This is a genomic window from Wolbachia endosymbiont (group B) of Episyrphus balteatus (assembly GCF_947250575.1).
Taxonomy (GTDB): Bacteria; Pseudomonadota; Alphaproteobacteria; order Rickettsiales; family Anaplasmataceae; genus Wolbachia.
In genome coordinates this window covers 1,268,774-1,384,116 of record NZ_OX366325.1, presented here as the reverse complement: position 1 = coordinate 1,384,116, position 115,343 = coordinate 1,268,774, and the positions used below count along the sequence as shown (strand labels likewise).

At 33.8% G+C, this 115,343-nt stretch carries 88 protein-coding genes, 4 tRNA genes, 2 other RNA genes and 10 pseudogenes (2 of these 104 running past the window's edge); 53 read left to right on the top strand and 51 right to left on the bottom strand.

Features of this window, described 5'->3' with window-relative positions; translation table 11 throughout:
• On the bottom strand, positions 1-403 hold the beginning of the coding sequence (recA, locus tag OOL05_RS06615; protein ID WP_264730280.1) for a recombinase RecA. Its footprint begins 665 nt before the window's first position; only the first 403 of its 1,068 coding nucleotides appear in the window; its start codon is at positions 401-403; its stop codon lies beyond the left edge, outside the window.
• Between the two features lie 114 nt (positions 404-517).
• Here recA and truA point away from each other — a divergent pair, with 114 nt between their 5' ends.
• On the top strand, positions 518-1,255 hold the full coding sequence (gene truA, locus OOL05_RS06610) for a tRNA pseudouridine(38-40) synthase TruA (protein ID WP_019236842.1): 738 nt from the start codon (positions 518-520) through the stop codon (positions 1,253-1,255).
• 1 nt (position 1,256) lies between these two features.
• On the opposite strand, the gene dnaN is transcribed toward truA, so the two are convergent.
• From dnaN to OOL05_RS06855, 8 genes and pseudogenes are all read right to left on the bottom strand, one after another.
• A complete protein-coding gene (gene dnaN, locus OOL05_RS06605) occupies positions 1,257-2,408 on the bottom strand; it encodes a DNA polymerase III subunit beta (protein WP_010407054.1) in 1,152 nt (383 codons plus the stop codon).
• Positions 2,409-2,504: 96 nt separating this feature from the next.
• Positions 2,505-3,017, bottom strand: coding sequence for an invasion associated locus B family protein (locus OOL05_RS06600; protein ID WP_064085618.1), 513 nt, complete (start codon positions 3,015-3,017; stop codon positions 2,505-2,507).
• Complete coding sequence (locus tag OOL05_RS06595; protein ID WP_064085617.1) at positions 3,010-3,903, bottom strand: RNA polymerase factor sigma-32; 894 nt, start codon at positions 3,901-3,903, stop codon at positions 3,010-3,012. The genes OOL05_RS06600 and OOL05_RS06595 overlap by 8 nt, the downstream gene beginning before the upstream one ends.
• A gap of 291 nt (positions 3,904-4,194) precedes the next feature.
• Entirely contained in the window at positions 4,195-4,878 is a 684-nt protein-coding gene (locus tag OOL05_RS06590) for a P44/Msp2 family outer membrane protein (RefSeq protein ID WP_264684882.1), read from the bottom strand.
• Between the two features lie 336 nt (positions 4,879-5,214).
• Entirely contained in the window at positions 5,215-5,529 is a 315-nt protein-coding gene (locus OOL05_RS06585) for a YbaB/EbfC family nucleoid-associated protein (protein ID WP_006013488.1), read from the bottom strand.
• Between the two features lie 21 nt (positions 5,530-5,550).
• Positions 5,551-7,134, bottom strand: a complete 1,584-nt coding sequence (gene dnaX / locus OOL05_RS06580; RefSeq protein WP_264730277.1) for a DNA polymerase III subunit gamma/tau — start codon at positions 7,132-7,134, stop codon at positions 5,551-5,553.
• 16 nt (positions 7,135-7,150) lie between these two features.
• An RNA gene (ffs, locus tag OOL05_RS06575) (signal recognition particle sRNA small type) lies at positions 7,151-7,249 on the bottom strand.
• Positions 7,250-7,433: 184 nt separating this feature from the next.
• Positions 7,434-8,334: pseudogene (locus OOL05_RS06855) on the bottom strand (IS5 family transposase).
• Positions 8,335-8,997: 663 nt separating this feature from the next.
• Here OOL05_RS06855 and OOL05_RS06555 point away from each other — a divergent pair.
• From OOL05_RS06555 to hemA, 7 genes are all read left to right on the top strand, one after another.
• Positions 8,998-10,389, top strand: a complete 1,392-nt coding sequence (locus OOL05_RS06555; RefSeq protein WP_264730269.1) for an ankyrin repeat domain-containing protein — start codon at positions 8,998-9,000, stop codon at positions 10,387-10,389.
• A gap of 133 nt (positions 10,390-10,522) precedes the next feature.
• Positions 10,523-11,122: a recombination mediator RecR gene (gene recR / locus OOL05_RS06550; protein WP_425384539.1), complete on the top strand. Its 600-nt coding sequence runs from the start codon at positions 10,523-10,525 to the stop codon at positions 11,120-11,122.
• Between the two features lie 3 nt (positions 11,123-11,125).
• Positions 11,126-12,346: a KAP family P-loop NTPase fold protein gene (locus OOL05_RS06545; protein ID WP_010403185.1), complete on the top strand. Its 1,221-nt coding sequence runs from the start codon at positions 11,126-11,128 to the stop codon at positions 12,344-12,346.
• Between the two features lie 158 nt (positions 12,347-12,504).
• Positions 12,505-14,409, top strand: a complete 1,905-nt coding sequence (gene htpG, locus OOL05_RS06540; RefSeq protein ID WP_264376182.1) for a molecular chaperone HtpG — start codon at positions 12,505-12,507, stop codon at positions 14,407-14,409.
• Positions 14,410-14,447: 38 nt separating this feature from the next.
• Positions 14,448-17,621 (top strand): ankyrin repeat domain-containing protein, encoded by a 3,174-nt coding sequence (locus OOL05_RS06535; protein ID WP_264730266.1) that lies wholly within the window; start codon positions 14,448-14,450, stop codon positions 17,619-17,621.
• A 150-nt stretch (positions 17,622-17,771) separates the two neighbouring features.
• Positions 17,772-19,613, top strand: a complete 1,842-nt coding sequence (locus OOL05_RS06530) for an ankyrin repeat domain-containing protein (protein ID WP_264730264.1) — start codon at positions 17,772-17,774, stop codon at positions 19,611-19,613.
• A 71-nt stretch (positions 19,614-19,684) separates the two neighbouring features.
• Positions 19,685-20,881 (top strand): 5-aminolevulinate synthase, encoded by a 1,197-nt coding sequence (hemA, locus tag OOL05_RS06525; RefSeq protein WP_211908736.1) that lies wholly within the window; start codon positions 19,685-19,687, stop codon positions 20,879-20,881.
• Positions 20,882-21,202: 321 nt separating this feature from the next.
• On the opposite strand, the gene OOL05_RS06520 is transcribed toward hemA, so the two are convergent.
• The 3 genes from OOL05_RS06520 to rimM are packed head-to-tail and all read right to left on the bottom strand — an operon-like array spanning position 21,203 to position 23,022.
• Positions 21,203-21,895, bottom strand: coding sequence for an inositol monophosphatase family protein (locus OOL05_RS06520; RefSeq protein WP_264730262.1), 693 nt, complete (start codon positions 21,893-21,895; stop codon positions 21,203-21,205).
• Positions 21,896-22,462, bottom strand: coding sequence for an elongation factor P (gene efp, locus OOL05_RS06515; protein WP_007302193.1), 567 nt, complete (start codon positions 22,460-22,462; stop codon positions 21,896-21,898).
• Between the two features lie 59 nt (positions 22,463-22,521).
• Positions 22,522-23,022, bottom strand: coding sequence for a ribosome maturation factor RimM (gene rimM, locus OOL05_RS06510; protein ID WP_007302194.1), 501 nt, complete (start codon positions 23,020-23,022; stop codon positions 22,522-22,524).
• 97 nt (positions 23,023-23,119) lie between these two features.
• Here rimM and OOL05_RS06505 point away from each other — a divergent pair, with 97 nt between their 5' ends.
• Positions 23,120-26,770 (top strand): DEAD/DEAH box helicase, encoded by a 3,651-nt coding sequence (locus OOL05_RS06505; protein ID WP_264730261.1) that lies wholly within the window; start codon positions 23,120-23,122, stop codon positions 26,768-26,770.
• On the opposite strand, the gene OOL05_RS06500 is transcribed toward OOL05_RS06505, so the two are convergent.
• Positions 26,767-27,936: an aspartate aminotransferase family protein gene (locus OOL05_RS06500; protein ID WP_007302196.1), complete on the bottom strand. Its 1,170-nt coding sequence runs from the start codon at positions 27,934-27,936 to the stop codon at positions 26,767-26,769. The two genes, OOL05_RS06505 and OOL05_RS06500, sit on opposite strands and share 4 nt — an antisense overlap.
• Positions 27,937-28,000: 64 nt before the next feature.
• Here OOL05_RS06500 and OOL05_RS06495 point away from each other — a divergent pair, with 64 nt between their 5' ends.
• The 5 genes from OOL05_RS06495 (at position 28,001) to OOL05_RS06475 (ending at position 37,179) form a co-directional block, all read left to right on the top strand.
• A complete protein-coding gene (locus OOL05_RS06495; RefSeq protein WP_010403276.1) occupies positions 28,001-29,428 on the top strand; it encodes a sensor histidine kinase in 1,428 nt (475 codons plus the stop codon).
• Between the two features lie 176 nt (positions 29,429-29,604).
• The gene (locus OOL05_RS06490; protein WP_010403278.1) at positions 29,605-30,342 is read left to right on the top strand and encodes a WD_0702 family putative metalloprotease; all 738 of its coding nucleotides are present in this window, start codon (positions 29,605-29,607) and stop codon (positions 30,340-30,342) included.
• A 71-nt stretch (positions 30,343-30,413) separates the two neighbouring features.
• The gene (gene tsaD, locus OOL05_RS06485; protein ID WP_264376070.1) at positions 30,414-31,424 is read left to right on the top strand and encodes a tRNA (adenosine(37)-N6)-threonylcarbamoyltransferase complex transferase subunit TsaD; all 1,011 of its coding nucleotides are present in this window, start codon (positions 30,414-30,416) and stop codon (positions 31,422-31,424) included.
• A 118-nt stretch (positions 31,425-31,542) separates the two neighbouring features.
• Positions 31,543-35,139 carry an ankyrin repeat domain-containing protein gene (locus OOL05_RS06480; RefSeq protein ID WP_264730258.1) on the top strand — a complete coding sequence of 1,199 codons (3,597 nt, stop codon included), beginning with the start codon at positions 31,543-31,545 and terminating at the stop codon, positions 35,137-35,139.
• Positions 35,140-35,433: 294 nt separating this feature from the next.
• Entirely contained in the window at positions 35,434-37,179 is a 1,746-nt protein-coding gene (locus OOL05_RS06475) for a type I secretion system permease/ATPase (protein WP_015588031.1), read from the top strand.
• 93 nt (positions 37,180-37,272) lie between these two features.
• Here the strand turns inward: OOL05_RS06475 and OOL05_RS06470 are convergent, their stop codons facing one another.
• The 3 genes from OOL05_RS06470 to OOL05_RS06460 all read right to left on the bottom strand — a co-directional run bounded on the left by OOL05_RS06470 (position 37,273) and on the right by OOL05_RS06460 (position 40,133).
• Positions 37,273-38,034 carry a hypothetical protein gene (locus tag OOL05_RS06470; RefSeq protein WP_019236771.1) on the bottom strand — a complete coding sequence of 254 codons (762 nt, stop codon included), beginning with the start codon at positions 38,032-38,034 and terminating at the stop codon, positions 37,273-37,275.
• Positions 38,035-38,091: 57 nt separating this feature from the next.
• On the bottom strand, positions 38,092-39,354 hold the full coding sequence (locus tag OOL05_RS06465; protein WP_139686792.1) for a pyruvate dehydrogenase complex dihydrolipoamide acetyltransferase: 1,263 nt from the start codon (positions 39,352-39,354) through the stop codon (positions 38,092-38,094).
• Positions 39,355-39,638: 284 nt separating this feature from the next.
• Entirely contained in the window at positions 39,639-40,133 is a 495-nt protein-coding gene (locus OOL05_RS06460) for a WBM0748 family T4SS-associated protein (protein WP_010403296.1), read from the bottom strand.
• Between the two features lie 246 nt (positions 40,134-40,379).
• Between OOL05_RS06460 and OOL05_RS06455 the strand changes: the two are divergent.
• Positions 40,380-41,248: pseudogene (locus OOL05_RS06455) on the top strand (hypothetical protein).
• Between the two features lie 124 nt (positions 41,249-41,372).
• Here the strand turns inward: OOL05_RS06455 and ftsH are convergent.
• The 3 genes from ftsH to OOL05_RS06435 form a co-directional block, all read right to left on the bottom strand.
• Positions 41,373-43,202 carry an ATP-dependent zinc metalloprotease FtsH gene (ftsH, locus tag OOL05_RS06450; protein WP_264376112.1) on the bottom strand — a complete coding sequence of 610 codons (1,830 nt, stop codon included), beginning with the start codon at positions 43,200-43,202 and terminating at the stop codon, positions 41,373-41,375.
• Positions 43,203-43,420: 218 nt separating this feature from the next.
• Positions 43,421-44,713, bottom strand: a complete 1,293-nt coding sequence (tilS, locus tag OOL05_RS06440; protein ID WP_264376113.1) for a tRNA lysidine(34) synthetase TilS — start codon at positions 44,711-44,713, stop codon at positions 43,421-43,423.
• A gap of 142 nt (positions 44,714-44,855) precedes the next feature.
• Entirely contained in the window at positions 44,856-45,335 is a 480-nt protein-coding gene (locus OOL05_RS06435) for an OmpA family protein (protein ID WP_007302208.1), read from the bottom strand.
• Between the two features lie 274 nt (positions 45,336-45,609).
• On the opposite strand from OOL05_RS06435, the gene OOL05_RS06430 reads away from it, so the two are divergent.
• From OOL05_RS06430 to OOL05_RS06380, 11 genes and pseudogenes are all read left to right on the top strand, one after another.
• Entirely contained in the window at positions 45,610-47,028 is a 1,419-nt protein-coding gene (locus OOL05_RS06430; RefSeq protein WP_264730254.1) for a gluzincin family metallopeptidase, read from the top strand.
• Positions 47,029-47,048: 20 nt separating this feature from the next.
• Positions 47,049-48,116: a rod shape-determining protein gene (locus OOL05_RS06425; RefSeq protein ID WP_264376115.1), complete on the top strand. Its 1,068-nt coding sequence runs from the start codon at positions 47,049-47,051 to the stop codon at positions 48,114-48,116.
• Between the two features lie 227 nt (positions 48,117-48,343).
• Positions 48,344-49,450 carry a tRNA 2-thiouridine(34) synthase MnmA gene (gene mnmA, locus OOL05_RS06420; protein ID WP_264376116.1) on the top strand — a complete coding sequence of 369 codons (1,107 nt, stop codon included), beginning with the start codon at positions 48,344-48,346 and terminating at the stop codon, positions 49,448-49,450.
• Between the two features lie 112 nt (positions 49,451-49,562).
• Entirely contained in the window at positions 49,563-50,858 is a 1,296-nt protein-coding gene (locus tag OOL05_RS06415; protein WP_264376117.1) for a WD1261 family protein, read from the top strand.
• Between the two features lie 75 nt (positions 50,859-50,933).
• The gene (gene ppa, locus OOL05_RS06410) at positions 50,934-51,440 is read left to right on the top strand and encodes an inorganic diphosphatase (RefSeq protein ID WP_264376118.1); all 507 of its coding nucleotides are present in this window, start codon (positions 50,934-50,936) and stop codon (positions 51,438-51,440) included.
• Positions 51,441-51,538: 98 nt separating this feature from the next.
• A tRNA-Ser gene (locus OOL05_RS06405) sits at positions 51,539-51,629 on the top strand.
• Between the two features lie 118 nt (positions 51,630-51,747).
• Complete coding sequence (locus tag OOL05_RS06400) at positions 51,748-52,875, top strand: SurA N-terminal domain-containing protein (RefSeq protein ID WP_264376119.1); 1,128 nt, start codon at positions 51,748-51,750, stop codon at positions 52,873-52,875.
• A gap of 33 nt (positions 52,876-52,908) precedes the next feature.
• On the top strand, positions 52,909-53,538 hold the full coding sequence (locus OOL05_RS06395; RefSeq protein WP_139686783.1) for a ferredoxin reductase domain-containing protein: 630 nt from the start codon (positions 52,909-52,911) through the stop codon (positions 53,536-53,538).
• The gene (locus OOL05_RS06390; protein WP_010403418.1) at positions 53,522-54,073 is read left to right on the top strand and encodes a 5-formyltetrahydrofolate cyclo-ligase; all 552 of its coding nucleotides are present in this window, start codon (positions 53,522-53,524) and stop codon (positions 54,071-54,073) included. The genes OOL05_RS06395 and OOL05_RS06390 overlap by 17 nt, the downstream gene beginning before the upstream one ends.
• An 87-nt stretch (positions 54,074-54,160) precedes the next feature.
• Positions 54,161-54,581 (top strand): annotated as a pseudogene (locus OOL05_RS06385) (IS630 transposase-related protein); the annotation flags it as partial.
• Positions 54,582-54,681: 100 nt separating this feature from the next.
• A pseudogene (locus OOL05_RS06380) lies at positions 54,682-55,630 on the top strand (IS256 family transposase); the annotation flags it as partial.
• 58 nt (positions 55,631-55,688) lie between these two features.
• Here the strand turns inward: OOL05_RS06380 and OOL05_RS06375 are convergent.
• Positions 55,689-56,640: pseudogene (locus OOL05_RS06375) on the bottom strand (IS5 family transposase).
• A 130-nt stretch (positions 56,641-56,770) separates the two neighbouring features.
• Here OOL05_RS06375 and OOL05_RS06365 point away from each other — a divergent pair.
• A pseudogene (locus tag OOL05_RS06365) lies at positions 56,771-57,019 on the top strand (transposase); the annotation flags it as partial.
• Positions 57,020-57,107: 88 nt separating this feature from the next.
• Here OOL05_RS06365 and OOL05_RS06360 read toward each other — a convergent pair.
• The gene (locus OOL05_RS06360; RefSeq protein WP_264730246.1) at positions 57,108-58,610 is read right to left on the bottom strand and encodes a latrotoxin-related protein; all 1,503 of its coding nucleotides are present in this window, start codon (positions 58,608-58,610) and stop codon (positions 57,108-57,110) included.
• A gap of 48 nt (positions 58,611-58,658) precedes the next feature.
• On the opposite strand from OOL05_RS06360, the pseudogene OOL05_RS06355 reads away from it, so the two are divergent.
• Positions 58,659-59,477: pseudogene (locus OOL05_RS06355) on the top strand (IS630 family transposase).
• Between the two features lie 28 nt (positions 59,478-59,505).
• On the opposite strand, the pseudogene OOL05_RS06350 reads toward OOL05_RS06355, so the two are convergent.
• Positions 59,506-60,385: pseudogene (locus OOL05_RS06350) on the bottom strand (IS110 family RNA-guided transposase); the annotation flags it as partial.
• 170 nt (positions 60,386-60,555) lie between these two features.
• The gene (locus OOL05_RS06345) at positions 60,556-61,230 is read right to left on the bottom strand and encodes a glycoside hydrolase family 5 protein (RefSeq protein ID WP_264730244.1); all 675 of its coding nucleotides are present in this window, start codon (positions 61,228-61,230) and stop codon (positions 60,556-60,558) included.
• Between the two features lie 105 nt (positions 61,231-61,335).
• On the opposite strand from OOL05_RS06345, the gene dapF reads away from it, so the two are divergent.
• A complete protein-coding gene (gene dapF, locus OOL05_RS06340) occupies positions 61,336-62,130 on the top strand; it encodes a diaminopimelate epimerase (RefSeq protein WP_010403976.1) in 795 nt (264 codons plus the stop codon).
• 6 nt (positions 62,131-62,136) lie between these two features.
• Here the strand turns inward: dapF and sucD are convergent, their stop codons facing one another.
• The 8 genes from sucD to hemF form a co-directional block, all read right to left on the bottom strand.
• Positions 62,137-63,018: a succinate--CoA ligase subunit alpha gene (sucD, locus tag OOL05_RS06335; RefSeq protein ID WP_064085491.1), complete on the bottom strand. Its 882-nt coding sequence runs from the start codon at positions 63,016-63,018 to the stop codon at positions 62,137-62,139.
• A gap of 3 nt (positions 63,019-63,021) precedes the next feature.
• On the bottom strand, positions 63,022-64,182 hold the full coding sequence (sucC, locus tag OOL05_RS06330; RefSeq protein WP_139686754.1) for an ADP-forming succinate--CoA ligase subunit beta: 1,161 nt from the start codon (positions 64,180-64,182) through the stop codon (positions 63,022-63,024).
• Positions 64,183-64,212: 30 nt separating this feature from the next.
• Positions 64,213-64,413 (bottom strand): 30S ribosomal protein S21, encoded by a 201-nt coding sequence (gene rpsU / locus OOL05_RS06325; protein ID WP_007302350.1) that lies wholly within the window; start codon positions 64,411-64,413, stop codon positions 64,213-64,215.
• Between the two features lie 198 nt (positions 64,414-64,611).
• A tRNA-Pro gene (locus OOL05_RS06320) sits at positions 64,612-64,685 on the bottom strand.
• 122 nt (positions 64,686-64,807) lie between these two features.
• Complete coding sequence (locus OOL05_RS06315; RefSeq protein ID WP_264730241.1) at positions 64,808-65,503, bottom strand: 16S rRNA (uracil(1498)-N(3))-methyltransferase; 696 nt, start codon at positions 65,501-65,503, stop codon at positions 64,808-64,810.
• A gap of 32 nt (positions 65,504-65,535) precedes the next feature.
• Positions 65,536-65,607 (bottom strand) — tRNA-Glu (locus tag OOL05_RS06310).
• 68 nt (positions 65,608-65,675) lie between these two features.
• On the bottom strand, positions 65,676-66,815 hold the full coding sequence (locus OOL05_RS06305; protein WP_179949529.1) for a hypothetical protein: 1,140 nt from the start codon (positions 66,813-66,815) through the stop codon (positions 65,676-65,678).
• An 82-nt stretch (positions 66,816-66,897) separates the two neighbouring features.
• Positions 66,898-67,722: an oxygen-dependent coproporphyrinogen oxidase gene (gene hemF, locus OOL05_RS06300; RefSeq protein ID WP_264376153.1), complete on the bottom strand. Its 825-nt coding sequence runs from the start codon at positions 67,720-67,722 to the stop codon at positions 66,898-66,900.
• 159 nt (positions 67,723-67,881) lie between these two features.
• On the opposite strand from hemF, the gene OOL05_RS06295 reads away from it, so the two are divergent.
• The 3 genes from OOL05_RS06295 to OOL05_RS06285 all read left to right on the top strand — a co-directional run bounded on the left by OOL05_RS06295 (position 67,882) and on the right by OOL05_RS06285 (position 72,154).
• Positions 67,882-70,362: a response regulator gene (locus OOL05_RS06295; protein WP_064085912.1), complete on the top strand. Its 2,481-nt coding sequence runs from the start codon at positions 67,882-67,884 to the stop codon at positions 70,360-70,362.
• Between the two features lie 86 nt (positions 70,363-70,448).
• Positions 70,449-71,291 (top strand): ParA family protein, encoded by an 843-nt coding sequence (locus tag OOL05_RS06290; protein ID WP_264376152.1) that lies wholly within the window; start codon positions 70,449-70,451, stop codon positions 71,289-71,291.
• Positions 71,288-72,154 (top strand): ParB/RepB/Spo0J family partition protein, encoded by an 867-nt coding sequence (locus OOL05_RS06285; RefSeq protein WP_264376151.1) that lies wholly within the window; start codon positions 71,288-71,290, stop codon positions 72,152-72,154. The genes OOL05_RS06290 and OOL05_RS06285 overlap by 4 nt, the downstream gene beginning before the upstream one ends.
• Positions 72,155-72,238: 84 nt before the next feature.
• Here the strand turns inward: OOL05_RS06285 and ispD are convergent, their stop codons facing one another.
• The gene (ispD, locus tag OOL05_RS06280; protein ID WP_264376150.1) at positions 72,239-73,444 is read right to left on the bottom strand and encodes a 2-C-methyl-D-erythritol 4-phosphate cytidylyltransferase; all 1,206 of its coding nucleotides are present in this window, start codon (positions 73,442-73,444) and stop codon (positions 72,239-72,241) included.
• A 102-nt stretch (positions 73,445-73,546) separates the two neighbouring features.
• On the opposite strand from ispD, the gene OOL05_RS06275 reads away from it, so the two are divergent.
• The 7 genes from OOL05_RS06275 to OOL05_RS06245 all read left to right on the top strand — a co-directional run bounded on the left by OOL05_RS06275 (position 73,547) and on the right by OOL05_RS06245 (position 80,071).
• Positions 73,547-74,434 carry an alpha/beta hydrolase family protein gene (locus OOL05_RS06275; protein WP_236607922.1) on the top strand — a complete coding sequence of 296 codons (888 nt, stop codon included), beginning with the start codon at positions 73,547-73,549 and terminating at the stop codon, positions 74,432-74,434.
• A 49-nt stretch (positions 74,435-74,483) separates the two neighbouring features.
• Positions 74,484-75,557 carry an AI-2E family transporter gene (locus tag OOL05_RS06270; RefSeq protein ID WP_264375194.1) on the top strand — a complete coding sequence of 358 codons (1,074 nt, stop codon included), beginning with the start codon at positions 74,484-74,486 and terminating at the stop codon, positions 75,555-75,557.
• Between the two features lie 105 nt (positions 75,558-75,662).
• Positions 75,663-76,298, top strand: coding sequence for a DnaA ATPase domain-containing protein (locus OOL05_RS06265; protein ID WP_015588224.1), 636 nt, complete (start codon positions 75,663-75,665; stop codon positions 76,296-76,298).
• 370 nt (positions 76,299-76,668) lie between these two features.
• A complete protein-coding gene (locus OOL05_RS06260) occupies positions 76,669-77,655 on the top strand; it encodes a site-specific tyrosine recombinase (protein ID WP_010404031.1) in 987 nt (328 codons plus the stop codon).
• A gap of 56 nt (positions 77,656-77,711) precedes the next feature.
• Positions 77,712-78,437 carry a lysophospholipid acyltransferase family protein gene (locus tag OOL05_RS06255; protein WP_029237643.1) on the top strand — a complete coding sequence of 242 codons (726 nt, stop codon included), beginning with the start codon at positions 77,712-77,714 and terminating at the stop codon, positions 78,435-78,437.
• A gap of 43 nt (positions 78,438-78,480) precedes the next feature.
• Positions 78,481-78,750 carry a 30S ribosomal protein S20 gene (gene rpsT / locus OOL05_RS06250; protein ID WP_007302369.1) on the top strand — a complete coding sequence of 90 codons (270 nt, stop codon included), beginning with the start codon at positions 78,481-78,483 and terminating at the stop codon, positions 78,748-78,750.
• 79 nt (positions 78,751-78,829) lie between these two features.
• Positions 78,830-80,071 (top strand): citrate synthase, encoded by a 1,242-nt coding sequence (locus tag OOL05_RS06245; protein ID WP_264730238.1) that lies wholly within the window; start codon positions 78,830-78,832, stop codon positions 80,069-80,071.
• A 44-nt stretch (positions 80,072-80,115) separates the two neighbouring features.
• Here the strand turns inward: OOL05_RS06245 and OOL05_RS06240 are convergent, their stop codons facing one another.
• Entirely contained in the window at positions 80,116-81,276 is a 1,161-nt protein-coding gene (locus OOL05_RS06240) for a hypothetical protein (protein WP_264730236.1), read from the bottom strand.
• A 220-nt stretch (positions 81,277-81,496) separates the two neighbouring features.
• Positions 81,497-82,398: pseudogene (locus OOL05_RS06850) on the bottom strand (IS5 family transposase).
• A gap of 311 nt (positions 82,399-82,709) precedes the next feature.
• Between OOL05_RS06850 and OOL05_RS06225 the strand changes: the two are divergent.
• A complete protein-coding gene (locus OOL05_RS06225) occupies positions 82,710-83,363 on the top strand; it encodes a glutathione S-transferase family protein (protein ID WP_010403901.1) in 654 nt (217 codons plus the stop codon).
• On the opposite strand, the gene OOL05_RS06220 is transcribed toward OOL05_RS06225, so the two are convergent.
• Complete coding sequence (locus OOL05_RS06220) at positions 83,335-84,012, bottom strand: O-methyltransferase (RefSeq protein ID WP_006013497.1); 678 nt, start codon at positions 84,010-84,012, stop codon at positions 83,335-83,337. The genes OOL05_RS06225 and OOL05_RS06220 overlap by 29 nt on opposite strands.
• A gap of 251 nt (positions 84,013-84,263) precedes the next feature.
• On the opposite strand from OOL05_RS06220, the gene OOL05_RS06215 reads away from it, so the two are divergent.
• The gene (locus tag OOL05_RS06215) at positions 84,264-84,542 is read left to right on the top strand and encodes a DUF2671 domain-containing protein (RefSeq protein ID WP_010403908.1); all 279 of its coding nucleotides are present in this window, start codon (positions 84,264-84,266) and stop codon (positions 84,540-84,542) included.
• A gap of 28 nt (positions 84,543-84,570) precedes the next feature.
• Here the strand turns inward: OOL05_RS06215 and OOL05_RS06210 are convergent, their stop codons facing one another.
• The 3 genes from OOL05_RS06210 to ssrS all read right to left on the bottom strand — a co-directional run bounded on the left by OOL05_RS06210 (position 84,571) and on the right by ssrS (position 85,957).
• Positions 84,571-85,302 (bottom strand): DsbA family protein, encoded by a 732-nt coding sequence (locus OOL05_RS06210; RefSeq protein ID WP_264376148.1) that lies wholly within the window; start codon positions 85,300-85,302, stop codon positions 84,571-84,573.
• Between the two features lie 14 nt (positions 85,303-85,316).
• Entirely contained in the window at positions 85,317-85,778 is a 462-nt protein-coding gene (locus OOL05_RS06205) for a type II toxin-antitoxin system RatA family toxin (protein ID WP_254229976.1), read from the bottom strand.
• Positions 85,779-85,795: 17 nt separating this feature from the next.
• Positions 85,796-85,957: non-coding RNA, 6S RNA (gene ssrS / locus OOL05_RS06200), on the bottom strand.
• A gap of 117 nt (positions 85,958-86,074) precedes the next feature.
• Here ssrS and OOL05_RS06195 point away from each other — a divergent pair.
• Both OOL05_RS06195 and OOL05_RS06190 read left to right on the top strand, forming a co-directional pair.
• A complete protein-coding gene (locus tag OOL05_RS06195; RefSeq protein ID WP_179945643.1) occupies positions 86,075-86,659 on the top strand; it encodes an MlaC/ttg2D family ABC transporter substrate-binding protein in 585 nt (194 codons plus the stop codon).
• Positions 86,656-87,954 carry a bifunctional folylpolyglutamate synthase/dihydrofolate synthase gene (locus OOL05_RS06190; protein ID WP_264376147.1) on the top strand — a complete coding sequence of 433 codons (1,299 nt, stop codon included), beginning with the start codon at positions 86,656-86,658 and terminating at the stop codon, positions 87,952-87,954. The genes OOL05_RS06195 and OOL05_RS06190 overlap by 4 nt, the downstream gene beginning before the upstream one ends.
• On the opposite strand, the gene OOL05_RS06185 is transcribed toward OOL05_RS06190, so the two are convergent.
• From OOL05_RS06185 to OOL05_RS06175, 3 genes are all read right to left on the bottom strand, one after another.
• Positions 87,942-88,862: a molecular chaperone DnaJ gene (locus OOL05_RS06185; RefSeq protein WP_264730233.1), complete on the bottom strand. Its 921-nt coding sequence runs from the start codon at positions 88,860-88,862 to the stop codon at positions 87,942-87,944. The genes OOL05_RS06190 and OOL05_RS06185 overlap by 13 nt on opposite strands.
• An 820-nt stretch (positions 88,863-89,682) precedes the next feature.
• Positions 89,683-90,162 carry a DUF4231 domain-containing protein gene (locus tag OOL05_RS06180; protein ID WP_264376144.1) on the bottom strand — a complete coding sequence of 160 codons (480 nt, stop codon included), beginning with the start codon at positions 90,160-90,162 and terminating at the stop codon, positions 89,683-89,685.
• Between the two features lie 62 nt (positions 90,163-90,224).
• Positions 90,225-90,309 (bottom strand) — tRNA-Leu (locus OOL05_RS06175).
• Between the two features lie 62 nt (positions 90,310-90,371).
• Here OOL05_RS06175 and tldD point away from each other — a divergent pair.
• The gene (gene tldD, locus OOL05_RS06170; protein ID WP_264376143.1) at positions 90,372-91,802 is read left to right on the top strand and encodes a metalloprotease TldD; all 1,431 of its coding nucleotides are present in this window, start codon (positions 90,372-90,374) and stop codon (positions 91,800-91,802) included.
• 567 nt (positions 91,803-92,369) lie between these two features.
• Here tldD and OOL05_RS06845 read toward each other — a convergent pair.
• The 3 genes and pseudogenes from OOL05_RS06845 to OOL05_RS06150 all read right to left on the bottom strand — a co-directional run bounded on the left by OOL05_RS06845 (position 92,370) and on the right by OOL05_RS06150 (position 98,180).
• Positions 92,370-93,304 (bottom strand): annotated as a pseudogene (locus tag OOL05_RS06845) (IS5 family transposase).
• Between the two features lie 424 nt (positions 93,305-93,728).
• Positions 93,729-97,193 carry an ankyrin repeat domain-containing protein gene (locus OOL05_RS06155; protein ID WP_264730229.1) on the bottom strand — a complete coding sequence of 1,155 codons (3,465 nt, stop codon included), beginning with the start codon at positions 97,191-97,193 and terminating at the stop codon, positions 93,729-93,731.
• Positions 97,194-97,202: 9 nt separating this feature from the next.
• A complete protein-coding gene (locus OOL05_RS06150; RefSeq protein WP_264376140.1) occupies positions 97,203-98,180 on the bottom strand; it encodes a hypothetical protein in 978 nt (325 codons plus the stop codon).
• Between the two features lie 98 nt (positions 98,181-98,278).
• On the opposite strand from OOL05_RS06150, the gene priA reads away from it, so the two are divergent.
• A complete protein-coding gene (gene priA / locus OOL05_RS06145; protein ID WP_264730227.1) occupies positions 98,279-100,600 on the top strand; it encodes a replication restart helicase PriA in 2,322 nt (773 codons plus the stop codon).
• A 115-nt stretch (positions 100,601-100,715) separates the two neighbouring features.
• The gene (locus OOL05_RS06140; protein WP_264730225.1) at positions 100,716-101,495 is read left to right on the top strand and encodes a hypothetical protein; all 780 of its coding nucleotides are present in this window, start codon (positions 100,716-100,718) and stop codon (positions 101,493-101,495) included.
• Positions 101,496-101,662: 167 nt separating this feature from the next.
• Here OOL05_RS06140 and OOL05_RS06135 read toward each other — a convergent pair whose 3' ends face one another.
• The 5 genes from OOL05_RS06135 to ruvA all read right to left on the bottom strand — a co-directional run bounded on the left by OOL05_RS06135 (position 101,663) and on the right by ruvA (position 106,615).
• The gene (locus OOL05_RS06135; protein WP_264730224.1) at positions 101,663-103,153 is read right to left on the bottom strand and encodes a hypothetical protein; all 1,491 of its coding nucleotides are present in this window, start codon (positions 103,151-103,153) and stop codon (positions 101,663-101,665) included.
• Positions 103,154-103,179: 26 nt separating this feature from the next.
• The gene (locus tag OOL05_RS06130) at positions 103,180-103,344 is read right to left on the bottom strand and encodes a hypothetical protein (RefSeq protein WP_010404042.1); all 165 of its coding nucleotides are present in this window, start codon (positions 103,342-103,344) and stop codon (positions 103,180-103,182) included.
• A 227-nt stretch (positions 103,345-103,571) separates the two neighbouring features.
• Positions 103,572-104,789: a hypothetical protein gene (locus tag OOL05_RS06125; RefSeq protein WP_264730222.1), complete on the bottom strand. Its 1,218-nt coding sequence runs from the start codon at positions 104,787-104,789 to the stop codon at positions 103,572-103,574.
• A gap of 267 nt (positions 104,790-105,056) precedes the next feature.
• On the bottom strand, positions 105,057-106,046 hold the full coding sequence (ruvB, locus tag OOL05_RS06120) for a Holliday junction branch migration DNA helicase RuvB (RefSeq protein WP_007302374.1): 990 nt from the start codon (positions 106,044-106,046) through the stop codon (positions 105,057-105,059).
• The gene (ruvA, locus tag OOL05_RS06115; protein WP_007302375.1) at positions 106,043-106,615 is read right to left on the bottom strand and encodes a Holliday junction branch migration protein RuvA; all 573 of its coding nucleotides are present in this window, start codon (positions 106,613-106,615) and stop codon (positions 106,043-106,045) included. Before ruvA ends, ruvB begins: the two co-directional genes overlap by 4 nt.
• 299 nt (positions 106,616-106,914) lie before the next feature.
• On the opposite strand from ruvA, the gene OOL05_RS06110 reads away from it, so the two are divergent.
• Together OOL05_RS06110 and OOL05_RS06105 are read left to right on the top strand one after the other, a co-directional pair.
• On the top strand, positions 106,915-107,439 hold the full coding sequence (locus tag OOL05_RS06110; protein WP_007302376.1) for a c-type cytochrome: 525 nt from the start codon (positions 106,915-106,917) through the stop codon (positions 107,437-107,439).
• A gap of 1 nt (position 107,440) precedes the next feature.
• A complete protein-coding gene (locus OOL05_RS06105) occupies positions 107,441-108,196 on the top strand; it encodes an alpha/beta hydrolase (RefSeq protein WP_007302377.1) in 756 nt (251 codons plus the stop codon).
• Between the two features lie 42 nt (positions 108,197-108,238).
• Here OOL05_RS06105 and OOL05_RS06100 read toward each other — a convergent pair whose 3' ends face one another.
• Both OOL05_RS06100 and OOL05_RS06095 read right to left on the bottom strand, forming a co-directional pair.
• Positions 108,239-110,152, bottom strand: coding sequence for an ATP-dependent helicase (locus tag OOL05_RS06100; protein WP_264376133.1), 1,914 nt, complete (start codon positions 110,150-110,152; stop codon positions 108,239-108,241).
• A gap of 158 nt (positions 110,153-110,310) precedes the next feature.
• Complete coding sequence (locus tag OOL05_RS06095) at positions 110,311-110,697, bottom strand: WD_0964 family protein (protein ID WP_264376132.1); 387 nt, start codon at positions 110,695-110,697, stop codon at positions 110,311-110,313.
• 211 nt (positions 110,698-110,908) lie between these two features.
• Here OOL05_RS06095 and OOL05_RS06090 point away from each other — a divergent pair, with 211 nt between their 5' ends.
• The 5 genes in view from OOL05_RS06090 to OOL05_RS06070 are tightly spaced (at most 4 nt apart) and all read left to right on the top strand, a layout consistent with a single transcriptional unit that may run on beyond the window.
• Positions 110,909-111,496, top strand: coding sequence for an NADH-quinone oxidoreductase subunit J (locus OOL05_RS06090; RefSeq protein WP_029237644.1), 588 nt, complete (start codon positions 110,909-110,911; stop codon positions 111,494-111,496).
• Positions 111,487-111,795 carry an NADH-quinone oxidoreductase subunit NuoK gene (nuoK, locus tag OOL05_RS06085; RefSeq protein ID WP_010404075.1) on the top strand — a complete coding sequence of 103 codons (309 nt, stop codon included), beginning with the start codon at positions 111,487-111,489 and terminating at the stop codon, positions 111,793-111,795. The genes OOL05_RS06090 and nuoK overlap by 10 nt, the downstream gene beginning before the upstream one ends.
• Before the next feature lie 4 nt (positions 111,796-111,799).
• Positions 111,800-113,647: an NADH-quinone oxidoreductase subunit L gene (gene nuoL, locus OOL05_RS06080; RefSeq protein WP_264376131.1), complete on the top strand. Its 1,848-nt coding sequence runs from the start codon at positions 111,800-111,802 to the stop codon at positions 113,645-113,647.
• A 3-nt stretch (positions 113,648-113,650) separates the two neighbouring features.
• A complete protein-coding gene (locus OOL05_RS06075; RefSeq protein WP_264730218.1) occupies positions 113,651-115,093 on the top strand; it encodes a complex I subunit 4 family protein in 1,443 nt (480 codons plus the stop codon).
• On the top strand, positions 115,090-115,343 hold the 5' portion of the coding sequence (locus OOL05_RS06070) for an NADH-quinone oxidoreductase subunit N (RefSeq protein WP_264730216.1). The gene runs 1,132 nt beyond the window's last position; 254 of the gene's 1,386 nt are visible here — the first part of the coding sequence; its start codon is at positions 115,090-115,092; its stop codon lies beyond the right edge, outside the window. Before OOL05_RS06075 ends, OOL05_RS06070 begins: the two co-directional genes overlap by 4 nt.

Below are 115,343 nucleotides of genomic sequence, written 5' to 3'. Positions count from 1 at the left end.
CAATATGCAACGCCTGCTCTCCAGTGTCTGGTTGTGAAATTACCAAATCATCAGTTTTCACTCCAAGTTTACGAGCATATATAACATCCAGTGCGTGTTCCGCATCGATAAATGCACATAAACCTCCTTTTTTCTGTGCTTCAGCAATTACATGCAAAGCAAGGGTAGTTTTACCAGAACTCTCAGGGCCAAATATCTCAATTATACGTCCTTTTGGCAATCCCCCAACACCCAGAGCTGAATCAAGTGCAATCGACCCTGTAGATATCGTGTCTATTTTTTCTACAGGGTTTTGCTTTAGCTTCATTATTGCACCTTTACCGAATGCTTTTTCAATTTGACTTATTGCATTATCTAGTGCTTTTTGCTTATCATTATTTCTTTCTTCTGGATTATGTGCCATGGATCATTTATTAACTTGTATAGTCTCCATGGTAATTGAACGCAACCAATCTGCCAAGGGTTTTTTAATAACGAAGAACGTTAGTTACCTAAAATTAGATAGATAGACTTTGTAGTGCGATACAAAATAACGATAGAATACAATGGTAGTGGTTTCTCTGGCTGGCAAAAGCAACAACACTCTGCTAACTCAATTCAGGAAACCATAGAAAACGCTATATTTAATTTCAGTGGCGAGAGAGTCTCTTTGCATTGTGGTGGCAGAACTGACACAGGGGTTCATGCTTTAGGGCAAGTTGCTCATTTCAATATGGAAAGGCAATTTGAGCTTTACAGAATAAGAAATGGAATAAACTATCACTTAAAAGCGATTCCTATAGTTGTGCTTAGTGCAGAAGCTGTAGATGATGCATTTCATGCACGATTTTCAGCAAAAAAAAGATATTATGAATATAGAATAATTAATCGCTACGCTCCTGCAGCTCTAGAAATCGGTTATGTGTGGCAAGTATTTAACCCACTTGACGTAAACATCATGCGTGAAGCTGCTAGACACCTGCTTGGAAAACATAATCTTTCAAGCTTTCGCTCAAAAGATTGTCAAGCTACAAATCCGGTCAGAACAATCGATGATATTGATATAGTACAAAACGGAAGTCACATATACATCAAAATATCTGCGATTTCCTTTTTACATAACCAGGTGAGGATTATTGTTGGTACTTTAGTTGAATTTGGAAAAAATAGAACTAATCCACAAGAAATGCTAAACATATTAAGTCAATGTAAAAGAAACGCCGCTGGGGTCACTGCGCCGTCTCACGGCTTATACTTAGTAAAGATAGATTACTAGCTTAAGTCCTCATTGGCATTACTATATATAGTGCACTTGGATCATCTTCATCAGTGATAATTGTAGCGCTATTACCATCTGATAGGCTGACCTTACATTTGTTTTTTATACAAGATAAAGCATCAAGCAAATAACGAGAATTAAATCCTACTTCCATAAGAGCTCCATCGTAATCCACCTCTATAGACTCAGTCGCATCACTGCACTCTTGGGAATTTGAATGTAGAGTTAATAAATTCTCTTGCAATGAAAATTTAATTGATTTTATTTTATCGGACACAACAACGGAAACTCGGTCTATAACACTAGCAAGTTTGCTACTCTCAACAATCATTTGTTTATCTTGAGACGTTGGAATGACAGCTTTGTAATCTGGAAAAGTCCCATCTATCAATTTTGATATTAGAATATACTCACCACATGTAAATTTGATTTTTCTATCTGAAAGTTTTATATTTATCTCATTACAATCACCCAATACTTTCAACAGTTCCATGATAGTTTTACGTGGAATGATCACCCCAAATTCTCCGTTGATATCTTCAGGTTTAGGCCTTTTTATACATGATAAACGGTGGCCATCAGTTGCAACGCAGTACAGAAATTGCTCATCTGTATGCAGATATATCCCGTTTAAATTATACCTTGTATCATCCAGCGACACAGCAAACTTCGTTTTAGTCAACAAGTCTACCAAATCTGCACTTAGTAGAGTGAAATCGTATTGATGATCACCTTCTTCAAGAACAGGGAAGTTATTTGAAACTACGTTCGGTAAAGAAAAATTTGCATTTCCACAGGATATCAATAATTTTCCTTGATTATTCATTTCGAAATTGACATCCAAATTAGTTGGCAATTTTTTCACTATGTCATGTAAAGTATGTGCTGAGATTTTCACTTCTCCTTCTGCTGATACATTTGCAGTAAGTGAGGCAAATATTGAAATGTCAAGATCAGTAGCCTTTAGTTTTATGCTGCCATGTTGTGCTTTGATATTTATACACGCTAAAACATCTATCGCGTTGCGCCTTTCAACCACTCCACTTACCCTGGATAGCGTATTTAAAAGGCTTGCACGACTTACACTAAAACGCATTTGTTCACACACAGAACTTTGTTCTTTGATTCCTATATCTACAATTTTTGACATATTAATTCTCAAAAATATATTTTAAATGATATTCATATTCTATGTAAAGTGATATCCATATTTTTGTCTGAGAGACAAAACAGCCTATCTTATACTTTAGTGATCAATAATTTGCTTTGTATGGCATAAGTCATGCATTTTTTGGTACGCTTTTTGAAAGCCAAGCAAGGAATAAGTATCATCAACATTTGCTGTTTTTACTTTTCCATTAACTACCATTGATAATCCCTGCTTCATTTTTAGAATCAAATCTTGGTCCATTTTTGTATCATCTGTCCACGCAAGACTTCCCTGTATTATTGGCAATTGATATTTAATTTTTTTATCGATATTGAGAACTACAGGCTCATTATTATACTGAAAGCCAGAAGTGACGCTCACCTCATCTGCTTTTTTATCAACGTAACTGACCATTACATACGGCTTGCGGTCAGCTGTATAATGTTCACTTTTTTTCTTAGGATGAGATACAATGTAACACACTTTTTCACCATCTTCCAATGCAGTGTACACAAGCCAATCTTTATATTTTTCCTTCAGTTGTACGTTACTAACCGATGCAAGAGTACCTATTGAAAAAAGTATTAGAAATACAAAAAGACTACGCATGTAAACCAAGTTTCAAACTCTCTGATTTTACATGTTGTTTTACCTTACTCATTGCTTGCTTAGCCAATTGTCTTATTCTTTCTCTTGAAACACAATATTTTTTGCTAAGCTCATCCAAAGTCTGAGTACTTTCAGATAAATATCTGCTAATGAAAATGTCTCTTGATCTTTCATTAAGACTTGCCAGCGCATTGCTTAAAATTGTTTCTTTTAATGCCTTTTCTTCATGATTCTGGTAAGCTACTTCTTGACTAACTAAATTACACGGAATCATATCTTGTAACTCCTTTTTAGAGTCATCACCTATTTTTATACAATTATTTAACGACTGATCCTTACAAGCCAGACGATAGCTCATCTGTACAACATCTTCTTCAGATACAGAAAGCTCATTTGATATTGCTTTTATTTCTTCTTTACTCAAAGTTTCTCTGTTTGTGTATTGTAAAATTCTTTTTTTTATTTTACGTAAACTAAAAAACAATCTCCTTTGTGCTTGCGTTGTACCTATTTTTACAAGTGACCAAGATTTTAATATAAAGTCTTTCATTGAAGCTTCAATCCACCATACTGCATAAGTTGAAAAACGAAATCCCAAGTTAGGATTGAACTTTTTCACTGCATGCATTAAACCCATATTTCCTTCCATGACCAGGTCCATCAACAATAGACCGTAATTCTTAAATTTCATTGCAATTTTTACTACCAAATTCAAATGGCTAGTAATCAACCTGTGAGCAGAAGAAATATCCTGGTATTCTTGCCAATTTTTTGCTAATCGCACTTCCTCTTCTTGGGAAAGCATAGGAAATTTTCGCACTTCAGCAATATATTGCATGAGATTAGTGCTACTATTAACACATAAATTTGCTACTGGGGTCAACATAATAACTTAAATTAAAACTCTATACATATAATATATTGATTTTCAGTGAAAAATTCAAGCTTTAATTAAAAAAGCACAATTTTACATCTAATTGAGATCTTAGTAGCAATACACTTCAGTATCAGCTACCTGATTAACATTGCTAGCGTGTAACGATAAAAACTACATTAAATAAATAATGTGTTATTCCAGTGCTAAAACACTGGAATTCACATTTCTTTTTTCTAGATCCCAGTGTCATGCTACTTGAATGACAAGAAAAACCCACTGGGATAATAAGACAAAGATAGACTAGAAATTAAACGCTACTCCAGCTTCTGCACCAACAGTGCTGTAAACAACATTTTTGATACCAGTATCATCCTTAGCTGCCTTATCAAAACTAGCACCATAAGAACCGAAGTAACGAGCTCCAGCAAAGAGTTTGATTTCTGGGGTTACATCATAACTAACACCAGCTTTTGCTTGATAAGCAAAACCAAATCCTTTTTGATCTTTAACTGCATCAGCTTTTGAAGGATTGCTGATATATGCTGCACCAACACCAACACCAACGTATGGAGTGATAGGCATATCTTCAATCGCTATATCGTAATAAACGTTAACCAATCCTGAAAATGCTGTTAAACTGTCTGCAACATTTGTTTCAGAAGTATTTACTACAGCTGTATCTTTAGCCAATTGTGAGTAAAGCCCTTCAACATCAACTCTAATATCATCCATTTTATAACCAAATGCACCACCACCAGCTATAAAAGATCTTGTTAAGGGACTATCCTTTTCTTTATCTTTTGCATTTGTAATACCATCAACTTTTGTATAAAAAGGTAAAATTTCACCGTTGTATTGTAAACGAACGTAGTAGCTAGTTTCTTCATCACTTATTGGACCAATAGGGTCTGATGAAAAAGCAGAGTTTGATAGGCTTAGCAACGTCACTAAAGCAGCTGCCGAAAAAAACTTTTTATAATGCATAATTGCCCTCGTTAAAAAAATTAAAATTCCACTTTAGCAGTCTAAATAATAACTAAAGTTAAGTCAAGTGCTAACTTAATAACACAAAACCTTCTGTATCTTAACTAACTTTTAGGAAAATACAAAGATTTTATTAATTAATAAATAGAGTTACTCTACTTTTTTTACTCTTGATCTTCTGACACCTATTTCACTAATGTCTTTTTATCTTCTGATCTGCATTCATCATTGTGAATTGCTGCATATTCATGCAGTAATATGAATGTACTTCATGGAAGTACTAGTATAAAAGGAAAACACTTAGTTACTGCATTAAGGCAAACTTCAGTAGTAAATTTAAAAAGGAAGTTTAAATCCAGGTGGTAACCCCATCATACCTGCGAGATCAGAGGTTGCATTTGCCATATCTTCTTCTGCTTTTTTAATGGCATCATTAAACGCTGCTGTCACTAAATCTTCTACTATGTCTTTTTCTTCATTTCTCATAAGCTCTAAGTCTATGTTTACCTTTTTAGCTTTATAGCCACCTATTTTTATAACTTCCACTAATACAGAAACTTTGCCACCACCAGAAATACCTTGAAACTCTTTTCCAATATATTTTTCTTGGGCTTCCGCAAGCTTTTTTTGCATTTCTTGCGCTTGCTTCATTATTTGACTGAAATCCACAACCTACTCCTTATTTTCTATATTAACTACCTTTGCACCTTTAAACGTATTTAATATATCCTTAACTACAGGTGCATAATTTAAATTACTCACTTCCCTATTCATATAACTCGTATCAACTATAATAACCCACTCCTGATTAGTAGCTTGATTTAAGTAACTTTTCAAGTCATTACAAAAATTACTGTTCAAGTTAGATACAGCTTTTAATTTTAAATACCCAAATTTACAATCTATTAATTTTAGATTACTACACAGTTGTTTGTAAAGATAAATTTGGTTACTCTGCCTTAATAGTTGCAAAATCTTATCAAAATCGTAATTTTGTTGTTTATTTTTCACATGGATCCCAGTGTCGCGCACTGGGATGACAGAGTGGGGTTTTTCCACATATTTTTTTGGATCCGAGTAGTCAGCTACTTGGACGACAGAGGGGGAAGGTGCAACAGGTCTGCCCTGTCTATTTCCTTGCTCTACATTCTGTGAAAGAATTTTTTTGATCACCTGTTCCGGAGAAGGCAAATCAGAAAGATAACAAAGGCTAATTAATATCATTTCAGCGGCAATTTCATTGCATGTTGAAACCTTTATATCTTGAATACCCTTAAGCAGCACCTTCCACAATCTCGAAAAAAATATTAAAGACTTTTTTGCACTCAAATCTTTTACTCTGCTCTTCTCATATTCTGTATCAATCTCTTTTGTAATTAAAAAACGGCATATTAACTGGATTGTTTGCAGTAGATCTTCAAAAATATTGAGCGGATTTGCTGTTTTTACCACATTGTCGAATACTAACAAAGCCTTCTGTAAATCACTGTCTAATACTGCTTCCAGTAGATCAAATATAACGTTTCTATCTACTAGACCAAGTATGTCTGTAACACTTTGAGTGGATATTGTACCATCTTTGCTATATAGCACTGCTTGATTCATCAAAAATAAAGCGTTACGCATTGAATTGCTACAGTGGTGCGCAATTAATTCCGATGCTTCTTTTTCAATAAAATAATTTTCTTTTTGTGCAATATCATTTAAACGCTCCATTATCTTAGCTGAAGGAATGTTATGTAAGTCAAACCTTTGACAACGTGCAATAACAGTTATTGGTATCTTTTTTATTTCTGTAGTTGCTAGAATAAACTTTACGCTAGATGGTGGTTCTTCTAGAGTTTTAAGTAATGCATTAAATGCATTACTGGATAACATGTGTACTTCATCTATAATGTAAACTTTAAATTTAGAACTTATTGGTAAATAGCAAATATCTCCCAAGATCGCTCTAACATCCTCAACACTAGTGTGACTTGCCGCATCGATTTCAACTACATCTGGATGGCTTGAATTTTTTATTGCCAGACAACTTGTACATGATCCACAAGGTTCAAAAGTTGGCCCCAATGAGCAATTCAAACATAAAGCTATTATTCTTGCAGTGGTGGTTTTACCAATTCCACTGCTACCAGAAAGCAGTATAGATTGTGGAATTTTGTTGAGAGTAAAAGCATTTTCTAGTATACGCACCAATATATCTTGACCTACTAAATCTTTAAAGCTACTAGGACGATATTTTAATGCTATGTTCATAGCCTAGAATAAAACAAATAGTACAAATAGGTATGCAACCCAAAAAGATTCTGATATGGTTGCTTCATTTCTGACCTGACCAAGTTACAGAATTTTTGCCTGCATACCTTATAAAAGGTTATACTTTTTTTTTTTTTTAGCAAGGTATATTCTATATTAGTCTTATAATTTATATGTTAGACCTTTTGCAACATTACTTTGGAGTAAACAGCTGTTACCTAAAATACTCTTCTTCTGTCATCCCAGTCTGGGATGGCTTTGTTGCATAGCACCTTAAGCAGTGATGGTTTACGACAAATTTATGTAATGATTTCAAATTTAGCCATACCAATACCAGTGAATTTGTTGAGCAAATAGCACTTAATTAGTAATTCTTTTTCACGATTTACTTCAGATTTATTCCTAAACAAATACTTGCTTCAACCTTGAGAAAAATCCTTCTATGTAAGATCTTTTTCCATAAATTGCTTCCTTTTTCCACTCTTTTACACCATCTTGTCCATATAATTTTATTAACCTAATAGCAGCATTTCTGTCAGACATATAATCTATTTTTGAATGTTCTGCTGCATCCTTTTTTGGTAGAACTTTTGTTTTTATATCGTATTTCTTACACAATTTATAAAGTTTTTGCCTATCGTATGCCCTATCTGCATATAATGCTTTTATTTTGTGCTGAAAATTAACTTCTTCAAGCAAATCGCAAGTGGTCAGAGTAGACACCGTTACTGTATTTTACAGCTATGGCTTTTTTGTTGTTTATATTTAACATTACGTGCAATTTTCTCGTTTGCTCATAGCCACTCTGTCAGTGCTATTTTCCTTGCTGTGTGTCGTTGTATATACTAATTCCTGTACTGTCTATAGCAATTTTGATATCTTCTATATTATTTTCTGCAATCATTTATCTTAATATTAAGTTTTTTTTGATGCTTGTGAATAGCTGCAAATCTCTTCCTATTTGTTGCAAATACCCTTTTATAAACCCGACTGTTTGTCTTAAACCAATTCTAAAGAAACTGACGATTATATGCACTAAAATCACAACTTTATCACTATAAATATAGTTGCCGCCCTGCATTTTTGGACTATTTTCATACCAATTTTCGATAGCTTCATCGATGTAACGAAAAATATTCCCCTTTTTTCAAGGAATTTGTTATATTCGTTTTGGTTACTGACTTTCATTTTCTGTGGCATATTTTTTCTTCAACAGTTAAATGGCTGTTTTATAATGAATTTTGTCAGTAACTGCCAGTTCTTTTCACTTGAGCGATGCAACAAAGCCCACTGGGATCCAACTAAGTTACTTTACAACGTTTTTTGCACAAAAGGACTGGATTCTAGCGTCACGCGCTAGAATGACATCAACTTTTGAATTCCAGTTATGCAAGAAATCTATTCATTTGAAACTTGTTTGAGAAACGTAGCTATAAAAACCGCAGGTACCAGTTGGTTTTTATTAGCTAAAGTAAAGGTCAAATATCTGGAATTCTGGACATAAAATCCCCCTGTGAAAAAGATTAGAAAAAAATGCAGCGCACATATGACAGAAATTAAGTATACACTGAAGAGGATACGCTACATTTTTTATGAGTTTAATAAAAAAGGTCTGCAGACGGAGATAGATTTTTGAGCTCAATAAATATCTCTAATTGTAATTATAATTGGATTCAAAATATGCGGAAGTAATTTTTTTAGCTATAAAATAATTCTGTCTTGTAAAAGTTTAACAAGAGAACCAAAAAGTTAGTGTCATAAATATTTTTATCAAAAACTATTTTAAAAAAATTTAAATAGAGTTGAAAAATTTTAAAGATGAGATACCCTACCTGAAATGCAATCCCTGTAAAATAAAGAAATATGAAAGGTGAAATAAACACTGCAGCAAATTTTCAAGCAGAAGACCTTGAGTCTAAAAATGCTACAGATCTTGATTGTTTAGCTAACTCTCTAAATTCTTTGAATGCAAAGAGTGCTGAGATTAAAGATAAAAAGAACGATGTGCCTTTTTCCAGTAGAAGAAGCAGCTCGCATGTTTTAGAACTTTTTTCTAGTGAAAATGTTGAGATTAACATTCCAGATGAAACACCTTGTGCCACTCGGAGTGAATCAGGTATAGCTGAACTGTTTAGAGGTATAGCTGGGTTGTTTAAAGGCAGGGGTAGTATGAACATAAACCTTTATCAATCTAAAGTGAAACGTAGCTCTGCAATTGATTACAGTACTACAGAAAGTATAGGGTCACGGCTATTAAATATCTGTGAAGGAGAAGAAGAAGATATCTATTTTGACCAAGAGATTGATTCTCTATATAAAGAGGGCTGTTTGTATGATGCCTTATTGTTGCAAGATAAGAAAAATCAGGACACACCTTTACATTTGGCCATAAAAAAAAATCGTGCTGATTTTGTAAAAAAGCTTTTGTCTATTCTTAAGGAACCATACTGTTCGAATGAGTTTTACAAGCACAAATATTTTGAACGTAAGCAAGAGAATGAAAAGCCGCTTTCTAAAGTTATTAATACTAAGAACAAAGACGAAAAAGATGTAATTACTCTGGCTATTGAAGGTAATAATTCAAAATGCGTTTCAGTTCTTTTCGACTACTTAACTCGTGAACATATTAACAGAAGGAAAGATGTTGAAAGTGAGTACACACCTCTACACGAAGCTGTGCTTCTTGGCAAGAATGAAGTAATCAAAGAGCTTCTAAAATCAAGAGATATAGATACTGAATTTATGGATAAGGAATCTTACAAAGCATATAATTATGCTAATAACAAAGAGGCAATAGAATTGTTTATTAAGCACTATAGTAGTAAAATTAGTGAGTTGCGTATAAAATTAGAAGATAATAATAAAAAACTAGCGCGAATTAAGTGCGTCCTAAACAAAACAAAACTTACTTGCGTATGCTTAGCAGCCTTCGGCTCTTGTTTTAGAATGTATAAAAATTCTCATGACATAATAAATGAAGAAGTGAGTGAAGATATGTTACATTATTCTCTTGAATTGCTCTCCAACACTACAGGTCTAATATTATTTTTTAATTATTTGATCGATACAATACTTTCCAAGTATGAAGAAAAAAATTCTAGTTTGAATAAAGAATCGGACAGTTATGTGGAAGAAAGAAATATGTTGAAAAATAAATTACGTCATTTTCAAAAAAGAAGTACCGTAGTAACTACGCAAATGTGTGAGATAATTTCAGTTATACCTGAATCAGAGTTAGGTTACAGTAGATTGTGATTACATTAATTTTTTCAAGACAGTTCTAAAAAAAAGTGGGAAATCTTTTTCATAGCCAATCAAACTAAGCTTTCTTTACGAAAGGTTTGATGTTATCATTTTATAAACTATATCCTGAATTTGTTAAATGAACATTAATATAAAGAATTTAGTTCATGCTTTTTCTAAATTGCCAAGTTTAGGTCCATCATCATCACGAAGGTTAGTTATACATTTGCTCCAAAATAAAGAGAAAGTCATGCTACCGCTTGCATCTTTGATTAGAGAGCTAGCGGATCTTATAATAGAGTGCAAAATTTGTGGAAACCTAGATACTAAATCGCCGTGTTCTATTTGTACTAACCCAAAGCGTGACACCAAGTTAATGTGTGTAGTAGAAGAATTGGGTGATCTATGGGCATTTGAAAAAGGGAATATATATTCAGGTATGTATCATGTTTTGGGTGGAAGGCTATCAGCAATAAATGGCATAGGTCCAAAAGAACTGAATCTTGATAACATTCCCAAAAAAGTTACAGAATTTAAAATTGAAGAGGTCATTATTGCAATCAATCCGACATTAGAAGGCCAAGTTACTGCGCAATATATAATTGAATTGCTAAAGAATTCGAATGTAAAAATATCGCGCCTTGCTTGTGGTATACCGATAGGTGGAGAAATTGACTACCTAGATGAAGGGACTCTGAAGATAGCGCTTACGTCAAGACAAGAGTATGAGTTAAATATAAAGTAAGCTATGTGCTTAAAAAAACTTACATCGCTAATAACCTTCAGAAAAAAAGAAGAGAAACAATTGCCTAAGGTAATAAATTGGGAAGGTGATTGCTTGGGTTATAAGCAAATTGCAAGTAAATTTAGTTCTATAATCAAGACAATCGATAAGTCTTTTTCAATCGTATCCTTAGAAGGATATGATAAGTGGGGTAAGACATTTTTTTTGAAAGAATGGGTAAAGGATCTAGAGCAGCAAAATGAAATTGCAGCTTATTACAGCGCATGGGATATTAGTGCACTAGATCAACCATTGCCTTCTTTTTTGCATTTCTTGTTTGAGGATCTATTCGCATCATACAAAGTAAAAAGGAGTGTTATACAGCAGTTCAAAAACATAAACCAAGAACTATTTTCTCTCAATACATTAGGAAAGCTGATCAGTAAATCTCCACTTGCTATGCTTTCAGTATTTCTCGATGCTGCAAAAGAGGCTGATAAGAAAGACATTGGTTTTGTCTTGGGTGAATTAAATCTTCTCCAAAGGAGAAAAGAGAACATTAGAGACTTTAAGATACAACTAGCAGATGTGGTTAATAAAATCAGGAAAGATAAAAACATTTATATAATGGTCGATGATCTTGATATATGTCGCCCTAAATTCATTGTCGATTTTTTAGAATCCATAAAGTACATGCTTGATGTCGAGGGACTGGTTTTCATTATCTCTGTTAGCCAAGATAAGAGTAATGTGCAAAGAGCAATTAGCACAATACTTGGACCAAATTTTAGCCTAAAATCTTTTACTGATCTCTCTTTGCATTTGCCAAAACAGCCAACAGAGCAGTTTATAAGAAAACTGTTTGAAAGTTCTGAATTACCGAAAAAATCAAAGAGCTTAATTATAGATAGCTTTATATTTTATGCAGAAAGCTTCTCATTATCACTGCAGGCAATACAATACTGTATAAGGAGAATAAAGCTATGTTTTTTGAACCATGCAAAAGAAGAATTACTTGATCCGAATTTATTTACATTTTTAGTAATACTACAGTCAGTAAACACTGATTTGTACGAGGAATTATATTCATCACCTCAGAAAGTACTGGAGAAGATTGAGAGTGATTTAATGCCAAATGGTCAAGAAGAATGGAAAAAGCTTAAAATCTCTCTTGAGACTACTTTTAAAAAAAAAGAATCAAAGACTAACAAATCTTTGAAGCAAATAAGAGATATTATATTCTAGCACTTTCTTCTTAATTTGCATGACACAATGGTTGTACTTATTCCAGTTTAGCATTGGAACCATAAGTTGGCCCACATAAATTTTAGCATGTGTGACCTTGAAAGATCGCAGTGCAATACTTAAATTATTAGAGTAGTAGGCTAATAATGGAGCTCAAAATGCACAACATACAAGAAACTGAAAGTTTAAAATTTGACGCTGAAGTAGGCAAAGTACTAAATATAGTAATTCATTCACTTTATACTAATAAGGATATTTTCTTGCGTGAGTTAATATCAAATGCATCAGATGCATGTGATAAATTGCGCTATGAATCACAATTAAATGCTGATTTATTAGATTCAAGTGATGAGTTGAAGATTACTATTAGCTCCAGTAAAGATAAGAATGAGCTGTATATAACCGACAATGGAATTGGCATGAACAGGCAAGATTTAATAGATAATCTTGGCACGATTGCAAGTTCTGGTACGCAAAAATTCTTGGATGCAATTAAGAATAATAAAGATTCGAGCCAAGCTGTAGAGCTGATTGGAAAGTTTGGTGTTGGTTTTTATTCAAGCTTCATGGTTGCTTCAGAAGTTATAGTAGAATCAAGGAAAGCCGGAGAAGAAGAGTCTTGGGTGTGGAAATCTAAAGGAGATGGAGAGTATTCAATCAGCAAATTAGATGGTCAAATCTCTCGTGGCACAAAAATTACGCTCATCATGCGTCCTGAAGAAAGCGAATTTTTAGACAAATTCCGTATTGAAAACATCGTTACTACTTACTCTGACCACATAAATTTTCCCGTTGAGTTTGTAAATGAAGAAGGAAAAAGTGAAAAATTAAATAGCAAAGCTGCAATTTGGACTAAGCCAAAAAATGACGTTACTCCAGAAGAGCACAACGACTTCTTCCGTGGTGTTGCACATGTGGGCGGTGAGCCTTGGATGATATTTCATAATAAAAATGAAGGTGCAATAGAGTATACGAACTTGCTTTATGTTCCTTCTATCAAGCCTTTTGATTTATTTCATCCAGATAGACGCTGCTCTGTAAAATTGTATGTAAATAAAGTGTTTATCACTGAAGATAATGTGCAGATTATACCGCAGTACTTGCGTTTTTTGAAAGGTGTGGTTGATTCACCGGATTTGCCTCTCAATATCAGCAGAGAAACACTGCAAAATAATCGTGTAGTTGAGCAGATTAGGAAATCTTTAACTAAGCGCATAATATCAGAGCTCGGCAAAAAAGCAAAAGATAATTTAGAGGAATACACAAAATTCTGGGGCAATTTTGGTGCGGTGTTAAAAGAAGGTCTTTGCGAAGCTATGCCAACTGATGAAAGAGAAGCATTGCTTTCCATTTGCAGATTTCATAGCACCAGTGATGGTAAGCTAGTTAGCATTGATGATTATATAAGCAGAATGAAGCCTGAACAGGAACATATCTACTATCTCACAGGAAATAGTCTCGATTCAGTAAAAAACAGTCCACAACTTGAAGGATTCGTCAGCAAAGGATTGGAGGTGCTTCTATTTGTTGATCCAGTTGATGATTTCTGGACTAGCGTGATTCATGAATATAAAGATCAAAAATTTAAATCTGTAACTCGTGCTGATGTTGATTTAGAAAAATTCTCTTCAGAAGAAGGTAAGAAAGATGAAGAAAATAAATCAGATGAAAACAAAAGCGAAGAAAACGCGGATTCTATACTCGAATACTTCACCAAGGTTCTTGGAAGCTTAGTAAAAAGTGTAAAGATCTCTAAGAAATTAACCGATAGTCCTGTGTGTCTAGCAGTTGATGAAGGAACTATGGATCTCCGTATGGAGCGTTTTTTACGTGAACAGAAGCAGCTAAATTACCGCACGCCAAAAGTACTTGAAATTAACATTAAGCATCCTTTGATAAGAAACATAATGGAATCTCACGCTGAAAATGGTGAAAATCCAACACTTGGAGATATGATTTACTTATTGTTCTATCAAGCTTGTATAGTGGAAGGTGAAGAGATGGAAGACGTAAGTCTATTTGCTAAAAGGCTCAATAACTTGCTTGGCAAAATTTCTATTTAATGCTATACTTAGTTTAGCTAATAATTAGGGGGTAAAACATGGGGTGGAATTTACTTGGTGGGCTCATGCCGCCAGCAGTAGATACTGCAGAAGAAAGGGAGCGTCGCCATTCCAGAGATTCAGGTGCTGAAGAAGAATTCGAAGTTTTAGAACAAGAAGAAATTAAGGAGCATCGTCATTCTGGAGATTCAGGCAATTGTTCAGAGGTTGAGGAAGGACAAAATACTAACAGAGCAATTGAATTGGAATTTCAGCTAACACAATCTTTGCTAAGTCAAGTAAAGGCAGGTGAGAATAATAGGAATGCAAATTCTGGCAAGCAAGCACAACTTGATTTGGAAAGAATGGATTTTTTAATTAATGGGCAAACAATAAGCAAAGCGTATGTTCACGAGTCATATTGCCAGCACAATCACTTAATTTCGAGTGAAAATGCAAATTACCGCCTGTTTGCTAAGCAAGTTTTCACAGAAATGTTTAAATATGCTAAGGCAGAAACTCCAAATGACAATATATTAGAAGAGTTAATTACTAATTGCAATCAGGCTGGGTATGATGGCTCTTTGTTAATGCAGCTCTCTCCTATATTCTCTAAGCATAAACTAAGCTTGCCTCATGCCAACGATAGAAAGATAAGTATTGTATATAATAGCCAAGGTTCTCTCAATATTCAGTATTGTCCAAGTATGCCTGTTAGAGAACTTGATACGAATAAGGAAATATGCAGGGTTGATGCTATTTTAGAGTTCACCCTTAAGTTTCGAGACAGTAAGGTAGAGTATGAAAACGGCAAAGTAACACTTGCTATTCCTGAACAATTAGAGAATTACAAAGTTAATGGCAAAAGTTTGTTAGATGAAATAAATAGGCATTTCGAAGATGAGGATAATAGAATTACAGAGACTCTTGAGAAAAATATGAATGAAGGACCTAAGTCATTTGCTGCTGAAGACTTGTCTATTACTGAGAGTTCATCTGATAGTAGTGAAGTAGCAAACAAAGTAGTTACTGATCCAGGCATTTTAGGTAATGTTGCGAATGTATTGGTAGGTGTTGCAGAAGTTACAGCAGTTGTAGCAACAGAGTTATTTTGGCCTCAAGATCAGGTTAATATAGAACCAAGGCATAATGAAGAAGAATTTACCATTATCCCTGAAAATTTAACCTTTGATGGATTAATAGACGTTATAAATAAAGCAAAAAATTATGGTGATTACACAGGTTTAGATAAAACTATAAATAATATAGAGGAAAGCGATAGATTTATTACTGATTTGAATTGTGGTAATTTGAAGGATTTTTGCTCTCAACAGCTTAATTTGACTGATCATACGCACAATGTGCTGTTGAATAATAGTTATGATGAAACAAATGGTTATTATAATCATTCAGTAAAAGAGCTTTCACTACTAGCCATTGCAGCTAATGATACGCTTGTGGAAAGATATGCAGAAACGCATAAAAGTATATTATTTACGCAAGATGAAGAGCTCGATAGGCTACTTATTGGTGTTGGTGGACAATGCTATATTAAGTTTTTATTAGAGCATTTGGATAAGCCGAATCATACTATGTTTTTGGATGGTATATGTAAAAAACTTGAAAGGGCATCTTTTGTTGGTAATCAGAAATGCGTGGAAGTGATACTAAATAGGTTTAAGAATACTGAGGCTGAAGGTAGAATTATTTTTTCATCTAAACTTTTGCACTATGCTATACACTTAGCTCCTGAAAGTAAAGCGGCAGAGGTAATTGTTAATCGTAAAGTTGTTGATATTAATAGTATAGATAATTCTGGAATTGCACCTTTGCATTATGCTGTAGCACGTGATAATTTTAAACTAATAAGCTTACTTATTGAAAATGGTGCTAATGTTGATGTTCAAGATGAGAGGCATGGCAGAACAGCTTTACATTGGGCTGCTTACCATGATAAATTTGAAATAGTAAAATTACTTGTAAACAAGGGAGCTGATTGGAACATTAAAGATAGAGATGGCAAAACAGCTTTAGATCTGGTAGGAACGAAAAGTTTATATTTGGTAAGGGAAGAAAACAGGGAAAAATCTTCTAGTGAATCAAAAATCACAAAATTTCTTGAAGGTTTAGATGATAAAACACCTTTGCATTTAAATATTAAAAAAGATCCAGAATTCAAAAATATTGATAATCAACGGCCACAAAGAAGTATTGTTGATAAAGGAGAAAACATTATGAATAATGAAAAGGCTTCAATAGAAGAAGCTATGGATAACAATTATAGGAGAGGTAAAATGCCTGGAAATGAAAAAATTATAGGAGAAAAATTGTCTAATGCTGTCGATAGAATCAATCTTACTGGTTTGATACATTTATTAAAGAAATTAGAAGTCAGCACATATGAACCTACTGTACAGAAGCTCTTGGACCAAGCAAATGACAAAATTACAAATTTGGAAGAGGGTGAGCAAAAAGAGGCTCTTGAACAAATAATACTATTTCTTGAAAATGAGCTCAAGCACACTGCTGCTACATTACCAGTAGACAACAATGTAGAAGCTGCTGCAAGTAGCCAAGAAGCTCTTTTGGTAGAGTCTAAAGAAAGCTCACCATCACTGAGTTCTGAGGAGGATGATTTTTCTAAACTTGAAGGTAATAAAAGTGATTGCTCTGCCGGAACTTCCTCAGACTCTAATAGTAATTCTCCATTTGAAAAAATTAGTGAAGAAGGTCATGAAACAAGAATATCTGTAATTGACACAGTGGAAGCTGAAGCAACAGCTAATGGTACTGTTTCTAGTAATTCTGTTCCTTGTACTTTAAGAGTAGAATTAACAAGTGATGATGAAGATGAACTTCTTTCGATTGAAATTGAAGATGTTAATAATGATATTAACGTTAATCAACCTACTGAGCATGTAGAACAAGTTGCTAACGGAAATGGACAGCCAAAAACAGAATTGCCAAGAATTAATGAGCAAAGCAGCAAAAGTGGCCTCAAAAAAAATCCACAAAATACAAAGAAGTATGTTGTAGCTGCTTCTGCGCTTGCAATAGCCGGTATTGTTTCAGGGGTGGCTGTTGCAGTTTACTTGGAAATGTTAGCGGTAGGAATAGCAGTTGCAGCTTGTTGTCTTATTGCAGCTACAGTTACATACTGCTGTAGACCTAAAAGCTTAATTGAGAATGGTGAGCCTGCAGAGATTGTGTTCAAGGAAAGGTCTGTATACTAAATATAGTAGTCTATCATTTAATAATTTATTATAATTATATTGATTGTTAATAGATAAAAACTTGGTGGACTACGAAGAGATGCTTGCTAAGTTGACAAAATTGCCATTTAATGCTACACTTAGCTTAGCTACTAATTAGTGAGGAAAAACATGTTAGGTTCAGATTTTGTATCACAGGAATCAAACAAAATTTTAAAGAAATCAGATTCTAGGGATTCAGGAACTGAAGAAGGGTTTGAAATTTTAGAACGAGAGGAAAAAGAGCGCCGTCGTTCTGAGGATTCAGGTAATGAAAGTCAAGAAGAATCTGGCGTTAATAATTCTGATACTAAATCTAGTGCAGTAACTACGTTAGAATTTCAGCTAACACAATCTCTGCTGGGTCAAGTAAAGGCAAATGAGAATAATGAAGATGTAAAGTCTGGTAACACAGCTTATCAAGACCTATATAGAACGGATTTTTTTGTAATCAATGATCGCACTATAGATAATAGTTTCATTAAAGGGTTATATGATAAATATAATGAGGGAGATGATAAACGTCTGTTTGCAAAGTATGTTTTTACGGAAATTTTTAAACATGCTAAAGCAGAGGTTCCGAATGATTCCCTCATAGAGGAATTAACCACAAGTTGTAATCAAGCGGGGTATATGGCTTTCCTTGCTATCCGAATACATAGTATATTAATAAAATATCAGGTACTTTCTAGCGATTCTTACAAGAAGATCATGTACATCGATTGTTCTGATGAGAATTATGTACGCATTAACTATAAGTCATCAATGGTGGCACGCAATTCTGATGAGCCAGAGAAGGAGATATGTGAATTAGACAGTTTACTTAGATTCACACTTAAATTTCATAATGGTGAAGTAGAGTATGAAAATGGTAAAGTAACACTTATCATTCCTGAGGAATTAAAAGCTGGTAGGGAAAGTTTACTAGACGATATTAATGAACGTTTCACAGATTATGATAATGATGGATTTATTCGTTTACACGTTGGAGCACAAAAAGGTGATGTTGAGCTTGGCAGGCGTTTACTAGAATGTGGTGCAAATATTGAGATTAAATCAAAAACAAAAGTAGGTGGTGACACTGCACTTCATTTAGCTGCTAGAAATGGTCATAAAGATTTTGTGAAGCTTTTACTTGATAACGGTGCAAATGTTAATTCAGTGAGTAGTACAGGCAGCAGAGTAACTCCTTTACATGAAGCAGTGTATTATGGACATTTAGATGTTGCGGAATTGCTAATAGATCGTGGCGCAACAGTTGATGCTAAAGAACGATATAATCTTACTCCTTTGATGTATGCTTCTACACAAGGTAATTCAGCAATGGTGGAATTGCTTTTAAAAAAAAAGGCAGATCTTTATTTACAACATCATAATGGTGAAACTGCATTGCACTTAGCTGCTGATAATGGTCATTCTGATGTAGTTGCCATCTTAATAAGTGCAGCAGAAGATAAAGAAAGGTATGTTAATATGCAAAGCAATAATATTGGTACTGCGTTGCATGTTATAGCTTATAATCGAAAAATAAATGAAGGGCATAAAAAATCTGCAAAATTGCTAATAGACAATGGTACAAGCCCGTATTTAGAAAACGATCCAATTATTAATAAACCATCAGATACTCTTTTGAAAGGAAGCTCTTTAGATATGGCAAAAAAACGAGGAAATAAGGGATTTTTGGAATTTATGTCATCTTTAGGCTATTCAGCAACCGTACCAAGCAATTCAAAGAATGATCCACAAAACACAAAAAAGTATGTCGTAGCTGCTTCTGCGCTTGCAATAACTGTTATTGCCTTAGGAGCAGCTGTTGCAGTTTACTTGGAAATGTTAGCAATAGGAATAGCAGTTGCAGTTTGTTGTCTTATTGCAGCTACAATTACGTACTGCTATAGGCCTAAAAGCTCACTTGAGGATAATAAGGTTGCAAAGGTTGATGATACACAAAAAAGTACACCTTGCTGTGGCTGATAATGAATAAATATAGTAGTCTATCATTTAATAATTTATTATAATTATATTGATTATTAATAGATAAAAACTTGGTAGACTACGAAGAAATATTCTTAAATAAAATCAAAGATATAAAAGAAGAAGGGCGCTATCGTGAATTTACGCATTTTGCGTCATTACCTGGCAAACTTCCCTATATTATGGATTATGAAAGAAATAGAGAGGTTATTGTCTGGTGCAGTAATAATTATCTGGGAATGTCACAAAACGATAGTGTCATTGCTGCTATTCAAAATTCATCTGTTGGTGCTGGAGGAACAAGAAATATATCAGGTACAACAAAGGAAGTTGTTGAGCTCGAGAAGTCTTTGGCTGACTTGCATCAAAAAGAAGCTGCTTTAACTTTTGCTTGTGGCTATCTTGCAAACCAAACTACACTTAGTACTTTATCGTCTGTTATTCCGGGCGTGGTAATTTTTTCAGATGAGAAAAACCATTCTTCAATGATAGAAGGTATAAAATCAGGAAAAAGACCGAAGCACATATTTAGGCATAATGATGTTGATCACTTAGAGCAGTTGCTAAAGTCTATAGATATAAAAACGCCGAAAATAATAGCACTTGAATCTGTATACTCAATGGATGGTGATGTAGCACCGCTTGAAGCGATATGTGATCTAGCAGATCAGTATAATGCAATTACCTATTTGGATGAGGTACACGCAGTTGGCATGTATGGACCGCGCGGTGGTGGAATTGCAGAAAGAGAAGGTTTGATGGATAGAATAACTGTTATTCAGGGTACATTATCAAAGGCTTTTGGAGTGATGGGTGGATATATAGCGTCTTCAAAGAGCTTGGTGGATGTAATAAGAAGTTCAGCCCCAGGATTTATTTTTACTACTGCTATGTCACCCGTTTTAGCAGCAGCAGCAAAGGCAAGCGTTGAGCATTTAAAATCGAGCAATGTTGAAAGAGAGAAGCAAAAGCAGTCTGTTGAAAAGGTAAAAGACTCACTGAGAAACGCAGGAGTGAATTTTATGCAAACAGAAACTCATATAATTCCAATCATAATTGGCGATCCTGAGTTGTCCAAAAAAGCATCAAAATTGTTATTTGATGAGTATGGAATATATGTACAACATATAAATTACCCAACAGTTTCAAAGGGGACTGAGCGCTTCCGTATTACTCCTACGCCTTACCATACAAATGAAATGATAGAGCATTTAACAAAATCTCTTGTAAAAGTTTTTGAGAAATTGTCTGTTTGTGTCTGTTGTTGAGTTTAAAGTTGCCAAGAATAAGGTATCTATTTAAAAGCATGGTTAATGTACAAAATCAGTGCTTTATTTCTTATAATGAAAGTAGCTAACACTGGGATCTATAGCTCACACAGGTAAAGTTTACTCTTTTGTCATCCTATGGCTTGACCATAGGATCCAGTCTAAACAATCTGGATTCTAGTGTCACGTGCTGGAATGACACCTATTTGTTCCTATAGTTGTCTTTTCTCGTCTATCTTATTTTGCCACCCTGCTGCAATGAGGGGTAGGTAAGACCATTTATTATTTTCACTACGTGACTTTTGCTCTTTTGAATGAACTTTAGTTTATATCTCCAGCAATGACAAGCGCGTTATCTTCCCTTAATCTCCCACCGCTTTCTTGCAGAAAAAGCCTACCGAGTGAAGTTTTATATTTATTAATTCCAGAGTAAATTATTCCATTGTATCTTCCGGCAGCAAGATATGCAAAACCTAGTACCGTTGAGCCAAGGGAGCGTAGATTATTATTGTCAAGTGGTAATTTATTTAACAAATTACCACTTATGTCTATTATTCCCCCTTCACGAGCTTTCATCCGCATTTTTACATGGCGAGATTTGAAATCTTCAAGAAAAGCTCCTTTCTTTTCCTCTGCCCAGAAAGTTTCTCTAAGCGCTGGAGCATCAATCACAGCTGCTACAACTCTTTTTTTATGAATGAGACAAACTGATACTGCAAAATAAACCATACAACTAAAAAGGTTTTCCTTGCCTTCTATAGGCATAATAAACCAAGTATAACCGCCGTCTTTTAGATCTTGGCCCACATCGTCTTCAAAAATAAAGTCATAGTTCTGGTTGTAGTTTTTCAAGCAATCGTATATAAGTTGCTTGGATTTTGAATAAGTTTTATTGATAAAGTCTGCTGACTTAACGCTTGAAATTTGCAATTCATTAAAATCACGTATAAGCTGCTTGGAGGCACTGCGTACAGAATCAAGCATCACATTGATTCGTGGTGATGAAATGGCCATTTACTCTTTTACTCTTTCGTAATAGCTGTTATCAGGAGTATGTAATACAATTTTATCCCCTTCTTTTATAAATTGAGGCACGTTAACACGTATTCCGTTTTCCAAAATTGCAGGCTTATAAGAAGCAGTAACAGTCTGACCTTTGATAACAGACTCTGTCTCTTTTACAGTTAGTGTAACGTGATCAGGCACATGTGCAGAAATTATTTTATCTTGATAAGTTACTACTTTAATTTTCATATTATCTTGCAAATAAGCCTTCTTTTCCCCTAATAAGTCTAAATTTATAACAATCTGCTCGTAACTACTTGGATGCATAAGATTTACGATATTCCCTTCAGTAAAGAGATAAACATATTCCTCTTCATCTAAAATTGCCCTTCTGATTGTTGCATCAGAGCGAAACCTCTCATAGTACTTTGCTCCTGTTTGGATATTTTTCATTTCAGCTTGTATATATGCACCACCCTTACCAGGTTGAGTATGCATAATACTTATAACCGAAAATAAACCACCGTTATGTTCTAGTACCTGACCTGGCCTGATATCATTAGCCCTTTCTGCCATAATTACACTTTTAATTTAGTCTGATGATTATAAATAACTTTATACAAATATCAAAATTTTTATTGGCCAATGAATTCTGGCATGTTGATTACTATATATCTTTCCTTCATGTTGATGTATGGAAATATTTCTTTAGTGAAAGATAGCATAATGTTTTTTTTTGTGCTGATAACCAAAATTTCTAATATATCCCCTGAGCCAAAATTATGTACAGACTTCACATAGCCATATAATTCATTACTTTCTAATCTTACTTCCATATTCACAAGATCATTTTGGTAAAATTCATCCTCATCATTTAATTGTGGTAGCTTATTTCTCTCTATATATAACTTTTTATTTCTTAAAAGTTCTGCTTCATTACGGGAGTTCACACCGCTAATTGTTGCTATTACTAAATTATTACTGACAACAGACACCAAGCTTATTTTATAATTTTCACTTCCGCTTATTAGTTCACCATATAGGAAAATATTTTCGGGCTTTTCAGTAAAGGTTTTTATCTTAACAGCTCCTTTGATTCCATGGGGAGAAGTAATTATTCCGAGGCATATATTCACATTAATATGATAGTTGAAATCAGCTTTTTGTCTATAGAATTGACAATTTACTGAATTAACATACAATTAATATTGTGATAATTATAGTGGATAATGTGTGAGTTCTATCAGCAATCAAGAAAAGCAAAGTATTATAAGTGGCTTAGAAGAAATCAACTGTAAGTTGCAAGGTGAATCTATAAAACTTGATGATACAAAGGAATCTATAATAGTAGCACGTCGTAAACCTGTTGTTGAAGAGGCATTAGAACATTTACGCAACCCTTCTACTACTAACTGTAATGTTCTGATCGATGCAGAAACTGGGTTTGGCAAGACTTACGATATTGGAATGTGGAGCCATGTACTAGCCCAAGCAGGGTTTCATCATCTGGTTGCAGTACCAAACAGTGATCTAGTAAACCAAGCTAAAAAAATGATGAGTAGTGCATTTACTGTAAACATTAGGACACCCAAAACTGCTGAGGAAATTAAAAATGCACTGCAGGCAACTAAACCTACAACAATTATAGTGACACATGACCTGTTATTACAGCAAGAAAATGATCGTAAATTTAAAGACCAAAATACCAAGTTGTGGATTAGTGTTGATGAAGCAGACAGTATTAACAAGCAGCAGGATTTTGAGAACATGTGCAAGCTTGATGAGAAATATCCTACGACTTACCTCACTGCAACACCAAAGAGAAGGATTTTAAATAGATGCGGAAAAGTTATCAGCCCGACAAGATTGAGTAGACGTTGTATTGCAAACGCCATCGAAACAGCAAGTGTTATTGCAAAAACCAATAGGAGAACAAATTTCACTCTAGCATTTGTAGTGAATATTGCTGTTACTATAATACCTATGATTACATTATTTCCTGTTATAAATAGTAATGTTGCTGCTGTAATTGGTCTAACTTCAGATTATTGGCTGTATTCTGCTTTGATTGGAAACTTATATTATACAATTTCTATGTTTATATTTGGTATAGTAATGTTGCCAATTTGGTGGGTACTAACTAAAGCAACTGGTGTAGAGTCAAAAGAACTGCTTTCTAGATTTCTTGCTAACGTGCGTAGCTTATTTACTAGAGAAAAATTGAGCCCAGCTCATGAATATGTTGAAGAGAGCGAAGAAGTTTTTAATTACAATAAGCTTGTTGATACCGATGATTTATTAACTTCTATAAGATGGAATGTGCAAAGCCCAATTGGAGAAAGTGCTCTGCTTTTAGCTGATGATGTAAATAGTATAGTTAATCTTAACTTTGCGTTGCAGGGTAGAGATAATTTAGTATATGAAGGTAGTACACGTTATGAAGTGTATAATAAATTTCAGCCTGAAGGGATGTCTTATCAAGACTATAGGCTCAAGTTACGTGAAACGAACTTTATAAGCTGCGTTAAAAAGCAACATCCTAGTCTGACAGAAGAGCAGATATCTGAATTAAAAGAAAAGGTGGATTTCAGTAGTACTGCTGAATATCTAAAATATAGAGTAATGCATTCAATGATCGATCTTACTCTCTCATATTTAATGAAGTGTGATAATATTACTTTAGATAAAAAAAGAAGAGAAGGTTTGAGTGAATTGATAGAAGATGTTAAAAAGAATGTTAGCACCACTAATGATAACAATATTATAAGCTACCTAGAGAGAAAAGGCTTTAGTGAGCAATTTGCTAGAGATGAGCTCTTACCGCAAATAAAGACAGTAATTGAAGCATTGAGTAAAAGTGATAATGAGCAATGCAGCTTAATAGTTGATAATTGGCGCTTAAGCAAAGAGCTCCATGACCTCATGGAAAGAGAGGAAGGTATACTACATAGTCTTATTGATTTCTGCAAACAAAATAAATGTATCTTTGCAGGAATTGAGAAAAATGATCTTGGTATTGGAGAAAACAGACTCTTTTCAGCGATAATACGTAATCAGATAGGTGGATATCGAACTCTTTATTGTGATTATGAAAAAAGAGATTTTGATTCATTGGCTAAATATGCGTTGACAACGGTTATAGATGGATCGAAAGGTCGTGGATTTGATAGTGAATATAATCATGTTGCATCAATATTTGCAGATTCGGTTAGTCAGTTCAATAATCCATCTGAAGCCCTACAGAATCTTGGAAGAAATAGAGAGCGTAATGAGAGCAGACAATCATGGTTTTTCGCTGCTGCAGGTGAAGAAGTTGAGCTATTTGTGAATAAGATCTTAGCAAATTTTAAAAACGAACCACAGAAATTTTGTCAGAAAGTTTTGTTTCCAGCTACTAATAAATACAATAAGTTGCTAAAAAATAGAATGGGAGAAGAACTTGGAAGAAAAATAGAAATCTATATTAGTAAAAATATTGATGCATTAGGAAATATTGATGATTCAGCTCTGAAGAAGTTTTCTAGTGATTTGATAAAAGAAACGTATGAAAAAGTTCATGATATAAATGATTTTGATGTCAAAAAGACAGAACAAGATTTACATAGGATTTTAAAAAGTACAGAGGCATACCTTCGTTCATATGAGAACAGAATTAAAAACAACGGTAAATTATCTTGCACACGCTCAGCTTTATTTTCTGTGGGGAGTGCTATAACAAAGGTAATGTATTATCTTTGGGCAGGGTTTGACTATTTAGTCTTTTTGGCTAAAGCGTACAATATAGATAAATCTGGAGATACCAGTGCAAGAGCGTATGTACACATAATCAGAAACTGTCACTGTGAAAGTAGTGTGAAGGCGCAAAATGTATTGGTTCATGCATTAGAAATTGCCAAAGAACATGACAGCAGTTTCAAAAGAAATAGTTTGTACGAAGGCAATGAGGATAGATGTAAAGAAAAAATCATCTCATATTTTCAATCCAAGCAATATATACGTGCATTAGATAGAACAATTGCTCAAATTGAAAATAAACACTTGGTAACAATTTTGAAAGCTGTAGGCTACGAAGATGATGCTAATAAAATGGCACAAGAAATCAAAGATTTTTTATGTGATTTAAAGAAACTAGACTGCGTGAAATTTAGAGAAAAGTACTATCAAGGAGATTCATATCAAACGAGCAATTTATACAAGATCAATGATCAAATTAAGAAGGTAATTGATGAAATTGTAAGGTGCCATAAGTGGCGTCATGGAATAGAGGATTTGGGGCTAAAATTAAAAAATGGCCATAGTATTTTTGAAGTCAGAGTTAACAATGATTTTTCTAAGTTACGTGAGAAAAACTTTAACAAACGCTCTAAAGAAAGGACATATCTAGGTAGAGCTATGTTACTTATTGGGTTTATAATTTCAATGGAGCTTATAGGTAGAATATCATCAGGTCAGACCATGCCATTGCCTTTACTTTGCGGTTTTATAGTATTTGGACCACTGGCACTCTTGTGTGGTGCATTGTTATATGAAATAACAACCTATTTAGTGAGAGGAGCATTTTTTACTTTTGGAGTGCCAGTTGTGTTAGAGGAGCTATTTAAATTCATTGTTAAAAACAGTTTAATGCAGAAGTTATTAGATGTGGCATTATCGTTTGGTAATGGTGCTTTCTTAGGTGTTGAGAAGAGTGCCGTGCAATCTTTTATATTTGAAGATGCAACAAAATTTGACTCACTAAGTGATATAAATGAGCTTACACTGATAAGAGAACAGGAAAAGGCAAAGTGTACAAATGAAGTAGCTGATAAAGTTGTAGCTACTGCTTTATCTGCAATTTTGATACAGCCAACAACTAGTGAGCAGGAAGGTTTAGTTTTTAACTAGAACTTTTCAGATAAATACTGAGTGAGGATTTCAATGCCTTCATCAATCTCTTTTTCAGTGATAATGAGTGGAGGCAAGATTCTTAGAACGTTATCTGATGTTACTCCAACAGTAAGTAAACCACGGTGACTTAGCTCTTCTGCAAATTTTTGGTTATTCATTTTTACTTTTATTCCTAGCATCAACCCTTTTCCTCTCACTTCTTCTATCATTGGAAACTTGCTTGCTAAATTTTCTAGTTTGTTTTTTAAGTACTTACCTCTAACTTCAACATTTTCTAAGAAGCCAGGGCTGAGCAATTCATCCAATACAGCATTACCTACTGAAGTTGCAAGTGGATTACCACCAAAAGTAGAACCATGCATACCGACCGCCATGTACTTAGCAACCTTTTCAGTTGCAAGACAAGCCCCCAGAGGGAAACCTCCTCCTATTCCTTTTGCAAGAGCACATATGTCAGGCTTAATTCCTATGTGTTCATATGCAAATAACTTTCCTGTCCTGCCAGCACCGCACTGAACGCAATCAAAAAATAGCAGTATGTCGTTTTCGTTACATAGTTCTCTTAGCTCTTTCATGAAGACTTCACTCATTACTTTAATACCACCTTGTCCCTGTATTGGTTCTATTAATATAACACCTATGCCATTAGAAATTGCTTTCTTTACACTCTCAATATTGGGCTCTATGTTATCACACCAGTCAATATAAGGATTCAGTAATTCAGAAAATTTCTGTCTATCGTTTGTTGCACAAGTTAAAAATGTCCTTCCATGAAATGCACCATGAAATGTTAGAATTCTATAGCGATTTTTATTACCTTTTCCATTTTGATAGGCCCTAGCGATTTTAAGTCCACATTCCACTGCTTCTGATCCAGAATTTGCAAAAAATACAGTATTAGCAAAGCTGTTGTTTATTAAATTTTCTGCAAATTTGTTGGCAGTAGATATATTATAGGTATTTGATATATGCCATAGTTTTTCTCCTTGTAATTTTAGGACATCAGTTAATCGTGGGTTGGCATGACCTAAACTGCTAACAGCTATTCCAGAGTGAAAATCTATATAGCGCTTATTATCGATATCATACAAGTAAATACCTTTGCCATAAGAAAAATTTATGTTAACAGGAGAATAAACTGGCAAGATAGGAGAAATTGTCATAAAAGTATGATATGCTAATTTTTTATTAATACCATAAAAGACGTTATTTCACAATGAGAAGAATATGTATAAATTAAGTAAATTAATTTTTACTACACTAAAAACAAATAGATATACAAAAATTATCTCGCTATTCTTATTAATTTTTGTGGTTTTATTGGGCACAATATACCGCAGTTATTCATTAAAGAATAATTTTCTTTCTTTTTACCGTAATTCAAATGCAAACTTAAAAGATCTATTGGAAAATAGTATAATAAAAAAATATCATTATTTACTAATAGAAAAACATCATATTAAATATAACAGTTTTGATTACATAAACCAGTTGGTAAAATTGCGTGCTGAATTGTTACAATCAGTAAGCAAAGTAAGAAATTTTAGCTTAATACTGTATGATCAAAATGCCAGAGTGATTTTCAGTAATTTTAATACTCAAGGTCATGACTATGAGCAGTTGCTTACAAATGATGAAATTGATAAATTGCTAAGCAATCAAGAAATATTTTACGCTACAGGAAATACATTAACTTCTACTTTCCCTATATTTCATGAAGATGACATTAAGCCTTCATTTTTTTTGAAGATCATTCAAAGCTATAATGACTCTTATATTATGGTATATAGTCTATTTTCAATATTAATGGGCTTATTACTGGTTATCTTAATACTAATAATGCTTTATTTGCACTTTTCCAATACCCAAATGCTAGCCAAGCAGCATAAAACTAATATTGAATTACAAAGGGTTAAAGAGGCATTAGAGCAAGAAAATGCAAATAAGATAAAATTTTTTGCAAGTGTTACACATGAGTTGCGTACACCTCTTAATGCTATTATTGGATTTGCAAAGTTGATCAAAAATGAAACTTTAGGTTCGGTAGATCACTCTAAATACAAGGAATACGTAGACGATATATATAATGCTGGTACACATTTACTTGCTTTGATTAATGATGTGCTCGATTTTTCTAAAGCTGAATCCAGTAGTTTAACAGTAGAGAAAGTGAAGTTTAATCTGAATAAGATAATAGATTCGTGCTTAAAAATGTTATCACCTAAACTAAAAGAAACAGGTATTAGTTTAAAGAAAGAGATATCTGATAAACAATTATTAGTTATCGCCGATCCCAAAAGAATGAAGCAAGTTATAATAAATTTGTTATCAAATGCAATCAAGTTCACTCCTCAAGGTGGTTTAATAAGAATGATTATTAAAGAGAATATAGAAAAAAATTTATTAACTATTGAGTTTCATGATAATGGAATAGGGATAATGCAGCAGGACATATATAAAGTTATGTCCGTTTTTGGCCAAGCAGATTCGGGATATAGAAACGAAGGCACAGGTATCGGATTACCTCTAAGCAAGAAATTAGTAGAGTTAATGGGTGGGACTTTCAACATTCAAAGTGAAGCAAAACTTGGTACTACGATAACATTGAGCTTCTTTTATGAAGAGCAAACATGTGAAAAGTTGATTGATTTTTAGTAAAATATATTTGATATTGCACTTTTATATCTAGTACATTCCTAAGTCATACTGACGTGATACCTCTTGGCTAATAATAAGTAGCGGAATGTAAGTAAATTAAACTTTTTTAGCTATACTTCCTGAAAACACTTTATAATTCTTGAGCATAAAGAAAATTCCTTTAATAATGAAGCATGCTAATCAGGAACTTAATAAAACAAGCAACTCAAGTAGGAAATAGTGAAAACGTAATACAATATGTCAAATATCTCTATCAATTTGAGAAGTTTAGAAATACATTAAACCTCACTTTGTCACTAATAAAGCAAACTAGACTCTCGTTTGAAATATATCAAGAAGGATTAGTGGATATGGAAGAGGGAGTGTGTAAGACAATTCGTTCTTCTGGTTTAAATAAGTATGTTATTGTGCTAAGAAGGTCAAATCCTTACATCATAGTACATGAACTTTCACATATGGTTGAAAATGAACTGAACTTAAGCTTAGAGCAAGAATTTCTCTATAAAGTTTATCAGGATATTGAGCAGAACTTAAAGCAGTCAAATATTCTGGTACAAAAAATTATTGGTCAAATTATATTTAAGGAGATACAAGTTTACCAAACTCCAAAATCACGTGCGTCTGAGTTATTCGCACGCTATTTTGAGCTGTTTGCTTGGGCTCAGGAAGTTTATCCTAAAGATAAAGAATATCTAATTCGCACTCAAGATTTAAATAAAGTATTTCTTGCTACTAACCAATGGAAAAAGAGATGCCTGGATCCACAAATAATGAAGATAATAGATAAAGAAGTAAAGGAGTATAGCAATAAAACTGCCTTTAAAGATATAAACAAAGTACAAAGCAGTTGGACTAATAAATTTTCCTCTGGGAGTAAAAAAATTGGTTCTATATTTGGAGATGATAATTAGCTTAACAGAACAAAGTTCACTTCTTCAACATTTCAAGTTATAGTTCTCACAATTAAAGAGTTCAAATATATATGAAAACTATATTAGCTGTTGAAACAAGCTGTGATGAAACTGCAGCAGCAATTGTAAATAGTAATAAGCAAGTCCTTGCTCACGAAATTCTTTCTCAGGAAGAGCACAAAAAACGCGGTGGGGTAATACCTGAAATAGCGTCACGTGCTCATATGAAGCATTTAAGTGGTCTAGTAAAAAGCGCTATAGAAAAATCTAACCTTAACTTTTGTGATCTAGATGCAATTGCAGCAACATCAGGACCAGGACTCATAGGTGGACTAATAGTTGGTACAATGATGGCTAAAGCAATTTCGCATGTAGCACAAAAACCGTTTATTGCAGTTAATCACTTAGAGGCACACACATTAGTTATTAGGCTGCTATATGAGGTTAAATTTCCATTTCTAGTCCTACTTATATCGGGTGGCCATTGTCAATTTTTAATTGCACAGGATGTAGGTAAGTATATTAAACTTGGAAAAACACTTGATGACTCGCTGGGTGAAGCGTTTGATAAAATTGCTAAGATGCTGGATCTAAGCTATCCTGGAGGTCCATTGATTGAAGAGTTAGCTAAAAAAGGTGATGGTATGAGATTTAAGCTGCCAAGAGCAATGATAAAACGTTCTGGATGTGACTTCTCATTTTCTGGAATTAAAACAGCAGTAAAAAACTTAGTTAAAGAGCTTGCAATGAGCAAGCAAGATGTTTGCGATATGTGTGCTTCGTTTCAAGAGTGTATTAGCGACATATTACTCGATAGAGTCAGAAATGCTATTGATATCACTGCATCTTTAAATATTAAAATCAATGATTTTGTAATTACCGGTGGAGTTGCAGCAAATAATTTTCTGAAGGAGAGATTGAAAAAATACATAGATTTGAACGTGCTTTCTCCTCCAAGCAACCTATGTACAGACAATGCGGTAATGGTTGGATGGACAGGAATTGAAAGGTTACAGAAAAATTATATAGACTCTCTTGACTTTGCACCAAGGCCAAAGTGGGAATTAGAAAAATATTACTAGCACAAAAAATTATCTACTATATAATGCGGCCGCTGGTGAATTTTTGTAGGCTTAAAAATTACAGTGGTATCTACTAAAGCCTTATTCACTACCGGCATTATTATTTATGAGGTACAGTATGTTCAAAAATAAATTTGACACAGTTACTAATGTTTTCAAAGCTAAATCTAGTACAAGCGCAAAGACACTCAAGTCGTGTTTATTTATTTCGGGAAACGTTGTTATGGCCAGAGCAGTTAGTGATATAGACCTCTCTTCATTACAAGGCAATTCAGAAGATAAAGTCAATAAGCAAGACCTAATAATCATATATGATTATATTAACAAAGTAACTCAAGAAGAAAACTATAATATATGTACTAATAATCTTGATTATATAAAAAGCAGGATTTTAGAAGAAAATATAAGTGATTCATTAGCTGAAAAATTTTGTCAAGATGGATGGAATATAATAAGTAATGATGGTTCTTCGCTATTAACAGTGGCTATTGAAAGAATTAGGGAAAGACAACAAAAGAAAAATAGGGATTGTGATATTAAAATGGCTGTATCTCTAATTCTTGGTATGAAGAAAGAATTGATTACAAAACTGGAGAATTTTGCAGATAGTAATGATAAAACACTTCTACATTATTTAGCTGAGTTGGGTAAAGAAGATATTTTACGTTTTGTGATAGAAAATTCTAATTTTGACATTGAAGAAGCATTAAGGAATAAAGATAGAGATGGCAAAACACCACTACACTATGCGGCTAAATCTGGCAATAAAGAATGCTTGAAAATTCTCATAGAAAATGAAGCAGATTTTAGTTGCACTACCAATAATAAAACTGAGTTACACTATGCTGCCAGAAGCGGAAGTCCTAACCTCCTAGAATATTTAAAAGAAATATTGACAGCAAAAGGAATTTTTGATAAGGAGAAAATTAAAACAGATAAATATGGAAATAACGCATTACACTATGCTGTGCAATCTGGAAATGCTGAGTGCATAAAATTCTTCATTGATAATCAAGTACAATTTTTAAAAAATAAATATAATGAGAATCCTTTTCATAAGATTGCAGGTAACTCAGAAACTCAAGAAAATGCCATAAATTTTCTTATAAAGAATCTAGAATTTTTAGGTAGACTAAACAGTAAAATTGATCAAGAAAATGTAGATGGTAACACCCCATTGCATATAGCTGCAAAACATGGAAATAAACAGCTAATAGAATTGTTTATTAAATCAGGTGCAAAAATTGTTCAGAATAAACAAGGTAACACCCCCTTACATATTGCTATTATACATGGTAATACATATTGTATAGAGCTATTTTATGAAAATATAGGAAATAGCATACTTCAATCCAAAGGTGAGTATGGAAGAGATCTTGTACATTTAGCTGCAATGTACGGGAAGTATGATTGTCTAACATTTTTACTCAATAAATTTCCTGATTACGATTTAAGTACAGAAACACGCAAAGGAAATATGGCCCTACACTTAGCTCTATCGAGTAATACAGAAACAGAACTAAGAAAAAAATGTGTGAGTCTATTAATAGACAGAAGCATGCAAGTAAATAAGAGTAATAATGAAGGAAACACCCCTTTACATTTTGCTGCCCAACTTGATTTATCGTTTTTAAGCATGATAGAAAAAAAGTTGGAAGAGAAGAAATTTGACGTTTATCAAGAGGTTTTGCGTGAGAATAGCAACGGTGACACCGTCTTTCATATGGCAGCACGTGTTGGTAATAAATCATGCCTTGAGCACCTTTTTAAAAAAGAGAGAGTGGGAGAAATATTAAGTAAGAAAAATAAGGATGAACAAACTTTACTACACTTATCTATCCTCAGTGGAAGAGTAGAATGCGTTAAGTATTTGGTAAAAAAAAGCCCAAAGGGTATTTTTTTAGAACAAAATACACAAAAAAAGTTGTTATTTGCAGCTATTTTGAGCGGCAATAAGGAATGTCTTGAATTTGTGTCAAAAGAACTTGTAAGTAAAAAGGTGGCTGCTAGCATCAAAGTGTTATATGATGAAAATGACAATACACCGTTACACATGGCTGCTCTTGCCGACGGCATAGGATGCTCTCAGTATGTTATTGAAAGTATTGCTAAGTCAACTATTAGGAACACAGTATCACTTTTTCGCGCAAACAGTCAAGGGCTTATACCTCTACATTTAGCTGCCATGATCCTTAATGCTGAGGTAATAGAATATTTTATGACAGATCATCATGATCCCTATACTGAGGAAATGTTTAATGTTGTATCTAAATCTGGAAGAACACCATTACACTATCTTGTAATGAGTGATAATGATTTTGAAAAAACTATAAATGAGGATTTTAAGCAAGGTCAATTTTTGAAAAAGTTGGTTTTAGAAAAGCGTAAACAAAATGAGCACTTAAGGGAAAAAGCTATTAAAGCCTTATTCTACCTAACAATCAGCACCGGAGAGAAAACTGTAAATAAGAGGATAAATTTTGATATAAAGGATAATGCAAAAAAAACAGCTTTAGATTATGCTTTTAAATATAACGACATAAATATCTTGAGGTTATTTTTAGATGCTTTGTATGAAACAAAGGAAAACGGAGAAAGGGAACATAATAAACTTAAGCTAAAATATCAAAAGAAAAGCAAAAAGTTTTTAAACTGCGCTAACATATCCGTATCAATATCAAGTGTGATTGTTTCTGTTTGCATTGTATCTGATCAGTCAAAATCTAAAACAGAAGAAACTTTTAACTGGATTTCCATTGGATGTTCTGTGATATCACTTATTTCTTTCTTATGCAACTTAGCGATTGACCGTCAAAAAGCACTTGTTAAACGTAAGATAGAAAACTATACTGAAAAGATCAACAAAATTGAAAAGGCCACAGGAAAGTTAGCTAAGACAAAAGTAGGGAGTCATGATTTGGAAGAATATAACTCAATACTGGAACTATTAACAAAGAATGAAGAAAATCTTTCACGATTGGAAAATGAACTTTACAAGTTTACGCATGAAACTAGCTTAGAGAGTAAAAACAAACTCAATATTTCTCCTCAGAAAATGAGTAGGCGTAGTAGTACAGAGTTAGCAGAAAGAAGAAGTTCATCTTTTCTGGGCAATTTAGGGGAAAAGCTCGGTCAGTATGCAAGACGCACCAGTAGAGTGCAAGATATAATGGATAGTGAATTATCCTCAATTATTATAGACAAACATTCAGAAAAAGCTTCGCAAAGTAAGCTTAATTCTACGGTAAACAGTCTAGTATTAGCCAAGAAAGCAGTCGGTTTTTTTAAGAAAAAAAAGAATCCGGTTGATGCATCAAGCTTATCAGAAGGTGCTAATCAAGAGAATATTACAAAAATGAATGAAGAAAACTGTGGGTTGATAAAACGATTTGGTGATACCAATGGGTATTCAAAATTTTCGACTCCTTTTAATCCAAGCGGTTCAACCTCAAGAGAAGAGTGTGGTAACAATCATAGTGCAGCGCGTCATGTGAGTTATGGTAGTGCAAATAATTCTGTGAGTGATAAGGAAGTTAGTAAATCTCCATCTCTAATACTTTCTAACTTTGAGGAGGGGATTACTGTTGACTGTTTTAAATTCGAAAGATATAGACCAAGGGTATATTCAAGTCCATCTTGTGTGAGAAAAAGAGCAATTACAGCTAGATCATTGGAATATGTAATACTTCCTGATCATATAGAAAGAGGAAAATAGATGCAGATTGTAATCACTGACTCTGATAGCATCAACTTTCAGAGGAGTGATAGTAAGCATTATAGAAAACTGTCATTGAGTAGTAGATAAGGAAAACATAGAACAATTGGCAAGGCTATCGTATAAGATTATAGTAGAGAAGGAATTAGATAGTCTTGCTATAAAAAAGTTTATGTTTTCCTATTCGCATATGTTAACATTTTATTATATTAACGATAGGGTAAGGCAATAGCTGTTAATACTTTTGAAATAAAAGTTATATATGGTGCATATAGTTAAGTTAAAAGGAAGATTGTGGAAATTACTCCATCAATAAAAAAAGAATTAAAGCAAAGTATACTATACACTTGTCTAGAGAAATGCAAGAGTGCGTTTTGGTTCATTTTCTGGTTTAGTTCAGGGATTAATGCGTTGATGTTATTTTTGCCACTCTATACTTCTCAGGTACTTGATCGAGTGATATCGAGCGAGAGTGTATCAACATTAGTTATGCTGACGATTATTACTTTATCTGCGTTTGCATGTTCTGCAATGCTTGAAACTTGTCGATATTTAGCCATGGCAAAAATTGGCGACTGGATTGATAAAACTGCAACACCAGACCTAATAGTAAGGTCAATTAGGCTAACATCAGTACAAAGCTCAACTTCAAGTGGTGAAGCAATACGAGATCTTGGAGTAATAAAAAATTTCATTACAGGAAATGGTATATTTTCACTGTTCGATACTCCATGGTCGCTAATTTACCTTGTTGTGATCTTTATGATACATACCTCTACAGGGTTTATAGCTATTGCCGGGATCATTATATTAGTTTCAATGGCAGTATGGAATGAACTTGCCACTAAGCGTATATTGCGAGAAACCAATGAAGAAACTATACGCAATATTAATGCTATAGATGTTGCAACAAGAAACGCAGAGGTGGTTGAAGCTATGGGCATGTCAGAATTTATAGTTTCTGATTGGTGTAAACGGAATGATCAAAATCGTGCAATGCAAGTTACAGCGCAGAATCGTTCTAATGTGATTACTGGGATTACTAAGTTTTTACGCTCGACTCTCCAAATTTCAGTAATTGGAACAGGCGCATTACTTGCAATTACAGCTCACAAAACTGCCGGTAGTATCATTGCTGCCTCGATTTTGATGGGTAGAGTATTGGCTCCATTTGATGCAGCAGTTCATACTTGGAAATTTTTAAATCAAGCCAGAATGTCATATGAGAGGCTACAAAGACTTATACTAACATCCCCAAAAAGAGAGCAAACTATGGCTCTACCAGAGCCTGAAGGGAAGTTGGAATTTGATAGGGTATTTTTTACTCCTTATGGGAGCAATAAGCCAACAGTAAAAGGAATCTCATTTGTAATAGAACCAGGGGATGTTGTTGGTGTTATTGGTGCAAGTGCTTCTGGTAAGTCGACCATTGCAAAACTAACCGTTGGTGTTTGGAAACCCATATCAGGTGTAGTCAGACTAGATGGCGCTGATGTATATACTTGGAATCGAGAGAACTTTGGTAATTATGTTGGTTACTTACCTCAAGATATTGAGTTATTTAACACGAGCGTTAAAGCTAATATTGCCCGCATGAGACCAGATCCAAATCCTGAAGAAATAATCAAAGCAGCAAAAATTGCAGGAATACATGAATTAATACTGAGCTTACCAAATGGGTATGATACAACAATAGGAGGACCTGGAGGAGTAATACTCTCTGGTGGCCAAAAACAGCTTCTTGGACTTGCAAGGGCTTTCTATGGTAATACTAAGCTTTTAGTGCTTGATGAACCGAATGCTAACTTAGACAGTAATGGAGAGGCGCGCTTGATTAATGCAATCAATGTTGCAAGAGAGCAAAATACTACCACTGTTATCATCACTCATAAGCTACAGCTACTATCTGTAGTCAATACAGTGATCGTCATGTCAGATGGGGTTATTTATGCTATGGGACCAAAAGATGAGATTTTGAGTAGATTAGTTGCTCCATCACCAGATGCTACAGAAGATAAACGTTCTTCAGCAAGTGGTTAAGAAAGAGAGAAGTTGTCACACTTCTCTTATAGAGTACTATATGCACAGTTTATAAAATCTTAAGCAATTGTTATTCGAAAAATCCAATAATGATTAGCCACGGAACCTATTTGCTAATTCTCTCACATTAACCTTAGACATTTCTGATGTAGGCTCTTGTGTATATGAGACATCAGATTTAACGCCTTTTTTGTCATGACCTTTAGTAATAGAACATACTACAGTATCAGCCTTTACATGCTTAACACTTGGATCTGATTGAAACCCATGCTTTCTTTCCATTTGTGCTTCAAGCTTACTGCTATCATGTGTAACCCTACACCTTTCTAGATTACGGTCACGTTTGTCAGGAGCTACATATCCATCTATATCACTACATAAGAACGGGCGCACTTTGAACCTGTCTGAACTAACACCATTTTCAACACTTGCAGAATTATGAGCTTTTCTATTATTGCGCATTTTATCTACAGCTTCCTTTATTTTTTCTTTTGATGGTTTTGGCAGCAGTGCTGGCTTATATGCACATGCTGGTAGTTCTGGAAATGAGTCCTCCTGAAACAGCAAATGACTTTGGTTTCTCTTACTATCTGATTCTTCAATATTCTTTATTGGTGTCTTGAAAGAGTTTTCATTTTTCTTTCTTAGATCTAACTCATTTAATCCGCTTCCAACATTATTTTTTCTTGTTGTAGTGTGAATAACACCTGGAAGTTTCACTTCATACTTAAATTTTTTACCAATGGTATCTATTGACTCATTAGATGAGGAATCTATTTGAAACCTATCGTTTGAAAATTTTGATTTTGTAGCATCAAAAGATATACTACGTTTTTCTATCTTTTTATCAGTCATATTTTACCTCTAAACCTATTAACTAACAAAAGTATAAACTAAGAGGTATTAATTTTATTATAATAATAAAGGCTCAAGAAGCATCACCGTAGGGTTTTCTATATAGTACTTAAAGGCATTTAAAAATTTTGCTCCGAGTGCTCCATCAACTGCTCTGTGGTCAACAGAGAGAGTAACTGTCATTACCTCTGCTATCTCTATTTTTTCACTTATGACAACTGGTTGTTTTTTAGATGCGCCGACAGCCATAATGCAAGACTGTGGTGGATTGATTATAGCACTGAAAGTTTTTATACCAAACATGCCTAAATTAGAAATGGTAAACCCTCCTCCTTGAAATTCTTCAGGCCTTAATTTTCCAGATCGTGCTCTATTTACTAAATCTTTCACTTCTTTTGATATAGATAAAACACTTTTTTCATCAGCATTTTTTACTATAGGAGTAATAAGTCCATCCTCAAGCGCTACAGCAATTGAGATATCTATATTTGAATATTTTACTATCTTAGTATCTATCCACGATGAGTTTATGTCAGGAAATTTTTTCATGCTGAAAGCCACAGCTTTTATAATTAAGTCATTAATTGTTACTTTATTGTTCTCATTTGCTGAATTAACCTCATTTTTGAGCGATATTAGCTTATCAACGTGGCAGTCTACAGTTAAATAAAAGTGTGGAATATTTTGCTTAGATTCAACTAGGCGCTGCGCTATCACTTGGCGCATATTACTTACTTCAACTGTTGTATTTTCCTCAAATCTCTCATAGCTTTTAGTTTGATCTAAAAATTCTAATACATCAGCTTTGATGATACGACCATATGGACCTGTACCTTTTAATCGCTTTATATCAACACCTTCATTTTGAGCTATTTTTTTAGCTAAGGGACTTACTTTTATTCTATTTTCTGTTGCTCTATCCTCTTTTTTAGATCCCAGTGTCACGCACTGGGATGACATTGAAGAGCTAGATGAAATCGAAGGGTTGGATGATACTGAAAAATCGGCTTCAACCTCCTTCTCAACCTTGGTATTGATGGCAGAAGCTAAATCAAGTGCGCTTTTATCTTCCCCTTCCTCTAACATTAGAGCTATCAGTTGATTTACAGGCACACCACTTGTTCCTTCCGACACTAAAATTTTTGCTAAAACTCCTTCATCGACAGATTCAAACTCCATTATGGCTTTATCAGTCTCAATTTCAGCGATTACATCACCTATTTCAACTTTATCTTGTTCTTTTTTACACCACTTTACAATTTTCCCTCCAGTTTTACTCATTGTTGGGGAAAGAGCGGGCATCAATATTTCTATAGGCATTTATTCTGCATTAAAAGATCTATTTAATTTTTAATTTACTCTTTACCCTATGTCAATCTAATCGTAAATCATGATACTTATATCATCCTAGTACGTGATGCTGGAATCTTGGTTGACTACTGTTATCCTACTATTTCTATTGCTTAGTCCTAGACAGAGTACAAATAGTAAGATCATCATGAAAATAGACGAATCTGTTATAATGGAAATAGAAAAATGTAGTGCTTACTATCCTCTCACAAACATATAGCTTGGGTACAGAAAAAATTTATATGAGGAGCTGGTTAAATTGATAAAAGATCAGAATTAATAGTAGTTTCCGAATCTTCTGTAGCAGGCTCTTCATGTGAAGCAGAGGACAGACTAACTTCTTTATCCTCTGTTCTCTGTATAGAACTACCACAAAAACTCCTTAACATCTCTTCAGCAGATGAATTTAAAATCTGTATAATAGACTTTTCACTTTGTTCTTTCAGCGATTGATCCATCTTAGAAATCAACTCGGAAAATTCACTACCTTCTTTTCTAGCTTCACTTTCTATCTTATTTTTTATGCTTTCTATATTACTTTGGTTAATTTCTTCTTTCGTTATGTTAAATGAATTAGCAATACCTTGATACTTAATCTCACAATCGCCACAGCCAACTATGCAAAGAGCAATAGAATCGGATATTTCACCTGCAGCCGAATTATGGATAGTGTAAGCTAAGCAATTGTCATGATATTTAATGCCAAGCTGTTGCTCTATCAACTCAGAAATTTCATTTTTTAAAGACATAAAGTACCTCCTTCTTACATTACTGTACCTTCTGATTAAAGTACAACAGCTGCTCCTAAATAGCAATCCATATATGGTTTACTTTAATAAAGTATTAAAGTAAGAAGCTTTTACATCCTAAAACATAACTTAGATAGGCTAATGTAAGAAAATTTTTAAACGAATAAATTGAATTTATCTGTACTGTATATTACTTATTTGGTAAAATTACTTTGGTGAAATAGCATATAAAAGTTGAGGCTAATTATGAATATTAAAGAACGCAAGGATTTCCAGCAGGAGTTATTAGGAATTGTTTTCAATATACTCGTAGAAAATGAAGATAGCACCATAGAAACTATGGAAACAAGAGCAGTAGAGATAATTAAAAAACTAAAGGAACACATTAATGATGATATAGAGTATGGTGGTCAAAAAAAGCCAATTTTAGATTGGGTTATTGTTTGTGATTCTCAGAATAATGTCAGACTAAATAACAAGTCGCTATTAAAATTTGAGAAGGCAATTAAGGATATTGGAGGAAGAGCACCGCTAAATGAAATAAAAAGTACAATAAGGTTATTAGTAGAACAAGCAAAGCTAAATCATGTTAGAATTAGAGGTGAGAGAGAAGTACCACTAAACCTCTTTGAGGAAAACATAATAATGAGAGAGCGAAGAAGGGCAAGAGAACAACAAATGCGGCCAAATTTTATTAGAGAAAGAGAAGCGTCATTGAATCTCTTTGGAAACAGGGATGAAAATGTAATAATGAGAGGACAAATGAGGTCACGCTATATTAGGCGTATTAGACGTGAAAGAGAAGTACCACTTAGTTCAAAAATAGGAGAATTAATTGGTGTAGTTTCATCCATAATTGTAGGTGCTTTCATTGGTATAATGGTTGGTATGGTCATTGCTGGTTTATGTATTGAGCTTTGTGTAATCACCACTGCAGAACCGATTCTTCTCATCATGGGTGCTACTGCTGTTATAGGAGCTATTGTACAGGAACTGCTCCTGTATTAAAGCTAATAGAGATGTTTAAAGGTCAAGAACCTAATCTTTCTCCTAGTAGCGGTCTGGAAAGCTCTAATACTGAACATACTTATTTAAATAGGCAAAGAGTTATTTAGAAAAAAATTGGAAGAATGTTCAAAAAAGTCCATTTATAAAATACATCGGCTTAACTATGATCTTATAACTTAAGCTAATTAATTAAAAATTTTTGTTTTAGCGGTTAAATAAAGCCAGATCTTATTAGAGAGAGGATCTTCTTATCTCTTCTTTACCTTCATTTTCATTTCTAACAATTTTTTTTCCACTTAATATGTCTCTTATTTCATCTCCTGTTAAAGTTTCAAACTCCAGTAGATTTTCAGCAATGAGCTCCAAGTCTTTCCTACGCTTGGTTAAAATGTCTTTTGCTTTTTCATAGCAAGAAAATACGACTTTCTTTACTTCCTCATCTATAAGTCTTAACGTATCTTCAGAAATTGTCTCAGAATCATGTGTGATTTGTTCGCGATTATGATAGATCGGACCTATTTTGTCGCTCATTCCCCATTTTGTCACCATAGAACGTGATAAATCTGATGCTAGTTTTATATCTGAAGATGCACCGCTTGTGACTTTATCATAGCCAAAAATTAGCTCTTCTGCCACACGCCCACCCATTGCAACAGTTATATCTGCTAGCATCTTTTCTCTTGTGAGGGACACTCTATCTGTTTCTGGTAGTCTCATAACTAAACCAAGTGCTCTACCACGTGGAATAATTGTTGCTTTGTGTATAGGATCAGAAGCAGGCATATTAACTGAAACTACTGCATGACCAGCTTCATGGTAAGCAGTAAGCTTTTTTTCTTCTTCTGTAATGACTAAGGACCTTCTTTCCATGCCCATCATCACTTTATCACGTGCATACTCAAAATCATCCATGGTAACAATTTTCTTATTTCTTCTTGCAGCAATAAGCGCAGACTCATTCACTAAATTTGCTAGATCAGCCCCTGAAAAACCTGGCGTTCCCCTCGCAACTGTTTTTACGTTTACATCTGGTGCTATCGATATTTTCTTTATATGCGTATTTAATATTTTCTCACGCCCATTTATATCAGGTAAAGAAATAGTAATCTGTCGGTCAAAACGACCAGGTCTAAGTAGTGCTGGATCTAGGACGTCTGGACGGTTAGTTGCAGCAATTATTATCACACCTTCATTAGACTCGAAACCATCCATCTCAACCAGTAACTGGTTTAATGTTTGTTCCCTTTCGTCGTTACCGCCACCAAGACCGATGCCGCGATGCCTACCTACTGCATCTATTTCGTCTATGAAAATTATACAAGGAGCATTTTTCTTACCTTGATCAAACATATCCCGGACACGGCTTGCACCAACACCGACAAACATTTCAACGAAATCAGATCCAGAAATACTAAAAAACGGTACATTAGCTTCACCTGCAATTGCACGAGCAAGTAGAGTTTTACCAGTTCCAGGGGAACCAATTAAAAGGCATCCTTTTGGTATCTTCCCACCTAACACTTGAAATTTTTGCCTTTGTTTAAGAAAATCAACAATTTCAACCAACTCTTCTTTTGCTTCATCAATCCCAGCAACATCATCAAATGTCACTTTTTTTCCAGTAGTCATAAGCCTAGCTTTTGATTTGCCAAAGCTTATAGTTCTATTACCTCCTGCTTGCGTTTGTTTAAAAAGGAAAAGTAATAAACCGATAAAGATAAGGGTCGGAACCCATTGAATAAGTAATCCACCAATTATACCTATTGCAGAGTCTCCAATTGAAAAGGAGAACTTCACTTTCCTATCATGCAAACTTTTTATTAAGTCACTATATATAACACCACTTGAGTTAAAGGCTGACCCATCCCTAAACTTCCCTTCGATGCTTTGGTTTCTTATTGTAATATTTTCTATATCATTATCTTCTAGTCTAGTTAAAAATTCTGAAAAAGGTATGGTTGTTTTACTCTTACCTATACTTCCGCTAAATTGAATATAAGCAACTGAAATAAGAACAATAATCACTAACCAGATCAATAAGCCTTCTAAAAATTTTTTCATTTACATTTCTAATTAAACACTAATCAAGCTTACCAAATTTTGTTTTATCATGCTATTAATAATGCATCGAATCTTATCATCACCGTATTTCTCCGTTATAATTTACATCAGGATAAGCAACCACCTTTCCATTTTTTTCACTGTTGGAAAAGAGTAGTAAACTTTAGAAAAATAATTACAAATTTAAAAAATCTTGCCCCACTCATTGTAATCCTTAATTAAATATCAGTTAACTTTAGCAAATTTTCCTTTATTATACTAGAAATAAAATATTTAATCTCATCATCACTAGTGCTCTTACTATTATGTTTCATACATGGATAAGCAAACATCTTTCCATCTTTTTGTACTGTAGGCAAAGAATAGTAAACTTCAGAGCAATAATCATAATTTTTTAGAAATTCAGGGATTTTTTGTGTTTTTTTTAGCGGAGCAATAGTTACTGAACACTCCTCATCTCCAAATATTGTGCAGCTAAACCTGTTATCCCATTCAATAGAACCATTTAATGGTAAGTGTACAGTAATTTCCTGTATATTTGACGATTCTCTCATTATCAAAATACTTTCTCCATATTTTCTTATTTTGCATCCATAGAGTGTGCAATTAACATCACTATTTTGTTGCAATATTCTATTAAATATTGCGATAAGGCTACGGTACCTTGGTTTATAGTGCTTGTTGACAATTGCCATTATAGAATAAAGAAGAAGCCTTAAAGCTATTTCCTCTGGCAGTTTATAAAGTTCATCTAGTTTAATTTCAATATAACCAAGATCATGAATATTAACGCAGTCATTAAGTGCAAGGCGTGTGTAGTGCATCAACGCTTTTGCAGCTCTTTTCATATGAAGGGCTGTGAGGCATATTCGCTCTGTTAAAATCTCTTGATTGTCACTTGCTTTAAGTAAGTTACGGTATAAAGTTCGTCTGTATTTTAAGTCATAATTGCTTCTATCTTCGATCCATTTTAACCGGTGAAGATTAGCGTACTTTTCTATTTCACTACGACTAAAATTTAACAACGGCCTAAATATATAAATACCATTTAAGAAAGATTTGTAATCCATTGATGATAATCCATCTACTCCACTACCTCGCTCCAATCTTAATAAGAACGTTTCTGCTTGATCATCTTTGTGATGAGCAACGAGCAAACATTTAACATTATTGTTTTTACACCACTCTGCTAGTAACTTATATCGTGCTTTTCGTGCCTGTAACTGAATATTACCTTTAATATTTTGCTTCTCCCAATTTAATATGAACGATTCCTTTGCTCCAAGTTCTTTTGCATAACTTATAACAAAATCAGCTTCTTTTTGAGACTCTGAACGTAACCCATGATTTACTGTTAATGCTATAGGAAGTGAAAGCTTGTTTTTTTTTGCCCAGTTAGTCATTAAATGCAGTAAGACTATACTATCTACACCACCTGATACTGCAACTGCGATTTGGTTATGGAAAGCAAAGCTATTAGCTATATTTTGAAATAATAACTCTAATTTCATTATGTTTCTTGATGGCCAGATAGTCTCTACGTCATACAGCGACTTATTTGTGGTATATATAGATCCCGCTAACAAGCAGCGGAATTGCTCTCTTTTGTCATCCCAGTGCTTAACACTGGGATCCAGGTTTTAATGCAAGAAACTACTTCTTTATTCCAGAAAATGAAAATTCCACTCTACGATTTTTAGCATGCTCTTTTTCATATTTAGAATTTCTAGAATCATCTTTTACATTAACCAAAGGCTCAGTTTCACCTTTAGAAGCAGTTTTTATTCTATTTTCTAGATAAGGTGTACAGCTGACCATAAATTTTTTAGCTGCATCTGCTCTTCTAGCTCCTAGTGCAAGATTATACTCGTGAGAACCACGATTGTCAGTATGACCAGTTAAAGTGACCTTTGCGTCAGGATTATTTTGTAACACTTCCATCACGTCAAGTAATGCATCTGCACTCACTTCACTGATACTAGATTCATCATAACCAAAGAAAACTCTTTTATCACCTATCTGCTTAACAACAGCATTCATTTTATTTGTCGTATTTACTCCTTTTTTAGGGCAAGAACTTACACCAGTAAGCAGTAAACAAAAACAACACATTATAATCAGTCTACTCCACATCACTAAACCTCCATAAATTTAAAATATAGTGCGTAATTTTAATTTTAGTACTAATAATCCCTCTATACTAGAATAGAGTCAAGGGAAATAAAATACTAAATGTTTTCTTTACAATCTTATAATTAATTTTCTGATAAGATGCTCAATTCTTAGCAATGAAGTACAATAAAAGAATAAAAATACAATTTTTTATTGTACTTTAAGCAAATATACTTTTAACTTTATTATTAATCTATTACGATATTAAGCAGATGTTTCAAAGCAATGAATAAAAATGAGATCTTATAAGTTTTTAGAGGAAGTATTACATAAGGTAAGGAATATCGAAAACACACTAAAACTACTAAGCAAAAGCCAATTGAATGTAGAGGACAAAGTTGAACAAATGTGTCTTCTAGAGGAAATCAGACATGAAATTATCTCTCATGATGCAATAAAGGAATCATTAGCAAATGCTCTTAGGAATAAAAAGAGTGCAAATATTCAGCAGCTAAAGTTAATAGAGGGGATATACAAAAGCAGTAGTGCTATTCCTGTTGATTTAGTAAAATCTTTGTCCAAAGCTAAGATTGAATGCCAAAACTTATGGAGGCTAACTAATTCTGAAATTAGTAACTTAGAAAAGCTGAAAGAATGCTTTACTAACCTAATTAAGCTTACTCGTGAAGCAGCTTCTATAAAATCGCAGCAATTAAAGCGCTCAAACTATGAGTCATTGCTTGCTGACTATGACTCTAATATCACAGAAAAGAACATAAAGGAAATATTTCCTAAGCTAGGTAAATTTTTTAGTGAAAATGTAGAGAAAGTAACTCAAAAGCAGAAGAAGGATAAGGTTACTAATATACAAAAAGTTACGGTTCAGAGACAGATTGAACTTGGTTCCTTATTCTTACAGCAAATGAGTGTTACACCAAATGAGATTTCCATTTCTTATTACGATTCTATCGATTCAGATGAATCTGACCTTTGTTATGGTTTATTTTTACTTTTACGGCATACTGGTTATGCAATTCATCAAAAATGTTTAGCGCAAAATTCTATAAAGAGCTCAATTACAAAACATATTATGTATGAAACTCAAGGGTTATTCATGGAAAGGATCATTGGAACATCCAGAGAATTTATTGAGTTCATTCAACCACACATAAAGGAGAAACTTTCTACAAAAGGCAAAATTAATAGTAGTGTTGAAAATTTGTATTTGATTTTCAATAAAGTAAATCTTTCATCTTTTTTGAAGAATGCGGATGAATTTAGTTTATTGGCTCACATTATGCTAAGAACTAAATTAGAACAAGATCTAATAAATGGTACGTTAGAAGTTAAAGATCTACACGATAAATGGTTGGAAGGTATGAAGCATTACAAGATTTCAGTAAAAGCTAAAAATGAGCTAGACACTTATTTTCAAGATGAGTATTGGATAAGTGGTGTTATAGGCTACTTTCCTATTAAAGTCATAGCGTTAATCGCTGCTGTGCAGTTTTTTTCTTTCATTAAGAAAAATCATTACGAATTTTTAGATTCTATAGTAAAAGGAGATTTCAGTTTACTTATCGATTGGTTCTCTAAAAATGTATATAGTGCAAATTATGGCTTTTTGGAACAGCTAAAAAAGGTAACAGGTAGGGATTTAGATATTGAGTGCTACACTAGTTACTTATCTGAAAAGTATAATTTGTCTAAATAAATGGTTTTCTTGAGTTGTGTATGAGTTTTGTTCAGAATTTAATCAGAAATTTTTTTACTTTCAAAGGTTTATTTGCTAGCGATATTGCTATAGATCTTGGTACTGCAAATACTTTAGTTTATCAGAAAAGTCAGGGGATAGTGCTTGATGAACCCTCAGTTGTAGCAAGAGTAAAAGAAAAAGGAAGTTACGTTCCTTATGCTTTTGGCAAAAAAGCTAAGATGATGCTCGGAAAAACACCTGGAGAAATAGAAGCGATAAGGCCCTTGAAAGACGGAGTTATTGCTGATTTTAAAAGCGCGGAAGAAATGTTAAAATATTTCATACGCAGCGCAAACACAAGATTCACTGTTAATAAGCCTAATATTATCATATGTGTTCCATCTGGATCTACCCCAGTTGAAAGGCGTGCTATACAAGATGCAGCAGAAAGTGCTGGTGCAAATGAAGTATTCTTAATTGAAGAACCAATGGCTGCAGCAATTGGGGCTGGACTTCCAGTTACCGAACCTGAAGGTTCTATGATTGTTGACATAGGAGGTGGTACAACTGAAGTTGCAATTATTTCTTTAGGTGGAATTGTTTATTCACGTTCTGCCAGAGTAGGTGGCGATATTATGGATGAGGCAATAAAGTCATACATTCGTGAAAATCATAAGTTATTGATTGGCGAAACAACTGCTGAAAAAATTAAGAAAAGCGTCGGTTCAGCCAGTCTGCCAGTTGAAAACAACAAAGAGGGAATGATAATTAAAGGCAGGGATTTAGTGAGTGGTATGCCAAAAGAAATGCTTTTATCAGAATATCAAGTTGCAGAGAGCCTAATAGAGCCTGTACATCAGATAATTTCTGCTATTAGAACTGCACTGGAGAGTACTCCACCTGAACTTTCTTCTGATATAGTTGATAGAGGAATAATTTTATCTGGTGGAGGTGGGTTATTGCGCAACTTGAGTAAAGTTATTAGTGAAACAACAAAATTACCAGTTCGTGTTGCAGATGATCCACTTTGTTGTGTTGCCCTGGGTAGCGGAAAAGTACTTGAAAACATGGACTATTTTGGCCATGTTTTATTCAAGCAAGATTAAATTGTTTTTGAAGGCAGTTTATCGAATTGTTTTGATGGAATTATGTAATATAAATGAGATCCCAGTGTCACGCACCAAGTAATTTAAAGGCAACTTCCAGCAGGAAGGGGTGTCATCCCAGCGCTTGACACTGGAACTTGACTACAAATAAGTACGCTGTTTCGATGAAATTGTGTAATAGAAACTGGATTCCAGTGCTTGACACCAGGTTTGTGTTTATAAATTATATGCTAAAAGAATTTGAAATTGAACCTTTATTAAAAGATAAAGCTCCGCATCAAACTAAGGCTATTGTTGCAATGTCCGGGGGAGTTGATAGCTCCGTTGCTGCAGCACTGCTGTATAACCTTGGGTACGAAGTGATAGGTGTGACTCTTCAGCTCTATGGCAGTGATGGTAATGCGAGAAAGGGTGCATGCTGTGCTGGACAGGATATTTATGATGCCAAATACGTGGCTGAAAGTGTTGGCTTTCCCCACTATATTTTAAACTACGAGGAAATATTCAAAAAGGAAGTAATAGAGGATTTTGCAAATACCTATATGCGTGGGGAAACCCCCATACCATGTGTAAGATGTAACCAAACAGTAAAATTCCGTGATCTATTGCAAGTCACAAAAAATCTTGGTGCGGATGTGCTCGTAACAGGACATTACGTAAGAAGATTAGAAGAAAATGGTGAGGTAAAGTTGTGCAGAAGTATTGATAAAAGTAAAGATCAAAGTTATTTTTTGTTTGCTACAACTGAGGAGCAGTTAAAGCTTTTGCGATTTCCACTAGGTGAGTTCTATAAAAGTGATATAAGAAAATTAGCAAAATATTTTAGCTTACAAATCTCTGAAAAGCCGGATAGTCAAGATATATGCTTTGTTTCCGAAAGCTATAGTAAAACAATAGCTAAATTAGCTCCACAATCTGTACAGAAAGGTAAAATAGTAGATATTCATGGAAAAGTGCTAGGTGAGCACAACGGCATAGTAAATTTTACAGTGGGCCAGAGAAGAGGCCTCTGCATTGCACACAGTGAGCCTCTTTATGTAATAAGAATTAATACAGAAAATAATGAGGTTGTAGTGGGTCCAATCAATGCGCTCATGCAAAAAAAGATATTGGTCAAAGAGTTAAATTGGTTAGAACAACCAAAAGAAGGCATGGAAGTAACTGTGAAGCTTAGGTCATCACATGCAGGAAGCTTAGCGACAATATATTCAACTGACGAAAAGAACAAAGCCTGTGTAATTTTAAACGACGATTACTTTGGCATCAGTCCAGGTCAAGCCTGTGTAGCATATAAGGGCGAACAAGTTATAGGTGGAGGTTGGATATGCTCCTAACTTGGTGGTTTAATTTTTTAATGCAGAATGTAAACATACAATAAAATTTATTGCTGTTTTATCCTATATTCTTTATACTATAAAGATAATTATTATATTGTGGACTAGAGGGATGGTTAAAGAAGTTGAAGAGTTAATAAAAATTGTTGGTAAGGGCAATTTACTAGAGGCCGCATTTATTCGTTTGGGCAGTTTTCAACATGCTGACTTACATCATTGCATGGATTGCAGAAATCATATAGGTCTATCCGAATTCATTAATAAAAAAGAACAAGAGCCATTAGATAAATATTTTAACTTAAAATTTAGTCTACAAGGATTGTTTTTAATTTATGTTCAAGCTTATAGAGTTCTTGCAGAAAATGCTCAGTTCAATACTCAAGAAGTAATTGATAAAATATATGCTGCAGTTGAAAGTAAAAAAATACCTACTCTTTGTGACACTTCGAAGAAACTGCTAAGGGAAATTGTAGATCAAGTAGAATTGACAGAAGATCAAAAAAAACTAAAGCTTTTTAATATTCTAGCAAATCCGAAAGGTGAAGCTCTATTTAACAATAATGATGACTTTGAGAAACAAGTACTCAATAATGTTAAAAAGTTACTCAAAATAAGCTATGCAAATGAATTTGATAAAGAGTTTAGCTTATGTAAAGAGGTAATAAATCATTATTACTCGATTCACAGTATAAAAATAGATAAAGACATAGCATTACTATTTTCTAGTTATGGTATATTTTCTACATGTACTGGAAATGGAGATATTTTATCACTCAATCAATATATTAATGAGAAAGCTAGAGTAATCAACACACCACTGTATTACAGTTACATCTTACAGTTAATAAACGTATTAAGAAAAATTGAGTTACCGTATAGAAATGGATTCACCAAGTATACACTTAATTATAGAGGTATAAGTGAATTGAACGGGACATTTACAGCTGCAAGAGAGCAAGACAGTCAAGATTCTCTATATCCTAAAAATATCAAACGTACTCTAGAGCAACTACTAAAAAACCAAAATAGTGATGCATTTGAACAATTAGTAACAAACCCTGAGAATACGTATTACTCAGTGCCACAAAGTGAATGCAGACTAAACTCTACTATCAGTAACAAAAAAAACAAAAATCATAAAAACACATTTTGTAAATTAGCTTTAGGTATGTTTATATTGTCTATTGGATTATATACTGCTGATTATTTCTTTATGGAGCAAAAGTTATTCAACTCAATAACAAATATTTTGCCACAAAATAATCTCATCAATTTCATAGTTGCTGCAGTACTTACTATCGTAATAGTATATGCCTTATCTCAATTATTGAAACCACCACAGGAACCACCACTTTCAACAGTCGATGATGTGCGGAAGAAAAAATTAGAACCGCTCCATGCAAAATAAGCTCAGAACTACATAAATGTGGCAACTTAAAAGCACATATTGTATAATGCTTATTCTTAAGTTAAGAGGTAATTTATGGATTTAAGTAAAATAACAGCGGGACCAAATGCGGTGAATGTGGTAATTGAAATAGGCGCAAATGCTGAGCCTGTAAAGTATGAATTTAATAAAGAGCTTGGTTTATTAAAAGTTGATAGATTTTTGTCCACCTCAATGACTTACCCTTGCAACTATGGATTTGTACCAAACACCTGTGCAGGTGACGGTGATCCTGTAGATGTTTTGGTAATAACTCAATTTCCTTTAGCATCTGGGGTTTTGATATCAGTGCGTCCAATAGGTGCATTGCTCACTAAAGATGAAAAAGGAGAGGATGAAAAAATATTAGCCGTACCTATCTCCAGTGTTGATAGCTATTATGAGAATATAAAAAACTATTCTGACTTACCTAAAAACTTACTAGATAAAATTTCTCATTTCTTTTCTCATTATAAAGATTTAGAAAAGGGAAAAACGGTAACAGTTGGAGAATGGGCTGATGTGGAAAAAGCAAAAAAAATCATTGAAAAAAGTAGAAATTAGTTTGCATTAGAGCTGCTCAGAAAAATATTGTTGTTTTTTATGTTGCGGTTAAAAGCATTAGACAGGCAGTAAAGGTCTTGATATTATAGTAATAATTTGGAAGGGTGGCCGAGCGGCTGAAGGCGGCGGTTTGCTAAACCGTTATACGATTGAAAAGTCGTATCGAGGGTTCGAATCCCTCTCCTTCCGTATATTATTGTTTAGGTATTCATTACAGTAATTTCATCCTCTTTTTTAATTATTAAAAAGTTAGCTAGCGTTTATTCAGTATTTATTATAGAATTAGTTATTAGCTAAATAATTTTATATGCATAAAATACTAATTTTGATATTAATAATGCTGCCGCTTAGGTTACTTGCAACTGAGATTGAAATTGTTGCAGATGTAAATGGTGAGCCAATTTCAAATTTAGATATCGAAAGACGTATAAACTTCATAAATTCATTGCTTGGCACTCAGAAGATTAATCAAAAAGAGGTAAAATCTCAAATTCTAAGACAGTTAATAGACGAAATTATCATTGTCAGCAAAGCACAGAAGATGAATATAGAATTGAGTAACGAGGAGTTAAATAATGCTGTCACGTTATTCTTAACTCAAAGTTTAAAACTTGAGGCTGATGAAGTTGATCAATACGTAAAAAAGCATAATATAGATCTCAATACCCTAGAAAAACAAGTAAAGTGTCAGCTACTGTGGAACAAGATTATTGAAGTAGGAATTGTGCCACTTGTCAATATCAGCGATAAAGAAGTGGACGATGTAAGAAAACAAAAAGAGAAACCTGACTACCTTATTACATTTCAGGAGTTTGTAATTCCTGATCAGAAGATGGCTGAAGATTTAATAAAACAATTGCGTAGCAGTAATAATCCAGAATCTTCAATAAAGATGAGCAAAGCAACCGTTAATTTAAGTCAGCTAAAAGGTAAACTCAAGGACGTTTTGGAAGGATTAGAAATCAGTGATGTAGCAGGTCCGGTTAGTTTAAGCGAAGGTTACTCTGTTATAAAAGTCATAGATAAAGTACAGCTTAATCATACAATGCTGAAAAGTACTTTAAAACTGAAACAGGTTGTAGTTGAAGGTTCAGAAAGTTTACTCTCTAATTTTAAGGAGCAAAAGGTCAGTTGTTTAAATTTTGACAAGTTAGCAGATGATTTCAAGTTGCCAAGCGTAAAAGAGTTTGAAATAAAAATGCGAAATTTAAATCCTGATTTACAGATTTTATTTAGTAAAACAAATATGAATGAAATAGTAGAATTAAGAGAAAATAGCACTGCAAAGTTGATGATGTTATGTGATATCAAAAATAATGCAATGGATATAGAAGCAATCAAACAGGAAATGTATCAACAAAAGATTATGATACAAAGCAACCTGTTATTGGATAATATGCGTAAAAATGCAGCTGTTAGTTATCAGTTTAATTGAAGTTAGAGAGGTTTTCTACTCCATAAAAAGTTTATGAAGAATATAATGCTCATTGGCGGTGGAGTTGGAAATGCAGTGTTATTTTCGATAGGGAAGGCATGTCTTGAAAACAATCATAAGGTTTTATATTTCGCTGGCTATAAAAAATTAAGTGATGTATTTAAACGAGCACTGATAGAACGTGCATCAAGTGCAGTAATTTGGGCATGTGAAGAAGGATTGATAGAAACAAGTAGAGATCAGGATAAATCCTTTCATGGTAATATAGTTAATGCAATAAGCTCATATCAGCAAGGAAAGTTAGGTAAAATTACTATTAGTTTAAACACTATAGATAAAATCATCACTATTGGTTCTGATAAAATGATGAAAGCTGTAAATGAAGCTAGAAAAACAATTTTAAAGCCATATCTGAAACCAAAACACATAGCAATATCATCAGTTAACTCTCCTATGCAGTGCATGATGAAAGAAATCTGCGCTCAATGTATTCAGCAACACATAAATAAGGAAACAGGAGAAATAAGTTTTGTTTATAGTTGCAGTAATCAAGACCAGGATATGGAGCTTGTTGACTTTGATTTTTTAAGTGAGCGCTTGAAGCAAAATAGTTTACAAGAAAAGCTCACTGCAAAATGGATAGAACATGTTCAAAGACACTAAACAGCACAAAGAGGAACTAAGGAAGCAATATAGAACCATAAGAAAAGATGTTGATGAAAGTTATTCTAGTTATGCAGCAAATTCTCTTATTAATCTCTTTAACAAAAACTTAAGTTGCGTTAAAGGTAAAACAATAGCAGCGTACATTCCAACAGACGGAGAAATTAATGTTGTGCCTTTGATGCATCATTTACTCGATTTAGGATATAAAGTAGCAATTCCTAATAAAAATAAGTTATTAAAATTTGAGGAATGGAATAAAGCAGATGAAGATATAATTCCCGACACAATCATTACCCCTATTGTTGCTTTTGATGATCATTTTAATAGGTTAGGTTTTGGCGGTGGTTGGTATGATGAAATGATAAAAAAATTACGGCCACTTGGAAAAATATTTATAGGTGTAGCCTATGAAAAGCAATATTGTAAAAATTTACCTGTAGAAAAACATGATCAAAAATTGGATATTATAATCACTGAGATGTGTGTTAGATGTAGAAGTGGATTGCTCAAAAAAGTGGATAGAAAGGAGTAGCATAGTCTCCCTCTTTCTGATAGTATAGCCCTTCTCATAATAGTCCAAAAAGAGTAAGATATGGATTGATAGTAGTGGAAGGTAAGGATGCCAGTAGCATATAGTTATGACTTAAGAAAAAAGGTAATGGAAGCATTGGATGAAGGAGAGAGTGGAGAAACTGTTGCCAAGAGATTTAAGATCGGAAAAACAACTTTATATGAGTGGAAGAAAAGACGTGAGAAAACGGGAGATTTTCAGTCAAAAAAGCCTGGAAGCGTGGCATAAAATTACCGACTGGAATGCATTTGCCGAATTTGCAAATGAGCAAGGTGGCAAAACTCAGTCAGAGATGCTGGGGCAATATTAGTAGACAAACAATTCATCGAGCACTTAAAAATATAGGATTCACAAGAAAAAAAAGACCTACGGATATAAAGAAAGAAATGAAGAAAAGCGAGCTCAATTTTCAAAGGTTATAGCAACAAAAGAACCTAAAGAATTAGTGTATATAGATGAGTCTGGACACTGAACCTATGGGTATTGCCAGAAAGGACGGGAGTGTTAAATAAAGTGTGTCAAACCGAAAAGTAAAATATTACAATTAATATAAAACGGAGGTTTTACACATGAGTGAAAAAATGGCAAATAAATATGTTGGATTAGTAGACTATCAAGAACTAGAGTCAAATATTCTGTCATCTATACGAGAAGGTAGGCCACTTACCGGAAGAGATGGAGCGCTAACACCATTGATAAAGAAGCTGCTAGAGGCAAGTTTAGAAGGTGAAATGGAAAGCCATTTATCAAATAATAGGAACGAAGAAAATAATCGCAGAAACGGCAAAAATTCAAAAACTTTACGAACAAGTATTCGAGCTGCTAACACCAAGAGACAGAGAAGGAAGCTTTGAGCCACAAATAGTCAAAAAAAGGCAAACAAGCCTACATTCTGAACTTGAAACAAAGATTTTGAGCATGTTTGCCAGCGGTATGGGATATAGAGACATAATGTCACACGTCGAAGAAATTTATGACAACAAGATATCGGTTGCTGAAATATCCAGTATTACTGATAAATTATTGCCAGTGATTAACGAATGGCGCAGTCGTCCTTTACAGGCAGTTTATCCGATAGTTTTTATGGTTCTTTAAAGTAAAAGAGGACGGACGATGTGTAAGCAAGTGCATGTATAATATATTGGGCATAGATCAGAATGGCAGAAAAGAGGTATTAGGCTTCTATTTGGCTGAAAGCGAAGTTCTGGTTAGGTGTGCTAAACGACCTCAAGGAAAGAGGTGTAGAAGATATTCTAATAGCCTGTGTTAAAAAGTTTTCCTACAGCTATAAACAGCGTCTTTCCTAATACAGAAATGTATAGTGCATCAGATACGCAATTCATTGAAGTATGTGGCTAGCAAAGATACAAAGAGCTTTTTAAGTGATTTGAAGAGGGTATATCAAGCACCAAGCAAGGAAATTGCTGAGAATTATCTACTAGAACTGGATGAAAAATGGGCCCTACGGTTATAAAATCGTGGCAGAGTAACTGGGAAAATTTGTCTAGTTATTTCAAACGCTAATTCTGGATGGCTTTGTTGCATAGCACTGATAGGGATGTAAATCACAGTAAATTTATGCAGCTAATTCAAATTTAGCCATACCTATATCAGTAAATTTGTTTAGCAAGTAGCACTTAATTAACAGCTCTTTTTCACGATTTATCTCTGATTTATTTTTCAAGCCAAACCCAAATATTTGCTTTAACCTATAGAAAAAGACTTCAATATAAGATCGTGCTCCATACTTAACTTTTTTCTTCCATTCATTAATACCATCTTCATAGTTCTCATATGACCTAATTCTACTAATATACTTGTTTCTTTCTGATAAGTAATCAGCTAAACAAATTTTAGTATCCTTCCTAGGGCGAATAATAGGCACAATATTGTATTTTCTGCATTCTTTATACACACTTCTTATATCATAAGCCGCATCTGCTCGAATAGAACAAATGTTATATTTATTACTGACTTCCTCTAACATATCGCAGACCGGCAAATAGTCCACAGCAACACCACTAGTGTAGTTCATGCTTATTGCTTTCTTATCATTTACGTTTAAAACAACATGTAATTTTCTTACTTGACCATAACCACTGTATTTTCTTTTTCGAGTATTAAGCTTACTATGCCCACCGTTATTACTGTAGATACTAACTCTAGTGCTATCTACGGCAATTTCAATATTTTCCAAATCATCTTTATTGGTTCTATGGTCATCAATCTTCAAATTAAGCTTTTTAAATCTTCTGGAAGCTTGTGTATAGCTTAAGTTTTTTGCCTATTTGTACCATATAACCTTTTACAAAACCTACAGCTTGTCTCAGGCCAATTCTAAAAAGATGAATTATTATGTGTATTAAAATTACAACTTTATCACTATAAATGTTATTACCACCTGCAACTTTTGGACTGTTTTCATACCAATTTTCTATGGCTTGATTAACAAAATGAAAAACATTTCCTCTTTTTTTGAGAAACTCGTTATATTCTCTTTGGTTACTGACTCTCATTTTTTGTGGCATAAGTTATAGTTGTTTGAAAAATGCCTATTTTACAACAAAATGCGTTAGTAACCATATATTTAAAAGCTTTTCTCCTTACAATAACCTCAATCAACACTAGCTATGCAACAAAGCCATCCAGAATTAGCGTTTCAAGTATTCTGATCCAATGAGGAGAGTAATTTACACCACTAATCCGATAGAGGGACTACACAGGCAAATTAGAAAATTCACCAAGACCAAAGGCTCATTTACCAGCACAAATGCCTTGTATAAACAGGTATATTGTGCTATAAAAAAGGTGGAAGAAAAGTGGACGATGCCTGTACGTGATTGGGCATTAACTATGTCACAGCTTGATATTTTCTTTCCTGGTAGATTGAAAATTGAGTTGAGTTGAAAATGTGGTTTGACACACTTTATTTAACACTCCCGTCTTTCTTTCGATGAGATCAAACAGTTACAGCAGAAAAGACCTCATAGTTCCCTCAATTTATCCCTCTGCTTATTCCTTTAACTACTGATGTTCCATTTAAGAATGTATCAGGCTTTTTAGATAACTCTACTTTCCTTGAAACTTTCTGACCTAAAACTTTAGAAGGCTTTTCTACTTTCTGCTGTAGTATCATAATTTCTTCCTTAGCTAAAACTTCTTCTAAGTTACTCTTTAAATGATCTAGAAACTTATCAGTTTGTTTAAATTCTGGACATGCTTCTTTTCCAAATGAATATAGGGTTTCTGCTATTTCAGAAAATCTTCTATTTGTTATTTTTCCATTTATTATTTTTTCAATTATAGCTGATTGCACTGCCATGGGATCAAAGTTTAGATTTGTCACTGATATTCCTGACTTAATAGCAGTTTTATTTAACACTTTCTCAAATCTATGTGTAATATTTAGTGCATAACCTCTTGCTTCTAATAAAGGTATAGATTGATCTACTGCAGGTATATATTGTTTACCCGTAAACTTTCTTACAAGCACATCAAGTAACATTATCGTACCATTTACATCCATTTTTGCATCTACTTGTGAGATTGGACTTTTAGTTGTAGTACTTGATTTGGAATCTAATAACCCACCTATAGAGCTTTTTACCCAACCAAATAAATCATTTATCCATGAAGATGGTCGTCTTGTACCACTACTCATTGTGTACTCACTTCTACGGTTTCTAATGTGCTGCCTATGTCTATGAGGTTGATCAGATAACATGACTTCTGTAAACACATCATCGTACACTTGATCCTTATACTCTCTTTTCACAATATCCAAGTATCTTGCAGCACTTATTTCCTTCTCATGATCTTTTAATACTATCTCTTTATCAGTAAATTTTATTGATAACGTTTTCATCTTAGGTGTTTTATAGAATTTACTAAGTGTAATACTGCAAAAATCATCTTTAGTAATAGTCGAATCAAAAGCATTAGTTATTATTAGATCATGACCATTACTACGAACAAACGTATTGTTTCCTCCTTTTCTAGGCGTGATAAGCTCAGCATCTTTCTCCACATCTTGATCGGTTACCACAATAATTTCTTTATCTTTGTCAAAGATCAAAGGTAGTGGTTTTAATTCTAATTCAGAACTTATTTTCATAGGCGCACTATTTGAGATGATATGAAGATTTTCATACCAATCCAAACCGTCTTTTAATCTTACTGTTAGCACTTCTAATAAAAAACTTTGTCCCATTTCTGCTTCTAACCTAACTAGCAAATCACTTCCATCCTGAGAAATTTTTGGCAGACCAACATGCACTTTTAAATCACCTTGTATTATTTTTACCACATTACGTAAATCTAACGTATTTATAGAACTTCCTTTATCAAGATTATAGATGTTTACTTCTGGTGTAGAAAAAATACTATGTTCATATCTTTGCTCACCTGAAGCTATAGTAATTACGTATACATTCTCACCACCATTTCCAACTAAGTGACTGTTATGGATTGGATTATTGTGAAGTATAGCTCTTTTCATAATAGTCCAAACGAGGTAAAATAAGGTTTTATAGTAGTGAAGGTAAGGATGCCAGCAGCATATAGTTATAAAAAAAGCAATGGAAGCACTAGAAGAAGGAGAGAGCAGGGAAACGGTGGCAGCAAGATTTAAAATTGGAAGAACTACGTTATGGGAGTGGCAGCAAAGAAGAAAAGAAACAGGAGATTTTCAGTCAAAAAAACTTGGAAATGGAGGTTATAATCACAAAATTACTGACTGGAATAAATTTACTGAATTTGCTAAAAAATATGGTGGTATCGGAAATGGCTAAGCTTTGGAGCAATGTTAGTATCCCAACGATCCATCGAGCTCTTAAAAAAATTGGACTCACACGCAAAAAAAGACATATGGATACAAAGAAAGAAACGAAGAAAAACGCGCTGAATTTTTGAAAATTATAGCAACAAAAGAACCTCAAAACTTAGTTTATATAGATGAGTCTGGCATTGATAACACCGAGTTATGGATATTGCCAGAAGGGACAGAGGTTTTATGCTCTAAAATCTGGTAAAAAAATTCAACGAATCAGTATGATTGCAGCCTTAAACGGCAGAAAAATAGTTGTTCCGTTAACATTTGAAGGCCACTGTAATATGGATATCTTTAATAAATGGTTTGAGCAGTTTCTGACACCGATTTTGAAACCTGGACAAACTGTTATCCTTGATAATGCTACTTTTCATAAGTCTAATAAGATTTGCTAAAGGAGTTGGCGCAGAAATTTTATATCTACCGCCTTATTCTCCCGATTTTAACAAAATTGAGCATCATTGGTTTGCTATAAAAAACAGAGCTAGTCCTCTATTCACATCTTTTCGTCATGCTGTTGATTCCGCTTTTCTATAAGCTTTTCGGACTATTATGAAAAGAGCTATAGTATATCCAATCCAGGAATTTTGGTAAAATCTATATCAGTTACTCGATATAATTCTTCATGCAAAGCAAAGTTTGGTTTACTTTTTCTGTGCTTATTTTTCTCTTCACCTAACTTTTACTCTCATCAGACTTTATCTCAAATGTTTTATAATATTCTTAAATGCTCCTGTCACATTCTGCTACTTTTTCCTGATAAATATTATATAGCTCAAATTCTTGCTTTAATGTAAATAGGTGTTCTTTTCTATAGTTTCCTGCTAATGCTTTTGCAATAACAGATTTATCACTTTTTATTCGTCCATCTCTTAGTTCAGCCAATTTTTCAGGATTATTCTCACCATCTATTATTGCTTTAATAATTTGCATTCCAGTTACACCAGTTGTATCGCTTATAACTTTATGTAGTTGAATATTCATTTGTGTTAGCGCTTTTTGCATACGCAAAGTATGTGTAGAAGCATTTTCAATTAAATTTTTACGTTGCCGAACATAACTACGCAATACACACATTTGATCATCTGGCCTAAATGACCCTTGGAGTAACCCGTAACTGTGTAGTTGTTGAATCCATTTGCACATCTGATTTTCTCCCAGGTACATTTTTAACATGTTTTGCGTTTACCAGTTTTACTTCAAATCCGTGTGATTCAAGTACTTGAAACAAAGGAATCCAGTACACTCCTGTTGACTCCATGGCTACTGTATTAACTTTACATTTTTTCAACCATTTTGCTATGTTGTAGAGATCTTACGTAAAGCAGCTAAATTTTTGTATACGTTGTTCATCGCTTCCTTCGGGTACACATACATAATGTACAGCCGAGCCAACATCGATTCCTGCTGCATTAGATCTCTAATTTACTTTTGAACTTTGCCATTTTTAATCTCCATTATATAATAATCCATAATTGAGAAGTGCTTAAGCTTGGGACGGTTGAGTTATACATTCTTCTAATCGAGGTAGCCCAAAAGGCTCAATCAGTGGTTCGACTGTTCCTCCAAAGCCACGCTGTCCTACGGGCACTTAAGGCACCATTGCACAGTTCGGCTATAACTGCAAAAAGCTCTTCTCTACAAAATTATACATAAAATTTGCCATACACTCAGCTAGGAAGTTTCTTTTTGGTTTGACAAGTTTTATCTGTCCGGCGCTGTCCAGTATGATAGGGGTTTTTAGGTCAATTCGGCGGATGCTATATACCATGCTGCTATAAAACCTAAATAAATCTTTCTGAATTCGACTTTGTTCTACATTATGAATGGCAGAATTGTTAGTATTATAAAGCCTTTCTGGATGTGGTTCATTTAAGATATTATATCCAACAATGGCAGGATGGTCCTTAAGTTCTCTTGCAAGATCTTGCCAAAATTTTGCTGCTTGTTTTTGAAAAGCTTGATCTGACCATAAACGTAAATCATCTTTATCGTTATTATTTTGCTTCCATCTAGATCCAGGTAAGCTAAGCATCGTTAACACTACTGGTATTTTTTGTTGATGAAAAGCATCTAAAACATCTTTCAGAACTTTCAGGTCTTTGGAAATCAGGCCCGGATAATTGTCTGCATTGCCTAAGAGGAAGTCACGTTGCGTAGTTTCAAATTTGTCAGGAGCAAGACGAATAAAACCAATTTTGTATTCCTTTGCTGCTTTGATTAAGTCACTATCAACTTTTCTATTGAAAACATTTGCTCCCTTTCTAACTCCAGTTTGCCAAAAGAGCATTTTGCTGTTCTCCGGTATTGACTTAGCACTCACATTACAGAAAACTATAGAATACAAAACAGCTGTAATTAGAAGAAAAATTTTCACTTATATAATTTTGCTATAATGGTAAGTAACCTAACAGACAAGATCCCGTTTGTAAAGATGCATGGTACTGGCAATAGTTTTGTTATCATAGACTCACGTTCAGCAAATAATTTAGACTGGAATTATAGACAAATTGCTGATCAAGGCAGTTGTGATCAAGTGATCATTATAACAATGTCTAATGCTGCAAACTGCTTTATGCATATCTACAATGCTGACGGTAGTCGAGCTGAAATGTGTGGAAACGCAGCACGCTGTGTTGGATATTTGATAATGTTAGAAAAAGGTACTGAATATATCACTATTGAGCTGATAAATAATCGTATCTTAGAATGTTTTAAAGTAGGTGATAAATCAATAAAGGTCAATATGGGTAAACCACTGCTTAAATGGAATGAAATTCCTCTTTCTTGTGAATGCGATCCCCTTTATCTACCTATAGAGCTTGAAATGCTGAAAGAGCCAGTTGCAGTAAATATTGGTAACCCTCATATAGTTTTTTTTGTTGATAACATAAGCGAAATACCATTGCAGAATTTAGGACCAAAGCTAGAAAATCACGAATTATTTCCTCAGAAAACAAATGTTAGTATTGCACAAATAGAAAAATCTGGAGAAATAAACTTAAGAGTTTGGGAAAGAGGAACAGGTATTACTGCTTCATGTGGTAGTGCGGCTTGTGCAGCATTTGTTGCATCTATACTTCGTAAGTGTTTGGCTACTAAACAAACTTCAGTGCATTTACCAGGAGGTCAGTTACTGATTGAGTGGTCAAAAAATATACTGATGACTGGGGATATAGGGTTTTTATGACCTAGGCTAGGCACTGACACTCATTACTTCTAACACCTTTTTACCAATCACAGCAGGGGTTTCTGCAATCGCAATCCCAGCACTGCGCATAACCTCTAACTTTGCACCAGCACTTCCGCCACTAGAGGAGATAATAGCCCCAGCGTGCCCCATACGTCTTCCTGGAGGTGCTGTTTGACCTGCTACAAAACCAACGATTGGCTTTTTAGTTTTTTCTGTTTTCACAAAATGTGATACATCCTCTTCTTCGTTTCCACCTATTTCACCAATAACTACAATACCATGAGTATCGTCATCTTTTAAAAAGAGCTCCATACAGTCAACAAACGTCATACCATGAACAGGATCCCCTCCAATTCCTATACATGTTGACTGACCAAGACCAACAGCGGTTGTTTGTGCTACCGCTTCATAAGTTAAAGTTCCAGAACGAGACATAATTCCTATATGTCCACGTCTGTGAATATGTCCTGGCATAATTCCTATTTTGCATTCTTCGGGTGTAATAACCCCTGGACAGTTTGGGCCAATCAATCGACTGTTTGAACCAGCAAGAGCGTGCTTTACCTTTACCATGTCAAGTATAGGAATGCCCTCTGTGATGCAAACTATTAATTCTATCTCTGCATCTATTGCCTCAAGTATTGCATCAGCTGCAAATTTAGCAGGTACATATATCACAGTAGCATTCACATCAGTTTTTTCTTTAGCTTCTGCTACGGTATTAAAAACTGGTAAATTAAGGTGAGTGCTTCCACCCTTGCTAGGAGTTACACCGCCAACCATTTTGGTTCCATAGCTAATTGCTTGTTCTGAATGAAATGTACCTTGTGCACCAGTAAAGCCCTGGCATATTAATCTTGTATCTTTATTTACTAAAACAGACATACTCTACTTCACCTCTTGTACTATTTTCTGTGCAGCCTCGTCAAGTTCGTCTGCAGCAATAATATTTAGCCCTGACTCTTCTAAAATTCTTTTTCCTTCTTTAAAGTTAGTGCCTGATAATCTAACCACTAAAGGGACCTTAATATCTATTTCTTTTGCAGCTTCAACTATTCCATTTGCAATGATATCACAACGCATTATACCGCCAAATATATTAACCAAAATTCCTTGTACATTACTATCAGATAATATAATTTTAAATGCTTCAGTGACAGTTTCCTTACTTGCTCCACCACCAACATCTAGAAAGTTAGCAGGCTCTGCTCCATAGTACTTTATTATATCCATTGTTGCCATAGCAAGACCTGCACCGTTCACCATGCAACCAATATTGCCATCCATTTTGATGTAACTAAGTCCATGTTTTGAAGCTTCTATCTCTTCTTTAACTTCTTCATCATAATCACGAAGCTGCACGATTTCTGGATGACGATATAAAGCGTTGTCATCAAAATTAATTTTAGCATCAAGTGCAACAAAATCCCCGGAATTTGTTTCAACTAGTGGGTTAATTTCTATTTGGCTTGCATCAGTTGTAATAAACGCATCATATATATTTTTTGCAATATTTGTTATTCTTTCTATTTGTTCTGAATTCAAATTAAAATTATTGGCAAGTTTACTGTTATCAAGATTTGTAAAACCAGTAGCAGGGTCAATATCAAATTTCACAATTTTTGTAGGAGAATTTTTTGCCACTTCTTCAATATCCATTCCACCTTCTGAAGAAAATATAAATACTAACCTACTGAGCTTTGGATCAACTACTAGACTCAAATAGTACTCTTTTTTAATGCTTGAACCTTCCTCAATGTATACTCTTCTTACCTGCTGTCCACTAGGCCCTGTTTGATGAGTAACTAAAGTTATGCCAAGCATGTCCTTTACAAGTTGTTGAGCTTCTTTAGTTGACTTTGCTAGCTTTACGCCACCAGCCTTACCCCTACCACCTGCATGAATCTGAGCTTTAACCACAAACACGTCAGATTTTAGTTGATTTATTTGAGTTTCTACTCCTTCTGCAGATGTAGCAACAAAACCCTTTGGTACCGGGACATTAAACTTGTGTAAAATTTCCTTTGCTTGATATTCATGAATATTCATAAGATAACTAATTATTAACCTTAGTAAAAACTACCAACCATAACGCTGTCTTCTGCATTCTTGCTGATACCTCTTTTTCCTTGCTTCAGCTTTTTTTTTAGCTGTTTTCTCTGATTTCTTTTCGTGATATTTTTTTTTCATTTTGAGCCCTCTTCCTTCCTTTTGAATTATTTTTCTCAACACTGGAAGAGCTCTATCTACATCACCATAATGGACTGATACTTCAATCAAACTCTATACCTCCTTCGGTAATCACTTCAAAATCCATTTATAAATTAGAAAATTAACATTGTCAATTATTTTATAAACTTGAGCGATAGAATATGATATGCAGTGATTTATATGAAAAAAGCTTCATTCTGCTGTCAATCATTTACTTGCTGATAAAAATTGCTTTTAGGTTACAGTGCTCTTGTAATTTTTCTAATCTCGGGGCGGAGAGATTTGAACTCCCGACCCTTTGGTCCCAAACCAAATGCGCTACCAGGCTGCGCTACGCCCCGACTTCTTTACTAAGAGTATCGATAGTTCGGAAAAATGCAAGTTTCATTTATTTCTTTTAGGAAAAATATAATGCAGATTTCTTTATATAGAGTGTCAAGTTGCACTAGCCATATTAAAAAATCTAGCTATACCAATTGGTGAAGGTTAATGCAGCAACTACAGCAGTATCAACTCTCAAAATTCTTTTTCCTAGACTCAGTTTCTGACAAAATTTATTGGCAGAATCAAGTTCGTAAGATGAAAAACCACCTTCGGGGCCAACAATAATAGCAACGTTTTTCTTGCCTTTTAGAACTTTATTAGGAGGTTGTCCTTCACCTGTTTCATCACACAAAACAAAATTTTTATTCTGGGAATCGGATAATTCACAAAAATTAATAGGAAGAAAAATCTGTGGTATACTTGTCCTACCGGATTGTTCCGCAGCTTCAATTGCCTGTAATTTCGCTCTACTTAGGTTAATGTTTTTTACTACTGTACGTTCTGTTGAAATAAATTGAATGCAGGTTACTCCCATTTCAGTTGCTTGTCTTACTATGTTGCTTAAGGCGCCGCTTTTTACCAGAGCACAATACAAATATAGATTTTTTTCATGTTGTTGTTGTTTAGTGCGTTCTTTTATTATAATTTTTGTCGATTTACTTGATATATTCACTACTTCTCCTAACCATTCTCCATTCTTTCCATTAAAAAGATAGATGTTATCATGCTTCTTAAGCCGCATTACATTGTAAATATAGTGACTTTGTCGTGGATGAAGAGCCAAACTTACATTTTGTGATAAAGCTTCTTCAACATAAAGCCTAATTTTTTTCATTCAAAACTTTAGTTATTTGCATTCTGTTTGAGTGACTCTTACGGGATTTGAACCCGTGTTACCACCGTGAAAGGGTGGTGTCCTAACCACTAGACGAAAGAGTCGACTTGAATCTAACTGAGTTATATCGATTATACATATAAAGTCAATTCAATTATTTTGAATCACACAGTTAGAGTGATATATCAGTGATTTTATATCGACAGCCTCCTATTACCCCATGTTCAATGCTTACTGAACCTATCTCAGATTTAGGAGCTTTAGATCCTAAATCTAATTTTTGTTCAACTTTTGTATCTGAATCATAGCCAGAATCGTATCCAGAATCTCTACGCTCAAAATTTTGCCTTATTTCTTTTACGTTAAAGCCAGCCTTGGTCTTGATTTGCTGACTCGCTGGCTTATTAGCACTTTGCTCATTTAGTTTTACTTGCAAATTATTCACTTTATCCTGCACTAATCCATGATAAGTCCCAGAATTATCTTTTATATGTTTTGCTTGTCTTTCTGATCTCTTTTTCGATAAATCTACTTTGGCATAAATAGGCTCTGGTTGCTCTTTATGATTTAAGCTAGTGGGCTTTTTTTGCTCTGAGAAATCATCTACATCTTCATAAATAGGTTCTCCTGATATACTAGAATAACCACTATCTTTCAATGATAAATTTTCAGTAGATCTTTTATGCAAATCATATACTTCAGCATAAATGGATTCTTCCGATACGCTCAACTCTTCTAATGAGTTACTAACCTTAGCGTCATATACCTCATCATAAATGGGCTCTTTTAAAAGTAAAATATCATCATGCTCAAAAATTCTAGGAGGTTTTTTAGGTGAGTTGGCCTTAAATTTTAGCTCTACTTCCTCTTTAAGCTTGTCACAACTTTCCGTTTGTTTCAAAATCTCCAATATTTCTTTTCTTTCTTTTTTTATTAGCTCACCAAGCACTAAACAACATTTTTCTTTACGATCTTTGAGACTGTCCTTATCTCCGTACTGCATAGCTTCTGATGCTATTTTGTATTGAAGGATTACATTTCCTATACTATTATTTATTTCATTAATATTTGCTCCAGCACTAATAAGTAACGTCATTACATTATGATCAAGATTTGTTACTGCATACTCTAAAGCTCGATTTAAAGTTTGATCATTATTCAAGTCAAATGACCCCTTGTTCCTAAAAGGATTAATTCTAGAAAAGAGTTTTTCAAAGCTGTTTACTATATTATGAAGACTTAAAGCTAGCCTCACGCCTCTTATATTGCTATTTCTAGCGGATTTAATTAAAAAACTATCTACTATACCCATGATTGTACCCCTCTATATAAAAGCTCACCATTGTGGTACAATTTTAAACTATAACGATTTATTTTATATTAATAACCGCTTTTCACACCCACTTGACAAGAGGCGGCATCGACATCATAATTGCATCGGGGTTACCATTAGTCATTAAACCAAACCTTGTACCACGATCATAAAGAAGATTGAACTCCACATATCTGCCACGTTTTATCAATTGTTCTTCTCGTTGTTCTTTTGTCCAAGATTTTTGCATATGTTTGTGTATGATGTGTAAGTAAATTTCTAAAAAGGCTTCACCTACTGCTTTTGTGAACTCAAAATCATTTTTCCATTTGCCAGAAGTTAGATTGTCATAAAAAATTCCACCAATACCACGTGGCTCTTTTCTATGTTGTAAAAAAAAGTAATCATCACATTGCTTTTTAAATTTCGGATAATATTCGATGTTGAACTCATCGCAAGTTGCTTTAATTGATTCGTGAATATACTTGCAATCTCCCTCATCTTTATAAATTGGAGTAAAGTCCATTCCTCCACCAAACCATTGTTTTGAGGTATATATCAGCCTTGTGTTCATATGTGCTGCAGGGATAAGGGGAGATTGCATGTGAGACACTAAAGATATACCGCTTGCCCAAAACTCTCCATTGCTTTCACTTGCACCAGGAATTTCATTAATGGCTGAGTCTGAGAGCTTTCCGTATACTCTTGAAACGTTTACTCCAACTTTTTCAAAAATATTACCAAAGATAATTGTAGATTCACCACTTCCTCCACCTGGTCGGTTCCACTTTCTTTTTTCGATTTTTGGTTCTGTGAATGACTGTAACTCAATTGATAAGAAAGATTCGGTGATCTTGTTTCTCAGTGCGCAGAACCATTCAAATGCTTGTGTCTTTTGTTTTTCCATAATGCCTTCTGTTGGCTTATTAATATTATTCTACTCTATATTTACAGGAATTAATTAGATTGGGATAGTAACTACCTATCAAGGATGTTAATAAATCTATAATAATTAAATCAATATAGTAGAATATTTTTATATGTGCAAGGATGCCAAGCAATAATAATGAGTAAAAGATACATAGATAACAAAAAAGAGAACAGAGTTGACTTCATACTAAGAAATTATGGGATGTCAATTATTGTGATGGCAGTCATTATGTTCTTACCTCCAATAGCAATATCAGTACTCTATTTTTCTAATGTATATAGTCAGCATGTTAATATAGAGATTAATTTATTAATTAGCATTCTAATGACTCTCTTTGTGGCATATAATATAAAACGTTACAAGTATCTACTTAATATCATAGAGTTTCAAAATGCAATATTTGCAAATGCGCTGAATCATAATACAGAGTTTTGTCTCATTTTACATAAAGATGAGGGTATTATTTATGCTGATGCGAGGTTCTACGAAAGGTTTAAAGATCACATAAACGATGATGTTACGCTAGATAAAATCCTTGAAGCAGGAGATGTGTCAGAAAAAGACAGAAAATCACTCTATCATGCGTTAAGAAATAACACTTCTGTAAAAGTATGCATTTCCTTAAGCAAGAAGAGTAGAATATCTAACTTTCTTTTGCTCTCTGAACCAATACCGGATAATCCACAAATTGCTATAAATAGTAATAAGACTTTAAATTTATCATTAGCCCCAATAGCAAGACCGAATGGGTATTTTGTACTGAAGGCAACACAGGTAAACAAAGAGCAGGTATATGAAGAGTTGATAGAGAAACACAATATAGCAACTTACGTTGCAAATACAAAAGGAGGTATCTTATCTGTAAATAAAAGATTTTTAGACATGTTTGAACTAAAAAAATTGGAAAAAGGTAGCTCAATCAATGATTTTATATCTCAATCTAAGTATGACGATACAATAACCAAAAATGAAATTATGTTTTTTACTATAAGCGGTGCTCCATTTAAGGCTTATATGAGTACTGCTATATTTTGTGATAAATACAATCATAGCTATATACACGGCTTTATAACACCAACTGAATCAAATATTGTTGATTATCAACTACACCCTTGTTTTACAAATTCGTCAATTGCTATTGCACAATGCGACATAAATGGCAATTTTATAAAGAAAAATATAGCATTAGTAAAACTTGCGGGGTCAAATAATGGTTCTATCTTTGCATTGATATCAGATGGTTATCATATGAAAGTGCGTGAATATTTTTCAAGTAATAGGATAAATAATGCGTCCTTTGATGTGCAGCTCAATGGCGGTAATAACATGAAAATATATTTTAATAAGTTTCTTCATAATAAAGTGATGTTCATACTTTGTTATTTTATTGATAATACTGAACGTAAAAAACTAGAGATAAAACTTGAGCATTATCAAAAGGTGCAAGCTATAGGGCAATTAGCAGGTGGTATTGCACATGATTTCAATAATATATTAACCGGAATAATAGGATTTTGTGATTTGCTTTTACTCCAGCACTCAGCTAGCGATCCATCTTTTGGAGATATAATACAGATACAGCAAAATGCAAAACGTGGGTCAAATTTAGTAAGACAACTGCTTGCTTTTTCAAGAAGACAGACTTTGCAGCCAAAGATTATTAATGTAAATGGTACGATAGCTAATCTTTATGAAATGATCAAAAGATTAATAGGTGAAAATATAAAATTTAATATTTATTATGGTAGCGATTTGGGTGCTGTTAGGGCTGACCAAGGACAATTAGAGCAAGTTATGCTTAACTTAGCAGTTAATGCTGGTGCTGCTATGGAAAAGGGGGGAGAGTTAACTATACGAACCTTTAATCAAAAGGTTGATTCATTAAATTCTACACCTCAGGATATGTTTTCTCCAGATAAGGAAACGATTGAACATGGGAATTATGTTGTGATTGAAGTGATTGATACTGGATGTGGAATGACGAGTGATATAATTGAAAAGGCATTTGATCCATTTTTTTCTACCAAAGATATTACTTCTGGTACAGGTCTTGGCCTCTCTACTGTATATGGCATTATTAAACAAACCGAAGGATACATCTATGTTGCTAGCAAAGTGAATCATGGAACTAAATTTAGCATATTTTTGCCCATAGTTTACATATCGGATGAAAATGATAAAGAGGAAGATAGTAAAGAAATAGAGAAACCGGTAGAGATTAAAGGTAATGGTATAATTTTATTAATTGAAGATGAAGATTCAGTAAGGGAATTTACTGCTAAGGCTCTTACAAGAAAAGGATTTAATGTAATAGAAGCGAGTATAGGCAGCGAGGCACTAGAGATCATTAGAAAAAAAAATCAACACATAGATCTAATAATCACTGATGTAATCATGCCAGAGGTGAGTGGTCCAGAAATAGTTAAAGAAACATTGATACATAGGCCAAACATCAAAGTTATTTTTATTTCTGGGTATACAGAGGATGCTTTTTTAAAGAGCGATGAAATCAATATAGAAGACTTCCATTTTTTACCCAAACCATTTACTCTGAATGAGTTAGGAAATAAGGTTCAAAGTGTGTTACACAAGACAAAAAAAGGCAGTTTACTTTGAGCATGATTGGCAACAAAAAAATTTTTCTAATGCAAAAATTTCTTGCATATATACAATAGAGTTATTTTATACATAAGATAAAAGGCGTGAGCAAGATCATTGCAATAGTAAATCAAAAGGGTGGAGTTGGTAAAACTACAACTAGTATAAATTTATCAACAGCCTTTGCTGCTGTGGGAAAAAGTACTTTACTGGTAGATCTTGACCCTCAAGGAAATGCTAGTACAGGACTTGGGATTTCTTATCGTAGCAGGGAAGAAAAAAATATATATAAAATACTGCTGAGCAGCGAAAGTGAATTGGTGGAATCGGCAATTTTCAATATAAAGGAAATTCCAAATCTATCGCTGATTTCATCAGTGGTTGACTTATCAGCTGCAGAAATTGAGCTATCACAACTTGAGCAGGGAAAATTCGTACTAAAAGACACTCTAGAGAAAGTGCGTGATAATTATGAGTACATAATCATCGACTGCCCTCCATCACTTGGTCTGCTTACTATCAATGCTTTGACCGCTGCTAACTCTATTATTGTTCCTCTTCAGTGTGAATTTTTCGCTCTGGAAGGATTGAGCCATTTAGTTAAGACTGTAGAGCTGATAAAAAGAAATAACCTAAACCCTTTCCTGGCAATAGAAGGAATATTGCTCACAATGTATGACAGACGCAACAAACTTAGTGAGCAGATAAAAAATGATATTTGCCAGTATTTAAATGATAAAGTATATAAAACTATCATCCCATTGTATGAGACCATTATTCCACGTAACGTACGGTTATCAGAAGCGCCTTCTCATGGAAAACCTGCTATTGTATATGATCTTAAGTGTCCTGGTGCACAAGCATATATAAGTTTGGCAAAAGAAATTTTAAAGAAACACATGAGCATCTGTAAAGAGAAAAAGCTGATAAGTGAGGGTGCAGCGTGAAGGACAATAGGCGCTTAGGTAGAGGTCTTGCTGGCCTCATAGGCGATAATTATGGTAATAAAGAAGATCGGTTACCTATTTCATTACTACACCCGAGCAAATTTCAGCCGAGAAAATATTTTGATGAGGAGTCATTAAAAGAACTTGCAGGTTCGATAGAGAAAAATGGTATAATACAACCTGTTGTGGTGCGCAAAGATCCAAATAATGAAGGTTATGAAATAGTAGCAGGGGAACGTCGTTGGCGAGCAAGTAAGGTCATAAATCTTGATAGTGTGCCGGTTATCATAAAAGATTTAAATGACAAGGAATGCTTAGAAGTATCGATAATTGAAAACATACAGAGGCAAGATATTAATCCAATAGAAGAAGGTGAGGCGTACAGAAAACTAATAGATGAATTCTCCTATACACACGAAGAATTAGCCTTAACTTTAGGTAAAAGCCGCAGTCACATAACCAATATGATACGAATGCTGTCACTCCCTAATGGAGTAAAAACAATGATCAACGAGAAAAAATTGTCTATGGGTCATGCAAGAGCATTGATTAATGTTGAAAATGCGGAAAGTATTGCAGAAAGAATAGTTTCTCAGGGCCTGAGCGTTAGACAAACTGAAAAATTGATAAAAGACTTACAACAAAATAACGACCGAAAAGAGCATAATTGTACTAAAAATCAAGATATGGCAGCATTAGAAGGAGCTATATCTTCTCAGCTTGGTTTAAAGATCAAAATTAATGACAGTAATTCTAAGGGTAAAGTCATGATACGTTATAACAACTCAAATGAATTGGATTTTATATTGAAAATTTTGAATAGAAGACTTGAATCAGCTATTAATGTCGAAAGTAGCTCATAGAAATTTCTTGACAAACCTTCCCACTTTCCTTGCAATGGAAGTGAAATGGTGGAGTTTGTCAAGTAAGTTATTTCGTTTCTACCTTCAATAAAAATTTGCACGCAATAGCACAGAAGCATACGTTGCTATTCCCTCATTTCTTCCAATAGAACCTAATTTTTCCGCTGTGGTTGCTTTGATATTTACGAATTCATCATTAATTTCTAATATTTTTGATATGAATTCCTTCATTCCTGCTTTGTAAGGCGATATTTTAGGCTCTTCACAAACTATAGTAATATCTAAATTAGACACGCTATATCCTTTTTCCTGTGCTTTTTTAGCAGCAAAGTCAAGAAAATGAGATGAATTGCAATCCTTCCATTTAGAGGAATTAGGAGGAAAATGTTCTCCTATATCGCCACATCCTAGTGCTCCGAGTATTGCATCAACGATTGCATGTATTGCAACATCACCATCGGAATGTGCCTCTATTGCCATATTATGCTCAATTTCCACACCGCAAATTTTTATAAAGCTCTTAGCATCATTTTGAATTTTAACAAATTTATGTATATCATAACCGGTTCCGACACGGAATTTTGGCTCTCCAAAGAGAAGTTTTGCCATATTGATATCCTCTTTTGTAGTTAACTTAAAATTCTTTTTCTCACCTTCAATAATCGCAACATGTTTTTTATGCTCCACCATTAGTGATGAATCATCAGTAAATTCTTTGACTGACTGATGGCACGATAATAATTCTCTGAAATTAAAAATTTGAGGGGTTTGTATGGCTCTAAGTTTTTCTCTTGAAATCGTAGATTCAACGAAATTATTACTCACCAACGATATAGTATCCTCGACTTCTATTGCTGGAACTACTCCTGTATATTGACCATTAATCATAGATTCAATCAAGTTATTTATTAGAATATTTGATACAAAAGGCCTACAAGCATCATGTATAATAACAAAATCTGGATTGATCTTTTGCAAACTCTCCAGTCCAAGTTTAACTGAACTCTGCCTGCTTTTTTCTCCACATACTGGACTCAGCAATTTAGTATCTATAGTTGATGACGTAACTTCTTTATAGAAATCTTTTTGACTTTCATTTACTACCACTCTTATGTAACTTATGTACTGATTAGCTAAGAATTTTCTAATTGTGTGAAATAAAACAGACTTACCTGCCAGTTTTATATACTGTTTAGGGATTTTGGCATTGCATCTACTGCCTACTCCTGCTGCAACTATTAATGCTGCTATCTTGTATTCCTCAAGTCTGTTAGTGTACATGCTTATCATTTTCGTTGTTAATACAAGTTATCTAGCATTTTAAAAAAGTTTGATCCAATTCTCAAAAAAGAATATTCTTTTACTAGGTGTAATATATGTTAGAGGGAAATAATGCACGTTGCTAAGTATAATAAAGAAAATGAGATACATCTTATATTTTTTCATGGAATAGGTGATAATTATAAAAATGCGTCCAGGTATATACAAGATAGATCTACATATCTCCATAGGTCTAATTTCTACACTCATGCACATAAATACCCAATTGCATTTCAAAACTATATAACTTACGCAATAGCTAGTTTCTTATTTTTAGGAATATCCATATTATCACCCGCTCTGATATTATTTACCAACCCAATGACGTCTAGGACAGCGAATTCAGCAATATTAGCAGCTTTGATTTGCACTTTTTTGTCTATATCAATACTCATGATTCCATTTATAAATAAGAATAAAAGCTTATCTCAGTCTTCGATAAAAAAAATCAATGAATTAATGGACAAGGGTGTAAAACCTGAAAACATCATACTTTTCGGCCATTCCTTTGGAGGAGCAGTTGCATCAGAAGTATTAAAATATTTTACAGACAAAAATATTAAACTTGGAGGCGTTATTTTTACTAGCACTTTCAGCTCTTTTCATAATGCAATAAAGCATTTTCCAATTCCTCAAGCAAAAATTTTAAGTGTACTGCCCTCATGCTTATTGAAAAAGATGCTTAAGGTCCTAAATTTAGATTTTGATATAGTAAGCAATATACAAAAGCTACAAAATGATAATATACCAATAGTAGTCATTAATCATGAAAGAGACACCTTAATACCATATCCTGTACAATTGGCAAAGGCAGTAGATGATCTATTGTTAAATAGAAATTCGATTAAGATCGTTAATCTGAGAGGCTTTACAGATAACCCGCATAACGGAGTTTTATCTAGTTGGCAATTGAGTGAAAATTTGGCTGATCTCATGCCTAATAAAATAATGAATAGATAGTACTTACAAAAAACTGTATATTTTTCGGTAAATTAACTATTCTAAACACATGCAAAAACGTCATATAACTATTTGTTGTGTACTGCTTTTCATAATAGGGGCATTATTTTTGATGCGTCCTATGATTGTTCCGTGTCTAATATCTGTTTTTGTTGCACATCTATTTAACCCGCTAGTAACCAAGTTTGAAAAATATAGAATACCACGTTCATGTTCTGTAGTTTTTATAATACTTACCTTATTGATAGCTTTTATATTAGTTATCACATTTGTTTTACCTATTATATATTTTCAAATTACTTTAATATTAAATTTCTTAGTGAATAAGATACCTTCATTAAAGCTTAAAGTGATTCCTTCTGTGCTAGAATTTCTTAATATAAAAACTGAAGATAGTTTATTTGATCACTTGTCTAAAAATCTAGTAGAAAATTACAGTGATTATATATCTTATTTTATAAATGCTCTTAGCATGGGCAGTAATCTTATAATTCAAGTGCTAAATTCAAGCTTTAATTTGATTTACATGGTATCATTAATAGCTATTACGCTTGTGGTGTTTTTTTATGTATTACGTGATTGGCCTGCAATTGTAGAAAAGGCTAATAAACTAATTCCCATTCTTTACAGAGAAAAAGCTGCAGGTTATTTTTCCAAAGTAGATTTCATTATATCTAATTACCTAAAGGGACAGTTAAACGTATGTATAGTCATGATGATCTTTTACTCCGTGGGCCTTAGCATAATTGGGCTGAAGCATTCTGTAGCTATTGGAATTTTATCAGGAACATTAACATTTATACCCTATATAGGGCCATTATTATACACTATTATCGGATTTTTGAGCGCCATTACTCAATTTAGTGGATGGTTTGAAAGTACTGCTGTCTTGCTATTATTTAGTGTTGGTCAATTAATAGACTCAAGCATATTAGTGCCTTTATTAATAGGAAAAAAAGTTCATATACATCCAACTATCATTATTTTAGGAGTTGTCATATGCACCTCATATTTTGGGTTTATAGGTATATTATTTTTTATTCCAATAATAGGAATGTTCAGTGTATTAGTAGAATATGCAGTCAATAAATATTTTGAAAGTGAGCTTTATAAAAATGGCTAATTAGTTCACGATAAAAAGAAAAAGGACCTCTGATACATTTGAGAGATGCAAGTAAATTTTTATGCAAAAATTATTATCAAAAAGTAGTAATGTAAGAGGCTTTACGTGCAATTAAATTTATTTAGCAATAATCAAGTTGATTATTGCTGGCAAAACTATATCACCTTAGACGAAAATAAGCACGTATATAACTCAATAGTTAACGATTTATCTTGGAAATGCCTGATTCTTTTTGGACCTAACAGCTCTGGAAAAACTCACCTTGCTCATATTTGGCAATCAATAAATAATGCAATTTTTATCAATGTGAATAATTTTGTAAGCGAAATTAGGTATAGCGATGCGTTTATTTTAGAGGATGTACAAAACATTAAAGATGAGGAAATGTTGTTACATTGTTATAATTATATGAAAGAAAATGATAAGAGACTGCTAATCACTTCTTCAATTTCACCAAAAAAGCTTAACTTCAAACTAAGAGATTTAAGCTCCCGAATATTGTCAACTACCAGCGTAAAAATTTTGCCTGCAAGCGAGGAATTATTAAGAATTATGCTAATAAAACGATTTTCAGATAAACAGTTAAAAATTGATTTAAAAGTGATTAATTATATTCTAGCAAGAATAGAACGTTCTTTCCACAGCATTAATAAAATTATAGAAAAAATAGATAGTGAATCCATAGGATCAAATGTAACCATTCCTTTTATTAACACTTTATTAAAAAAAAGTCCCAAGTGATTCCTTCTGCTCAAGACATTTGTTATATATATTAAAGATTTATTAATACCCATACAATAATGAAGTTGAAATCACTATCTCTTTATGTTAAAATTATAATAAATGCTATGATGTAATAAGCATAAACAGACATAGCTAAGGGATATTTTATATGATAGTAAAACTTACTTTACAGGATGTTTTTTATAGATTTGATGTTATAATTGAAATATGGTAAAAATAAGATCAAATTTAAAAAAAAGGTTAAAACAAAGGTTTGTAGTACTTACTTTATTGATAAATGTTTTATTTATCTCATATTTTCTTATAAAAAATACAAAAAATACTTTTAATCAAATTATAGTCAAAGAAATAAATATAGGAGCTGATAATGAAAAATAAACAACCACAAAATAAAAAAGAGGATCTTTACATAACGTATTACATAGATACTTTGGTTTCCGAAAAATCCTCTACACAAAATACTTTGGAAAGTTATCGTTCAGATTTACACCAACTTGAAAAATTTTTATTAGAAGGAGGCACTACCTTAGTTGGTGCAAGTAAAGCTAATATTAAAGATTATGTAAACTTTTTACGTACACAAAAGAAATATAAAACTAGCTCTATATCAAGAAAAATATCTGCTATCAAAAATTTCTATAAGTGCCTATTTAATGATGGAATAATAGATTTTAATCCAGCACCGGCTAATGATAATGAATTAAGAAATCCAAAGGTTTCCCGTCCTTTGCCTAAGTATTTAAGTGTTCAAGAAATATTTTTGCTCATGGAAACAGTAAAAAAATCAGCAAGCGGATCGAATAAAGAGATAAGCAGTAAAAGGCTATGTGCAATTTTAGATATTCTTTACTCTTCCGGGATGCGTGTTTCTGAACTAATCAATATGAAGTTATGTGAAGTATCACATTTAGTAAACAGTAATGGTAAGGAAGGCTACATAATAATAAAGGGAAAAAGTGGCAGAGAAAGGCAAATCTTTTTTAATCAACAAGCATTGCAAAGCCTTAAAGATTATTTATCAATTCGTGACAATCTGCTCCCTAACAACAAAAAATCTGATTGGCTATTCCCAGGTGATAAACCTAATAAACCAATTACAAGGCAAAGAGTTGGTCAATTAATAAAGGAATTAGCAAGAAAGTGCGATATTGATGAAAATAAAATCTCTCCACATGTGATTAGGCATTCTCTTGCTACCCATCTACTGAATAGCGGAGCAAATATTGTGCTGATACAAAAAATTCTTGGCCATACTAATCTTTCTACAACACAAATATATACTCATATTGCTAACGAAAAGTTAAAGGACAAATTAGCTGATTCTCATCCTATTACTCAGATGATCAATAATTAAACTTATTGCTTTTAGTTTTGTAGTAAAGTTAAATTCAAATAAGTTTACGTGTGTTTGTGATTGCAAGTTTATTATTTAATTTACTCCTTATATTATGGGAAGTATTCTATACTTTAATTACTCTCCCTGTAATTTTCTTTCCTGAGTGTGTAATAACCATTTTCCTTGTTTGCTCGGTGAGAGTTGTATTATTCATGTTGCGTTTATTATGTGGCATTAAATATGAAGTGAGGGGAATGGAAAACATTCCTAAGCAACCTTTTATAATTGCATCTAAACACCAATCTCCATTTGAAACATTTATTTTTATACTACTCTTTAGAAAAGCAGTTTTTATTTTAAAACGTGAATTGAAATGGATTCCATTCATTGGTTTGCATCTCATGGCATTAAAAATGATTTTTATTAACCGCTCAGATGGTATTAGTTCTGTGCGTCATATCATGAAATTAGCAAAAGTGTGTATAAAAGAAAATAGAGGCATAATAATATTTCCTGAAGGTACAAGAACAACTATAAACCAAAATATAAAATATCAATCGGGTATTGCTGCTTTATATAGCGTATTATCTGTTCCTGTGTTACCGATTGCTTTAAACACTGGTTTGTTTTGGCCAAAAAGCATACTTTCTCTGAGAAAGAATCCCGGAAAGGCGGTAATAGAAATATTACCTCCCATATATCCTGGGTTAAACAAAAATGAATTCTTGCAAAGTTTAGAAAAAATCATTGAAGAAAGAAGTAGTAGATTAATTGCAGAAAAAACTGATATTGCAAATTAACAAAAAAACTTTATAATTAAAAGAAAAGTACAGGTATTAATATATGGCAAATCATAAGAGTGCTAAAAAAATGATGAAGGTAATAGCAAAGCGTACTTTAGTAAATAAGATGCGAAAAAGCAAAACTCGTACTGCTATTAGAAGATTAGTTGATATAATCAAGTCTGGTGATAAAGAGAATGTTGTCTTGGCATTTCGGAATGCTGAATCCAATTTACACAAATGTGTAAATAAAGGTGTCATTCATAGGAATACCGCTGCGCGTAAAATAAGTCGCTTAAATGCAAAAGTAAAAGCATTGATGACCGCTTAATACGGTTAATGTAAAGTTAGCTGTATTAATATATACTCTTCAGTTTGTATATTCTGTATAAAATTAAGTAGCTTAAGTGATGGATAAAAAAGCATTATTGGAACTAAGTAATGGGTCAAAAATTGATCTACCCGTATTAAATGGAACAGTAGGTCCTGGCGTGTTAAATATCAAGGATTTATATAAGAAGACAGGATTATTCACTTACGATCCAGGGTTTGTTTCTACAGCTTCATGCTCTTCTACAATTACATTCATTGATGGAGATGAAGGAGTTCTTAAATATAGGGGACATAATATAGCTGATTTGGCAGAGAATAATAATTTTACTGCTGTGATTTATTTATCGCTCTATGGTGAATTACCCAGTTCAGAGCAACACAAAAAATTTCTTCTCAAAATACAAGAATCATCCAAAGTATCAGAGCAAGTTACAAATGTAATCAAAGCATTTCCAAAAACTGCTCACCCTATGTCGATTTTAGTTGCATGTTTTGCAAATTTGTCAGCGTCTTACCATGAAATGCATGGCAACAATGTCAATGGTGAAGATTTAGATTTTGGAATTTCTGCAATAGCAAAAGTTCCTGCAATTGTTGCAATGATTTATAGACATATCAACAATCAGGAATTCATAAATGCTAATAATAAATTAAGTTATAGTGAGAATTTCTTAAATATGATATTTGGCAGTGCTGTTAATAATACCCTTTTTGTAAAAGCTCTGGATAAAATATTTACTCTTCATGCTGATCATGAACAGAATGCTTCTACAGCAGCTGTCAGATTGGTAGGGTCAGCTGGTTCTAATCTATTTGCAAGCCTGTCTGCAGGAGTTGCTACACTTTGGGGTCCAGCACACGGTGGAGCTAATGAGGCAGTTATAAATATGCTAAAAGAGATAGAGCAAAGTGGAGATGTAGATAGATTCATTGAGAAAGCTAAAGATGATAAAGATCCATTTAAGCTAATGGGATTTGGACATCGTGTTTATAAAAACTATGATCCGCGCGCGCTTATATTAAAGGATGCTTGTCATGAGATTTTAAGCAAACTAGAGCAAAACAATAAATTACTTGAAATTGCAAAAAAACTTGAAGAAATAGCTTTAAAGGATGAGTATTTTATTACACGTAAGTTGTATCCAAATGTTGATTTTTACTCAGGTATAATAATGAATGCTATCGGTATCCCTTCAAGTATGTTTACACCCATTTTTGCACTTGCAAGAACCACTGGTTGGGTTGCCCAGTGGTATGAAATGGTAAACGATAAAGAAACCAAGATTTGTAGGCCAAGGCAGCTATACCTTGGCAAATAAACTTTCATTCACAATTCGTCCTCAAATAGTCTAATTTTCTTTAGCTATAAAATACAGCAAATTGATTTTTTACTAGTTGATGTCTGCTTTTTTGCAGAACATTGGTCAGGCTGTGATATAGAAGGTTGGTTAAATGTTGTTTTGGGCTTATTAAAAGAAGATCGTGCTGAAGAAGGGCCAAAGCCACTATCTTTAGCCGAAGCATCATCCCCACCTTTACCTTCACCATAGTAGTCGGGCCTAAGGAATTTGCTCGAGTTTCCATTATGTGATTTACCTATAACTGAATTCTTAGGTGAATCACCAAAACCACTATCTGCACTTGTATCTGCACTTGGTCCATCCGTCCCTACTTTTTCTTCAGAAGGGGCAAGAGTTTGTGGTTTCATAGCTGGCACACGCGCAGGATCAATGGACAGTTTATAATCCTCATTGATTACAGAGCTCTCTATGATCTTATCCATCACGCAGTAAGCAATGTCTCGGTTAAAAAAGTCTATTGCATATATTCGTCCGTCACCATATGTTGGCAGACCTCTTTCTGCAATATCATCTTTTACATCACGCAATACTTTTGTACCACCAAACACCTTATTATTAATATGATCAACTTCTTTTTCATTTAAAAACTCTATGTAATTATCATAATCAATAACAGGAGCCAAAATTGAATACTCATCTTCACTTTCTTTATGGGAAGTATGCCACATAGAATCAATTGGTAGGTGCGGTAGTGCCTTACAAATTAAATCAACAATTGCGAACTTCAGAGTTTTATTCATTTCATCCTCGGTATTTGGATTATCATCCTCGGTATTTGGAGTATCAAAACAACGGCATGTCAGAGATACTATATGCTTTACTATGTCTTTAACAAGCTTAGGATTATCAAAAATGCTTTTCTTTAGATATACATAATTTCCTTTCTCTTCTAAAAAATCCTTAGTTTTTTTAGGACCATTTTCATAACCTGTTATCCTCGATGAGAGCAAATCTACAAAAGAACGTTGCAAATTTCTATCAACACACTCCGCACCATATAGATAAGATCCCTTATCAAAGACTTCATCAATTATATTATAATCTACATACTTTTCTATCTCCTTCTCTATATCATTTGGTAGCTCCTCAAAACCTAGTTCCGATTTTTTGTCTTCTTTTTTTTTGCTCTTTAATAAGATCTGTTGCAAATCGCGCGATTTCATTGGCTAGTAAAAACTTTAGATTAGAAACCACCTCTTTCCTCATTGGCACCAAAAATTTATTACCTTCAGGCAATTTCTTTTGGTAAGAGTTAAAAGGAAAAAACTCTGTATAAAAACAATCATCACTAATAGTGTCATCAGAATGCCTTTTTTTCCTGTCATCCCAGTCTGGGATGGCTTTGTTGCATCACACTTTATGAGATGGTGATTTATGGTAAATTCATGTAACTATCTCAAATTTATCCACACCAATATCAGTGAATTTATTAAGCAAATAGCATTTAGTTCTTTTTCTCGATTTATCTCAGATTTATTCCTAAAACTAAATCCGAATATTTGCTTTAATCTTGAGAAAAACCCTTCAATATAAGATCTTTTCCCATAATTTACTTCTTTTTCCATTCTTTCATGCCATCTTCACCGTATAATTTTATTAACCTAATAGCAGCATTCCTGTCAGACATATAATCTATTTCTGGATGTTCTGCCGCATTGTTTATTGGTGGAATTTTTGTCTTTATATCATATTCGTTACACAACTTATAAAACTTGTGCCTATCACATGCTCTATCTGCATATAGTGCTTTTATGGCATGCTGAAAATCAACTTCTTTTAGCAAATCACAAGTGATCAGAGTAGACACCGTTACTGTATTTTACAGCTATGGCTTTTTTGTTGTTTATATTCAACATTACGTGCAATTTTCTCGTTTGCTCATAGCCACTCTGTCAGTGCTATTTTCCTTGCTGTGTGTCGTTGTATATACTAATTCCTGTACTGTCTATAGCAATTTCGATATCTTCTATATTATTTTCTGCAATCATTTATCTTAATATTAAGTTTTTTTTGATGCTTGTGAATAGCTGCAAATCTCTTCCTATTTGTTGCAGATATCCTTTTACAAACCCTACCGTTTGTCTTAAGCCAATTCTAAAAAGATTAACGATTATATGCACTAAAATCACAACTTTATCACTATAAATATAGTTGCCGCCCTGCATTTTTGGACAATTCTCGTACCAATTTTCTATGGCGTCATTGATATAACAAAAAATGCTTCCTCTTTCTTGGAGAAATTTGTTATATTCATGGCAGTTACTGACTCTCATTTTTTGTGGCATATTTTTTCTTCAACAGTTAAATGGCTATTTATAATGAATTTTGTCAGTAACTGCCAGTTCTTTTCACTTGAGCGATGCAACAAAGCCATCCCAGTGTCACGCACTGAAATGACACCCTTCCGGTGGGTATTGCTCTCAGACTACAATGTTCGTACAGTTGTACTGGGATTCAAGTATAAAAATATTTGGAAATTATACAATGGACAATGGATTCTAGGAGTATATGTTAAACATAATGAAATAAGCTGGATTCCAATGTCACGTACTGGAATGACAACATATAGGTATTGGAATAACAAAAGAGGAATATTATGATTTTATATCATTTTCCTCTTTGTCCGTTTTCACGAAAAGTTAGAGCTCTTCTCAAGGAAAAAAAGCTGAGTTGTGATTTGGTATATGAAAATCCATGGGAAAAGCGGAATGAATTCATGGAGATCAATCCAATCGGACAAGTACCAGTATTAATAGATAATAACTTTGTAATAGCGGATAGTAATGCCATTTGTGAATATATAGAAGAGACTTACAATAGCGACGTCAAATTACTTGGTTCATCCACTATTATTAAGTCTAAAATACGCGCTTTAATCAATTGGTTCGATAGCAAATTTTACAATGAAGTTACTAAGTATATTATGAATGAAAAAGTAATTACTAACCGCAGCCCTGACTCTAGATTTCTTCATGCAGCTCAGAATAACCTGCCTTGCCATATGGAATACATCGAACACTTAATTAACAAGAACGTTTGGCTTGCAACCGATAAGTTCACTTTAGCCGATATTACTTTAGCATCACATATTTCTATAATAGACTACGTAAATAGTTTCCCATGGGAAAAAAGTAAGATTTTAAAAGAATGGTACTCCATTGTTAAATCAAGGCCTTGTTTTCGCGAAATATTATTAGAGAGAGTTTTTGGCTTAACTCCCCCTAGACATTACGCTGACCTTGATTTTTAACTTGCGTGAGTTTTAAAGCTACAGTCATTCCTTCGTCAGTAGGAATCAATATGGAGAAATATTTTTTTTCATCTGACAATCTATCGTTAAACTCTCTCATAGCATGCCATGACTTTTCTGATACTTCTTTTGGAGGAGATTCTAAAAATACTGTATCAAATAATAGAGTGTTATCTGCAACGATTAGCCCATCTTGTTTAATGTATGACTCTGCCCAATCTAAATACTTAGGATAACTACTTTTGTCAGCATCGATGAATATCATGTCAAATGGTGCCTTTGCTGATAATTCATTAATTTTTTCCAGTGCATCACCTTCTATTAGAGTAATTTTATCACTTAGATTAAAAGCACTAAAATTTTTTTTTGCTATTCTTGAGTGTTGAGGATTATTTTCTATTGTATATATATGACCATCTTTCGGTAAAGCTTTTACCATACAAATTGACGAATAACCATATAACGTGCCAATTTCAACTATGCTTTTAACTTTATGGATTTTGATAAATAAATTTAATAATTTTCCTTCTTCAGGAGTGATTTGAATACGTTGTTTCTTATCAAGAGTACAATGTTCTTCTATTTTTTTATACTCTTTTGCAAATAAGCTTCTTATGTACAACGATTTTCTGCTAAAGTTATGACGCATTAAGTTTTATAATATAAACTAAGGAGGTTTAATCTATATAAGATTTATAAATATAACAATAGAGTTAAGAATAATAAAATTTTTTTATTTTAAGTTGTTATTTTATAAAGTAAAATTTTAAGTGACAAAGATTATTATATATTTTACTATGGTTAACTAGTATAATAACCAATTGTTATACTAGAATTAAGGGATCGTTTATTTACATCTCTCTTAAAATGTAATTTTTATAATCAATTAGAGGGGGTTATATGTCTTATAACATTGCTAACGAAGTTGAAACGTTAAGCAAGAAATCTAATAATAATGAAGGAGTGAAATTACTGCACAATCCAGCTTATCGCGAGAAGTACAAAGAACGCTTTAACGAAGCTCAGAAAAAAGTTATGGATATGGTCCAATTTTATGATGGAACGATAGTATTAATAGAGAATAAAATTGCTATGTATTATTATGCTTGGCACAGTAAAAAAAGAGAGTTTGAGCGTAAAAAGCAACAAACAGTATCAAAAAATACTGATTCAGCATAGGGTTTTTATATGGTAAGCTAAAGTGTTATTACTTCACTATAGCTTTTCCATATAACTCATCTATTACATTAGTGAAATATTCCAGCTCTCTATATCCTTCATGTTTAATTTTATTATTCTCTACATATGATTTATTATTGTTAAGCTTGACGATAAATACTGGAGTAGCTGTGATATCAAGTTTATTAATTGCAAGTGATTTATCATTTATAATTTTGTCCATCATCTTTTTATCATTAATGCATTGGTTAAATACATCTTGCTTCAAATTGCTTAGTGCAGCAATTTTTTGTAGTATAGTTAAATCACTAAAATTAGAGTAGTTCCACGAGTCTATTGCATTAAACACAGCTTTGTTAAAATTAAAATAGTCTTCTTCTTTTTCATAGCAATAACTTAGCATTGCAGCTTTTAATCCTCTGTAATCTAGAGGAAAATGACGGAATATGTATAACATCTTACCTGTATCTATGTACTTCTCTTTGATTTTAGGAAAAACTTTCTTATGAAAAAGAGAACAGTGATAACAAGTGAGCGAAGCATATTCTATCATTAAAATTGGTGCTTTTGGATCACCTAATAATTTATCATCAGGCAGTAGTGACAGTAGTTCTTTTGATGTTATTTCATCAGTTTTTTGAGTGTTGGGTAAGTTTTGTTCAATAGCTGCATAAGAACTAACACTTATAAAAATAAGTAAGAACAATAATCTAAAAATCATTACAATGGAAACACTTAACTTATTAAAGAATTTATGCATTTATATAAATAATGTCAAGATAACTTTTTCTCGGCAACACTTTCTACTCTGTCTTTAAATGCAGCAATTATTTTACTTTGTGTGTATTTATAAACTGAGTTTAATAAGGTGGAAAACAAATTGGATTTAAATTCAAACTTTATATAGAACTCTACCATAGTTTTACTTTCATCTATAGGAGTGAATTTCCATTCGTTGTATAAATGTTTAAATATTCCATTTGACGACACAGCTTTTATCCAACTTTTATTTGCTCCATTTGGAGAAAGAAAGGTCACTTCTGATGTGTAACTTCCTTTAATGCCATGAAAAGCTGCAAGGAGGTCCACAATCATTTGGCTATCAGTTTTTTCTTTTATATAAACAGCTTTGCACCAAGGAACAAAATCAGGATACTTCTCAACGTCAATTACAACTTGAAATATCTCATGAGATGAACAGAAAAAAACACCTTGTTCTTTATATTGGTGTAACATAAACCTAAATAATGGAAAAGGGATCCATATCTACCGTCAGTCTTAGTAGATTCCTGAGACCTAAAGTTAAGGTGGGCATCACGTACTAATTTCAATGAAATTAACAGAGGCAATTCCCTTGATCAGAAATTATCGCTCGGGAAATTTAACTTAACTCATAACGCATAGCACAGACCCCTAAATTAATTATAGATTATTTATATAGAGTATGTCTATAGATATATTAAAACTAGCGATCATTATTTTGCCTTTGTTAAATTTTGCATTTTAAGTATCATAGCTAATAAATATATCTTATGAATCTTATTAAGTTCTTAACCATTTTTATTGTAATCTCCTCAAGTGCTTACGCGAATTGTATAGGGCACAAAACTTTTGTGCTTGCCATGAAGCAGCAAGTAGACAACACGTCTATGAAAGGGAATAGAAAAAATCTAGAACATGTACAAGAAGAACTTCTGAAAATTATTCAGAATAATGTTGACCTCAAAGGAATATCTCGATTTGTCATAGGGAAATATTGGAATTTATCTACTCAGAAAGAAAAAGAAGAGTTTCTAAAAGAATATGAAGTATATCTCGCGCGCTTGTGCGCTAAAATTTTGTATAAATACATAAATAATAGTGAAATGATCATAATGAGTACAAAAGCAGTTGACGATGAAACTTGTCTGATAGGAACAAGATTTTCTTATGGTGATGAGGAATTTACAAACATTGACTTTAAAGTGACTAAAAATGACAATTCTTTCTTAATAAACGATGTTGTAATGAGTGGGATAAGTATTGCTATTAATCAACGTTCTCAATTTAGTGAAAAAATCGACACGCACGGCATGGCAAGTGTAATAGATGAATTAAAATGTAACAATAATCTATGATATACATGCCTCATTGGCCTAAGCCGCTTGGCAGTAGACCAAAGGATTTTTCTCTTGATCGCATAAAAAGCTCTCTCAATAGATTAGGCAATCCTGAGAAAAAAATACCGCCAATAATTCACATAGCTGGCACTAATGGCAAAGGATCGACACTATCATTTCTAAGATATATAATGCAAGCAGCAGGGTATAAAGTTCATACCTACACTTCTCCACATTTAGTGAATTTTAATGAAAGAATAGTTATTGCAGGCAATGATATCGATGATAGTGAATTACATAACTCACTAGAAGAATGCCGTATAGCAGTCGCAGAACAACCCATCACTCTATTTGAAGCCGCAACGACTGCAGCCTTCTTAGCTTTTTCTCGTCATAAAGCTGATATTACTTTAGTTGAAGTGGGTCTGGGTGGAAGGCTTGATGCAACAAATGTTATAGATAATCCAATTCTAACGATCATCACTTCAATTTCCCTTGACCATACAGAATATCTTGGTCCTACCGTAGAAACCATAGCAGGTGAAAAGGCTGGAATAATGAAACCTAATGTTCCTTGCGTAATAGCACCACAAGAAAAATCTATAATGAACACGCTAGAGCATCATGCAATAAATAAGAAATCTCCTCTGTATAGAGGAGGACTTGAATGGAATTGCGAAAAACAGAATAACAGAATGGTCTTTCAATCGGCTATTCAATCAATAGAATTTTCTTTGCCATCTTTAAAGGGTGAACACCAAATAATCAATGCAGGAAACGCCATTGCAGCATGTAGCATTTTGAGTGGAAAATATGGATTTGATATTGGAGAAGAGGACATTGCTTCAGGTTTACAGAGCACTTATTGGCCTGCGCGGCTAGAGTCTATAAAAGAAGGTAATTTAATTTCTTTATTACCAAAAGATTGGCAATTATTTCTAGATGGTGCACACAACAATGATGGTGCCAGAGTGTTAGCTAGGTGGGTAAAAGACAATTTTGCTGAAGGTGTTTATATGATCTTTGGTGTCACTCGTAACAGAAACGTCGCAGAGTTCTTAGAGCACTTAAAGCCATACATCAAACTACTATGCGCCGTTTGTGTTAAATCTGAACCTAAAGCAACAAGTACAGATTTAATCAGAGAAGGAGCTAATAATATAGGAGTAAATGCTATTGAATGTGAATCAATCGGTGATGCAATATCAAATCACATACTAAAAGCCTCTATTCAAAACGTCAAAACCATACTAATTTGTGGCTCGTTATTTTTAGCCAGAGATTTGAGTATGGAGAATAATCAACCTACTTGATGAGCCGAGACGTTAAAAGCACCATCAGGATTTACAATGCTGCTTGGCTTTTCGGTTGATGCTCCTATAGGTACATTTTGTTCATCACCTATTCCTTCAGTTTTTACAAGATTTACAACTTTTCTCTCGTAGATTTCACTTGCTAAGTGTAGTAATAAACTACAACCTAGTACTGTAGCAAATCCAATGAGTATTTTACTGTCTACGCAACTAGATTGATACTGTAACACCAAACCTGCTATTAATAAAATAGGAGGGAGATAACTCGAACATTGGGAAGTAAAAATGAAATATTTAAATCTTTTACTTTTTAATATTTCTTCCCATCTCTCTTCTTGATCTAAATTTTCACCTTGTTCCCGTTGAGAATTTTGCAAATCTACAATTTCTTTCATTAAAGGTGATATCAAATAAATAGATAAGAAAAAAGTTGTAACAAATGTTATTAGGCTCGCACTAAACAAAATGCCAGGTGTATCAGTAAAATTAGCAGCCTTATATAGCTTACACCCCAAGTAAATATACGACACTAATGACGAGACGGACAGTAGGAATCTTACCAAACTAAAAACAAAATGATACTTTGTACGCTTATCATTCTGACCTTGCTGAATTGACTGTAAACACCTTTTCCATTCCTCAGGAATGATTAATCCCTGATTCTTTCCACTTAGTGGTTTAATATATTGCAAAAGTGCTGCTTTATTTCTGTTGAGGGCCTGTATTTTTTCATCGCTACCTCCTGGTTTATCTGGGTGACACTTTATTGATAACCTTCTATAATTTTTTGCTATTATATTAGATATTTCTAAGAAGTTACGACCTTCTACTTCTTGCACTTGAATGCCTATCTCTTTAAATAAACTTTCATTATAATCATATTCTCTTTCTCTTAGCTTATAGCCCATGTCTCCACCTCATAAATTAACTAACTATTAATACTTTATAATATATAAATTTCCAAATCATTTCATTCATGCTTATTGTATGAATTATTTCTTTCACGACTACCATGACAAGTGTATGAAAGTTATCATTTAGTGCATAATAGTGCTTCAATGTTTAGGGTTACAGTTTTCATTGGTCATTTGAGTTACTCAAATCCAATTCATGCCAGTTCTATCTATCTTGTCATTTAAGTAGCCCTTTTTGTGTAATCCCAGTACCCTCTCTTTGATGTCATCCAAGTAGCCTACACTGGCTTTCCGTAATCTCAAAAAACGTTGTGTTTTAGCATAATTTTGTGCTCAATATGCTTGTTTATAGTAAAAATTTCTGGATTTCAGCATCAAATGCTGGAATATGGGTATCATTCAAGTAGCCCTTTGTTGTCATCCCAGTGCTCCGACACTGGGATCCAGGAACCAGCGTCACGCGCTGGCTCTCTAAAATTACTTTAGCTACAAATATTAAGAAATTTACTAAATAAAAAAAAGACAAAAAACCCCCGTATAGCGAGTTTTAATAATGTAAATTGATAATGTGCTAACGCTTAAAATAAGCGCGATTTGGATGAATGTAGAAAAAATTTAAAAGACATACAGCCGCTATAATTTTTATGTAATTTGCCAATAAATATCTGAGTTTTTTACTGAATTTTGTTGTTAAATCTGCAGAGATTAAAAACAAGGATAAATACTCTTACTTTCATAGTAAGGGGGATGGCGTAATTTGTCAAGTTAAATAAGCTAATTTATTAACATGTGATAATTAGACAGCTATCGTGGATTAAATGTTCAAATGACTACTAGATTTTAGATTATTACTTTCATCTATTTGCGGCTGACTAATCATAGTACAAACGAAATTGGTTGCCATAAAGGTACAGCCTAGAATAAAAAAAGCAGTAGAAATGAAAGGAATAATAGGAGATTCGAGAGGCAATATATATATTATTCCTCCTATTAAAAATGAAACGCTAGATGCAATATCAAGACAGATCTTCATTAATTTCTCTTGCCGAGGAACAAGTTGCTTATTAAGGTCACGCTGCCTGAAATGATCAGTTAATGACCATACATTTAAGACAAGAGAAAGTGCACTTAGTATAGTGCTGGCAATAGTAAAATACAAGCTTAAGGCAGAAATATTCAAAGCTAATGCTGCTATGTACCCACTCAAAGAAGCAATAGATAATGCAGTAACTAAGCGTTTTGAATAAGTTCTTATTTTCTTTCTGTAAACAAGCCTCTCTTTGTCGCAACTCATAAACTTAAGTATAGTAAATATGTTATATTATAGCATTAATTAACTCAAAAATCAATATAGAGTGCCCGAGAGAAGACTTGAACTTCCACAACTTAAAAAGTTACTAGCACCTGAAGCTAGCGCGTCTACCAATTCCGCCACCCGGGCTTTTTGTGATTTACTATGTTAAAATTAAATAATATACTTAAACAATTTTTAGCTCAAAGGTAATGCCAAATCTAGATCAAATATTTTTTGCTCAAAACAATGTTAATATTAATAATGTATATAAAATAGTCAACAACGCTTTGAGCGATAGTGATGGTGGTGAATTATTTTTAGAATTTTGCCAGTCAGAGTCCCTGGTTTTTGATGATAACATATTGAAACACATGGATTTGAATATCAGAAGGGGATTTGGGTTAAGGTCCTTTTGTGAGGATAGTACGTCTTTTGTTTGCTCTTCTGAAATTAGCGAAAAGGAAATTAGTAACGCTGCTTCTATAGTGAAAAGTTCAGTATCTTTAAACAAAACAAATTCAATAAACTTAAATGAGGGAACAAGAGAGCTGTATTCAAAGATTAACCCCATAAATGAAATGGATCTGAACTCAAAGATTAAACTACTCAATGAGGTTAATGAGTATGTAAGGTCCAAGAATAACTACGTGAAGCAAGTAAAAATAACTCTAAGTGGAGAATGGCAAGTTGTACAAATAATAAAGGGTGATCACAGGTTAAGCGATATTAGGCCTTTGGTACGTTTTAATGTATTAGTCATCCTAGAGAAAAATGGCCGAGCTGAGAAAGGCTCTTCAGGGCACGGTGGAAGAGACTCTTATAGTAAGTTTGTTTCTGAGAAGAAGTGGAAAGAAGTTGCAAATCAAGCGTTAGAGCAAGCGCTGGTAAATCTTGAGGCAATTCCAGCTCCGGCTGGAGAGATGACAGTTGTTTTAGGTTCAGGTTGGCCAGGAATATTATTGCATGAAGCTGTAGGTCATGGACTTGAAGGTGATTTTAACCGTAAAGGAATCTCGGCATTTTCAAATTCTATGGGTAAACAAGTGGCAGCCAGTAACATTACTGTAATTGATGATGGAACTCTACCTAATTTGCGTGGTTCTATTAGCATAGACGATGAAGGTACTTTACCTGGCTATAATGTGCTTATAGAAGATGGAATTCTAAAAGGATATATGCAAGATCATATGAACGCTAAACTCATGGGTGTAAGCCCAACTGGTAATGGTAGAAGAGAAAGTTACAAAGAAGTTACCATGCCACGCATGACAAACACCTATATGTTGCCAGGAAAATATACACCAGAAGAAATAATATCCAGCGTAAAGAGAGGCCTATATGCAGTAAATTTTGGTGGTGGACAAGTTGATATAACATCAGGAAAATTTGTTTTCTCATCTTCGGAAGCTTACCTAATAAAAAATGGTAAAATTACACAACCAGTCAAAGGAGCAACGCTAATTGGTGATGGGCCAACAGTGCTAAAAAAAGTATCAATGATTGGTAATGATCTAAAGTTAGATCCTGGTGTTGGTACGTGCTCAAAAGACGGACAAAATGTGCCTGTTGGAGTTGGTCAGCCAACACTCAAGGTCGATGCAATAACTGTTGGTGGAACTGAATATGTAGATAAGGGCTAAGCGAACTCAGCTCATGCTGTACAATTATATTGTAACCATTATTCAAGTAGCTCATATAGATGCAAAAACTACTTAACAAATCTCTCTGCCTTCCTTGCTATAACGTGTATAACAATCTCACAAAAAATAATATCATAGAATTCAATAGGTGATCTTTAAAAAATCCTTAAGGAAAGTAAAATACTGTTTAAATAGGCCGATATAGATGGTTTTACGATATAATAAAATTATTATAAACAAGAACTTATAAACTCTAGCAAATGAATTTGTGAGTTTAGTGGTGTTAGGAATACCTGGCTCTTTTATGTGGATTGACATTCTCAATAACCTGCTCTAGAGATAGATTATATAATTTTGACAAGGTTCTTGGCATGTGATATTTTTCTCGAATATAGGTAATGGTATAAATGACTTTATATCTATATCCAGCTCTAGGGGAAGATCTTCAATGTTTACGTCCATCCCTGATAAAGGATATTCTATGTCCATGTGCAGCTTTGGGGGATAGTTCTACTTTGAAGATTTCTTTCACTTTTACTATTGCGACTCCCGATTGGCTTTGTTGCATCACACTTTATGAGATGGTGATTTATGGTAAATTCGTGTAACTATCTCAAATTTAGCCACACCAATATCAGTGAATTTATTAAGCAAATAGCATTTAGTTCTTTTTCTCGATTTATCTCAGATTTATTCCTAAAACTAAATCCGAATATTTGCTTTAATCTTGAGAAAAACCCTTCAATATAAGATCTTTTCCCATAATTTACTTCTTTTTCCATTCTTTCATGCCATCTTCACCGTATAATTTTATTAACCTAATAGCAGCATTCCTGTCAGACATATAATCTATTTCTGGATGTTCTGCCGCATTGTTTATTGGTGGAATTTTTGTCTTTATATCATATTCGTTACACAACTTATAAAACTTGTGCCTATCACATGCTCTATCTGCATATAGTGCTTTTATGGCATGCTGAAAATCAACTTCTTTTAGCAAATCACAAGTGATCAGAGTAGACACCGTTACTGTATTTTACAGCTATGGCTTTTTTGTTGTTTATATTCAACATTACGTGCAATTTTCTCGTTTGCTCATAGCCACTCTGTCAGTGCTATTTTCCTTGCTGTGTGTCGTTGTATATACTAATTCCTGTACTGTCTATAGCAATTTCGATATCTTCTATATTATTTTCTGCAATCATTTATCTTAATATTAAGTTTTTTTTGATGCTTGTGAATAGCTGCAAATCTCTTCCTATTTGTTGCAGATATCCTTTTACAAACCCTACCGTTTGTCTTAAGCCAATTCTAAAAAGATTAACGATTATATGCACTAAAATCACAACTTTATCACTATAAATATAGTTGCCGCCCTGCATTTTTGGACAATTCTCGTACCAATTTTCTATGGCGTCATTGATATAACAAAAAATGCTTCCTCTTTCTTGGAGAAATTTGTTATATTCATGGCAGTTACTGACTCTCATTTTTTGTGGCATATTTTTTCTTCAACAGTTAAATGGCTATTTATAATGAATTTTGTCAGTAACTGCCAGTTCTTTTCACTTGAGCGATGCAACAAAGCCATCCTATGGTCAAGCCATAGGATGACAGGAGAAGGAAACACTGGGATGAAAGCAAATGAAACCACTGGAACGTTTATTTTTGAAAGTAAGTTGCATAGTAGATGATGTCATTCCAGTACTTGATACTGGAATCCAGGAATTTTGATTCTAAATTAGGTATTGGTATGGCTAAATTTGAAATCATTACATAAATTTGTCGTAAACCATCACTGCTTAAGGTGCTATGCAACAAAGCCATCCCAGTGTCGAAGCACTGGGATGACAGGATAAGGAAACGCTGGAATGAAAATAGAAGATCTAATTCCTTATATCAATTAATTCTCATCCACCTTTTATGTTACATAAACTCATCACTTTTATAGAACATCTCATTAAAATCATTCAAAATTCCAAAATCTTGATTTTTAATAAATAGATGCCCATCTGCAATATAGGACTCAGCAAGAGTAAATGGTTCATCATGATGCTGTGATGCTGGCCTAACAATTTCATTGTACAAAACCATTACTTGCTCATAATTGTATCCACTACCATCATGATATTTACCACGTATAGTGTCATAAAAATTTCTTACATCATCATACGTAACTTGCAGTTCTACCTTATATTTCCCTATTTCAACAGCCTCACCCACTTTGATTTTTAAAGGATGTTGTTTCACATTATCTATAACAATTGTTTCCTCTGGCTTCTCTTCGTCTCCTCTTATCGATCTTTTACTCCTTTCTTCACTCGCAGGTTGATCTGCTGGCATTTGGTCTATATCGTTAGATTCTTCTTCTTGCATAGTAATTTTTTTGAGATAGCTAAGCATATCCTTTCCAGCTTTTTCCCAAGTTGCAGCTTCTTTTGAAAGCTCACGATAATAAGAATCATTACCGCCTTTGCTATCTATTACATCTCTTTCTATACCTTTCCCTTCTGCCCATAACTCAGCATGTTCAATAAGTGTCCTGCCATCTTTGCCCACAACATCAACGTCAGCTTTGTTTTTTATTAGATATTCTATTGTATCTAACTTTCCATGCCTCACTGCATGAACTAAAGGTGTCCAACCATCATTATCCTGCACATTAACATTCGCACCTTTTTCAACTAAATGTTTTATTATTTCCTTATTTCCAAGATCAACAGCAAGGTGCAAAGGCGTTAAGCCGTAGCTATCCTGAATATCAATATCCGCATTATGCTCTATGAGATATTTAACTACTTCCATATTTTTCATGTGCATGGCAAAATGTAGTGGAGATTTACCAGAGCTAATATCACGGGTATCAACATCTATACCACGATCTATTAAGTATTTAGCAATTTCCGTATGTTTTAGCTCAATTGCATAGTGCAGCAGTGTTTGAGCTGACGTGTTTTTGATACCAAGATCTGCGCCATGCTCAATTAAACTCTTAACTATTTCCGAATTCCCTAGCTTAATAGCAGCAAGTAACGGAAAAGTATAATAACTTTTACTATTAGAATCTGCGTTATGATCTAATAGATACTTCACTATTTCTGTATTACCTGAATAAATAGCACTGTATAATGGTGTTTGGGAATAAGCATCTTGAATATTAGGATTTGCACCACGATCTATTAAGTATTTAGCTATCTCTATATTTCCAGACTCAATAGCATAGTGTAAAGGTGTCTTATAATACACATATTTAGCATTAGTTTTCTGATAATAATTGTCATGAACATTAAGATTTGCTCCATGATCAATAAGATATTTTGCTACTTCCGTATTTCCTGACTGAATGGCATAATGTAGTGGCGTTTGTCCATTATGGTCTCTTGTATCAATATATGAATTGTGTTTTAGTAGCGTTGCTACTTTGCTTAAATCTCCCAATGAAGCAGCAAAATGTAAACTAGTCGCACCTGTTACCTTATTTATCTCGTTTACTTTTCCTATAGTATTTTCTACATTATTGTCATCAATATTCACCTTTAAGAAAGGCTGTTTATTATACTTCATAACTTTTGTTGTAACAGCTTTTCCTTGTTCGTCTTCACTCGCTTTTTTAGCAGGTTGCATAGAATCTTCTCTACTGACACTTGATTTAGATTCTATCTTGGTTTTATCACTACTTACATAATGTACTGGGCTATAACCATATAGACCCTTGCCTGCACTTTGTTGGCTTGTTGAACTTTCAACACTGTTAGATTCAACAACATTATATTCCATATGTTGTTCACCACTCAGCTCAGCCTTAACCCATTGTTTAAATTCTTGATCATAACCTTTCAGCTCAGCCAAAAAATCCTCAAATAATTTATTACCTTGAGACCTATTTGCACCAGATTTAGAAAGGCTCTTGAGCAAATTATCAATCATATCTGGGTGTTTATCTTCAAGAAATTTGATCACTTGTTCAGCATCCGAATGATAATGTTCCCCTTTATTACTCCAAATATTATTGCGCAATATTTCATCTGGTTTGAGACCTTTATTCTTTATTGCAATCAAGGCCTCTTTATCTCCGTGGTCATTGACATGCCGACCATCTTCTAAACTTGCCATATAGTTAGCAACCCCTTCATGCATAGCCTTAGATAAGACATCACCTGTACCATAATAGGAATTAATGATAGTTAAGGCGTGTCCCAATTCGTGTTTCAAAGTTTTACACGAGTCATCAAATTGGTCTTGTAGATAAAAATAAACATGAATTTCTGAGCCACGCCCTTGAACTGTTAAGCCAGAAGCGCCTTTATAGTTAACGTTCAACTCCTTAAGATAATTTTCGTAGTCACTCTTTGTATTAAATACGAAAACATTAACTTTATTTGGTATGTTGTGCCAAGGCTGAGAATTATTAATGCCAAATGCTGAATCAAAATCTTTTATAGTACTCTCGATGGCATTTTTTACACTACTCAATTTGCTCTGAGTTAATTCCTCATCATCATATTTTATATTTATTTGAAGCTTGTGTTCGCCAAAAGTCATAACTTCACTATCTGGCACAAGATCTGCCACAATTTTATCGCCACTTTTTACATCCATCCACTGCTTAAATTCTTTTTCAACTTCTGAGTTATTCAAAAGATGCTTGAATTTTGATATCGCTTCTACTCTATCGAAGGACATCTCAGTAAGCAATTGCTTTATGAATTGAGGATGTTTTTCTTGTAGGAATGTCACTAAGCAATCTGATATTCTATAGTCGTTAGACATACTTGCTATTTTATATGGTGTATCATGCCCAGATTCATGCATTTTATTGTATGCTTCTTTTGTATAATGCATATCGCGAGTGCTTTCTTTTTTAGCTGCATCATAGCTCCACATGAAAAGCTTCATACCGGTACGTAAAACTTCAGGTACTGTATCCATATTACCGGTAGAGTACTCAAGAAATGCATCGCTCATTTTTTCCATTAAAATTTTAGATTTTGCACAAAGTAAGCCATTTACATCTCCAACAATAAAAGTCTTTGCTATCGTGCCGTCAGCTTCGTGTGCTCTTACTGTTCCACCACCCCATAATTCTCTATGGTCCTTACCACCTGAAAGTTCCTTGATGTGAGCTTTGTAATCATCGTAATTTTTCAGCACATAAAGCTGCAATTTTACTGGACCAGAATGAACGCTTTTTTGTGAATAGAAATTATCAGACCAGGCTCCGTAAGCATCTTTTACAGTTTGTTTTATATACTCAGGGGTATAACTAGCTAATCCCCCATATTTTACTTCTATTGTAAGCTGATCGTTTATTACTATACTTTCTTTATTTGGAAATAATTTTTTAATCAAAGTTTGTGATTTATCATATTCAGAATTTGTTTTAAATTTCATATCCACCTCTTAAAAATTTTCACTATAAATAAGTCTTGAGAAAAATGCGTTAACTGTAGATTCAGCCTTTACCTTGTTTTTGCACAACTGCTGAGATAGTTGATCATCGCTGAAAAGCCGATTCTTAGTATTGAGATATTTAGCATAGCTTCTAGAATTAAATTCAGGGATTGAGTAGAAACCGCTTTCAAGTTCAAGATAAGAGCTGCTATTCAGAACAAAAAATAAATCGCTCTGGTCAAGCAGTATGTCATAACCAGAGCTCGTACAATGTAAGTATTCATTGCTTTCATACTCTGCTATGTAGTATTTACTTGCATCAAGATCACCATTAAGCTGTAAAATTGCTGCTGAACGTCCATTCCCAATACTATGGCCTTTTATTACTTTAAGTACTTTAATCTCATCATTTTCTATGAGTTCTCTTAACTTTTCATTCTTTTGATTTAATTCTTCCTCTGCCTTTCTTCTGTCTTCTTCTAATTTTGTTTCTTTTTCAACAAGCTCATTTTGTATTTGCAAAAACATATCTTGAATGGTTAAGCCATTTAGAAAGTAATCCAATACACTTGACACAAACGGCTGCAATTCACCATTATCTTCAAAGCTCTTTTCCTGCTTTTTGTCATATTGAGTGGGATTATAGATTGCATACAGAGGATAAAAACCATAATTCACCTCGTCGAATGATAACTCTATCGAAAATCCGCTCTGATCAAGTGGAAGTTTAGTAGCTAAATATCTACCATTATCATCTCTGACATATAGCTCATTTATACCATAGTGACCACTATATTTGTTGTAATAAATATAAAAATTCTCAGGATTAAGATTAAAGTAATCATCTAAATTGTTAGGTTTACCGAGCTTTTCACGTAGAAAACTCTTGCTCTTATCTGTAAGTTTGATGCGTGTAGAGAAGTAACACCGATCTATTCGGTCACCTTTTTCTATTTCAAAGTCTAGGACTATTTTGTCGCTAAACATACAGAATTTCCTCACATTTCCAATATTTATGATTATAAATTGTGTACTATGAAAAAAGCATTAAGGCTTCTTTATGTATCTAAAAACAGCGCTAACTTATGACAAGAACAGTTGACGTATTACTACCACTTCCAATTGATCAGCTATTTTCATATGCAATTGAGAAAGATACTGAAATTTCAATTGGAGATTACGTAGTGGTGCCGTTTGGCAGAAAGCGTTTGATTGGAATAGTTTGGAGAGAAAGTAGCAAAAGCGATCGAGAATTAAAATTTATTGAACAAAAGGTCGATTTACCGAGCATCAGACCAAAACTGATCGAATTTGCAGAGTGGGTTGCGCAGTATAATGTAATACCTATTGGTATGCTTGCGAAAGTGATAATGGGGGGAGTGCTAAAAGTAAATCAAATAAATAAACTAGTTTATGCTGAACAAAAGCAGGAAATAAGCAAAATAGACTACCAATTAAACCCTGAACAGCAAGTAGCTCGCGATAAAGTAATAAGTAATTTGAGTGAGTATTCAGTGACTTTACTTGACGGTGAAACCGGGTCTGGGAAAACGGAAGTTTATCTCTCTGTAATTTCACAGTTAATTAAGAATCATAGTATTTACGAACATTGTCTATCCTTCTCCTGTAATTCCAGTGTTTCCTTCTCCTGTCATCCCAGTGCCTACTTTTTTTGCAATTCCAATGCTCTCTTCTCTTGTCATCCAGGTGCCCTCTTCTCTTGTCATCCCAGTGCTCCGACACTGGGATCCAGTTTTTCATATAATCTCATCACAAACGTTTATTTTAATTTAAGACCAATACCTAATTTAGAATCAAAATTCCTGGATAAACACTGGAATGACACCTTTGTATTTAAGGCAAAACCCACTGTAACACTTAGCATACTGCCTTTGCCAAGCACTGGAATGACAACAGAAGGAGGTAATGCACAAGTCCTTATCCTTCTGCCAGAAATTGTCCTAACTTCACAATTGGTAAATCGTGTTCGCAGTCAGACATCTTGCAATATAGCTGAGTGGCATTCAGGACTTACTCCCAAAGCTCGCCGAAATAATTGGCTTAGTATTGCAAATGGAAGTGCGCAGATCATTATTGGGGCAAGGTCAGCACTTTTTTTACCTTATAAAAACCTAAAATTAATCATCATTGATGAAGAGCATGACTCATCCTTTAAACAAGAACAGGGGATTATATATAATGCTCGAGATATGGCCATTATCTTAGCCAAGCTCGAAAATATTTCGATTATTTTATCATCCGCCACTCCGCTACTTGAAACAATTTATCATGTTAAAAAAGGGAATTACAATCATGTAAAATTGACTAAACGATTCGGTGGTGCAGAGTTGCCACAAATAAAAGTAGTAAATAATAAGCAATGGATTTCCAATGAACTTTTCGAAGGAATAAAACAAACCATAGAGAAAAAACAGCAAGTTATGCTCTTTCTAAACCGCAGAGGATACGCACAACTTGCAGTTTGTAAAAAGTGTGGATACAAAATTTCCTGCTCAAATTGTGCTGTCTGGCTTACATACCACAAAAAGAAGAACGTCCTTTTGTGTCACCATTGTTCTTATCAATCAAAACTTCCAGAAAAATGCTCCAATTGTCAAAGTGAGCAGTCATTGCTTCTTTATGGTGTGGGAATTGAAAGGTTAGTTGAAGAAATAGTGAAATTAATACCAAATGCAAAAACTGCGATTATCAGCAGCGATCAGAAGTCGCTTGGTAGCGTCATTGACTCAGTGCTTAAGGAAGAGGTGAATATTATAATCGGTACACAAGTGATTGCCAAAGGGCATAATTTCCCTAAGTTAACTTTGGTTGGAGTGATAAATGCAGATTTAGGACTTGAAAATTCTGATCTTAGGGCAGCAGAAAAGACGTATCAATTATTGCATCAAGTTGCGGGTAGATCTGGGAGGTTCAACGAAAAAGGAACAGTAATAGTGCAAACTAATAATCCTGAAAGTTTGATAATAAAAGCATTGCAGCAGCAAAAAAGGGATTTGTTTTATGAAGTTGAACTTGAGTCAAGACGCAAAGCTAAAATGCCACCATTTAGTAGATTAATAGCGCTTATAGTTTGCGGTAAGGATCAATTTGCAACGCAGAAAGCAGCAAGTGAGATAACAAGCTTTTTGCATGATCAATGTTCAGCTACTATTCCTTCTGCGTTGTCATTCCAGTGCGTGACTAGAAAAAAAGAACTCGAAATTTTTGGCCCATCACCAGCAGCAATAAATTTCTTAAATAATAAATATCGGTATAGAGTGCTACTCAAAATACACAATAAACATAGTTTATCTATAAAGAAAAAGCTAAAATATTGGATTAAAAATTACAACTTGAATTCAAATATTGCAGTAACAATAGATGTTGATCCTGTGAGTTTTTTTTGATGTTATTTGAATTTATTTGACATTCACAGAATTAATTATATTAATTTTTTAATCAATGATTTGACTTTTATTAGAGTTTATTATATTATTGATATAACTAGAATAAGGAGATGGTATGAATACTTTACTTGAAATCGTCTGTAGGCCAGGGATAAAGCATAAAGAAAAAATTAGAGAATTGAAGGCATTTCTTAATAAAAATATCGAAATACCTATTGATAAGGAGTTATTTAAATCAGCTTTATCTATAGAGGATACTGTAGATATAAGAAAAAAGATGGTGTATCTTATTTTGCAACACTGCATTGTATACGATAGTACAAGGTCTAAGAAAGCAGAGATATTGTCATTTAAAAACGTGATGAAGATTTTAGATAAAGCGGTGAATAGATCTGTTACTCCTCAGTATTTCTACAAATTGATCAATTTTCAAGATCAAGATCGAGAGACGTTATTACACCAAGCTGTTAGAAATAATAACACTGGTGCTATAAGAGCCCTTTTGGAACATGTTACAAATCCTTTGATAGAGAATGTAAATAAGCAAATTCCATTAGATTTAGCTCAAGGAAATACAAGAGAAGTACTCATTGAATGTATGAAAAACCAAGCTAAATTGAAAAAAGGAGATGCTAGATGTAATAGTTTGATTGGCATTGTACCTGGAGTTTTTCTTGGCATTGGACTCGGTGTTGGTGGTGCTTTAGTCCCTTCAATGACTATTATATTATGCGCACTCGCAGTATCTGCTCTTGTTGCTGGAATAGCAGTTGGACTGTCTATATATTTCCTAAGTCAAGACTATAAACAGGCTAAATCGATAGAAAAAGCTGTTAACCCTCAACTCTCTTTTGTCAAGCATGAAAAGGCTTATACAAATGAAGCAATGCTATAAGAATAATAACTGTGAGTTTTTTAACATTAGATTTCTTGCATAATCAAGTGTGATCCCAGTGTCAGCTACTTGTATAACAAGAAAGAAGGCACTGGTCTCACATGCATCTAAACGGATACATAACCTTTCATTCACAATTCGTCCTCAAATAGTCTAATTTTCTTTAGCTATGAAATAGAGCAAATTGATGTTTTATTAGTTGATGTCTGCTTTTTTGCAGAACATTGGTCAGGCTGTGATATAGAAGGTTGGTTAAATGTTGTTTTGGGCTTATTAAAAGAAGATCGTGCTGAAGATCGTGCTGAAGAAGGGCCAAAGCCACTATCTTTAGCCGAAGCATCATCCCCACCTTTACCTTCACCATAGTAGTCGGGCCTAAGGAATTTGCTTGAGTTTTTAGCATGTGATTTACCTATAACTGAATTCTTAGGTGAATCACCAAAACCACTATCTGCACTTGTATCTGCACTTGGTCCATCCGTCCCTACTTTTTCTTCAGAAGGGGCAAGAGTTTGTGGTTTCATAGCTGGCACACGCGCAGGATCAATGGATAGCTTATATTTAACTTTATCTTTACCTGTATCTTTATCTTTAACTTTATATTCGCTGATTAAAGAGCTCTCTGTGATCTTATCCATCACACAGTAAGCAATGTCTGGGTTAGCAAAATCTATTCCATACACTCCTTTACTGCCCAATAGCGATTTCTGTGAAGTCCGACCTTCAAAGCTATTTAATATATACATACCAAACATATTATTAACGTGATTCACTTCTTCTCTTGTTAAATATCCCTCCTCATTATTATAACTTACAATAGGAATTAAAACTAAATCTTTGTTACTGTTTAAGTAAGAGTCACGTACAATACGATCAACTGGTATGTTTGCTTTACGAAACAAATTAACCACTGCAAATTTCAGCATGTCAATAGCTCCAACCTCGCCTTTTGGAGTATCAAAACAACGACATGTCAAGTCTATTTCATGCCTTACTATGTCTTTGACGAACTTAAGATCATCAAAAACGCCTTTCTTTAAATATACATCATTCCCCTTCTCTTCTAAAAAACCCTTAAATCTTTTAGGACTATTTTCATAACTTTCCATTCTCGATGAGAATGATTTTACAAAAGAGTCTTTTAATTCTTGATCATCAAAGCCCTTACAGTATAAATAAGATTTTCTTTCAAAACCCACATCGTATACATTTTCATTCACATAATCTGGACCTTTAGGATGAACGTCCATAATACGTGCTATTGTAAACCGTATAAGTTCATTAGCTAGCAAATATTTTAGATTACAAACTACCTCTTTTTCAATTGGCACTGAAAACCTATGTCTGCTACTATCTGTAGTCCATTTTCCTTGCTTAAAGTTAAAAGGAAAAGAGTCTGTATAAAAAAGATCATTGGCAGCCTTTTCGACAAAAACTTTTTCATCCTCATCTTCATTATCTCCACAAAACTTTCCTACTATACTCTCTCTCATATTTTTCAAGTAGTCTTTGCGCTGACCAATATTCATATCTTTATCAAATGAGAGAACAATATGATCTTTTTCTACAGTGAGATTAGTAATAACAGTCTCATCAGAAAGAAGAACACTATTAAACGCTTTTACTAATTCTCGATTTATTTTACTTTTATTAGGCATAACGCCACCCCCCTAAACTAATATAATTATTTACTGCTGCCCTGACCACTAGATTGATTTTTCTTTCTTTCCTCTTCACGTCTAATCATGTCTCTAAAATCATCTATTTTCTTTGGATCTATTTTGCTCAGATCAATCTTTACTCTCCCTGAATCAGGTACTTTTTTATTTGGATCATTATTGCCATGCATATCAACCTCTAAATTAAATTATTATGTAATGAGTATATTAAGAATCAACTACTAGCACAAGCAGTTTTTTAACATAAATTTTATTCACCATTTTTATACTCCTGGATTCCAGACTGGGATGACAAGAGAGAGAGCTACTTAGATGACATTCCGCCATGTCATTCCAGCACTTGATGCTGGAATCCAGATAAAAAACCAGTCTGGAATGAAAAAAAGAGAGAGAACCTTTACACACCTCTCTCTTTGACTGAAGAAGCATGGTTTTCAACTTTTACGTCCTCAGTTAATCCTCCTGGCAGTTCCACAGCAGCATTAGCAGCTTTTTGCTGACTCTTAGGAGAAGACTCTTCTCCTTTGCGTTTCTCCCCTAAATCCTTCTTTTCTGTGTTGTTCCTTTTCACTCTCCTGTGTCGCTCTGGAGCGGGTGGACAGACAGCTAATTTTGGTTTTTCAGTTTTCTCTTCTTTTGCTTCTTTCTTTTCTTTATTCATTTTTTCCAGTTTTTGTACTTCACTATTTTTGTGACTTATAACAGGTTTAGGTAGAGTGTCTACTAATTTTTCTATAGGCTTTGGTAAAATAGCACGTTCTTGCTTGTCTAGAACAATTGGCATTGGAACTTGAGATGAAAAATTAAATAGGGAAATTGGTATGATTTCATTCACTTTTGTTTCTATTTCTTGACGAACTTCTTTTGATTCTGTTTTTTCTGCTTTTTTGTCTCTTTTTTCCTCAGTTACATCTTGCTCTACTACTGCTGCTAAATCAACTGCAAAAATTTCTGCAAACATTGCAATGACTGAGCCCACGAGAAAAGTTTGAAGCTTCAATTTTAAATTTTGCAACGCTTGCAAACGTTCGAGTATTGCTATTTCTTCTTCAGGAGATAACTCACCGCTGAGTAATTTCTCCTGCAATTCTTTTATCTCTTTGTCTAGCCTTTTATCCCAACTTAAATCTAAATCTTTTTTGAAGATCTTTTTAACTAATTCCTTAAGCTTATCACGCAAAAACTTAATTATCGAAAGAAGCAGATTTTTCTCTTTCTTCTCCTTGAGCATTTTGTAGACTTTCGGATCTACATTTACTTCAAAAAGATTAAAGAGGGATTCAAAGAAATTTGCGAATACCCCTTGATTATTATCAGTAAAGTAATCCTCATTATCTTGTATCTGTAGCTCTACTTGAGATAATGTTTCATCAATGCAACTCGCAGCCTGACGCTCAAGCTCTATTCTCTTGAGCTCAGCTTTCCTAGCAAGCTCCTCCATGAATCCTTTTAATTCATTGAGCTTCTGCTCTGCAGAGAGATCTTGCTCTCTGATTCGATTAATGTAGATTGAGCTACCGTCCTCTTCGTTGTTATTGATTAAAAAATTTTTCATTGCTTTTTCTCCATTAATTGAATTACTGTTTCTATAATTGTTTAGAAGGCTTTTTACCATTTTATCTTAAGTCTATAAAATACAATAACTCAATCTTACAATATGAAGTATTTAATAAGTATTAATCTTAAAAAATATCAATAAATTATTGATATTTTTACATTCATACTATATACAGCCTAGCATATATTACGTAATTTTTCAAGAACATATTCACTATAACAGAAGACTTTCTTATTTGCCTCTAAAACACCTGCAAATCATATAATAAAAGAATATTATAATGTTTAGTGTAATACTATACAATGTTTAAAATATAGTATAATACTAGCATACCACTGAATTAATGCTGAGATATTCCCTTGCTTGATCAGTTAAAACACGTCCTCTTGGTGTGCGCTTTACAAAACTGACCTTGATTAAATAAGGTTCTACTGTTTCTTCAATATTGCCAACATCTTCAGATAGTGCAATAGATATGGTGTCAATTCCAACAGGTCCTGAGGTGTTAAACAAAAATCTCAGATAATCCATATCTAATTTATTTAGTCCCATTTTATCTATACCCAATTTTGATAGTGCAGAACCGGCAATTTCACAGGTAATTTTTTTATCATCTTTTACTTCAACAAAATCTCTTATTCTTCTGAGTAATCTCAAAGCAATTCTTGGAGTACCACGGGCGCGGCAGGCAATTTCCTGCACAGCATCCTTTTCGATTTCAGCACAAAGAACTCTTGCACCTCTTTTTATAATATCAACCAGTTCCTCAAAAGAATAAAACTCAAGATGCAGGGGAATACCAAAACGATCCCTCAGCGGTGCAGAAAGCAGTCCAAGCCGTGTTGTTGCCCCAATCAGTGTAAATGGTGGTAAATCTATTCTTAAAGTTCTGGTAGATGGGCCCTCACCTACTAGTATATCTAGGCAAAAATCTTCCATAGCAGTATATAAAACTTCCTCAATGCTACGATTTAATCTATGGATCTCATCGATAAATAGAACATCTTTTGCATTTAAAGTAGTGAGCACTGCAGCTAAGTCCCCAGCTTTACTAAGCAATGGACCAGAAGTTGCACGAAAGCTAACCCTTAACTCCTTAGAGACAATTTGTGCTAAAGTTGTTTTACCAAGCCCTGGAGGACCATAGAGCAATACGTGATCCAAAGCTTCAGCTCTCGTCTGTGCAGCATTTATAAACACTTTTAAATTTTGTATTAAGTCTTTTTGCCCGACAAAATCATCAAGTTGCTCAGGCCGGATATTTAAATTACGTACATCTTCAGAGTATTCCTTACTACATGATATTGACTTCATATTGTTTTAAGCGCCATACGAATAATATCTTTAGTGTCCAAGTTTGGTGATTCATCTTCTATTTTTTTTATTGTATCATAAGCTTTTGTTCTTTCATATCCAAGATTGATCAAAGCTGAAAGAGCATCTTCACTAATTGAGTGAAAATGATTGTTATTTATCTCTAATTTACTTACTTTGCCATTCAGCTCAGTAATAATTCGATTTATGAGTTTCAGGCCAAGTCCACTCACCTTAAGTGCTAGTTTATCCTCATTTATAATTGCCAAAAACAGTTGCTCTGGAGTTAATTTGCTCAAAATTGACATTGCGGTTTTATAGCTGACACCGCTCACTTTAACTAATAAACGCAGACACTGCTGTTCTTCTTTACTTATAAAGCCATATAGCTGAGTAACGTTTTCTCTGCTATTTGCATAAGTGTCGATAAGTAATTTTACTCTACTTCCAATCGAACAAGCACTTAAAGTTTTGGCTGAAAGATATACTATGTAGCCAACATCATTCACATTCAGGATTATGTGATCGCTACACACCTCATCAACTATTCCTCTTAGATTTCCTATCATTTCTAGTACTTTATAAAATTCAGTTTAAATGCTCCTGAATCTTAGGTCAAGCAAACGAACATTATAGAAGTAGTTCCAGTTTCAATCATTGCAGACAAGTTTGCAGGAAATCTATTTTAATATGTTATTCCAGATCATTATGTAATTGAACCACAAGTTACTCCGATAGAAATAGAATTGCAGTCTCCTAACTTAGCTAAGTAATAGAAATTTCTATCTTTGGTGAAATAAAGGTAATTGTTTACTGTTTGCGAAAATATTTGCATAATTTAAGTAACATTACTTGATAAGAATTAACTATGGAGCTTAATAAGATTGCAGCATCGATTTTACTTTCTGGATTAATAATTATGATAGTTAGTAATGTAGTTGATATGCTCTACAACCCAGAGGATTATAAAATTGAACACCAAACAATAGTAGCAGCCAGCAATGAGCCTCAACAAAAGATTGAACAAGTGGCACTTGATATTGGAGAGCTCATGCAGAATGCTAGCTTTGAAAAAGGCAAGTCAGCAGCAAAAAAATGTATAGCTTGTCATAGTTTTGAGAAAGGTGGAATGAATAAAGTGGGGCCAAACTTATGGAACGTGGTTGGAAATAAAAAGGCCCATCTTGGCAGCTCATTCAATTACTCAAAAGCACTACTTGAAAAAGGTGGGAAATGGGAGTATGAGGAGTTATTTGCTTTTTTAAAAAATCCAAAAGCCTACATAAAAGGTACACGTATGGCATTTGCAGGCATTTCCAATCCACAAGAGATTGCAGATCTAGTCAGCTATTTGCGTTCGATGAGCGATAGTCCGGTTGCCTTGCCAAAGTAGTATGAATTATTGTAAATTACTCGATGGAAGTAATGGCCATATAGCATATCGAAAGCTACAAGGAAAGAAGGCTTCTATAGTTTTTTTTAGTGGTTTTGCATCCAATATGGATGGAACTAAAGCAACTGCCGTTTACAAATTTTGCCAAGAAAATGATATAGCACTTGTGCTCTTTGATTATTTTGGCCATGGTAATTCAAGCGGTGATTTTGCTGATTATACAATAAGTGATTGGCAAAAAAATTGTGCTAAAGTGATAAGTGAATTAACTAGCAATAAACAAATAATTATAGGTTCAAGTATGGGAGGATGGCTGATGCTGCTCACTGCTCTTCAATTTCCAGAAAAAATTGCAGCATTAATCGGCATATCGTCTGCTCCTGATTTTACTGAAGATTTGATATTCAAGCAATTGTCAGGCAAGCAAAAAGAAGAACTAGGTTCTAAAGGTGTAATAGATTTTACTTCGGAGCATTGTGCATACAAAATAACTAAAAATCTGATCGAAGACGGTAGAAAGAACCTTCTTTTAAACAGAGAAGCAATAGATATAAACTGTCCTGTGCGCTTATTGCATAGCATTAATGATAAAGATGTTCCTTATCAAACTTCATTGAATTTAGCTGAAAAAATTAAGTCAACAGACGTTGAAGTACACTTAATAAAATCAGCAGAACACAACATGTCTGATAATCATTCACTGAAAATTTTATTTAAGACCATCAGAGAATTTTTGCCAGGAGAAATATATAATTGAAGTAATTCAGATGTGTTTGTCGTAAGAGCTGCAGTCATAGCTTCAACAGTAGGCACTATTCTTGATCACCTCAACATTTTCTCTTGGCAATTCTTTAATAAATCGAGAAGTGCGCATTGGTTGCCACTGATTATTAATTTCCCTCCTATCTGCACATGAAATGATCAACCTTTCTTTTGCTCTAGTTATGCCAACATATGCAAGTCTTCTCTCTTCTTCTAAAGCTTTACCACTTTTATCTTCAAAAGATCTTTGATGAGGAAATAATCCTTCTTCCCAACCAGGTAAAAACACGCACGGGAATTCAAGCCCTTTAGCCGCATGAAGAGTCATAACATATACAGTGTCATCGCTATTCATATTATCCACTTCCATCACCAAACTAATATGCTCCAAGAAGGTTATAGTGCTGTCAAAATTCTTCAAAGATGAAATGAGCTCTTTAACATTTTCTATTCGCGCTAAACCCGTCACTCCTTCATTCTCAAGCATTTCCATATATCCTGATTGATTTGCTACGATTTTAACAAATTCATGCAGTGGTTTTACGCTTACTATTTCTTCCCAAGCTTTAATTTTATTTAAAAAATCATTTAGTGAGAGTTTAATTCTTTCGGTTACTTGATCACTATTAACCAATATTTTTGCTGCCTCAAAAAAAGAAATTTTGTTATCCTGAGCAGTCGTGTATATTTTCTTTAGAGTTGTAGCTCCTATGCTTCTTTTTGGACGATTTACGATCCTTTCAAAAGCGAGATCATCATTATTATTTGTAACAAGCCTCAAATATGCAATTATATCCCTTACTTCTTGACGTTCGTAGAATTTTACGCCACTTATAATCCTATAGGGAATTGAATATTTTATAAAATACTCTTCGAGCACTCTAGTTTGAAAAGTCGCTCTTACGAGCACTGCAATGTCACTAAATCTGTATTTATTGAGCTTTAATATCTGTTCGCTTATGAACCTTGCTTCAGCTTTCCCGTCCCATAATTTTATTAGATTTACCTTTTCCCCTTCAATGTTTGTTGTCCACAACTTTTTTTCTAAGCGAGTCTTATTGTGATTGATAACATATGATGCAGTTGCAAGTATGTGGGATGTTGACCTGTAGTTACACTCCAGTTTAACGGTTTTTGCATTTTTAAAATCATCGGAAAATTTCAAAATATTTTCAACTTCTGCACCACGCCAACTGTATATCGATTGATCGTCATCTCCTACACAACAAATATTTGAGTGCTCTTTTGCAAGGTATTTTAGCCAAAGATATTGTATTGCATTTGTATCTTGATATTCATCTACCATGATATATTTAAACTTGTTTTGGTAGTAGGATAGAACCTCGGTCTTTTGATTAAAGAGTTGTATGTTATATAGCAATAAGTCACCAAAATCGACAGAGTTAAGGAATTTTAACCTTTCCTGATACTGGTGATAGACTTTGAGTGCAGTCACGTATACTTGCCTAAATGATTGAACATCTTCCACTTCAGACGGCAATAAACACTTCTCTTTCCATTGCTGAATAATATTCATAATGGTCTTACATTTTTCTGATAGGTAATCAGGGCTGATTTCATTAATAATATTTTTTATTACCTGTAATTGATCATCCACACCAATGATTGTGAAATTGGAATTTAAGCCCACAATTTCAGCATGATAACGTAAAATTTTTGCTGCAATTGCATGGAAAGTGCCAAGCCATGGTATGTTTGTGCCCGTGAGTTCAAGCACTCTTGATATCATTTCATTTGCTGCTTTGTTCGTGAATGTAACTGCTAATATTTCATCAGAATAAGCGTGACCGTTTCTAATTATGTGCGCTATTCTTGAAGTAATCGTTCTTGTTTTTCCCGTTCCCGCCCCTGCCAGTATCAAAATCGGCCCATTTAAGTTAGTTACAGCTAATCGTTGCTCTGGATTTAACAGTGAGAGATAATCGTTCATTGAAGCCCTATAGACTATAACTTCGTAAAGTTAAACCTATGATCCAAATATTGTAAAGATTTTATTGAATAGAACAGTTTAAAGAATGCTTCACTCAAGTACTACATATTTAAACGTAGGTTTTTTATCTATCTTGTTTTAGTAGCTTCAGGTGTATGTCAAGTAACAACAACTTGATTTGAGGTATTGGCACTAGAGCTTCTGCTTGTTGGTTGGATAGGTGGAGTTTTGAATGGCTTAGGCTTACGATTCAGTTCCTTCATCTCTATTTCCTCAGCTTTAACAGGAAGTTTTTCTGGAACATAGAAGTTATGCATTTCAGGTCGTTCAGTGAGATTTTCATATGTTTCTTTCAACCAAGCTCCGATATCATATATAAACCCATATGCTTCTTCTTTAAATTCTCTCCATGATCCACCTAAACTGGCTAGTGTGTTATTGAAGTAAATTGTCACATGATCTCTTGTGGTGTATTGATAACTTTTGCCATCTAACTTGCCACTTTGCTTATCACAAGTTTCGAAGTAACCAAATATGTTATACATTTTGAGCTATTACTGACTATTAACATGCATATATTGTACATTAATAAATTAAAATTGTCAAGAGTGTTTGTGTGACTGAGGAAATGCTCTATATAATAATTTAAAATGGAGCTGAAGCTTGTAGTACAATGTTTTTAAACGTTTAATATAATATTGACTTTACGGCAATAATTATTTTAAGTTAGTAACTATTGTTGCAGTTAAAGTATCGATGCCTTTTTTCTTTTATTTTTTTGCAATTCTTAGCATTTTATCTGCTGTATGCGTAATTAGTGTAAGGAATCCTGTGCATGCAGTATTATTTTTAATTTTCACCTTCGTTAATTCTGCAGTTCTTTTTATTCTCCTTGGAGCTGAATTCATCGCTATGATGATGCTGATAGTATACATCGGTGCAGTTGCAGTGTTATTCCTCTTTGTAGTCATGATGCTCGATATTGACTACATAAGATTGCATCAGGGTTTTGCAAAGCATTTCACTCTTGGTGCTATATTATGTGTTGTGTTTTTTCTAATCATCAGCTTTGTAATTCGCAGTTCAGAACCGAATATAAGCAATGTTATAAACTATAATAACAATAACGTGAAAGCTATCGGTAATTTGCTCTACACTGACTACATGTACGCTTTTCATCTTTCTGGTATTCTGCTGCTTGTTGCAATTGTTGGTGCAATTGCTCTTACTTTGCAGGAAAAGAAAAAAGGAGTTAGAAAACAGAACGTGTTAAAGCAATTGACACAATCTTCATCTGTAAAATTGATTAAGGCTAAATTTGGAAAAGGAGTGGAATGGAAATAGGATTAAATCACTTTTTGATAATTGCTGCTGTTTTGTTCACTATTGGCGTGTGTGGTATTTTCATTAACCGTAAGAGCATAATCAATATACTGTTATCAATAGAAATATTATTGCTGGCAATTAATATCAATCTAGTTGCTTTTTCTGCCTTTATGAATGATATAGTTGGGCAAATTTTTGTGATGTTTGTGTTGACTGTTGCGGCAGCAGAGTCAGGAGTTGGGCTTGCAATATTGGTTGTATATTATAGAAGCCGTGGCAATATAGATGTTGAACAAGCGAACTTAATGAAAGAATGAAAGTATGATGGATATACTGAAATTAATAGTATTTTTGCCACTCTTTGGTTCGCTATTTGCAGCACTTTTTAGAAAAAGTCAGTTAGTTACAACGGCAGGGATTGGAATATCTGCAGCTTTATCTTGGTATGTTTTTCTCACCTTCTCTGAAAATTATCACTTGAGTTTATTTCCTCTATTTTCATTAAGTGTATTAAAAGTAAATTGGGCAATTAGTGTGGATGCTCTCTCATCCTTAATGCTTATTGTCATTACCACCGTTTCACTAGTAGTCCACCTCTATTCTATCGGTTATATGGAGCATGACAAAGGGAAGTCGAGGTTTTTTTCTTACCTATCGCTATTTACGTTTTGCATGATTGTGCTGGTTGTAAGCGATAATTTCGTGCAGCTTTTTTTTGGCTGGGAAGGGGTTGGCCTGTGTTCTTATTTACTCATAGGATTTTGGTTCCAAAAATATTCTGCAAATAATGCAGCAATTAAAGCATTTGTTGTGAATAGGGTAGGAGACTTTGCACTATTGATTGGAATCTTTCTTATTTATTATACATTTCACTCTTTGAATTTTACTGAAGTTTTTGATACAACTGATCTTCTTGGCACACAGAACATTAGAGCATTCTGCTGTGAATTCAAAGTAACTCATATAATATGCATATTACTTTTTATTGGCTGTATGGGTAAATCTGCACAGCTTGGTTTACATGTTTGGTTGCCAGATGCAATGGAAGGGCCAACCCCTGTTTCTGCACTCATTCACGCAGCAACGATGGTAACAGCAGGTATATTTTTAGTAGCAAAATGTTCTCCATTATTTGAGCTATCAAATGTGGCACGAGAATTAATAGTTATTGTTGGGGCACTTACTGCTTTCTTTGCAGCTACGGTTGCGATTACTCAGAACGATATAAAAAAAATAATTGCTTATTCAACCTGCAGTCAACTTGGTTATATGTTCATGGCATGTGGGCTTTCTGCTTACAATGTTGCTATTTTTCATTTAATGACACACGCTTTTTTTAAAGCTCTACTATTTCTTGGTGCTGGCAATGTGATTCATGCAATGCATCATGAGCAAAACATTCAGAAAATGGGAAATTGCTGGAAGAAAATCCCTTGCACTTATACTCTCATGTGGATTGGATCTCTTGCGCTTTCTGGAATATTTCCATTTGCAGGTTTTTACTCAAAGGATTTGATAATTGAACATGCTTATAGCACGGATAGCTTTGCTTTTGTAATAAGCTTAGTTGTTGCATTCTTCACAGCGTTTTACTCTTGGAGGTTATTGCTTCTTGTGTTCCACAGCCAAAAACAAAGTAAAATTAATATACATGAGGCACCAAAGATTATGCTTATACCATTACTGATACTCGCTTTTGGATCAGTATTTTCTGGAATATGGGGAGCAAATATTTTGAACATAACTAGTAATGCGTTTTGGAAATCAAGTTTAGTGATGATTGATGAGCATGGAGTTCATAATTTCTTTATAAAACTACTGCCAACCTTAGCAAGCCTAAGTGGAATAGCACTTGCGTACCTAATTTACCAATATCAAGTAATTAGGCAAATTAAGAGTAAATTTTTACTTAAGTTTTTGCAGAATAAATGGTACTTTGATGAGGTGTATGAGTTTGTTATAATTGCACCGATAAGGTTTATATCTAGGCTTCTATGGAAGTTTGATGTTAAGGCTATTGATTCATTTGGACCAAATGGTGTTGTAAGGTTGGTTAATGAATGTTCAAAAAGTTCTATAAAGTTACAAACTGGTTATATATTTGATTATGCATTTATTATGTTTGTTACTTTAATAATCGGTGCTTTATATATTATTGGAATTAAATAGAAGGTGTTGTTACTTAGTATATTCTTGCTTCCACTGATAGGAGCGTTGATTTTATCCTCGATCAGGATTAATCATCAATCTATACACTTAAGATTCCTTGCCCTATTTTTTGCTGTACTTCCATTTTTGCTTAGCATTGTAGCTTGTATAGAATTTGATTATAACGATGCGGACTTTCAGTTTGTCAGCTATCCAGTAAGAGATATTGGAATAGGGGTGGATGGAATATCGTTGCTTTTCCTTCTGCTTACAACTTTCTTGTTTGTTATTTGTATGCTCTATAATTGCAAAATGAGTTATACGACCCTAAAAGCCTATATGGCATTATTTCTACTGCTTGAGAGTTTTGTAGTCGGTTTTTTCGTTTCACTGAATGCTATAAGCTTTTATGTGTTTTTTGAAGCTGTCTTAATACCAATGTTCTTTATTATTGGCATTTGGGGAGGGAAGCAAAGGATATATGCGACGTTTAAGTTATTTCTTTATACATTAACTGGCTCATTATTATTTCTACTGGGGTTAGTATACATCTATAGTGTTTTTGGAACGTTTAGTATACAAAAATTAGCTACATTAGTGCCAAGCCTTGATCTTGAAGTGCAGTCATTGCTGTGGATTGCATTTTTTATTTCTTTTGCAATAAAAGTACCGATGTTTCCATTTCACACTTGGCTTCCTGATGCACATGTGCAATCACCAACTTCTGGATCTGTGATTTTAGCTGGCTTGCTTATTAAAATGGGGGGATATGGATTTTTAAGATTTTCTATTCCAATGCTTCCTCAGGCAAGTTTGTATTTTTCAAATTTCGTTGTTGTGCTGAGCATTATTGCGGTGATATATGCTTCTCTAGTTGCGTTTGCTCAAGATGATATAAAGAAGTTAATAGCTTATTCTTCAATAGCACATATGGGGATCGTTACCGCTGGCCTCTTTTCATTTTGTGAGGAAGGAGTACTGGGTAGCATATTTCAAATGATTAGTCATGGCCTTATTTCTGCTGCTTTATTTTTGTGTGTTGGAATGCTATATACTCGAACTGGGACTTTGGAGATTGCAAAATATTTTGGCATAGTAAACACAATGCCAAAATTTGGTTTTATGTTCATTTTATTTTCAATGGCTTCAATAGGGCTACCTGGAACATCTGGGTTCGCAGGTGAGTTTTTGGCTATGGTTGGAATGTTTAAGAGCATAGGGTTTTTTACAGGATTTATCGCACTTGGCACTATTTTAAGCGCAGTTTATATGCTGAATTTATGTAAGCAAATAATATGGGGGGTTAGCTATTCTAAATTATTAAATAATCGCTTGGATAGCATAGAATTTTCTGTCTTAATTCTGCTTGCAGTGTTTGTTATTTTGCTTGGATTCTACCCAACCCTTGCACTGAATTATTTGAAGCCATGTATGGCAAATTTGTTAGTCAAATATAATGCGCTATGAATTATATACAGATATTGCCGGAAACGTTCTCTATTATCTCCTCGTTAGTGTTGCTACTGCTTGGAATTATATTTAACCGCCGAACTATCAACTTATTAGCACTTGGCTGCACAGTGGTAACTTTGATTATTTTAATTATTTCGGCAGAAAACAATGAAATTTTTCTCTTTAATTCGTTGTTAAAACTCAATTTATACATCAGGTCAGCCCAAGGGTTAATTCTCAGCACAGGAATTTTAATACTTTTGAT

Excerpts from the sequence above, each read along its gene's own strand:
- dnaN (WP_010407054.1), bottom strand. The coding sequence starts at position 2,408 with ATGTCAAAAATTGTAGATATAGGAATCAAAGAACAAAGTTCTGTGTGT.
- OOL05_RS06600 (WP_064085618.1), bottom strand. The coding sequence starts at position 3,017 with ATGCGTAGTCTTTTTGTATTTCTAATACTTTTTTCAATAGGTACTCTT.
- OOL05_RS06595 (WP_064085617.1), bottom strand. The coding sequence starts at position 3,903 with ATGTTGACCCCAGTAGCAAATTTATGTGTTAATAGTAGCACTAATCTC.
- OOL05_RS06590 (WP_264684882.1), bottom strand. The coding sequence starts at position 4,878 with ATGCATTATAAAAAGTTTTTTTCGGCAGCTGCTTTAGTGACGTTGCTA.
- OOL05_RS06585 (WP_006013488.1), bottom strand. The coding sequence starts at position 5,529 with ATGAAGCAAGCGCAAGAAATGCAAAAAAAGCTTGCGGAAGCCCAAGAA.
- dnaX (WP_264730277.1), bottom strand. The coding sequence starts at position 7,134 with ATGAACATAGCATTAAAATATCGTCCTAGTAGCTTTAAAGATTTAGTA.
- OOL05_RS06555 (WP_264730269.1), top strand. The coding sequence starts at position 8,998 with ATGAAAGGTGAAATAAACACTGCAGCAAATTTTCAAGCAGAAGACCTT.
- OOL05_RS06545 (WP_010403185.1), top strand. The coding sequence starts at position 11,126 with ATGTGCTTAAAAAAACTTACATCGCTAATAACCTTCAGAAAAAAAGAA.
- htpG (WP_264376182.1), top strand. The coding sequence starts at position 12,505 with ATGCACAACATACAAGAAACTGAAAGTTTAAAATTTGACGCTGAAGTA.
- OOL05_RS06535 (WP_264730266.1), top strand. The coding sequence starts at position 14,448 with ATGGGGTGGAATTTACTTGGTGGGCTCATGCCGCCAGCAGTAGATACT.
- OOL05_RS06530 (WP_264730264.1), top strand. The coding sequence starts at position 17,772 with ATGTTAGGTTCAGATTTTGTATCACAGGAATCAAACAAAATTTTAAAG.
- OOL05_RS06520 (WP_264730262.1), bottom strand. The coding sequence starts at position 21,895 with ATGGCCATTTCATCACCACGAATCAATGTGATGCTTGATTCTGTACGC.
- efp (WP_007302193.1), bottom strand. The coding sequence starts at position 22,462 with ATGGCAGAAAGGGCTAATGATATCAGGCCAGGTCAGGTACTAGAACAT.
- OOL05_RS06500 (WP_007302196.1), bottom strand. The coding sequence starts at position 27,936 with ATGACAATTTCTCCTATCTTGCCAGTTTATTCTCCTGTTAACATAAAT.
- OOL05_RS06495 (WP_010403276.1), top strand. The coding sequence starts at position 28,001 with ATGTATAAATTAAGTAAATTAATTTTTACTACACTAAAAACAAATAGA.
- OOL05_RS06490 (WP_010403278.1), top strand. The coding sequence starts at position 29,605 with ATGCTAATCAGGAACTTAATAAAACAAGCAACTCAAGTAGGAAATAGT.
- tsaD (WP_264376070.1), top strand. The coding sequence starts at position 30,414 with ATGAAAACTATATTAGCTGTTGAAACAAGCTGTGATGAAACTGCAGCA.
- OOL05_RS06480 (WP_264730258.1), top strand. The coding sequence starts at position 31,543 with ATGTTCAAAAATAAATTTGACACAGTTACTAATGTTTTCAAAGCTAAA.
- OOL05_RS06470 (WP_019236771.1), bottom strand. The coding sequence starts at position 38,034 with ATGACTGATAAAAAGATAGAAAAACGTAGTATATCTTTTGATGCTACA.
- OOL05_RS06465 (WP_139686792.1), bottom strand. The coding sequence starts at position 39,354 with ATGCCTATAGAAATATTGATGCCCGCTCTTTCCCCAACAATGAGTAAA.
- OOL05_RS06460 (WP_010403296.1), bottom strand. The coding sequence starts at position 40,133 with ATGTCTTTAAAAAATGAAATTTCTGAGTTGATAGAGCAACAGCTTGGC.
- ftsH (WP_264376112.1), bottom strand. The coding sequence starts at position 43,202 with ATGAAAAAATTTTTAGAAGGCTTATTGATCTGGTTAGTGATTATTGTT.
- tilS (WP_264376113.1), bottom strand. The coding sequence starts at position 44,713 with ATGAAATTAGAGTTATTATTTCAAAATATAGCTAATAGCTTTGCTTTC.
- OOL05_RS06435 (WP_007302208.1), bottom strand. The coding sequence starts at position 45,335 with ATGTGGAGTAGACTGATTATAATGTGTTGTTTTTGTTTACTGCTTACT.
- OOL05_RS06430 (WP_264730254.1), top strand. The coding sequence starts at position 45,610 with ATGAGATCTTATAAGTTTTTAGAGGAAGTATTACATAAGGTAAGGAAT.
- OOL05_RS06425 (WP_264376115.1), top strand. The coding sequence starts at position 47,049 with ATGAGTTTTGTTCAGAATTTAATCAGAAATTTTTTTACTTTCAAAGGT.
- mnmA (WP_264376116.1), top strand. The coding sequence starts at position 48,344 with ATGCTAAAAGAATTTGAAATTGAACCTTTATTAAAAGATAAAGCTCCG.
- OOL05_RS06415 (WP_264376117.1), top strand. The coding sequence starts at position 49,563 with ATGGTTAAAGAAGTTGAAGAGTTAATAAAAATTGTTGGTAAGGGCAAT.
- ppa (WP_264376118.1), top strand. The coding sequence starts at position 50,934 with ATGGATTTAAGTAAAATAACAGCGGGACCAAATGCGGTGAATGTGGTA.
- OOL05_RS06400 (WP_264376119.1), top strand. The coding sequence starts at position 51,748 with ATGCATAAAATACTAATTTTGATATTAATAATGCTGCCGCTTAGGTTA.
- OOL05_RS06395 (WP_139686783.1), top strand. The coding sequence starts at position 52,909 with ATGAAGAATATAATGCTCATTGGCGGTGGAGTTGGAAATGCAGTGTTA.
- OOL05_RS06390 (WP_010403418.1), top strand. The coding sequence starts at position 53,522 with ATGTTCAAAGACACTAAACAGCACAAAGAGGAACTAAGGAAGCAATAT.
- OOL05_RS06360 (WP_264730246.1), bottom strand. The coding sequence starts at position 58,610 with ATGAAAAGAGCTATACTTCACAATAATCCAATCCATAACAGTCACTTA.
- OOL05_RS06345 (WP_264730244.1), bottom strand. The coding sequence starts at position 61,230 with ATGCTCTTTTGGCAAACTGGAGTTAGAAAGGGAGCAAATGTTTTCAAT.
- dapF (WP_010403976.1), top strand. The coding sequence starts at position 61,336 with ATGGTAAGTAACCTAACAGACAAGATCCCGTTTGTAAAGATGCATGGT.
- sucD (WP_064085491.1), bottom strand. The coding sequence starts at position 63,018 with ATGTCTGTTTTAGTAAATAAAGATACAAGATTAATATGCCAGGGCTTT.
- sucC (WP_139686754.1), bottom strand. The coding sequence starts at position 64,182 with ATGAATATTCATGAATATCAAGCAAAGGAAATTTTACACAAGTTTAAT.
- OOL05_RS06315 (WP_264730241.1), bottom strand. The coding sequence starts at position 65,503 with ATGAAAAAAATTAGGCTTTATGTTGAAGAAGCTTTATCACAAAATGTA.
- OOL05_RS06305 (WP_179949529.1), bottom strand. The coding sequence starts at position 66,815 with ATGGGTATAGTAGATAGTTTTTTAATTAAATCCGCTAGAAATAGCAAT.
- hemF (WP_264376153.1), bottom strand. The coding sequence starts at position 67,722 with ATGGAAAAACAAAAGACACAAGCATTTGAATGGTTCTGCGCACTGAGA.
- OOL05_RS06295 (WP_064085912.1), top strand. The coding sequence starts at position 67,882 with ATGAGTAAAAGATACATAGATAACAAAAAAGAGAACAGAGTTGACTTC.
- ispD (WP_264376150.1), bottom strand. The coding sequence starts at position 73,444 with ATGATAAGCATGTACACTAACAGACTTGAGGAATACAAGATAGCAGCA.
- OOL05_RS06275 (WP_236607922.1), top strand. The coding sequence starts at position 73,547 with ATGCACGTTGCTAAGTATAATAAAGAAAATGAGATACATCTTATATTT.
- OOL05_RS06270 (WP_264375194.1), top strand. The coding sequence starts at position 74,484 with ATGCAAAAACGTCATATAACTATTTGTTGTGTACTGCTTTTCATAATA.
- OOL05_RS06260 (WP_010404031.1), top strand. The coding sequence starts at position 76,669 with ATGAAAAATAAACAACCACAAAATAAAAAAGAGGATCTTTACATAACG.
- rpsT (WP_007302369.1), top strand. The coding sequence starts at position 78,481 with ATGGCAAATCATAAGAGTGCTAAAAAAATGATGAAGGTAATAGCAAAG.
- OOL05_RS06245 (WP_264730238.1), top strand. The coding sequence starts at position 78,830 with ATGGATAAAAAAGCATTATTGGAACTAAGTAATGGGTCAAAAATTGAT.
- OOL05_RS06240 (WP_264730236.1), bottom strand. The coding sequence starts at position 81,276 with ATGAAATCGCGCGATTTGCAACAGATCTTATTAAAGAGCAAAAAAAAA.
- OOL05_RS06225 (WP_010403901.1), top strand. The coding sequence starts at position 82,710 with ATGATTTTATATCATTTTCCTCTTTGTCCGTTTTCACGAAAAGTTAGA.
- OOL05_RS06220 (WP_006013497.1), bottom strand. The coding sequence starts at position 84,012 with ATGCGTCATAACTTTAGCAGAAAATCGTTGTACATAAGAAGCTTATTT.
- OOL05_RS06215 (WP_010403908.1), top strand. The coding sequence starts at position 84,264 with ATGTCTTATAACATTGCTAACGAAGTTGAAACGTTAAGCAAGAAATCT.
- OOL05_RS06210 (WP_264376148.1), bottom strand. The coding sequence starts at position 85,302 with ATGCATAAATTCTTTAATAAGTTAAGTGTTTCCATTGTAATGATTTTT.
- OOL05_RS06205 (WP_254229976.1), bottom strand. The coding sequence starts at position 85,778 with ATGTTACACCAATATAAAGAACAAGGTGTTTTTTTCTGTTCATCTCAT.
- OOL05_RS06195 (WP_179945643.1), top strand. The coding sequence starts at position 86,075 with ATGAATCTTATTAAGTTCTTAACCATTTTTATTGTAATCTCCTCAAGT.
- OOL05_RS06190 (WP_264376147.1), top strand. The coding sequence starts at position 86,656 with ATGATATACATGCCTCATTGGCCTAAGCCGCTTGGCAGTAGACCAAAG.
- OOL05_RS06185 (WP_264730233.1), bottom strand. The coding sequence starts at position 88,862 with ATGGGCTATAAGCTAAGAGAAAGAGAATATGATTATAATGAAAGTTTA.
- OOL05_RS06180 (WP_264376144.1), bottom strand. The coding sequence starts at position 90,162 with ATGAGTTGCGACAAAGAGAGGCTTGTTTACAGAAAGAAAATAAGAACT.
- tldD (WP_264376143.1), top strand. The coding sequence starts at position 90,372 with ATGCCAAATCTAGATCAAATATTTTTTGCTCAAAACAATGTTAATATT.
- OOL05_RS06155 (WP_264730229.1), bottom strand. The coding sequence starts at position 97,193 with ATGAAATTTAAAACAAATTCTGAATATGATAAATCACAAACTTTGATT.
- OOL05_RS06150 (WP_264376140.1), bottom strand. The coding sequence starts at position 98,180 with ATGTTTAGCGACAAAATAGTCCTAGACTTTGAAATAGAAAAAGGTGAC.
- priA (WP_264730227.1), top strand. The coding sequence starts at position 98,279 with ATGACAAGAACAGTTGACGTATTACTACCACTTCCAATTGATCAGCTA.
- OOL05_RS06140 (WP_264730225.1), top strand. The coding sequence starts at position 100,716 with ATGAATACTTTACTTGAAATCGTCTGTAGGCCAGGGATAAAGCATAAA.
- OOL05_RS06135 (WP_264730224.1), bottom strand. The coding sequence starts at position 103,153 with ATGCCTAATAAAAGTAAAATAAATCGAGAATTAGTAAAAGCGTTTAAT.
- OOL05_RS06130 (WP_010404042.1), bottom strand. The coding sequence starts at position 103,344 with ATGCATGGCAATAATGATCCAAATAAAAAAGTACCTGATTCAGGGAGA.
- OOL05_RS06125 (WP_264730222.1), bottom strand. The coding sequence starts at position 104,789 with ATGGTAAAAAGCCTTCTAAACAATTATAGAAACAGTAATTCAATTAAT.
- ruvB (WP_007302374.1), bottom strand. The coding sequence starts at position 106,046 with ATGAAGTCAATATCATGTAGTAAGGAATACTCTGAAGATGTACGTAAT.
- ruvA (WP_007302375.1), bottom strand. The coding sequence starts at position 106,615 with ATGATAGGAAATCTAAGAGGAATAGTTGATGAGGTGTGTAGCGATCAC.
- OOL05_RS06110 (WP_007302376.1), top strand. The coding sequence starts at position 106,915 with ATGGAGCTTAATAAGATTGCAGCATCGATTTTACTTTCTGGATTAATA.
- OOL05_RS06105 (WP_007302377.1), top strand. The coding sequence starts at position 107,441 with ATGAATTATTGTAAATTACTCGATGGAAGTAATGGCCATATAGCATAT.
- OOL05_RS06100 (WP_264376133.1), bottom strand. The coding sequence starts at position 110,152 with ATGAACGATTATCTCTCACTGTTAAATCCAGAGCAACGATTAGCTGTA.
- OOL05_RS06095 (WP_264376132.1), bottom strand. The coding sequence starts at position 110,697 with ATGTATAACATATTTGGTTACTTCGAAACTTGTGATAAGCAAAGTGGC.
- OOL05_RS06090 (WP_029237644.1), top strand. The coding sequence starts at position 110,909 with ATGCCTTTTTTCTTTTATTTTTTTGCAATTCTTAGCATTTTATCTGCT.
- nuoK (WP_010404075.1), top strand. The coding sequence starts at position 111,487 with ATGGAAATAGGATTAAATCACTTTTTGATAATTGCTGCTGTTTTGTTC.
- nuoL (WP_264376131.1), top strand. The coding sequence starts at position 111,800 with ATGATGGATATACTGAAATTAATAGTATTTTTGCCACTCTTTGGTTCG.